Source organism: Enterobacter cloacae complex sp. 372C4 (genome assembly GCF_050030615.1).
Taxonomy (GTDB): Bacteria; Pseudomonadota; Gammaproteobacteria; order Enterobacterales; family Enterobacteriaceae; genus Enterobacter; species Enterobacter intestinihominis.
On sequence record NZ_JBLGUQ010000002.1, the window covers coordinates 170,094 to 285,436 of the forward strand.

At 48.2% G+C, this 115,343-nt stretch carries 106 protein-coding genes and 11 pseudogenes (2 of these 117 cut by a window edge); 66 read left to right on the forward strand and 51 right to left on the reverse strand.

The features are described 5' to 3' along the window. The 5 genes and pseudogenes from ACQG11_RS23905 to ACQG11_RS23925 form a co-directional block, all read left to right on the forward strand. A protein-coding gene (locus ACQG11_RS23905) for a Tn3 family transposase (protein ID WP_426723465.1) crosses the window boundary here: on the forward strand, window positions 1-2,589 show its 3' portion. The gene continues 363 nt to the left of window position 1, outside the view; the window shows 2,589 of its 2,952 coding nt (coding positions 364-2,952); its start codon lies beyond the left edge, outside the window; its stop codon occupies window positions 2,587-2,589. Window positions 2,590-2,635: 46 nt separating this feature from the next. Continuing rightward, window positions 2,636-3,340: an IS6-like element IS26 family transposase gene (locus tag ACQG11_RS23910; protein ID WP_001067855.1), complete on the forward strand. Its 705-nt coding sequence runs from the start codon at window positions 2,636-2,638 to the stop codon at window positions 3,338-3,340. A gap of 48 nt (window positions 3,341-3,388) precedes the next feature. Then, window positions 3,389-3,940 (forward strand): annotated as a pseudogene (locus ACQG11_RS23915) (Tn3 family transposase); the annotation flags it as partial. A 34-nt stretch (window positions 3,941-3,974) separates the two neighbouring features. After that, window positions 3,975-4,916: pseudogene (locus tag ACQG11_RS23920) on the forward strand (transposase); the annotation flags it as partial. 543 nt (window positions 4,917-5,459) lie between these two features. Beyond that, window positions 5,460-5,630: pseudogene (locus ACQG11_RS23925) on the forward strand (TnsA endonuclease N-terminal domain-containing protein); the annotation flags it as partial. Window positions 5,631-5,666: 36 nt separating this feature from the next. On the opposite strand, the pseudogene ACQG11_RS23930 reads toward ACQG11_RS23925, so the two are convergent. Together ACQG11_RS23930 and ACQG11_RS23935 are read right to left on the reverse strand one after the other, a co-directional pair. After that, window positions 5,667-8,560, reverse strand: a pseudogene (locus ACQG11_RS23930) (Tn3 family transposase); the annotation flags it as partial. A gap of 54 nt (window positions 8,561-8,614) precedes the next feature. Beyond that, entirely contained in the window at window positions 8,615-9,319 is a 705-nt protein-coding gene (locus ACQG11_RS23935; RefSeq protein WP_001067855.1) for an IS6-like element IS26 family transposase, read from the reverse strand. A gap of 254 nt (window positions 9,320-9,573) precedes the next feature. Here ACQG11_RS23935 and ACQG11_RS23940 point away from each other — a divergent pair. Next, a pseudogene (locus tag ACQG11_RS23940) lies at window positions 9,574-9,777 on the forward strand (DDE-type integrase/transposase/recombinase); the annotation flags it as partial. A gap of 363 nt (window positions 9,778-10,140) precedes the next feature. Here the strand turns inward: ACQG11_RS23940 and tetR are convergent. Beyond that, entirely contained in the window at window positions 10,141-10,782 is a 642-nt protein-coding gene (gene tetR, locus ACQG11_RS23945; protein WP_013851373.1) for a tetracycline resistance transcriptional repressor TetR, read from the reverse strand. A gap of 127 nt (window positions 10,783-10,909) precedes the next feature. Here tetR and tet(A) point away from each other — a divergent pair, with 127 nt between their 5' ends. The 5 genes from tet(A) to ACQG11_RS23970 all read left to right on the forward strand — a co-directional run bounded on the left by tet(A) (window position 10,910) and on the right by ACQG11_RS23970 (window position 14,605). Beyond that, a complete protein-coding gene (gene tet(A) / locus ACQG11_RS23950; RefSeq protein ID WP_031942321.1) occupies window positions 10,910-12,109 on the forward strand; it encodes a tetracycline efflux MFS transporter Tet(A) in 1,200 nt (399 codons plus the stop codon). A 514-nt stretch (window positions 12,110-12,623) separates the two neighbouring features. Beyond that, window positions 12,624-13,127, forward strand: a complete 504-nt coding sequence (locus tag ACQG11_RS23955; protein ID WP_013851371.1) for a shikimate dehydrogenase family protein — start codon at window positions 12,624-12,626, stop codon at window positions 13,125-13,127. Between the two features lie 36 nt (window positions 13,128-13,163). Beyond that, the gene (locus ACQG11_RS23960; protein WP_001067855.1) at window positions 13,164-13,868 is read left to right on the forward strand and encodes an IS6-like element IS26 family transposase; all 705 of its coding nucleotides are present in this window, start codon (window positions 13,164-13,166) and stop codon (window positions 13,866-13,868) included. Window positions 13,869-13,956: 88 nt separating this feature from the next. Beyond that, a complete protein-coding gene (locus ACQG11_RS23965; RefSeq protein ID WP_020325134.1) occupies window positions 13,957-14,394 on the forward strand; it encodes a restriction endonuclease in 438 nt (145 codons plus the stop codon). Window positions 14,395-14,398: 4 nt separating this feature from the next. Then, the gene (locus tag ACQG11_RS23970) at window positions 14,399-14,605 is read left to right on the forward strand and encodes a hypothetical protein (protein WP_001749967.1); all 207 of its coding nucleotides are present in this window, start codon (window positions 14,399-14,401) and stop codon (window positions 14,603-14,605) included. Between the two features lie 10 nt (window positions 14,606-14,615). Here ACQG11_RS23970 and ACQG11_RS23975 read toward each other — a convergent pair. Beyond that, window positions 14,616-14,888: pseudogene (locus tag ACQG11_RS23975) on the reverse strand (IS1 family transposase); the annotation flags it as partial. 98 nt (window positions 14,889-14,986) lie between these two features. On the opposite strand from ACQG11_RS23975, the gene ACQG11_RS23980 reads away from it, so the two are divergent. Beyond that, window positions 14,987-16,420, forward strand: coding sequence for a DNA cytosine methyltransferase (locus tag ACQG11_RS23980; RefSeq protein WP_001288432.1), 1,434 nt, complete (start codon window positions 14,987-14,989; stop codon window positions 16,418-16,420). Window positions 16,421-16,453: 33 nt separating this feature from the next. Here the strand turns inward: ACQG11_RS23980 and ACQG11_RS23985 are convergent, their stop codons facing one another. The 4 genes from ACQG11_RS23985 to dfrA14 all read right to left on the reverse strand — a co-directional run bounded on the left by ACQG11_RS23985 (window position 16,454) and on the right by dfrA14 (window position 19,796). After that, a complete protein-coding gene (locus ACQG11_RS23985; RefSeq protein ID WP_001749969.1) occupies window positions 16,454-17,662 on the reverse strand; it encodes a type II site-specific deoxyribonuclease in 1,209 nt (402 codons plus the stop codon). Between the two features lie 266 nt (window positions 17,663-17,928). Further along, complete coding sequence (locus ACQG11_RS23990) at window positions 17,929-18,693, reverse strand: IS6-like element IS6100 family transposase (RefSeq protein ID WP_001389365.1); 765 nt, start codon at window positions 18,691-18,693, stop codon at window positions 17,929-17,931. 142 nt (window positions 18,694-18,835) lie between these two features. After that, entirely contained in the window at window positions 18,836-19,102 is a 267-nt protein-coding gene (gene mobC / locus ACQG11_RS23995; RefSeq protein WP_001144737.1) for a plasmid mobilization relaxosome protein MobC, read from the reverse strand. A 220-nt stretch (window positions 19,103-19,322) separates the two neighbouring features. Continuing rightward, a complete protein-coding gene (dfrA14, locus tag ACQG11_RS24000) occupies window positions 19,323-19,796 on the reverse strand; it encodes a trimethoprim-resistant dihydrofolate reductase DfrA14 (RefSeq protein ID WP_004201280.1) in 474 nt (157 codons plus the stop codon). A 155-nt stretch (window positions 19,797-19,951) separates the two neighbouring features. Here dfrA14 and intI1 (ACQG11_RS24005) point away from each other — a divergent pair, with 155 nt between their 5' ends. From intI1 (ACQG11_RS24005) to ACQG11_RS24015, 3 genes and pseudogenes are all read left to right on the forward strand, one after another. Next, window positions 19,952-20,965 (forward strand): class 1 integron integrase IntI1, encoded by a 1,014-nt coding sequence (intI1, locus tag ACQG11_RS24005; RefSeq protein WP_000845048.1) that lies wholly within the window; start codon window positions 19,952-19,954, stop codon window positions 20,963-20,965. Between the two features lie 545 nt (window positions 20,966-21,510). Next, window positions 21,511-22,215 carry an IS6-like element IS26 family transposase gene (locus ACQG11_RS24010; RefSeq protein ID WP_001067855.1) on the forward strand — a complete coding sequence of 235 codons (705 nt, stop codon included), beginning with the start codon at window positions 21,511-21,513 and terminating at the stop codon, window positions 22,213-22,215. 49 nt (window positions 22,216-22,264) lie between these two features. After that, window positions 22,265-22,996: pseudogene (locus tag ACQG11_RS24015) on the forward strand (SDR family oxidoreductase); the annotation flags it as partial. Window positions 22,997-23,087: 91 nt separating this feature from the next. On the opposite strand, the gene ACQG11_RS24020 reads toward ACQG11_RS24015, so the two are convergent. The 4 genes and pseudogenes from ACQG11_RS24020 to ACQG11_RS24035 form a co-directional block, all read right to left on the reverse strand. Further along, window positions 23,088-23,732, reverse strand: a complete 645-nt coding sequence (locus ACQG11_RS24020) for a quinolone resistance pentapeptide repeat protein QnrB1 (RefSeq protein WP_014386481.1) — start codon at window positions 23,730-23,732, stop codon at window positions 23,088-23,090. Between the two features lie 95 nt (window positions 23,733-23,827). Beyond that, window positions 23,828-24,229 (reverse strand): annotated as a pseudogene (locus tag ACQG11_RS24025) (helix-turn-helix domain-containing protein); the annotation flags it as partial. 75 nt (window positions 24,230-24,304) lie between these two features. Continuing rightward, window positions 24,305-27,322: a Tn3-like element IS3000 family transposase gene (locus ACQG11_RS24030; protein WP_426728915.1), complete on the reverse strand. Its 3,018-nt coding sequence runs from the start codon at window positions 27,320-27,322 to the stop codon at window positions 24,305-24,307. 25 nt (window positions 27,323-27,347) lie between these two features. After that, the gene (locus ACQG11_RS24035) at window positions 27,348-27,701 is read right to left on the reverse strand and encodes a hypothetical protein (RefSeq protein WP_022631167.1); all 354 of its coding nucleotides are present in this window, start codon (window positions 27,699-27,701) and stop codon (window positions 27,348-27,350) included. A gap of 248 nt (window positions 27,702-27,949) precedes the next feature. On the opposite strand from ACQG11_RS24035, the pseudogene ACQG11_RS24040 reads away from it, so the two are divergent. The 5 genes and pseudogenes from ACQG11_RS24040 to ACQG11_RS24060 form a co-directional block, all read left to right on the forward strand. Then, a pseudogene (locus tag ACQG11_RS24040) lies at window positions 27,950-28,165 on the forward strand (NAD(P)-dependent dehydrogenase); the annotation flags it as partial. A gap of 35 nt (window positions 28,166-28,200) precedes the next feature. After that, window positions 28,201-28,905: an IS6-like element IS26 family transposase gene (locus tag ACQG11_RS24045; RefSeq protein ID WP_001067855.1), complete on the forward strand. Its 705-nt coding sequence runs from the start codon at window positions 28,201-28,203 to the stop codon at window positions 28,903-28,905. A gap of 143 nt (window positions 28,906-29,048) precedes the next feature. Next, window positions 29,049-29,603, forward strand: coding sequence for a fluoroquinolone-acetylating aminoglycoside 6'-N-acetyltransferase AAC(6')-Ib-cr5 (locus ACQG11_RS24050; RefSeq protein WP_063840321.1), 555 nt, complete (start codon window positions 29,049-29,051; stop codon window positions 29,601-29,603). A gap of 130 nt (window positions 29,604-29,733) precedes the next feature. Next, on the forward strand, window positions 29,734-30,564 hold the full coding sequence (locus ACQG11_RS24055) for an oxacillin-hydrolyzing class D beta-lactamase OXA-1 (protein ID WP_001334766.1): 831 nt from the start codon (window positions 29,734-29,736) through the stop codon (window positions 30,562-30,564). 137 nt (window positions 30,565-30,701) lie between these two features. Further along, window positions 30,702-31,142 (forward strand): annotated as a pseudogene (locus ACQG11_RS24060) (CatB-related O-acetyltransferase); the annotation flags it as partial. 53 nt (window positions 31,143-31,195) lie between these two features. Here ACQG11_RS24060 and ACQG11_RS24065 read toward each other — a convergent pair. Both ACQG11_RS24065 and intI1 (ACQG11_RS24070) read right to left on the reverse strand, forming a co-directional pair. Further along, window positions 31,196-31,900, reverse strand: coding sequence for an IS6-like element IS26 family transposase (locus ACQG11_RS24065; protein ID WP_001067855.1), 705 nt, complete (start codon window positions 31,898-31,900; stop codon window positions 31,196-31,198). A gap of 70 nt (window positions 31,901-31,970) precedes the next feature. After that, a complete protein-coding gene (intI1, locus tag ACQG11_RS24070) occupies window positions 31,971-32,984 on the reverse strand; it encodes a class 1 integron integrase IntI1 (protein ID WP_000845039.1) in 1,014 nt (337 codons plus the stop codon). Window positions 32,985-33,129: 145 nt separating this feature from the next. Between intI1 (ACQG11_RS24070) and aadA1 the strand changes: the two are divergent. Continuing rightward, a pseudogene (aadA1, locus tag ACQG11_RS24075) lies at window positions 33,130-33,968 on the forward strand (ANT(3'')-Ia family aminoglycoside nucleotidyltransferase AadA1). A gap of 95 nt (window positions 33,969-34,063) precedes the next feature. Here aadA1 and ACQG11_RS24080 read toward each other — a convergent pair. Next, window positions 34,064-34,761, reverse strand: a protein-coding gene (locus ACQG11_RS24080) for an IS1-like element IS1B family transposase (protein WP_095033700.1) whose coding sequence is annotated in 2 segments (ribosomal slippage) — window positions 34,064-34,512 and window positions 34,512-34,761 — 699 coding nt in all. Because the reading frame shifts where the segments join, the coding sequence is not laid out codon by codon here. A 278-nt stretch (window positions 34,762-35,039) separates the two neighbouring features. Here ACQG11_RS24080 and catA point away from each other — a divergent pair. The 4 genes from catA to ACQG11_RS24100 all read left to right on the forward strand — a co-directional run bounded on the left by catA (window position 35,040) and on the right by ACQG11_RS24100 (window position 38,328). After that, window positions 35,040-35,714: a type A chloramphenicol O-acetyltransferase gene (catA, locus tag ACQG11_RS24085; protein WP_031942326.1), complete on the forward strand. Its 675-nt coding sequence runs from the start codon at window positions 35,040-35,042 to the stop codon at window positions 35,712-35,714. A 33-nt stretch (window positions 35,715-35,747) separates the two neighbouring features. Then, window positions 35,748-36,445 (forward strand): IS1-like element IS1B family transposase gene (locus ACQG11_RS24090; RefSeq protein ID WP_095033700.1). Its coding sequence is split into 2 segments (ribosomal slippage): window positions 35,748-35,997 and window positions 35,997-36,445, totalling 699 coding nucleotides; the frame shifts between segments, so codons are not numbered across the junction. Continuing rightward, window positions 36,438-37,676, forward strand: coding sequence for a sensor histidine kinase (locus ACQG11_RS24095; protein ID WP_077269371.1), 1,239 nt, complete (start codon window positions 36,438-36,440; stop codon window positions 37,674-37,676). The genes ACQG11_RS24090 and ACQG11_RS24095 overlap by 8 nt, the downstream gene beginning before the upstream one ends. A gap of 217 nt (window positions 37,677-37,893) precedes the next feature. Then, entirely contained in the window at window positions 37,894-38,328 is a 435-nt protein-coding gene (locus ACQG11_RS24100) for a hypothetical protein (protein ID WP_000723070.1), read from the forward strand. Between the two features lie 257 nt (window positions 38,329-38,585). On the opposite strand, the gene ACQG11_RS24105 is transcribed toward ACQG11_RS24100, so the two are convergent. After that, window positions 38,586-39,701 carry a nickel/cobalt efflux protein RcnA gene (locus tag ACQG11_RS24105; protein WP_001572377.1) on the reverse strand — a complete coding sequence of 372 codons (1,116 nt, stop codon included), beginning with the start codon at window positions 39,699-39,701 and terminating at the stop codon, window positions 38,586-38,588. A 122-nt stretch (window positions 39,702-39,823) separates the two neighbouring features. Between ACQG11_RS24105 and rcnR the strand changes: the two genes are divergently transcribed. Continuing rightward, a complete protein-coding gene (rcnR, locus tag ACQG11_RS24110; RefSeq protein ID WP_000019951.1) occupies window positions 39,824-40,096 on the forward strand; it encodes a Ni(II)/Co(II)-binding transcriptional repressor RcnR in 273 nt (90 codons plus the stop codon). Window positions 40,097-40,189: 93 nt separating this feature from the next. Here the strand turns inward: rcnR and ACQG11_RS24115 are convergent, their stop codons facing one another. After that, entirely contained in the window at window positions 40,190-40,357 is a 168-nt protein-coding gene (locus tag ACQG11_RS24115; protein WP_001572379.1) for a hypothetical protein, read from the reverse strand. A 204-nt stretch (window positions 40,358-40,561) separates the two neighbouring features. Here ACQG11_RS24115 and ACQG11_RS24120 point away from each other — a divergent pair, with 204 nt between their 5' ends. After that, window positions 40,562-41,380 (forward strand): DUF4942 domain-containing protein, encoded by an 819-nt coding sequence (locus tag ACQG11_RS24120; protein ID WP_000193209.1) that lies wholly within the window; start codon window positions 40,562-40,564, stop codon window positions 41,378-41,380. Then, window positions 41,377-42,582 (forward strand): hypothetical protein, encoded by a 1,206-nt coding sequence (locus ACQG11_RS24125; RefSeq protein WP_001572381.1) that lies wholly within the window; start codon window positions 41,377-41,379, stop codon window positions 42,580-42,582. The genes ACQG11_RS24120 and ACQG11_RS24125 overlap by 4 nt, the downstream gene beginning before the upstream one ends. 279 nt (window positions 42,583-42,861) lie before the next feature. On the opposite strand, the gene ACQG11_RS24130 is transcribed toward ACQG11_RS24125, so the two are convergent. From ACQG11_RS24130 to ACQG11_RS24140, 3 genes are read right to left on the reverse strand one after another with little or no spacing between them, the layout of a single operon-like run. Beyond that, window positions 42,862-44,181, reverse strand: a complete 1,320-nt coding sequence (locus ACQG11_RS24130; RefSeq protein WP_000078514.1) for a DUF1173 family protein — start codon at window positions 44,179-44,181, stop codon at window positions 42,862-42,864. Window positions 44,182-44,203: 22 nt separating this feature from the next. Then, a complete protein-coding gene (locus ACQG11_RS24135; RefSeq protein WP_000220758.1) occupies window positions 44,204-44,371 on the reverse strand; it encodes a hypothetical protein in 168 nt (55 codons plus the stop codon). Window positions 44,372-44,431: 60 nt separating this feature from the next. Continuing rightward, on the reverse strand, window positions 44,432-45,859 hold the full coding sequence (locus ACQG11_RS24140; RefSeq protein WP_000833382.1) for a DNA cytosine methyltransferase: 1,428 nt from the start codon (window positions 45,857-45,859) through the stop codon (window positions 44,432-44,434). A gap of 214 nt (window positions 45,860-46,073) precedes the next feature. Between ACQG11_RS24140 and ACQG11_RS24145 the strand changes: the two genes are divergently transcribed. From ACQG11_RS24145 to ACQG11_RS24180, 8 genes are all read left to right on the forward strand, one after another. Continuing rightward, entirely contained in the window at window positions 46,074-46,589 is a 516-nt protein-coding gene (locus tag ACQG11_RS24145) for a thermonuclease family protein (protein WP_031942328.1), read from the forward strand. A gap of 2 nt (window positions 46,590-46,591) precedes the next feature. Then, entirely contained in the window at window positions 46,592-47,488 is an 897-nt protein-coding gene (locus ACQG11_RS24150; protein WP_000975181.1) for a hypothetical protein, read from the forward strand. Between the two features lie 47 nt (window positions 47,489-47,535). Then, the gene (locus ACQG11_RS24155) at window positions 47,536-47,850 is read left to right on the forward strand and encodes a hypothetical protein (RefSeq protein WP_001005009.1); all 315 of its coding nucleotides are present in this window, start codon (window positions 47,536-47,538) and stop codon (window positions 47,848-47,850) included. Between the two features lie 73 nt (window positions 47,851-47,923). Continuing rightward, entirely contained in the window at window positions 47,924-48,181 is a 258-nt protein-coding gene (locus ACQG11_RS24160; protein ID WP_000637193.1) for a hypothetical protein, read from the forward strand. Between the two features lie 986 nt (window positions 48,182-49,167). Next, complete coding sequence (locus ACQG11_RS24165; RefSeq protein ID WP_001371914.1) at window positions 49,168-49,365, forward strand: hypothetical protein; 198 nt, start codon at window positions 49,168-49,170, stop codon at window positions 49,363-49,365. Window positions 49,366-49,505: 140 nt separating this feature from the next. Further along, entirely contained in the window at window positions 49,506-49,781 is a 276-nt protein-coding gene (locus tag ACQG11_RS24170) for a hypothetical protein (protein WP_000864986.1), read from the forward strand. Window positions 49,782-50,272: 491 nt separating this feature from the next. Further along, the gene (locus ACQG11_RS24175) at window positions 50,273-51,751 is read left to right on the forward strand and encodes a SulP family inorganic anion transporter (protein WP_000927306.1); all 1,479 of its coding nucleotides are present in this window, start codon (window positions 50,273-50,275) and stop codon (window positions 51,749-51,751) included. Between the two features lie 18 nt (window positions 51,752-51,769). Continuing rightward, window positions 51,770-52,597 (forward strand): universal stress protein, encoded by an 828-nt coding sequence (locus tag ACQG11_RS24180; protein WP_001066652.1) that lies wholly within the window; start codon window positions 51,770-51,772, stop codon window positions 52,595-52,597. A gap of 59 nt (window positions 52,598-52,656) precedes the next feature. Here ACQG11_RS24180 and arsC read toward each other — a convergent pair whose 3' ends face one another. Genes arsC through ACQG11_RS24195 form a run of 3 tightly spaced genes read right to left on the reverse strand, consistent with a single transcriptional unit; the run spans window position 52,657 to window position 54,750 of the window. Continuing rightward, window positions 52,657-53,082, reverse strand: coding sequence for a glutaredoxin-dependent arsenate reductase (gene arsC / locus ACQG11_RS24185; protein ID WP_000065802.1), 426 nt, complete (start codon window positions 53,080-53,082; stop codon window positions 52,657-52,659). 12 nt (window positions 53,083-53,094) lie between these two features. Next, window positions 53,095-54,384: an arsenic transporter gene (locus ACQG11_RS24190; protein WP_000922628.1), complete on the reverse strand. Its 1,290-nt coding sequence runs from the start codon at window positions 54,382-54,384 to the stop codon at window positions 53,095-53,097. A gap of 45 nt (window positions 54,385-54,429) precedes the next feature. Further along, window positions 54,430-54,750 (reverse strand): transcriptional regulator, encoded by a 321-nt coding sequence (locus tag ACQG11_RS24195; RefSeq protein ID WP_000941305.1) that lies wholly within the window; start codon window positions 54,748-54,750, stop codon window positions 54,430-54,432. A gap of 86 nt (window positions 54,751-54,836) precedes the next feature. Between ACQG11_RS24195 and arsH the strand changes: the two genes are divergently transcribed. After that, entirely contained in the window at window positions 54,837-55,541 is a 705-nt protein-coding gene (gene arsH / locus ACQG11_RS24200; protein WP_000130816.1) for an arsenical resistance protein ArsH, read from the forward strand. A 32-nt stretch (window positions 55,542-55,573) separates the two neighbouring features. Here the strand turns inward: arsH and ACQG11_RS24205 are convergent, their stop codons facing one another. From ACQG11_RS24205 to ACQG11_RS24220, 4 genes are all read right to left on the reverse strand, one after another. Continuing rightward, entirely contained in the window at window positions 55,574-56,977 is a 1,404-nt protein-coding gene (locus ACQG11_RS24205; protein ID WP_000125668.1) for an ISNCY family transposase, read from the reverse strand. A 294-nt stretch (window positions 56,978-57,271) separates the two neighbouring features. Further along, a complete protein-coding gene (locus ACQG11_RS24210) occupies window positions 57,272-58,078 on the reverse strand; it encodes a hypothetical protein (protein ID WP_016239971.1) in 807 nt (268 codons plus the stop codon). Between the two features lie 17 nt (window positions 58,079-58,095). Beyond that, complete coding sequence (locus tag ACQG11_RS24215; RefSeq protein ID WP_016239970.1) at window positions 58,096-58,536, reverse strand: hypothetical protein; 441 nt, start codon at window positions 58,534-58,536, stop codon at window positions 58,096-58,098. A gap of 152 nt (window positions 58,537-58,688) precedes the next feature. After that, window positions 58,689-59,396 carry an FRG domain-containing protein gene (locus ACQG11_RS24220; protein ID WP_426728916.1) on the reverse strand — a complete coding sequence of 236 codons (708 nt, stop codon included), beginning with the start codon at window positions 59,394-59,396 and terminating at the stop codon, window positions 58,689-58,691. Between the two features lie 53 nt (window positions 59,397-59,449). On the opposite strand from ACQG11_RS24220, the gene ACQG11_RS24225 reads away from it, so the two are divergent. Further along, window positions 59,450-60,430, forward strand: coding sequence for an IS5-like element IS5 family transposase (locus ACQG11_RS24225; protein ID WP_001575870.1), 981 nt, complete (start codon window positions 59,450-59,452; stop codon window positions 60,428-60,430). 108 nt (window positions 60,431-60,538) lie between these two features. On the opposite strand, the gene ACQG11_RS24230 is transcribed toward ACQG11_RS24225, so the two are convergent. The 4 genes from ACQG11_RS24230 to ACQG11_RS24245 form a co-directional block, all read right to left on the reverse strand. Continuing rightward, a complete protein-coding gene (locus tag ACQG11_RS24230; RefSeq protein ID WP_426728917.1) occupies window positions 60,539-61,249 on the reverse strand; it encodes a hypothetical protein in 711 nt (236 codons plus the stop codon). A 13-nt stretch (window positions 61,250-61,262) separates the two neighbouring features. Next, window positions 61,263-62,066 carry a hypothetical protein gene (locus ACQG11_RS24235; protein ID WP_000589340.1) on the reverse strand — a complete coding sequence of 268 codons (804 nt, stop codon included), beginning with the start codon at window positions 62,064-62,066 and terminating at the stop codon, window positions 61,263-61,265. Between the two features lie 58 nt (window positions 62,067-62,124). Next, window positions 62,125-63,471, reverse strand: coding sequence for an ISNCY-like element ISLad2 family transposase (locus ACQG11_RS24240; RefSeq protein ID WP_076611902.1), 1,347 nt, complete (start codon window positions 63,469-63,471; stop codon window positions 62,125-62,127). Between the two features lie 268 nt (window positions 63,472-63,739). Further along, window positions 63,740-63,997, reverse strand: coding sequence for a hypothetical protein (locus ACQG11_RS24245; RefSeq protein ID WP_103216141.1), 258 nt, complete (start codon window positions 63,995-63,997; stop codon window positions 63,740-63,742). A 314-nt stretch (window positions 63,998-64,311) separates the two neighbouring features. Between ACQG11_RS24245 and ACQG11_RS24250 the strand changes: the two genes are divergently transcribed. Together ACQG11_RS24250 and ACQG11_RS24255 are read left to right on the forward strand one after the other, a co-directional pair. Then, window positions 64,312-65,952, forward strand: coding sequence for a hypothetical protein (locus ACQG11_RS24250; protein WP_032610443.1), 1,641 nt, complete (start codon window positions 64,312-64,314; stop codon window positions 65,950-65,952). Window positions 65,953-65,960: 8 nt separating this feature from the next. Then, on the forward strand, window positions 65,961-66,422 hold the full coding sequence (locus tag ACQG11_RS24255) for a hypothetical protein (protein ID WP_015062966.1): 462 nt from the start codon (window positions 65,961-65,963) through the stop codon (window positions 66,420-66,422). A 220-nt stretch (window positions 66,423-66,642) separates the two neighbouring features. On the opposite strand, the gene ACQG11_RS24260 is transcribed toward ACQG11_RS24255, so the two are convergent. Beyond that, complete coding sequence (locus ACQG11_RS24260; RefSeq protein ID WP_032610444.1) at window positions 66,643-67,173, reverse strand: hypothetical protein; 531 nt, start codon at window positions 67,171-67,173, stop codon at window positions 66,643-66,645. 261 nt (window positions 67,174-67,434) lie between these two features. Here ACQG11_RS24260 and ACQG11_RS24265 point away from each other — a divergent pair, with 261 nt between their 5' ends. After that, on the forward strand, window positions 67,435-68,034 hold the full coding sequence (locus ACQG11_RS24265; RefSeq protein WP_015062969.1) for a hypothetical protein: 600 nt from the start codon (window positions 67,435-67,437) through the stop codon (window positions 68,032-68,034). 206 nt (window positions 68,035-68,240) lie between these two features. On the opposite strand, the gene ACQG11_RS24270 is transcribed toward ACQG11_RS24265, so the two are convergent. Together ACQG11_RS24270 and ACQG11_RS24275 are read right to left on the reverse strand one after the other, a co-directional pair. Then, entirely contained in the window at window positions 68,241-68,462 is a 222-nt protein-coding gene (locus tag ACQG11_RS24270; RefSeq protein ID WP_032610446.1) for a hypothetical protein, read from the reverse strand. 581 nt (window positions 68,463-69,043) lie between these two features. Then, a protein-coding gene (locus ACQG11_RS24275; protein WP_087776199.1) for an IS3 family transposase occupies window positions 69,044-70,251 on the reverse strand; the annotation gives its coding sequence in 2 pieces (ribosomal slippage) (window positions 69,044-69,930 and window positions 69,930-70,251; 1,209 coding nt in all). Window positions 70,252-70,669: 418 nt separating this feature from the next. Here ACQG11_RS24275 and ACQG11_RS24280 point away from each other — a divergent pair. Then, a complete protein-coding gene (locus tag ACQG11_RS24280; protein ID WP_032610522.1) occupies window positions 70,670-71,350 on the forward strand; it encodes an HAD family hydrolase in 681 nt (226 codons plus the stop codon). Window positions 71,351-71,497: 147 nt separating this feature from the next. On the opposite strand, the gene ACQG11_RS24285 is transcribed toward ACQG11_RS24280, so the two are convergent. From ACQG11_RS24285 to ACQG11_RS24320, 8 genes are all read right to left on the reverse strand, one after another. Then, window positions 71,498-72,739, reverse strand: coding sequence for a vWA domain-containing protein (locus ACQG11_RS24285; RefSeq protein WP_032610451.1), 1,242 nt, complete (start codon window positions 72,737-72,739; stop codon window positions 71,498-71,500). Window positions 72,740-72,754: 15 nt separating this feature from the next. Continuing rightward, the gene (locus tag ACQG11_RS24290) at window positions 72,755-73,405 is read right to left on the reverse strand and encodes a hypothetical protein (RefSeq protein WP_032610453.1); all 651 of its coding nucleotides are present in this window, start codon (window positions 73,403-73,405) and stop codon (window positions 72,755-72,757) included. Window positions 73,406-73,463: 58 nt separating this feature from the next. Next, window positions 73,464-74,039 carry a TerD family protein gene (locus ACQG11_RS24295; protein ID WP_015062975.1) on the reverse strand — a complete coding sequence of 192 codons (576 nt, stop codon included), beginning with the start codon at window positions 74,037-74,039 and terminating at the stop codon, window positions 73,464-73,466. A gap of 69 nt (window positions 74,040-74,108) precedes the next feature. Next, on the reverse strand, window positions 74,109-74,687 hold the full coding sequence (terD, locus tag ACQG11_RS24300) for a tellurium resistance membrane protein TerD (protein ID WP_015062976.1): 579 nt from the start codon (window positions 74,685-74,687) through the stop codon (window positions 74,109-74,111). Between the two features lie 48 nt (window positions 74,688-74,735). Next, complete coding sequence (gene terC, locus ACQG11_RS24305; protein WP_000255079.1) at window positions 74,736-75,776, reverse strand: tellurium resistance membrane protein TerC; 1,041 nt, start codon at window positions 75,774-75,776, stop codon at window positions 74,736-74,738. 22 nt (window positions 75,777-75,798) lie between these two features. Then, window positions 75,799-76,254, reverse strand: a complete 456-nt coding sequence (locus ACQG11_RS24310; RefSeq protein WP_000007448.1) for a tellurite resistance TerB family protein — start codon at window positions 76,252-76,254, stop codon at window positions 75,799-75,801. 22 nt (window positions 76,255-76,276) lie between these two features. After that, window positions 76,277-77,434 (reverse strand): TerD family protein, encoded by a 1,158-nt coding sequence (locus tag ACQG11_RS24315; RefSeq protein WP_015062978.1) that lies wholly within the window; start codon window positions 77,432-77,434, stop codon window positions 76,277-76,279. Next, a complete protein-coding gene (locus ACQG11_RS24320; protein WP_015062979.1) occupies window positions 77,434-78,015 on the reverse strand; it encodes a TerD family protein in 582 nt (193 codons plus the stop codon). The genes ACQG11_RS24315 and ACQG11_RS24320 overlap by 1 nt, the downstream gene beginning before the upstream one ends. 322 nt (window positions 78,016-78,337) lie before the next feature. Between ACQG11_RS24320 and ACQG11_RS24325 the strand changes: the two genes are divergently transcribed. The 14 genes from ACQG11_RS24325 (at window position 78,338) to ACQG11_RS24390 (ending at window position 92,002) form a co-directional block, all read left to right on the forward strand. After that, window positions 78,338-79,396 (forward strand): ATP-grasp domain-containing protein, encoded by a 1,059-nt coding sequence (locus ACQG11_RS24325; RefSeq protein ID WP_015062980.1) that lies wholly within the window; start codon window positions 78,338-78,340, stop codon window positions 79,394-79,396. Between the two features lie 9 nt (window positions 79,397-79,405). Continuing rightward, window positions 79,406-80,548 (forward strand): phosphoribosyltransferase domain-containing protein, encoded by a 1,143-nt coding sequence (locus tag ACQG11_RS24330; protein ID WP_032610455.1) that lies wholly within the window; start codon window positions 79,406-79,408, stop codon window positions 80,546-80,548. Continuing rightward, entirely contained in the window at window positions 80,541-81,314 is a 774-nt protein-coding gene (locus ACQG11_RS24335) for a hypothetical protein (RefSeq protein WP_032610456.1), read from the forward strand. Before ACQG11_RS24330 ends, ACQG11_RS24335 begins: the two co-directional genes overlap by 8 nt. A gap of 1 nt (window position 81,315) precedes the next feature. Further along, window positions 81,316-82,395, forward strand: coding sequence for a cysteine protease StiP family protein (locus tag ACQG11_RS24340; protein ID WP_032610457.1), 1,080 nt, complete (start codon window positions 81,316-81,318; stop codon window positions 82,393-82,395). Further along, complete coding sequence (locus tag ACQG11_RS24345; RefSeq protein ID WP_032610458.1) at window positions 82,395-83,351, forward strand: HpcH/HpaI aldolase/citrate lyase family protein; 957 nt, start codon at window positions 82,395-82,397, stop codon at window positions 83,349-83,351. Before ACQG11_RS24340 ends, ACQG11_RS24345 begins: the two co-directional genes overlap by 1 nt. A 10-nt stretch (window positions 83,352-83,361) precedes the next feature. Then, window positions 83,362-84,570: a DUF4236 domain-containing protein gene (locus ACQG11_RS24350; RefSeq protein ID WP_000506888.1), complete on the forward strand. Its 1,209-nt coding sequence runs from the start codon at window positions 83,362-83,364 to the stop codon at window positions 84,568-84,570. A 17-nt stretch (window positions 84,571-84,587) separates the two neighbouring features. After that, window positions 84,588-85,055: a tellurium resistance protein TerW gene (gene terW, locus ACQG11_RS24355; protein WP_001176767.1), complete on the forward strand. Its 468-nt coding sequence runs from the start codon at window positions 84,588-84,590 to the stop codon at window positions 85,053-85,055. A gap of 463 nt (window positions 85,056-85,518) precedes the next feature. After that, on the forward strand, window positions 85,519-86,157 hold the full coding sequence (locus ACQG11_RS24360; RefSeq protein WP_001388628.1) for a vWA domain-containing protein: 639 nt from the start codon (window positions 85,519-85,521) through the stop codon (window positions 86,155-86,157). Between the two features lie 22 nt (window positions 86,158-86,179). Then, the gene (locus ACQG11_RS24365) at window positions 86,180-86,821 is read left to right on the forward strand and encodes a TerD family protein (RefSeq protein WP_032610462.1); all 642 of its coding nucleotides are present in this window, start codon (window positions 86,180-86,182) and stop codon (window positions 86,819-86,821) included. After that, window positions 86,821-87,459 carry a vWA domain-containing protein gene (locus ACQG11_RS24370; RefSeq protein WP_015062986.1) on the forward strand — a complete coding sequence of 213 codons (639 nt, stop codon included), beginning with the start codon at window positions 86,821-86,823 and terminating at the stop codon, window positions 87,457-87,459. Before ACQG11_RS24365 ends, ACQG11_RS24370 begins: the two co-directional genes overlap by 1 nt. Window positions 87,460-87,547: 88 nt before the next feature. Further along, window positions 87,548-88,588: a TerY-C metal binding domain-containing protein gene (locus ACQG11_RS24375; RefSeq protein ID WP_015062987.1), complete on the forward strand. Its 1,041-nt coding sequence runs from the start codon at window positions 87,548-87,550 to the stop codon at window positions 88,586-88,588. After that, the gene (locus tag ACQG11_RS24380; protein WP_015062988.1) at window positions 88,588-90,225 is read left to right on the forward strand and encodes a PP2C family serine/threonine-protein phosphatase; all 1,638 of its coding nucleotides are present in this window, start codon (window positions 88,588-88,590) and stop codon (window positions 90,223-90,225) included. Before ACQG11_RS24375 ends, ACQG11_RS24380 begins: the two co-directional genes overlap by 1 nt. Before the next feature lie 25 nt (window positions 90,226-90,250). Beyond that, on the forward strand, window positions 90,251-91,750 hold the full coding sequence (locus ACQG11_RS24385; protein ID WP_032610464.1) for a helix-hairpin-helix domain-containing protein: 1,500 nt from the start codon (window positions 90,251-90,253) through the stop codon (window positions 91,748-91,750). 198 nt (window positions 91,751-91,948) lie between these two features. Beyond that, on the forward strand, window positions 91,949-92,002 hold the full coding sequence (locus ACQG11_RS24390) for a DUF4113 domain-containing protein (protein ID WP_223203177.1): 54 nt from the start codon (window positions 91,949-91,951) through the stop codon (window positions 92,000-92,002). Window positions 92,003-92,053: 51 nt separating this feature from the next. Here ACQG11_RS24390 and ACQG11_RS24395 read toward each other — a convergent pair whose 3' ends face one another. Then, window positions 92,054-92,863, reverse strand: a complete 810-nt coding sequence (locus ACQG11_RS24395; RefSeq protein ID WP_015062990.1) for a DsbA family protein — start codon at window positions 92,861-92,863, stop codon at window positions 92,054-92,056. Window positions 92,864-92,968: 105 nt separating this feature from the next. On the opposite strand from ACQG11_RS24395, the gene ACQG11_RS24400 reads away from it, so the two are divergent. Continuing rightward, complete coding sequence (locus ACQG11_RS24400; RefSeq protein WP_015062991.1) at window positions 92,969-93,580, forward strand: hypothetical protein; 612 nt, start codon at window positions 92,969-92,971, stop codon at window positions 93,578-93,580. 58 nt (window positions 93,581-93,638) lie between these two features. On the opposite strand, the gene ACQG11_RS24405 is transcribed toward ACQG11_RS24400, so the two are convergent. The 3 genes from ACQG11_RS24405 to ACQG11_RS24415 are packed head-to-tail and all read right to left on the reverse strand — an operon-like array spanning window position 93,639 to window position 95,263. Beyond that, on the reverse strand, window positions 93,639-94,061 hold the full coding sequence (locus ACQG11_RS24405; protein WP_015062992.1) for a hypothetical protein: 423 nt from the start codon (window positions 94,059-94,061) through the stop codon (window positions 93,639-93,641). Between the two features lie 34 nt (window positions 94,062-94,095). Continuing rightward, on the reverse strand, window positions 94,096-94,488 hold the full coding sequence (locus tag ACQG11_RS24410) for a hypothetical protein (RefSeq protein ID WP_032610466.1): 393 nt from the start codon (window positions 94,486-94,488) through the stop codon (window positions 94,096-94,098). A 25-nt stretch (window positions 94,489-94,513) separates the two neighbouring features. Then, window positions 94,514-95,263 carry a thioredoxin fold domain-containing protein gene (locus ACQG11_RS24415; RefSeq protein WP_032610468.1) on the reverse strand — a complete coding sequence of 250 codons (750 nt, stop codon included), beginning with the start codon at window positions 95,261-95,263 and terminating at the stop codon, window positions 94,514-94,516. Between the two features lie 147 nt (window positions 95,264-95,410). On the opposite strand from ACQG11_RS24415, the gene ACQG11_RS24420 reads away from it, so the two are divergent. Further along, the gene (locus ACQG11_RS24420; protein WP_032610469.1) at window positions 95,411-95,926 is read left to right on the forward strand and encodes a lytic transglycosylase domain-containing protein; all 516 of its coding nucleotides are present in this window, start codon (window positions 95,411-95,413) and stop codon (window positions 95,924-95,926) included. Window positions 95,927-96,025: 99 nt separating this feature from the next. Beyond that, the gene (locus tag ACQG11_RS24425; protein WP_015062996.1) at window positions 96,026-96,592 is read left to right on the forward strand and encodes an HAD domain-containing protein; all 567 of its coding nucleotides are present in this window, start codon (window positions 96,026-96,028) and stop codon (window positions 96,590-96,592) included. A gap of 371 nt (window positions 96,593-96,963) precedes the next feature. On the opposite strand, the gene ACQG11_RS24430 is transcribed toward ACQG11_RS24425, so the two are convergent. The 5 genes from ACQG11_RS24430 to ACQG11_RS24450 all read right to left on the reverse strand — a co-directional run bounded on the left by ACQG11_RS24430 (window position 96,964) and on the right by ACQG11_RS24450 (window position 105,344). Next, window positions 96,964-100,953: a conjugal transfer protein TraG N-terminal domain-containing protein gene (locus tag ACQG11_RS24430; RefSeq protein WP_015062997.1), complete on the reverse strand. Its 3,990-nt coding sequence runs from the start codon at window positions 100,951-100,953 to the stop codon at window positions 96,964-96,966. Window positions 100,954-100,961: 8 nt separating this feature from the next. After that, window positions 100,962-102,377, reverse strand: coding sequence for an IncHI-type conjugal transfer protein TrhH (trhH, locus tag ACQG11_RS24435; RefSeq protein ID WP_015062998.1), 1,416 nt, complete (start codon window positions 102,375-102,377; stop codon window positions 100,962-100,964). After that, window positions 102,367-103,413: a thioredoxin family protein gene (locus ACQG11_RS24440; RefSeq protein WP_015062999.1), complete on the reverse strand. Its 1,047-nt coding sequence runs from the start codon at window positions 103,411-103,413 to the stop codon at window positions 102,367-102,369. Before ACQG11_RS24440 ends, trhH begins: the two co-directional genes overlap by 11 nt. A gap of 615 nt (window positions 103,414-104,028) precedes the next feature. Further along, window positions 104,029-104,541, reverse strand: coding sequence for a hypothetical protein (locus ACQG11_RS24445; RefSeq protein WP_015063000.1), 513 nt, complete (start codon window positions 104,539-104,541; stop codon window positions 104,029-104,031). Between the two features lie 5 nt (window positions 104,542-104,546). Further along, complete coding sequence (locus ACQG11_RS24450) at window positions 104,547-105,344, reverse strand: hypothetical protein (RefSeq protein ID WP_015063001.1); 798 nt, start codon at window positions 105,342-105,344, stop codon at window positions 104,547-104,549. 756 nt (window positions 105,345-106,100) lie between these two features. Between ACQG11_RS24450 and mobI the strand changes: the two genes are divergently transcribed. The 7 genes in view from mobI to ACQG11_RS24485 are tightly spaced (at most 12 nt apart) and all read left to right on the forward strand, a layout consistent with a single transcriptional unit that may run on beyond the window. Continuing rightward, window positions 106,101-106,586 carry a conjugative transfer protein MobI(A/C) gene (mobI, locus tag ACQG11_RS24455; protein ID WP_015063002.1) on the forward strand — a complete coding sequence of 162 codons (486 nt, stop codon included), beginning with the start codon at window positions 106,101-106,103 and terminating at the stop codon, window positions 106,584-106,586. Further along, on the forward strand, window positions 106,583-107,305 hold the full coding sequence (locus ACQG11_RS24460; protein ID WP_015063003.1) for a hypothetical protein: 723 nt from the start codon (window positions 106,583-106,585) through the stop codon (window positions 107,303-107,305). Before mobI ends, ACQG11_RS24460 begins: the two co-directional genes overlap by 4 nt. Window positions 107,306-107,315: 10 nt before the next feature. Further along, a complete protein-coding gene (gene mobH / locus ACQG11_RS24465) occupies window positions 107,316-110,351 on the forward strand; it encodes a MobH family relaxase (RefSeq protein WP_015063004.1) in 3,036 nt (1,011 codons plus the stop codon). Further along, on the forward strand, window positions 110,351-112,435 hold the full coding sequence (traD, locus tag ACQG11_RS24470; protein ID WP_015063005.1) for a conjugative transfer system coupling protein TraD: 2,085 nt from the start codon (window positions 110,351-110,353) through the stop codon (window positions 112,433-112,435). Before mobH ends, traD begins: the two co-directional genes overlap by 1 nt. After that, window positions 112,435-113,538, forward strand: a complete 1,104-nt coding sequence (locus ACQG11_RS24475; RefSeq protein WP_015063006.1) for a hypothetical protein — start codon at window positions 112,435-112,437, stop codon at window positions 113,536-113,538. Before traD ends, ACQG11_RS24475 begins: the two co-directional genes overlap by 1 nt. Next, window positions 113,525-114,187 (forward strand): DUF4400 domain-containing protein, encoded by a 663-nt coding sequence (locus ACQG11_RS24480; protein WP_015063007.1) that lies wholly within the window; start codon window positions 113,525-113,527, stop codon window positions 114,185-114,187. The genes ACQG11_RS24475 and ACQG11_RS24480 overlap by 14 nt, the downstream gene beginning before the upstream one ends. A 12-nt stretch (window positions 114,188-114,199) precedes the next feature. Next, window positions 114,200-115,343 carry the 5' portion of a S49 family peptidase gene (locus ACQG11_RS24485; RefSeq protein ID WP_032610470.1) on the forward strand. 38 nt of this gene lie beyond the right edge of the window, so the window shows 1,144 of its 1,182 coding nt (coding positions 1-1,144); it begins with the start codon at window positions 114,200-114,202; its stop codon lies off the right edge, out of view.

A 115,343-nucleotide genomic window follows, 5' to 3' on the forward strand; every position in this document is an offset into this window, starting at 1 on the left:
CCCTGGTCTTTCCGCCTGAAGCGCCTGCTGTACACCCGCGCATGGCTCAGTAATGAGCGACCCGGCCTTATGTTTGATTTTGCCACCGCGTGGCTGCTTCAGAATAAGGTCCTGCTGCCCGGAGCAACCACACTTGTACGTCTCGTCAGTGAAATACGCGAACGGGCAAATCAGCGGCTGTGGAAGAAACTGGCCGCGTTGCCGGACAGCTGGCAGACCGCCCGCGTGACGGAGCTTCTGGACATTCCTGAGGGGCAGCGTACTTCACCGCTGGAGCAACTGAAAAAGGGACCGGTCACCGTCAGCGGCCCGGCATTTACCGAAGCGCTGGAGCGGTATATCCGGCTGCGAAACCTGGAATTTTCCCGACTGAATTTTACCGGTCTGCCTGCTATACAACTGCGTAATTTGGCCCGTTACGCAGGCATGGCGTCGGTAAAATATATCGCGCGAATGCCACAGCAGAGAAAACTGGCCGTACTCACAGCATTCGTTAAAGCGCAGGAGACTGCGGCGCTGGATGAGGCCGTTGATGTGCTCGATATGCTGATACTGGATATCACTCGTGCGGCGAAGAAAACGGGGCAGAAAAAACGGCTCAGGACGCTTAAAGATCTTGATCGTGCTGCGCTAATATTGGCGCGGGCATGTTCATTGTTGCTGGATGAACAGGCTGACGATGCTGAACTGAGGGAGACCATATTCAACAGCATACCGAAAAGCAGGCTGGCAGAATCCGTCTGCAAGGTAAATGAGCTGGCCCGGCCTCAGAACAACAATTTCCATGACGAAATGGTGGAGCAGTACGGGCGGGTAAAGCGCTTTCTTCCGGCGGTATTGCGCGACCTGCATTTCCAGGCAGCGCCAGCCGGAGAACATACGTTGTCCGCCATTCATTATCTGACCGAACTGAACGGCTCGAAAAAGCGCATCCTGGACAATGCGCCTGAACATATTATTACCGGCCCCTGGAAACGCCTGGTATACGATGCGGAGGGCCGGATACAGCGTGCCGGTTACTCGCTTTGTCTGCTGGAGCGCCTTCAGGATGCACTACGTCGAAGGGACATCTGGCTCGAAAACAGCGATCGCTGGGGAAATCCCCGCGAGAAGCTGTTGCAGGGGGAAGAATGGCAGGCTCAGCGGGTCCCCGTTTGCCGGGCGCTGGGACATCCCACTGATGGACATAAAGGCGTGCAACAGTTGGCGGTCCAGCTAGATGAAACCTGGAAAACCGTCGCATCCCGCTTTGAAGGAAATGCGGAGGTTCATATTTGCCATGACGGTAAACATCCTTCCCTGACTATCAGCAGCCTGGAGAAACTGGAGGAGCCAACATCGTTGCATCGTCTCAACAGTCGGGTAAGGCTGCTACTCCCGCCAGTAGATTTGACGGAACTGTTGCTTGAAATAGATGCCAGAACGGGATTTACACGTGAGTTTACGCATGTCAGTGAATCCGGGGCCCGGGCACAGGATCTGCACATCAGCCTGTGCGCGGTCCTGATGGCAGAGGCCTGCAATATCGGGCTGGAACCGCTGATAAAGCACAATATACCGGCGCTGACGCGCCACCGGCTTAGCTGGGTAAAACAGAATTACCTCCGGGCAGAAACGCTGGTCAGCGCCAATGCCCGCCTGGTTGATTTTCAGTCCACACTGGAGCTTGCTGGCCGCTGGGGTGGTGGCGAAGTGGCTTCAGCTGATGGCATGCGCTTTGTCACGCCGGTGAAAACCGTCAATTCAGGACCTAACAGAAAATATTTTGGTTCCGGACGTGGCATCACCTGGTACAACTTCGTCTCTGATCAGTACTCTGGATTCCACGGCATCGTTGTCCCCGGCACATTACGAGATTCCATTTTTGTGCTGGAAGGCCTTCTGGAGCAGCAGACAGGGCTGAATCCGGTTGAGATCATGACAGACACAGCCGGTACCAGCGACATTATTTTTGGCCTCTTCTGGCTGCTGGGATACCAGTTTTCCCCCCGGCTTGCCGATGCCGGTGAAGCGGTATTCTGGCGAGTGGATAAATCGGCAAATTACGGTGCACTGGACGAACTGGCACGTGGTTGTGCCGATCTGTCGAAAGCCGAGGATCAGTGGGATGAGATGATGCGAACCGCCGGTTCGCTGAAACTGGGCACCATTCATGCTTCAGAACTCATTCGCTCTTTGCTGAAAAGCTCGCGCCCATCAGGGCTGGCACAGGCGATCATGGAAGTGGGGCGCGTCAACAAGACGCTGTACCTTCTTAATTATATTGATGATGAGGATTATCGTCGGCGGATCCTGACGCAGCTAAACCGGGGGGAAGGCCGCCATGCTGTGGCGAGGGCGATCTGCTACGGGCAGCGCGGTGAGATCAGAAAGCGCTATCGTGAAGGTCAGGAAGATCAGCTGGGGGCACTGGGCCTGGTCACTAACGCAGTGGTACTGTGGAACACACTTTATATGCAGGAAGCCCTGAGCTGGATACGCAGTAATGGAGAAGAAATCGGGGTTGAAGATATCGCCCGGTTGTCCCCACTGATGCACGGGCATATCAATATGCTGGGGCATTATACGTTTAGGCACTGTTGCAAATAGTCGGTGGTGATAAACTTATCATCCCCTTTTGCTGATGGAGCTGCACATGAACCCATTCAAAGGCCGGCATTTTCAGCGTGACATCATTCTGTGGGCCGTACGCTGGTACTGCAAATACGGCATCAGTTACCGTGAGCTGCAGGAGATGCTGGCTGAACGCGGAGTGAATGTCGATCACTCCACGATTTACCGCTGGGTTCAGCGTTATGCGCCTGAAATGGAAAAACGGCTGCGCTGGTACTGGCGTAACCCTTCCGATCTTTGCCCGTGGCACATGGATGAAACCTACGTGAAGGTCAATGGCCGCTGGGCGTATCTGTACCGGGCCGTCGACAGCCGGGGCCGCACTGTCGATTTTTATCTCTCCTCCCGTCGTAACAGCAAAGCTGCATACCGGTTTCTGGGTAAAATCCTCAACAACGTGAAGAAGTGGCAGATCCCGCGATTCATCAACACGGATAAAGCGCCCGCCTATGGTCGCGCGCTTGCTCTGCTCAAACGCGAAGGCCGGTGCCCGTCTGACGTTGAACACCGACAGATTAAGTACCGGAACAACGTGATTGAATGCGATCATGGCAAACTGAAACGGATAATCGGCGCCACGCTGGGATTTAAATCCATGAAGACGGCTTACGCCACCATCAAAGGTATTGAGGTGATGCGTGCACTACGCAAAGGCCAGGCCTCAGCATTTTATTATGGTGATCCCCTGGGCGAAATGCGCCTGGTAAGCAGAGTTTTTGAAATGTAAGGCCTTTGAATAAGACAAAAGGCTGCCTCATCGCTAACTTTGCAACAGTGCCCCAGGGAGTTACGCAAGTTGGTAGGTGGAAAAGCCCGGGAGGATCTTATCGTTGCGAACTGGCCTGATATTTTCCGTTGTGCCGCGACGATGACCGCTGGCAAAATCAGGCCCAGCCAACTCCTGCGCAAGCTCGCTTCTTACCCACGACAAAACAACCTTGCAGTTGCGCTTCGTGAAGTTGGTCGTATTGAACGGACCCTTTTCATTATTGAGTGGATCCTGGATACGGACATGCAGCGGCGTGCTCAGATCGGTCTTAACAAGGGAGAGGCCCACCATGCGCTCAAAAATGCGCTCCGTATCGGGAGGCAGGGGGAAATTCGCGATCGCACGACAGAGGGGCAGCACTACCGAATCGCTGGGCTCAATTTATTGACTGCGGTGATCATTTACTGGAATACCGTCCATCTTGGTCATGCCGTCACGGAGCGGCGGAACGAAGGGTTGGATGTTCCCCCTGAATTTCTTCCCCACATATCCCCATTGGGCTGGGCGCACATTCTACTGACTGGCGAATATCTTTGGCCCAAGGAACCGAAAGCTTAGGGTGTCATTTCGCCCTCAGCCGGAACCGACCCCTGATGGCATGCGCTTTGTCACGCCGGTGAAAACCGTCAATTCAGGACCTAACAGAAAATATTTTGGTTCCGGACGTGGCATCACCTGGTACAACTTCGTCTCTGATCAGTACTCTGGATTCCACGGCATCGTTGTCCCCGGCACATTACGAGATTCCATTTTTGTGCTGGAAGGCCTTCTGGAGCAGCAGACAGGGCTGAATCCGGTTGAGATCATGACAGACACAGCCGGTACCAGCGACATTATTTTTGGCCTCTTCTGGCTGCTGGGATACCAGTTTTCCCCCCGGCTTGCCGATGCCGGTGAAGCGGTATTCTGGCGAGTGGATAAATCGGCAAATTACGGTGCACTGGACGAACTGGCACGTGGTTGTGCCGATCTGTCGAAAGCCGAGGATCAGTGGGATGAGATGATGCGAACCGCCGGTTCGCTGAAACTGGGCACCATTCATGCTTCAGAACTCATTCGCTCTTTGCTGAAAAGCTCGCGCCCATCAGGGCTGGCACAGGCGATCATGGAAGTGGGGCGCGTCAACAAGACGCTGTACCTTCTTAATTATATTGATGATGAGGATTATCGTCGGCGGATCCTGACGCAGCTAAACCGGGGGGAAGGCCGCCATGCTGTGGCGAGGGCGATCTGCTACGGGCAGCGCGGTGAGATCAGAAAGCGCTATCGTGAAGGTCAGGAAGATCAGCTGGGGGCACTGGGCCTGGTCACTAACGCAGTGGTACTGTGGAACACACTTTATATGCAGGAAGCCCTGAGCTGGATACGCAGTAATGGAGAAGAAATCGGGGTTGAAGATATCGCCCGGTTGTCCCCACTGATGCACGGGCATATCAATATGCTGGGGCATTATACGTTTACGCTACCGGAGGATATTTTGAAGGGGGAACTGAGAGAACTAAATTTCAATTTAAACAATGAATTAACTTCTTAGCGTACGTTTTCGTTCCATTGGCTCTCAAACCCCTTCAAGCACACCGATCAGGCAGTTAGTCACTAGTTAACTCTTTACTAGAGACTAAATTCCATTGATTTACGTGACAACGTCACGTCATTAAGGTTTGCAAATGCCTAATTTTCATACTATGGGATTTAATTAGGAGTAAATCCCACAGGTTTACATAAAGCTGACATTTAAAAGTGTTAAAAATCAATCAGATAGAAAGAAAAGGCTCTCCGGAAGAACTCTTCTCATTATTTCGCCGCCCGGGGTTATTGCTGACAGATCTGAAAGTGCTAATATGTTAGTCATTAGTAATTAGTAAAGCCTTTACTAAACGCGTTTCTACGTAAATTCTATTGGTTTTAGAGGGTCCTACTGTCCGAAGACAATAAAGTTGTACACAAAGCACTAAAGTTGTAACCATTCTCAAAAAACGACGCTAATGTTGTATGCTTACTGAATGTGTGGTTATAGGGTTGGAGACTATAAAATGCACATATAGGTACGTATCAATGTCGTTTTTTGGGTACGATCATGGGTAGGGGTAGGCGTCTCAAATCCTATTTGGATTATGAAAATGCGCTAGGTGACGGCATAGGAGTGGGCTATGGCCAAAGTTATCAGCCCTGGCTTAGAGCTCAGGACGTTAAATCCCGTGGAAACCGTTCGATAGTCTTTGGCCTTAAGACGTTTCGAAACCATCATCATGGGGTTTGAGGGCCAATGATGTAAAAAACCACGCTAAGGAGATAATTCATTGTTTAAATTGAGATTTAACGGCCTCAATTCCCCCTTCATAATATCCTCCGGTAGTGTGAACGTATAATGTCCCAGCATGTTGATATGACCGTGCATCAGAGGCGAAAGCCGCGCGATATGTTCATCCTCTGGCCCTTCCCCGATGCTGCGCAGGTGCGACAAGGCTTCCTGCATATAAAGCGTATTCCACAGCACCACTGCGTTTGTCACCAGACCCAGCGCACCCAACTGATCTTCCTGCCCCTCGCGGTAACGTTTTCTGATCTCGCCACGCTGACCGTAGCAGATGGCTCTTGCAACGGCATGGCGGCCTTCACCCCGGTTCAACTGTGTTAGGATCCGGCGACGATAGTCCTCATCATCAATATAGTTGAGAAGATACAGTGTCTTGTTAACTCTTCCGACCTCCATTATTGCCTGAGCAAGCCCTGACGGTCGGGTACTTCTCAATAGCGATCGAATGAGTTCTGACGCATGAATAGTGCCCAGCTTCAGCGAACCGGCAACCCGCATCATCTCATCCCAGTGGCTTTCGATTTTAGAAAGGTCAACACAACCCCGCGCCAGTTTGTCCAACGCCCCGTAATTCGCTGCTTTGTCGGCCCGCCAGAACACAGCCTCACCCGCATCCGCCAGACGAGGTGAAAATTGGTATCCCAGTAGCCAGAACAGGCCAAAGATAATGTCACTGGTACCTGCTGTGTCCGTCATGATTTCAACCGGGTTTAGTCCCGTTTGTTGCTCAAGTAGCCCTTCCAGCACAAAGATGGAATCCCGCAGTGTTCCAGGAATCACTATGCCATGAAAACCCGAATATTGGTCAGAGACAAAGTTGTACCAGGTGATGCCGCGCCCTGAACCAAAGTATTTTCTGTTGGGGCCAGAATTCACCGTTTTCACTGGCGTGACAAAACGCATACCATCAGCGGAGGCTACCTCCCCGCCCCCCAGTATCCTGCCAACGCTAACGAGGACTGAAAATCAACCAGCCGCGCATTGGCGCTAACCAGCGTTTCTGCTCGGATGTAGTTCTGTTTCACCCAGCTCAGACGATGGCGAGTCAGTGCAGGGATATTGTGCTTGATCAGCGGCTCATGTCCGATATTGCAGGCCTCAGCCAGCATCACCGCACACAGGCTTATATGCAGATCCTGCGCACGGGCACCTGACTCGCTGACATGGCTGAATTCACGGGTGAAGCCAGTTCTGGCGTCAATCTCGAGCAACAGTTCTGTCAGGTCAACGGGTGGAAGCAATTGTCTGACTCGGCTGCTCAGTTGTATCAGCGCCGGTGGTTCATCCAATTTATCCAGGCTGCTGATGGTCAGCGAAGGATGTTTACCTTCATTGCAGATGTCCACGGCGGTATTGCGATCAAAACGTGATGCCACCGTTTTCCAGGTTTCATCTAACTGAGCGGCCAATTGCTCCGATGCTTTACTGCCATTAGTGGGGTGACCCAATGCCCGGCAGACTGGAACCCGCTGCGCCTGCCATTCCTCCCCCTGAAGAAGTTTTTGGCGCGGATCACCCCAACGATCGCTGTTTTCCAACCAGATGTCACGACGGCGTAGCGCATCCTGAAGTCGCTCCAGCAGACACAACGAGTAACCTGCTCGCTGTATCCGACCGTCAGCATCGTACACCAGGCGTTTCCAAGGGCCTGAAATGATATGTTCAGGTGCATCGTCCAGGATCCGTTTTTTCGAGCCGTTTAGCTCTGCCAGGTAATGGATGGCAGCCAAGGTATGTTCACCGTCTGGGGCCGCACGGAAGTGCAGATCGCGCAGTAGTGCGGGCAAAAAACGCCTTACCCGTCCGTATTGCTCCACCATTTCATCCTGAAAGTTTGTATCCTGGGGGCGGGCCAGTTCATTCACTTTTTCCACGGACTCTGCCAGTCTGGCGACAGACACACTGCTGAATATGGTCTTTCGCAGCAAATCATCGGCGGTATCTTCATCAAGTAAAAGTGCGCATGCCCGCGCCAGCAGCAACGCCGCGCGGTCAAGATCCTTGAGCGTCCTAAGTCGCTTTTTCTGCCCGGTTTTCTTCGCCTCCCGGGTAATATTGAGGATCAGCATATCCAGCACGTCAACGGCCTCGTCCAGCGCCGAGATTTCTTGCGCTTTCACGAATGCGGTAAGGATCGCCAGCCGCCGTTCTTCTGGCATTCTGCTGATATATTTCACCGATGCCATTCCGGCATAGCGTGCCAGATTGCGGAGCTGTATGGCGGGCAGCCCAGTGAAATTCAGACAGGAAAACTCCAGGCTGCGCAGGCGAGTGTAACGTTCAAGTGCTTCAGTGAACGCGGGGCCGCTGATAGTGACAGGGCCTCTTTTTAGGTGCTCCATCACTGAGAGTCGCTGTCCTTCGGGGATTTCAAGTAACCCAGCCAGTTGTGCGGTCTGCCAACGGTTTGGCAGCGCGGCCAATTTTCGCCACAAGCGGCGGGTCGCACGCTCACGGATTTCACCAATGACTCTCGTCAGGGTGGATGCGGCTGGCAACAACACTTTATTTTGAAGCAACCACGCGGTGGCAAAATCGAACATCAGTCCGGGGCGTTCATTACTGAGCCATGCACGGGTATACAGCAATCGCTTCAGTCTGAACGACCACGGGAAATCACCGAAATCATGATAGCTATAGTGCTGCCTGATAAGCCCGTGGTGCTCCCAACGTGTGTTTTCCCTTTGAGCATAGCGGGAAATGATCTCTGGATAGCGGATGTTAAGTTGCCTTGCGACATAAAACTGGACACCGGGCGGTATTTGCATGAGATCGGACAAGAAGGTTCCCAGAAAGCGGGCAGTTGTGAGTTGAAGGGCAATTCCCAACCGGTTATGCCTGCCCCTACGCAGGTTGATGAAAGGGCACTGTTGCAAAGTTAGCGATGAGGCAGCCTTTTGTCTTATTCAAAGGCCTTACATTTCAAAAACTCTGCTTACCAGGCGCATTTCGCCCAGGGGATCACCATAATAAAATGCTGAGGCCTGGCCTTTGCGTAGTGCACGCATCACCTCAATACCTTTGATGGTGGCGTAAGCCGTCTTCATGGATTTAAATCCCAGCGTGGCGCCGATTATCCGTTTCAGTTTGCCATGATCGCATTCAATCACGTTGTTCCGGTACTTAATCTGTCGGTGTTCAACGTCAGACGGGCACCGGCCTTCGCGTTTGAGCAGAGCAAGCGCGCGACCATAGGCGGGCGCTTTATCCGTGTTGATGAATCGCGGGATCTGCCACTTCTTCACGTTGTTGAGGATTTTACCCAGAAACCGGTATGCAGCTTTGCTGTTACGACGGGAGGAGAGATAAAAATCGACAGTGCGGCCCCGGCTGTCGACGGCCCGGTACAGATACGCCCAGCGGCCATTGACCTTCACGTAGGTTTCATCCATGTGCCACGGGCAAAGATCGGAAGGGTTACGCCAGTACCAGCGCAGCCGTTTTTCCATTTCAGGCGCATAACGCTGAACCCAGCGGTAAATCGTGGAGTGATCGACATTCACTCCGCGTTCAGCCAGCATCTCCTGCAGCTCACGGTAACTGATGCCGTATTTGCAGTACCAGCGTACGGCCCACAGAATGATGTCACGCTGAAAATGCCGGCCTTTGAATGGGTTCATGTGCAGCTCCATCAGCAAAAGGGGATGATAAGTTTATCACCACCGACTATTTGCAACAGTGCCGGCCGAATGTCTGCAGCTCGGTGAATCGGACTTTACGCATGGAGATCTCCTCAGAGGACATAATTAGTATGTCGGAGGATCTCTAAAAGTGAATGGTTCGTTTTGCAGGGATACTTACATGGGGAAACAAGATGAAACTTGAATATATACAGATAAATTAGTGGTCTGGGCGTTCTCGTCAGAAGCAAACAGCCTGCTTGCAAAAACAAGCGCTGGCAATGGCTTGGCAGGGCCGAGGTTGCCCGGGAGGTATAATTTTCCATTCGGACCAGGGAACCCAATATTGCAGCCTGCCGTACCGGATTCTGGCCGCTCAATATGGAATGATGCTCAGCATGAGCCGCAGCGGGAACTGCTGGGATAATGCTTTGCAGAATGACTGTTCCGCAGTCTGAAATCGGAGTGGATACCACGGGGTGGTTATCGGGACAGGACTGAAGCTGCTGGCGATATTGTTCAGTATCAAGGGGTGAGTCCCGAGAGGCGAGACAAGTCAAGGGCGCAGGCTGCGATGCGCAGCACGACATAGCCGGTATTTCCCTGCGGTGCCCCACAAGTATCAATGAAAGCCTCCAACGCGAGCCATTCGCGAGAGCCTTGAGTCCACGCTAAATCTATCTTATCTGCGCAGGGCAGAATGTGAAGACGGCCGCCCTGGCTCTTGCCCGCCAGGCGCACGAGGCGGTGGAAAGGGGGAGGGGATGTTGTCTATATGGCTCTGCTGTAGTGAGCGGGTTGCGCTCCGACAGCGGTCCTGATCAATCGTCACCCTTTCTCGGCCCTTGAATGTTCCTCGCAACGAGCCTCCTTTTCGCCAATCCATCGACAATCACCGCGAGCCCCAGCTCGAACACTGCGTCCGGACCGGCTTCGTCGAAGGTGTCTATCACGGCCCGCAACAACGGAGCCTGTTCAATGGTGCCGCCGCGCTCACCGGCATCGCTGTCGCCGGCCTGCTCCTCAAGCACGGCCCCAACAGTGAAGTAGCTGATTGTCATCAGCGCATTGACGGCGTCCCAAGCCGAAAAACCCGCCTCGCAGAGGAAGCGAAGCTGCGCGTCGACCACTTCCATCTGCGGTGCGCCCGGTCTCGTGCCAGCATGGATACGCGCGCCATCGCGATAAGCGAGCAGCGCCTGCCTGAAGCTGCGGGCATTCCCGATCAGAAATGAGCGCCAGTCGTCGTCGACTCTCGGCACCGAATGCGTATGATTCTCCGCCAGCATGGCTTCGGCCAGTGCGTCGAGCAGCGCCCGTTTGTTCCTGAAGTGCCAGTATAACGCCGGCTGCTGAACCCCCAACCGTTTAGCCAGTTTGCGTGTCGTCAGAGCCTCTACGCCGACCTCATTCAACAGGTCCAGGGCGACACGGATAACTGTATTAGGCTGCAACTTTATCATGCTTGACACTTTATCACTGATAAACATAATATGTCCACCAACTTATCAGTGATAAAGGATCCGTGAGTTCTATCGGACCAGCGGAGGCTGGTCCGGAGGCCAGCGGAGGCTGGTCCGGAGGCCAGACGTGAAACCCAACAGACCCCTGATCGTAATACTGTGCACTGTCGCGCTCGACGCTGTCGGCATCGGCCTGATTATGCCGGTGCTGCCGGGCCTCCTGCGAGATCTGGTTCACTCGAACGACGTCACCGCCCACTATGGCATTTTGCTGGCGCTGTATGCGTTGATGCAATTTGCCTGCGCGCCTGTGCTGGGTGCGCTATCGGATCGTTTCGGCCGGCGGCCGGTCTTGCTCGTCTCGCTGTCCGGCGCCGCTATCGACTACGCCATCATGGCGACGGCGCCTTTCCTTTGGGTTCTCTATATCGGGCGCATCGTGGCCGGCATCACCGGGGCGACTGGTGCGGTAGCCGGCGCCTATATTGCCGATATCACAGATGGGGATGAGCGCGCGCGGTACTTCGGCTTCATGAGCGCCTGTTTCGGGTTCGGGATGGTCGCGGGACCTGTGCTCGGTGGGCTGATGAGCAGTTTCTCCCCCCATGCTCCGTTCTTCGCCGCAGCAGCCTTGAATGGCCTCAATTTCCTGATGGGCATTTTCCTTTTGCCGGAGTCGCACAAAGGCGAACGTCGACCATTACGCCGGGAGGCTCTCAACCCGCTCGCTTCGTTCCGGTGGGTCCGGGGCATGACCGTCATCGCCGCCCTGATGGCTGTCTTCTTCATCATGCAACTCGTCGGACAGGCGCCGGCCACGCTTTGGGTCATCTTCGGCGAGGATCGCTTTCATTGGGACACGAGCTTGATCGGCATTTCGCTTGCCGCATTTGGTATTCTACATTCACTCGCCCAGGCAATGATCACCGGCCCTGTAACCACCAGGCTCGGCGAAAGGCGGGCACTCATGCTCGGAATGATTGCCGACGGCGCAGGCTACATCCTGCTTGCCTTGGCGACAAGGGGATGGATGGCGTTCCCGATTATGGTCCTGCTTGCTTCGGGTGGCATCGGAATGCCGGCGCTGCAAGCAGTGTTGTCCAGGCAGGTAGATGAGGAACGTCAGGGGCAGCTTCAAGGATCTCTTGCGGCGCTCACCAGCCTGACCTCGATCGTCGGGCCCCTCCTCTTCACGGCGATCTATGCGGCCTCTATAACAACGTGGAACGGGTGGGCATGGATTGCAGGTGCCGCCCTCTACTTGCTCTGCCTGCCGGCGCTGCGTCGCGGGTTTTGGAGCGGCGTAGGGCAACGAGCCGATCGCTGATCGTGGGAACGATAGGCCTATGCCATGCGGGTCAAGGCGACTTCCGGCTACCCGTCTTTCAATCACAACAAGTACAGCAATATTAGGACTGCTTTTCGCTCACAGCGGACCTCTAACCCAGCCATCTTGTCCGCTTCGTTCTAAGAACAGACATCCCTCACTTCAGAATGTGTAGTCAACGGGGGACAGGACAATACGAATGTTCCACTAAAAAATACAGATGAGATAATTATTTACACCAAATTTTGGAGATTTATCGTTGTATCAGGTATTAAAAGTACAATTTAAATCTATTATATCTCGCAATAAGCCTGACATGTAGGTTTCTACAAATTCTCTAATTACGTTATTGACATATGAGCATTTGAAGGCGTAACCTTCAATCACTGTATGTAGATGTGTCTTCCCCTGTTGAGGTGGCTGATACAGCATTTCTACTTGCCATTAAACCAGTCTTTCATGTAATCCTATGTAAAATAGTCTGGTTAATTTATTTTACATACGGGTATCAGTGATGAATGAACTCAGTATTGTTAGTGGTAAATTGCAACTGTTGTCGATCATAGGTGACCCGATCGCTCAGGTCAGCGCTCCACTCATGATAAATGCCGCCATCCTTGAAAAACAAATCCCCGACACTTTGATGGTCCCTCTCCATATAAACTCTGTAGGTCTGCAAACCGCTGTCAATGGTCTGAAATGTATTCAGAATTTTCGTGGTGCCATTATAACGATGCCTCACAAACAACATGCGCTTTCATTAATTGATTCAGCCAGTGAATCTGCTATGGCAATCGGAGGATGCAACGTCATCAGGAGGAATGCTCAGGGCCAACTACATGGGGATATGCTCGATGGTGAAGGTTTCGTATCGAGCCTTTTGAAAAGAGGCTTCGATGTGACAGGTAAAAGAGTCTATCTAGCTGGAACAGGCGGTGCTGGCTCAGCTATTGCTTATGCTATGGCCGCCAAACAGGTTGGAGAATTAATTGGCACTGTTGCAAATAGTCGGTGGTGATAAACTTATCATCCCCTTTTGCTGATGGAGCTGTACATGAACCCATTCAAAGGCCGGCATTTTCAGCGTGACATCATTCTGTGGGCCGTACGCTGGTACTGCAAATACGGCATCAGTTACCGTGAGCTGCAGGAGATGCTGGCTGAACGCGGAGTGAATGTCGATCACTCCACGATTTACCGCTGGGTTCAGCGTTATGCGCCTGAAATGGAAAAACGGCTGCGCTGGTACTGGCGTAACCCTTCCGATCTTTGCCCGTGGCACATGGATGAAACCTACGTGAAGGTCAATGGCCGCTGGGCGTATCTGTACCGGGCCGTCGACAGCCGGGGCCGCACTGTCGATTTTTATCTCTCCTCCCGTCGTAACAGCAAAGCTGCATACCGGTTTCTGGGTAAAATCCTCAACAACGTGAAGAAGTGGCAGATCCCGCGATTCATCAACACGGATAAAGCGCCCGCCTATGGTCGCGCGCTTGCTCTGCTCAAACGCGAAGGCCGGTGCCCGTCTGACGTTGAACACCGACAGATTAAGTACCGGAACAACGTGATTGAATGCGATCATGGCAAACTGAAACGGATAATCGGCGCCACGCTGGGATTTAAATCCATGAAGACGGCTTACGCCACCATCAAAGGTATTGAGGTGATGCGTGCACTACGCAAAGGCCAGGCCTCAGCATTTTATTATGGTGATCCCCTGGGCGAAATGCGCCTGGTAAGCAGAGTTTTTGAAATGTAAGGCCTTTGAATAAGACAAAAGGCTGCCTCATCGCTAACTTTGCAACAGTGCCCAAAAAATTAACTACCTGAGGAAAATTGATCCTTTTGTGTTTGAAGAACTGTTGCTGGAAGGATTTGAAGCGCATGGCTTCAGAACCATCAGAAACAAACGCTATACCGGCGATGGAGGCATTGACGGCCAGGTAATAATAGGAAAATATCGCTATCTTATTCAGGCTAAACGCTATCGCGGCCATATTGCTTTACAGCACGTACAGGAGTTCGAGAAGTTGCTTAAACGTCATAACTGTCGCGGTCTGTTTTGCCATACCGGGAAAACCGGCGCAGGTTCAAAATCTGTCAGTATTGCCAGTGAACGGATGGAGATTATCAGCGGCCAGCGCCTGATAGATTTGCTCACGCCCGGCAGCTCCTTCACTATCGCAACCGCCCCGCAGACGATGATGAAGCGTACCGCAGCAACACTAGAAACGAGCACCATTGTTAAAGATGCCGGTAAAGAAAATCGATACCATGAGAGTTAATTAAATGAAGTCAGTAACTATAGAAGCAAAAACATTTGCTGAAATGTTAGGAATAACAGAAGGTGAGTTAATCTTTGCCATTAAGAAAACTGGCACATTCAAAAACAAGACCATCCCACAACCTCATGAGCCACATAAATCAAATAATAGATTTTTATATTCAGACGTAATGAGGTTTATAGAATCACTAAAAGACAAAGAGAACCGGTAATGACTCCAACTTACTGATAGTGTTTTATGTTCAGATAATGCCCGATGACCTTGTCATGCAGCTCCACCGATTTTGAGAACGACAGTGACTTCCGTCCCAGCCTTGCCAGATGTTGTCTCAGATTCAGGTTATGTCGCTCAATGCGCTGAGTGTAACGCTTGCTGATAACGTGCAGCTTTCCCTTCAGGCGGGGTTCATACAGCGGCCAGCCATCCGTCATCCATACCACGACCTCAAAGGCCGACAGCAGGCCCAGAAGACGCTCCAGCGTGGCCAACGTGCGTTACCTAACAATAAACCTGTTTAAATATCCAGATAAAAACATTCAATCTGGGTCAAATGAGTGATACAGTTTCACCCATAAGACCCAATGGAGGCAATATGTCTGAATTTGAATTACTGGCGCAGGATCTGCTTGAGAAAGCAGAAGCGGAAGAACAACTGCGACAGGAAAATGATAAAAAGCTGCTCGGGCAGGTGCTGGAAATCTATGACCAGAAGTACGTGGCTGAACTGCTTAGAAAAGTTGGTAAAAATGAGTGGAGTCGCGAGACTCTTAATCGCTGGATTAATGGTAAGTGCTCACCTAAGACGCTGACGTTAGCCGAAGAGGAACTTCTACGAAAAATGCTTCCGGAAGCGCCTGCACATCACCCTGACTATGCCTTCCGGTTTATTGACCTGTTTGCTGGGATTGGAGGTATACGGAAGGGCTTCGAAACCATCGGTGGCCAGTGCGTTTTTACCAGTGAATGGAATAAAGAGGCTGTGCGCACATATAAAGCTAACTGGTTTAACGATGCTCAGGAACACACTTTCAATCTCGATATTCGTGAAGTCACGCTCAGTGATAAACCTGAAGTACCTGAAAACGATGCCTATGCTTACATTAATGAGCATGTGCCGGATCATGATGTACTTCTAGCAGGTTTCCCCTGTCAACCGTTTAGCCTTGCGGGCGTAAGCAAGAAAAACTCGCTCGGGCGCGCGCATGGTTTCGAATGTGAGGCTCAGGGAACGCTTTTCTTCGATGTGGCGCGTATTATCCGCGCAAAAAAACCTGCCATCTTTGTTCTTGAAAACGTTAAAAACCTGAAGAGCCATGACAAGGGTAAAACCTTTAAAGTCATCATGGATACCCTCGACGAACTGGGCTATGAAGTTGCGGATGCAGCTGAGATGGGCAAAAACGATCCTAAAGTTATCGACGGAAAGCACTTTTTACCTCAGCACCGAGAACGTATCGTTTTGGTCGGTTTCCGCCGTGATCTGAACATTCACCAGGGCTTTACCCTGCGCGATATTAGTCGTTTTTATCCGGAACAGCGTCCGTCATTTGGCGAACTGCTGGAACCCGTGGTTGACAGCAAATATATACTGACGCCGAAACTCTGGGAGTATCTCTATAACTACGCCAAAAAGCACGCAGCTAAGGGTAACGGATTCGGTTTTGGCCTCGTTAATCCTGAAAATAAAGAAAGCATTGCCCGTACGCTTTCTGCTCGCTATCACAAAGACGGGTCTGAAATTCTGATAGACCGTGGCTGGGATATGGCCACAGGTGAAACAGACTTCGCGAACGAAGAAAATCAGGCGCATCGGCCCCGCAGGCTGACTCCGCGAGAGTGCGCGCGCCTTATGGGTTTTGAAAAAGTAGATGGCAGGCCTTTTCGCATTCCTGTGTCAGACACTCAGTCGTACAGGCAGTTCGGTAACTCCGTAGTGGTGCCCGTGTTTGAAGCCGTAGCCAAACTGCTTGAACCTTATATCCTGAAAGCGGTTAATGCCGATTCGTGCAAGGTTGAACGAATCTGATCGCTCCTCCCGGTATTTATGCCGGGAGATAATCTATGGAATATCTGCGTAAAGCCCTGTCAGCTCAGCAATAAACGCACCTAGCGTCATTAGCTCAGCTCTCACCGCCTCCGGGTATTTTTTGTGCAGAGATGATGGCACGACCAATCTGACACCCGACTCCCGCATCTCCCGATATTGAGCCAGAGAAACTCCCTCCTGGAGTGTAAACAGATGCACCTGATGAATTTTATCGGCCTCATTCAGTATCTGACGCCAGCGATCCTTACAGGTAGTCTTGACTGCCAGCATGCGCAGATTTTCTACGGGAAACTCAGTATCGTGGTAAGCCCCTGCGGAAGGGAAAAGGAAATCGGGTTTTTTATTACCTTCTGTGATGGCCTGCGTCGCAAAGTGTCGCAGGCCGTGCTCAATGAATAGATGCTCCAGGTGCAGTTCCAGCGACTTCCCGGCTCTGGATTTACGGCGATTGCTGACAGAATTGGCCAGCGCAATAAATTCATCCACAGAGCCAAATCCTTTCCGGATGATATCCAGAACATGCAGTTCCTCAACCAATAGAAATATGTCGTACTCCACGCGCCGGCGGTCAAGAAGTTGCTCATCCGGATCAAGGGAATTTTTCACATAATGGCTGGCTGCATACTGAATAATTTCACTTCCCGACGGAAAGCGCAGGTGCCAGTCTTCAGGTAGAATATATTTATGATTTACTGGCGCTTGCTGTAGAGATAGTCCGCCTAGAATCTGTCCTGCGGGGCCGGATATAAGCGCTCCGGGTATAACTTCACCAATAGCGGTCTCAATGACGTCCTCTTCATCAGTGCTGGCGCATACCCAAATATTTACTTCCTTACAGTCCCCCCCTTGCTCATCAAGCTTGAAAGCCAGGAGCGTCAGAGCCCCTGTATTTTCAGGATCCTGAAGTGGGCTGCCTCTACCCCAGCGGGTAATCCTTTTTTCATTCCGGGTTTTACCAAAATGACGGCTGTTATAATAAATTGCCCTGGCTTCGCTGTCAGGGCAATCATGCGATGACACATGTGCGGTGAGAAAAACCGAAGGGTTCAGTTCACGGGTATGGTTGATAGACGGAAAGAGTTTTTCAACGATACCTGAAGGGATATAAAGCCCTACCTGGTGACCACCTGTTGCGCCGGTATCGTTGGCGGAAAGGCGTTTGATGTAGACGAAGTAATTCTCACATGCGATCTCAAGTAGCCAGTTGTGGAAAACCGACATAAGCATCCCCTGTTACCCTGAAACTCTACTCACCATTTTTTCATGATTATATACAAACAGTGTCATTTTCAGAAGACGACTGCACCAGTTGATTGGGCGTAATGGCTGTTGTGCAGCCAGCTCCTGACAGTTCAATATCAGAAGTGATCTGCACCAATCTCGACTATGCTCAATACTCGTGTGCACCAAAGCGAGGTGAGCATGGCGACGGAGGCTCTGTTGCAAAGATTGGCGGCAGTCAGAGGTAGGCTGTCGCTCTGCGCCGATCAGGCGGCTGCTGCGAAATGGTGGTTGAGCATGCCCATGGCCTCCGTCAGCGCCGAGGGCCCAATGCCAAAAGCTCTCTCCACAAGGCGCACCTCGCCCCTGATGCCGGGCTGCAGGCACCAGGGGCGAGCCTGTCCTTTGCGCAGGGCTCGCATGACTTCGAATCCCTTGATCGTGGCATAGGCCGTGGGGATCGATTTGAAACCGCGCACCGGCTTGATCAGTATCTTGAGCTTTCCGTGATCGGCCTCGATCACGTTATTGAGATACTTCACCTGCCGGTGGGCCGTCTCCCGGTCCAGCTTTCCTTCGCGCTTCAATTCGGTGATCGCTGCACCATAGCTCGGCGCTTTGTCGGTATTGAGCGTGGCAGGCTTTTCCCAGTGCTTCAGGCCTCGCAGGGCCTTGCCCAGGAACCGCTTCGCTGCCTTGGCGCTGCGGGTCGGCGACAGGTAGAAATCGATCGTGTCGCCCCGCTTGTCGACTGCCCGGTACAGGTAGGTCCACTTGCCCCGCACCTTGACGTAGGTTTCATCCAGGCGCCAGCTCGGATCAAAGCCACGCCGCCAGAACCAGCGCAGCCGCTTCTCCATCTCCGGGGCGTAGCACTGGACCCAGCGATAGATCGTCGTATGGTCGACCGAAATGCCGCGTTCCGCCAGCATTTCCTCAAGGTCGCGATAGCTGATCGGATAGCGACAATACCAGCGCACCGCCCACAGGATCACATCACCCTGGAAATGGCGCCACTTGAAATCCGTCATCGTTCCGTCCGTCCAATCTCCGCCAAGCATGCTCAAGCTTCACGATTTTTGCAACAGAGCCCACACGAGTATTGAGCATAGTCGAGATTGGTGCAGATCACTTCTGATATTGAACTGTCAGGAGCTGGCTGCACAACAGCCATTACGCCCAATCAACTGGTGCAGTCGTCTTCTGAAAATGACAATCGTGCCACCGGCTCCAGGTCTTATCGAACAGCTCAGACACATGGTCCAAATGCTGGTCGATCCGTTCGGCCAGTTTTTCGATGGCCTCTTGCTTGAGCTTGTCACTTTCCCTGAACTCGATGTTCAAGGCCCTGGCCACCTGGTTGAGGTTCCGGCCGATAGCTCCAAGCTGCCGGCACGATTCCCGTACGGTGTTCACTTCTTCATCAGTGAGGACCGGCATCCGGTTCAACGACCGCAGTCATTTCTGTACCTAAACAGTCCTGCGAATATGTGAGTTTTGACCTAATGAGCCACAAAAACTCATTTTCGCCCACGATAATTTTTCTACTTCCTTTCTTTGGAATGCTCATTTCAATATTCACATAACGTCGCTATCAATCGCGGAAAAGGCGTAGTGCGCGAAGCGAACGAAGCTTTTTGCCGTCGATTGCATAGCTTTGTTAACCCTTTTTCCAAATTTGATAGCAATAGTTAATGTTTGAAGTAAAGTGTTGCTCAAAAACAACTTCGAAGGTATTTGGAATACTCGGGAAGAAAACATCCCCCTCTGGCTCGATGTCGATCGTCGATAAGTGGAGCGTAGAGGCCATGGGTAATGTTTCTCGGTAAATTTCTCCGCCACCAGACACTATAACGTGACCGGTGAATTCAGCTAGCCTGTCCATGGCCTCTTCGATTGACTGAAATACAACTACATTGTCATCATTTGATGTCCAACCTGAGCGGGTAACGACCGCGTATTTCCTATTGGGGAGTGCGCCCATAGATTCAAACGTCTTGCGACCCACCAGAAGCCACTGATTGTAGGTCAATGCTTTAAAAAGTAGCTGCTCCCCTTTCGCGGACCAGGGTATGTCTGGACCGCAACCAATCACGCCGTTTTTCGCTTTCGCAGCCATCAATGATACTTTCAAGGTTCTCATCCTGGGTTAACTTTGTTTTAGGGCGACTGCCCTGCTGCGTAACATCGTTGCTGCTCCATAACATCAAACATCGACCCACGGCGTAACGCGCTTGCTGCTTGGATGCCCGAGGCATAGACTGTACAAAAAAACAGTCATAACAAGCCATGAAAACCGCCACTGCGCCGTTACCACCGCTGCGTTCGGTCAAGGTTCTGGACCAGTTGCGTGAGCGCATACGCTACTTGCATTACAGTTTACGAACCGAACAGGCTTATGTCCACTGGGTTCGTGCCTTCATCCGTTTCCACGGTGTGCGTCACCCGGCAACCTTGGGCAGCAGCGAAGTCGAGGCATTTCTGTCCTGGCTGGCGAACGAGCGCAAGGTTTCGGTCTCCACGCATCGTCAGGCATTGGCGGCCTTGCTGTTCTTCTACGGCAAGGTGCTGTGCACGGATCTGCCCTGGCTTCAGGAGATCGGAAGACCTCGGCCGTCGCGGCGCTTGCCGGTGGTGCTGACCCCGGATGAAGTGGTTCGCATCCTCGGTTTTCTGGAAGGCGAGCATCGTTTGTTCGCCCAGCTTCTGTATGGAACGGGCATGCGGATCAGTGAGGGTTTGCAACTGCGGGTCAAGGATCTGGATTTCGATCACGGCACGATCATCGTGCGGGAGGGCAAGGGCTCCAAGGATCGGGCCTTGATGTTACCCGAGAGCTTGGCACCCAGCCTGCGCGAGCAGCTGTCGCGTGCACGGGCATGGTGGCTGAAGGACCAGGCCGAGGGCCGCAGCGGCGTTGCGCTTCCCGACGCCCTTGAGCGGAAGTATCCGCGCGCCGGGCATTCCTGGCCGTGGTTCTGGGTTTTTGCGCAGCACACGCATTCGACCGATCCACGGAGCGGTGTCGTGCGTCGCCATCACATGTATGACCAGACCTTTCAGCGCGCCTTCAAACGTGCCGTAGAACAAGCAGGCATCACGAAGCCCGCCACACCGCACACCCTCCGCCACTCGTTCGCGACGGCCTTGCTCCGCAGCGGTTACGACATTCGAACCGTGCAGGATCTGCTCGGCCATTCCGACGTCTCTACGACGATGATTTACACGCATGTGCTGAAAGTTGGCGGTGCCGGAGTGCGCTCACCGCTTGATGCGCTGCCGCCCCTCACTAGTGAGAGGTAGGGCAGCGCAAGTCAATCCTGGCGGATTCACTACCCCTGCGCGAAGGCCATCGGTGCCGCATCGAACGGCCGGTTGCGGAAAGTCCTCCCTGCGTCCGCTGATGGCCGGCAGCAGCCCGTCGTTGCCTGATGGATCCAACCCCTCCGCTGCTATAGTGCAGTCGGCTTCTGACGTTCAGTGCAGCCGTCTTCTGAAAACGACAAACAGCCAGAAAGGCTGTTACAGGCGATTTGATCTGCAACCTATTGGTTAAATTAATGTATCAAAAACGATGGTTTTTGTGACAGTCTTGAAAAGTCCTGACTTCTCCCGAAAAATGACTCCCCTCATGTAACAAAACTCGTTACTGTATCAACATAACAATAACCCCATAACTAATTAGCGAGAAAAGAATGAAAATCGGCTATGCACGTAAATCTACGCATCTTCAGGATGTGGCGCACCAGGTTGACGAACTAACAAAAGCTGGATGTGAGCAAATCGGCACTGTTGCAAATAGTCGGTGGTGATAAACTTATCATCCCCTTTTGCTGATGGAGCTGCACATGAACCCATTCAAAGGCCGGCATTTTCAGCGTGACATCATTCTGTGGGCCGTACGCTGGTACTGCAAATACGGCATCAGTTACCGTGAGCTGCAGGAGATGCTGGCTGAACGCGGAGTGAATGTCGATCACTCCACGATTTACCGCTGGGTTCAGCGTTATGCGCCTGAAATGGAAAAACGGCTGCGCTGGTACTGGCGTAACCCTTCCGATCTTTGCCCGTGGCACATGGATGAAACCTACGTGAAGGTCAATGGCCGCTGGGCGTATCTGTACCGGGCCGTCGACAGCCGGGGCCGCACTGTCGATTTTTATCTCTCCTCCCGTCGTAACAGCAAAGCTGCATACCGGTTTCTGGGTAAAATCCTCAACAACGTGAAGAAGTGGCAGATCCCGCGATTCATCAACACGGATAAAGCGCCCGCCTATGGTCGCGCGCTTGCTCTGCTCAAACGCGAAGGCCGGTGCCCGTCTGACGTTGAACACCGACAGATTAAGTACCGGAACAACGTGATTGAATGCGATCATGGCAAACTGAAACGGATAATCGGCGCCACGCTGGGATTTAAATCCATGAAGACGGCTTACGCCACCATCAAAGGTATTGAGGTGATGCGTGCACTACGCAAAGGCCAGGCCTCAGCATTTTATTATGGTGATCCCCTGGGCGAAATGCGCCTGGTAAGCAGAGTTTTTGAAATGTAAGGCCTTTGAATAAGACAAAAGGCTGCCTCATCGCTAACTTTGCAACAGTGCCTTAATTACCGGTGGGGATTCAGGGATTGGTCGTGCTGTTGCTATTGCCTATGCTCGTGAAGGCGCTGATGTTGCGATTAACTATTTACCTGAAGAAGAAGACGATGCGCGTGAAGTGGTCGATCTGATAAAAAAAGCAGGCAGAAATGTTTTGGCCATCCCCGGAGATATCCGTGATGAGGCTTTTTGCGGTCATCTGGTAACACAGGCGGTAAAAGGACTGGGAGGGTTGGATATCCTCGTCAATAATGCGGGTCGTCAGCAATTTTGTGAGTCAATTGAGGAACTCACCACAGAAGACTTCGACGCAACATTCAAAACCAATGTTTACGCTATGTTTTGGATCACCAAAGCGGCCATACCCCATCTTTCACCAGACAGCGTGATAATTAATACCTCCTCCGTACAGGCTTATGAGCCAAGTGAAATCTTGCTTGATTATGCTCAGACTAAAGCAGCTATCGTGGCATTTACTAAATCGCTGGCGAAACAGCTGGCCCCGAAAGGGATCCGTGTCAATGCCGTCGCGCCGGGTCCATACTGGACTGTACTGCAGTGCTGTGGTGGTCAACCGCAGGAAAAGGTGGAGAAATTTGGGGCAAATGCGCCGCTGGGACGCCCTGGTCAACCGGTGGAAATCGCGCCGCTTTATGTCACCCTGGCCGCTCGGGAGAACAGCTATACGTCTGGTCAGGTCTGGTGTTCTGATGGGGGGACCGGAACCCTCTAACGTTTACGATCTGTGCGTCGAAAGTGACTTTTAAGGCAAGGGCGGACACTATTGTATAAGGGCGGGAGCGGTACTTACCGCTCCGTGAATGCTAACCAATCACCGCGATGCCAAGTCGCTCCATGAGCAACGATGCCTGGTAGTTGTCCAACTTAACGCCTTGTAAATCAACGCCCCGAATATCTAAGTCACCCAACTCCGAATTGGTCAGATCGCAATGTGTGAAGTTTGCTGCTCGCCAGTCGAAAGTCGAAAACTCGCCGCCGGAGAGATCTGAACCACTGAACGTCGCGCCCAGTACCTGGGCACCTATCCAACGGTTTTCCCACAGCTCACACTTTTCCAACACGACTTTCGAAAAATTGGCGTAGCTTAGATTGGTATTCGTGATATATGCGCTACAAAACCAGGTGCGCGTGGTGATCATATTCATAAAGCTTGCGCCGCGGAAATCTGCGCCTTGTGCGCGGCAGTGGCGAATTTCAATGCCCAGCGCACTGGAATTGCGAAAATCCGCCATGGATAAATCACAGCTTTTAAAAATGGCATCTTTCAGCATCGCACGACTAAAATTGCACCCTTTCTGGCTTTCACGATCATAGAACTGACAGCCGATAAATTCAGTGCCGCTCAGGTCGGCACCTGAAAAATCACAGTTAAAAAATGTACTATTTTCAATTTTCTCACCGGTGAAACGGTTTCTGTCAATTTTTTCGCCAACGAGTGCCAGAGCCATATTTGTACCTGTTTTTTTTATACAGTAATGGCGTCATGGTAAACCCTGATGAGGTTATGCGTCAAATCCGCCAATATGACATCTGCAAATGTGCGTTAAATCTGGTGTTTTTTCAGCAAAGCGCGAAGCTGATGGTAAGTCAGACCCAGTAATTCAGCGGCTTTTTTCTGGTTAAATTTTGCCTGCTGTAAGCTGGTTTGTAGAAAGTCTTTCTCTTGCTGCTGCTGGAATTCACGCAGATCCAGCGGTAACCCTACAGACATCGGTTTAGTTTCCGGCGCCTGCGGCTGAGTAGTGTGGCGGCGGAAGGGGTCAATGATTATCTCATCCAGCGGGTAATCACTGGTTCCATGCCGGTAAACGGATCGCTCCACGACGTTTTTCAGTTCACGAATATTGCCCGGCCAACGGTAGTGGAGGAGAGTTTCTCTGGCCTCGGCACTAAAACCCGGAAACAGAGGTAATCCGATCTCGCGGCACATCTGAATGGCAAAATGGGGTTCTAGGGATTTTCCGTCCAAAAACGACAAAGTGCTCTGGAGGCCGCGCCGTCCGTGGCCTCCAGAGGGGTATTACTTTTCGCTGACGGGTAAATATCCCTCGATTGAGCGCATAAGCTCCTCCAGATCTGGCAATTTTTCGCTCAATTCGAAGTGGTAAGTCCCCTTGAGGTTAATGTTGTGCCAGGCCACAGGGGATGCCTGTTTGACGATATCTATTCTCTTGGTATCTCCTTGGTATTCGAAGCTGGTCAACAGCTGGCTGAGTATCCTGGAGTGGAAGTAAACGATGGCATTGGTGACCAGGCGAGCGCACTCATTCCATAGCTGGATTTCTTCGTCTGAACTGCCCCGGAACTGATCCCCATTGACGCTGCTCACGGCCCGACGCAGTTGGTGATAGGCCTCTCCCCGGTTCAGCGCGCGCTGAACATAGTTTCTTAAACTGGCATCATCGATGTAGCACAGTAGATAATTCGCTTTCACCAGGCGATTGTATTCCGTCAGGGCTTCCAGCAGCGGGTGATTGCGCTTGTACTCCGAGAGCTTTCTCACCAAGGTGGCTTGCGTTGTTTTCCGCTGCTTAAGTGATACTGCAATCCGTTGGATGGTATCCCAGTGCTGCGCAATACGATGGGTATTGATTGGCTTTTTTAAGCACAGCTGAATTCGGTGTTCTTTGTCTTCCTTGACATCAAACATGTCATTGATCACTTTGCCAACCTGGGCATAGCGTGGGGCAAACTGGTATCCGAACAGATCCAGTAACGCGAAGTTCACATGGTTCACCCCATGGGTATCGGTTGAGAGCACATCCGGAATGATGTCTGACGTATTGCTCATCAACAAATCAAAGATGTAGTGCGATTCATGTTCGTTGGCGCCGATCACTCTGGCGTTGATCGCAGCGTGATTGGCGATCAAGGTCATGGCAGAAACACCTTTTTGAGTGCCAAAGTACTTCGACGAATAACGGGTTTTGAAGGTCTCGCGCCGGGCTTCGAACTTTTGACCATCGGCACTGGCGTGGATCACATCTTCCTGGATGTTGTAGTACCGGAAGATGGGTAGCTTGGCTGTCGCGTTATTGATGTTGTCGTTAGCAGCATTCAATGTTTCCAGGCGAAGATAGTTCGCCTGGATAGTGCTGAGCTGATCATAGGTACGATCAGAGATCTGTGCCATGCCGTAAATGCCTTGATTGGTTGCATTGCCGACCAGAATTGCCAACAGGTCATATTCATGGGAACGGCTTCTGGATTGGGAACCCAGCACATGAGCGAAGCAGTCAATGAAACCGGTGTCACGATCAACCATGCGCAGTACATCCGCAATCCCCGTTGTGGGAATTTGCTGGAAGAAGGGATTGTTGACCAGATGATGTTTGCTGGCCGAAGGCAGGCGCCAGAAGCGTTTACCCTGCGGATTACGCAAGATGATATTCCGGTTGTCTTCCTGTTCAAGATATTCGCCGACTTCGTACAAACGGGTATCCAATTCCATGGCCATCTGTTTGATCAGCTTTTCAGGCTCCTCCGCTAATTTTGTAAAATGGCTCTGTTGAAGCAGCGTATATTTGTTTTTTCGCCAATGTTCCCCGTCGATCAGGTCGGCGTCGAGTGCCCGGTATTTAGTGATATCAGGCAGCGTCAGCTGGCCATTCAGGCGATCAGGAATCTGTTGATAGAGGAACCACTCATAACGATCGATCAGGATATTCCCTTCACCATCCAGCAGGAATTCACGTGATTTTTTGGAAAGGAGTCTGGTGTCGGCAGTTTGCAACTGAGCGTCCTGGCCGTTGAGTTCGTTTTGTGTTTTCGCCAAGGCGGCCGCTAAGTGCTGGGTGCCGTCGCAGCCTTCGAAGCGCAGACATAGGAACAACTCTCGCAGCAAACCTTTCCGCAGACTTTCTTTCTCGTCGCAGTACTGCCACATGGCTTCATCGACCGATCGTCGCTGCTCGTTCAGGAAGAGACATACAGATTCCAGATCCCTTTTGGTCAGCAGGCTCAGTGCTTGCTGTCTTACTGTTGCAAACGGTAGTTGCAGATCAATGCTGTCATCAATGAACAGGTGCAGTACTTCAGCTGCCTTGCTGACATTTTTAGCTGCTTTTTGCCAATCCTTAAACACCGCTTCCTGCGCATAATCCTTTGCCTTCTGTTTGGTCTGTCTGACATGATGCACAAAGCCATCGGCAATACGTTCCAGCGCTTGCTGCCATCGCGTTTGAAGATAGCACAATAAATACAGCCATTGGCTGCCTACGGTTTGACGTTTCAGTTTGGCACCGTAGTAGTCGACTTTCTCTGCCAGGTGTTGCAGATTTTTCTGCGACAGTGATAGCGTGCTCAACAGCAGATCCACTTCCGGCATCCAATGCTGGATATGGCGATAGACAATCAGTTCTTTCTCCAACTCGGTTCCGGTGAAGTTACGAGCCGATTGTCGCAACTGTCGGAACGGCAGTGGACCTGTGCCGTTCACGAGCTCCGCCAGTGCTTGCTTAAGACCGCGTGACATTGCACGCTCAAGGTGCGCGGCCATGTGTTCCTGTTCGTCTCCCACCACCTGACTGATGATCTTTTGCAGCGTGCTGTAGGCAGGGATTGCGATCTTCTGCCCCGAACAATATTCATTGGCCGCATCGAAGAGGTGCCTAGGCGCTGTCCAGGCTCTGGCTTGCTGGGATAAGTAATCTCTCAACGCCGCTCCATGGTCTTTGACATTCCAGCGCTGGTAGTTGCAGAGCTGGAAAACACGTTGGTAAATCCGTTCGTTCTCTTTTGGCGTGAGATTAAAGGGTCTACAGCCTGGGCCTGGTAGAACGGTTTGATAAACGTATTTGAGGTCCTGCTTGATCTGATGAAAGCCGGGATTCAGCACCACCGGCTTGGCTTTGAAATAGCCCAGCAGTACCACCAGCATGTAACGCTGGCCCCGATGACGGAGGCTTTTAGCGATCGCCAGTTCCTTATCGTTCAGCGAGAAAAAGAAGCGTTGGTCGGCGGAGGTGAAAGCGGGGGGTCCATATAACTCATCTTGTTCTGCCTCGGACAAGATTTGGACACGTTCTTCGAATGCCATGGATTTAGCCCAAAAAGACTAAATCTTACTCAAACAGAGCCCAAATAGGGATCTCGAAAAAAGTAATACCCCTCTGGAGGCCACAGACGGCGGGGCCTCCAGAGCACTTTGTCGTTTTTGGACGGAAAATCCCTAGAACCCCAAATTTGTCTCCGTCTTGATCCTCGATGAGATTACCTCGCAGAGAAATGGTCGCACCGTCATGCATCGTTTTGGCCTGTTCGACAGTCATGATTCTTGCATCTTCAGTCCCACGATAACCTTCATCCAGAGCGTGGGCTGGCGGTGGAGCTGTATCATTTTTCAACCCGCCGTTATCATCAGCAAGCGCTGGCGACAATAAAAAACAACATAATAATGGCGTTATGGATAATTTCATATGTTCTCCTTTTGCCAAGGTTGAAATGTTAAGTGTGGTTGCTATTTATTAACACTGCGAACTGGATAAGTCTCAAATAATATTGTTTAAATTAAATCTAACGTTGGTGGGGATATAAGCGCAACGGTAGAGGAAAGTAGGGGGGGTAATATTCCGAGAAAATTAAGTGTAGCTGGATAATATAGGTCATGCCATTCATTTTGGTCTACGCTTATTAGTCTTTGTGATAAATAATGAGAGGTAATTGAATGGCTGGCTTAAACAAGGAAAAAAAGACCATCAATAAAACCAATTCTGCGCGTTTTCCGGCGCCGCCTTTTCAACAGCAGCAGCAGCCCTTTCCCGGGCTGGCGGGGAAAATGCAACCGCGCCCCGATCATGGAGAAGACAGCTATCAGGGAAGCGGTCGCCTGAATGGGCGCAAGGTATTAATTACGGCACTGTTGCAAATAGTCGGTGGTGATAAACTTATCATCCCCTTTTGCTGATGGAGCTGCACATGAACCCATTCAAAGGCCGGCATTTTCAGCGTGACATCATTCTGTGGGCCGTACGCTGGTACTGCAAATACGGCATCAGTTACCGTGAGCTGCAGGAGATGCTGGCTGAACGCGGAGTGAATGTCGATCACTCCACGATTTACCGCTGGGTTCAGCGTTATGCGCCTGAAATGGAAAAACGGCTGCGCTGGTACTGGCGTAACCCTTCCGATCTTTGCCCGTGGCACATGGATGAAACCTACGTGAAGGTCAATGGCCGCTGGGCGTATCTGTACCGGGCCGTCGACAGCCGGGGCCGCACTGTCGATTTTTATCTCTCCTCCCGTCGTAACAGCAAAGCTGCATACCGGTTTCTGGGTAAAATCCTCAACAACGTGAAGAAGTGGCAGATCCCGCGATTCATCAACACGGATAAAGCGCCCGCCTATGGTCGCGCGCTTGCTCTGCTCAAACGCGAAGGCCGGTGCCCGTCTGACGTTGAACACCGACAGATTAAGTACCGGAACAACGTGATTGAATGCGATCATGGCAAACTGAAACGGATAATCGGCGCCACGCTGGGATTTAAATCCATGAAGACGGCTTACGCCACCATCAAAGGTATTGAGGTGATGCGTGCACTACGCAAAGGCCAGGCCTCAGCATTTTATTATGGTGATCCCCTGGGCGAAATGCGCCTGGTAAGCAGAGTTTTTGAAATGTAAGGCCTTTGAATAAGACAAAAGGCTGCCTCATCGCTAACTTTGCAACAGTGCCTTTAAGCGTGCATAATAAGCCCTACACAAATTGGGAGTTAGACATCATGAGCAACGCAAAAACAAAGTTAGGCATCACAAAGTACAGCATCGTGACCAACAGCAACGATTCCGTCACACTGCGCCTCATGACTGAGCATGACCTTGCGATGCTCTATGAGTGGCTAAATCGATCTCATATCGTCGAGTGGTGGGGCGGAGAAGAAGCACGCCCGACACTTGCTGACGTACAGGAACAGTACTTGCCAAGCGTTTTAGCGCAAGAGTCCGTCACTCCATACATTGCAATGCTGAATGGAGAGCCGATTGGGTATGCCCAGTCGTACGTTGCTCTTGGAAGCGGGGACGGACGGTGGGAAGAAGAAACCGATCCAGGAGTACGCGGAATAGACCAGTTACTGGCGAATGCATCACAACTGGGCAAAGGCTTGGGAACCAAGCTGGTTCGAGCTCTGGTTGAGTTGCTGTTCAATGATCCCGAGGTCACCAAGATCCAAACGGACCCGTCGCCGAGCAACTTGCGAGCGATCCGATGCTACGAGAAAGCGGGGTTTGAGAGGCAAGGTACCGTAACCACCCCATATGGTCCAGCCGTGTACATGGTTCAAACACGCCAGGCATTCGAGCGAACACGCAGTGATGCCTAACCCTTCCATCGAGGGGGACGTCCAAGGGCTGGCGCCCTTGGCCGCCCCTCATGTCAAACGTTGGGCGAACCCGGAGCCTCATTAATTGTTAGCCGTTAAAATTAAGCCCTTTACCAAACCAATACTTATTATGAAAAACACAATACATATCAACTTCGCTATTTTTTTAATAATTGCAAATATTATCTACAGCAGCGCCAGTGCATCAACAGATATCTCTACTGTTGCATCTCCATTATTTGAAGGAACTGAAGGTTGTTTTTTACTTTACGATGCATCCACAAACGCTGAAATTGCTCAATTCAATAAAGCAAAGTGTGCAACGCAAATGGCACCAGATTCAACTTTCAAGATCGCATTATCACTTATGGCATTTGATGCGGAAATAATAGATCAGAAAACCATATTCAAATGGGATAAAACCCCCAAAGGAATGGAGATCTGGAACAGCAATCATACACCAAAGACGTGGATGCAATTTTCTGTTGTTTGGGTTTCGCAAGAAATAACCCAAAAAATTGGATTAAATAAAATCAAGAATTATCTCAAAGATTTTGATTATGGAAATCAAGACTTCTCTGGAGATAAAGAAAGAAACAACGGATTAACAGAAGCATGGCTCGAAAGTAGCTTAAAAATTTCACCAGAAGAACAAATTCAATTCCTGCGTAAAATTATTAATCACAATCTCCCAGTTAAAAACTCAGCCATAGAAAACACCATAGAGAACATGTATCTACAAGATCTGGATAATAGTACAAAACTGTATGGGAAAACTGGTGCAGGATTCACAGCAAATAGAACCTTACAAAACGGATGGTTTGAAGGGTTTATTATAAGCAAATCAGGACATAAATATGTTTTTGTGTCCGCACTTACAGGAAACTTGGGGTCGAATTTAACATCAAGCATAAAAGCCAAGAAAAATGCGATCACCATTCTAAACACACTAAATTTATAAAAAATCTAATGGCAAAATCGCCCAACCCTTCAATCAAGTCGGGACGGCCAAAAGCAAGCTTTTGGCTCCCCTCGCTGGCGCTCGGCGCCCCTTATTTCAAACGTTAGACGGCAAAGTCACAGACCGCGGGATCTCTTATGACCAACTACTTTGATAGCCCCTTCAAAGGCAAGCTGCTTTCTGAGCAAGTGAAGAACCCCAATATCAAAGTTGGGCGGTACAGCTATTACTCTGGCTACTATCATGGGCACTCATTCGATGACTGCGCACGGTATCTGTTTCCGGACCGTGATGACGTTGATAAGTTGATCATCGGTAGTTTCTGCTCTATCGGGAGTGGGGCTTCCTTTATCATGGCTGGCAATCAGGGGCATCGGTACGACTGGGCATCATCTTTCCCGTTCTTTTATATGCAGGAAGAACCTGCATTCTCAAGCGCACTCGATGCCTTCCAAAAAGCAGGTAATACTGTCATTGGCAATGACGTTTGGATCGGCTCTGAGGCAATGGTCATGCCCGGAATCAAGATCGGGCACGGTGCGGTGATAGGCAGCCGCTCGTTGGTGACAAAAGATGTGGGGCACTGTTGCAAAGTTAGCGATGAGGCAGCCTTTTGTCTTATTCAAAGGCCTTACATTTCAAAAACTCTGCTTACCAGGCGCATTTCGCCCAGGGGATCACCATAATAAAATGCTGAGGCCTGGCCTTTGCGTAGTGCACGCATCACCTCAATACCTTTGATGGTGGCGTAAGCCGTCTTCATGGATTTAAATCCCAGCGTGGCGCCGATTATCCGTTTCAGTTTGCCATGATCGCATTCAATCACGTTGTTCCGGTACTTAATCTGTCGGTGTTCAACGTCAGACGGGCACCGGCCTTCGCGTTTGAGCAGAGCAAGCGCGCGACCATAGGCGGGCGCTTTATCCGTGTTGATGAATCGCGGGATCTGCCACTTCTTCACGTTGTTGAGGATTTTACCCAGAAACCGGTATGCAGCTTTGCTGTTACGACGGGAGGAGAGATAAAAATCGACAGTGCGGCCCCGGCTGTCGACGGCCCGGTACAGATACGCCCAGCGGCCATTGACCTTCACGTAGGTTTCATCCATGTGCCACGGGCAAAGATCGGAAGGGTTACGCCAGTACCAGCGCAGCCGTTTTTCCATTTCAGGCGCATAACGCTGAACCCAGCGGTAAATCGTGGAGTGATCGACATTCACTCCGCGTTCAGCCAGCATCTCCTGCAGCTCACGGTAACTGATGCCGTATTTGCAGTACCAGCGTACGGCCCACAGAATGATGTCACGCTGAAAATGCCGGCCTTTGAATGGGTTCATGTGCAGCTCCATCAGCAAAAGGGGATGATAAGTTTATCACCACCGACTATTTGCAACAGTGCCCGCTGCCCTACCTCTCACTAGTGAGGGGCGGCAGCGCATCAAGCGGTGAGCGCACTCCGGCACCGCCAACTTTCAGCACATGCGTGTAAATCATCGTCGTAGAGACGTCGGAATGGCCGAGCAGATCCTGCACGGTTCGAATGTCGTAACCGCTGCGGAGCAAGGCCGTCGCGAACGAGTGGCGGAGGGTGTGCGGTGTGGCGGGCTTCGTGATGCCTGCTTGTTCTACGGCACGTTTGAAGGCGCGCTGAAAGGTCTGGTCATACATGTGATGGCGACGCACGACACCGCTCCGTGGATCGGTCGAATGCGTGTGCTGCGCAAAAACCCAGAACCACGGCCAGGAATGCCCGGCGCGCGGATACTTCCGCTCAAGGGCGTCGGGAAGCGCAACGCCGCTGCGGCCCTCGGCCTGGTCCTTCAGCCACCATGCCCGTGCACGCGACAGCTGCTCGCGCAGGCTGGGTGCCAAGCTCTCGGGTAACATCAAGGCCCGATCCTTGGAGCCCTTGCCCTCCCGCACGATGATCGTGCCGTGATCGAAATCCAGATCCTTGACCCGCAGTTGCAAACCCTCACTGATCCGCATGCCCGTTCCATACAGAAGCTGGGCGAACAAACGATGCTCGCCTTCCAGAAAACCGAGGATGCGAACCACTTCATCCGGGGTCAGCACCACCGGCAAGCGCCGCGACGGCCGAGGTCTTCCGATCTCCTGAAGCCAGGGCAGATCCGTGCACAGCACCTTGCCGTAGAAGAACAGCAAGGCCGCCAATGCCTGACGATGCGTGGAGACCGAAACCTTGCGCTCGTTCGCCAGCCAGGACAGAAATGCCTCGACTTCGCTGCTGCCCAAGGTTGCCGGGTGACGCACACCGTGGAAACGGATGAAGGCACGAACCCAGTGGACATAAGCCTGTTCGGTTGGTAAGCTGTAATGCAAGTAGCGTATGCGCTCACGCAACTGGTCCAGAACCTTGACCGAACGCAGCGGTGGTAACGGCGCAGTGGCGGTTTTCATGGCTTGTTATGACTGTTTTTTTGTACAGTCTATGCCTCGGGCATCCAAGCAGCAAGCGCGTTACGCCGTGGGTCGATGTTTGATGTTATGGAGCAGCAACGATGTTACGCAGCAGGGCAGTCGCCCTAAAACAAAGTTAAACATCATGAGGGAAGCGATGATCGCCGAAGTATCGACTCAACTATCAGAGGTAGTTGGCGTCATCGAGCGCCATCTCGAACCGACGTTGCTGGCCGTACATTTGTACGGCTCCGCAGTGGATGGCGGCCTGAAGCCACACAGTGATATTGATTTGCTGGTTACGGTGACCGTAAGGCTTGATGAAACAACGCGGCGAGCTTTGATCAACGACCTTTTGGAAACTTCGGCTTCCCCTGGAGAGAGCGAGATTCTCCGCGCTGTAGAAGTCACCATTGTTGTGCACGACGACATCATTCCGTGGCGTTATCCAGCTAAGCGCGAACTGCAATTTGGAGAATGGCAGCGCAATGACATTCTTGCAGGTATCTTCGAGCCAGCCACGATCGACATTGATCTGGCTATCTTGCTGACAAAAGCAAGAGAACATAGCGTTGCCTTGGTAGGTCCAGCGGCGGAGGAACTCTTTGATCCGGTTCCTGAACAGGATCTATTTGAGGCGCTAAATGAAACCTTAACGCTATGGAACTCGCCGCCCGACTGGGCTGGCGATGAGCGAAATGTAGTGCTTACGTTGTCCCGCATTTGGTACAGCGCAGTAACCGGCAAAATCGCGCCGAAGGATGTCGCTGCCGACTGGGCAATGGAGCGCCTGCCGGCCCAGTATCAGCCCGTCATACTTGAAGCTAGACAGGCTTATCTTGGACAAGAAGAAGATCGCTTGGCCTCGCGCGCAGATCAGTTGGAAGAATTTGTTCACTACGTGAAAGGCGAGATCACCAAGGTAGTCGGCAAATAATGTCTAACAATTCGTTCAAGCCGACGCCGCTTCGCGGCGCGGCTTAACTCAAGCGTTAGATGCACTAAGCACATAATTGCTCACAGCCAAACTATCAGGTCAAGTCTGCTTTTATTATTTTTAAGCGGGTAATGACTCCAACTTATTGATAGTGTTTTATGTTCAGATAATGCCCGATGACTTTGTCATGCAGCTCCACCGATTTTGAGAACGACAGCGACTTCCGTCCCAGCCGTGCCAGGTGCTGCCTCAGATTCAGGTTATGCCGCTCAATTCGCTGCGTATATCGCTTGCTGATTACGTGCAGCTTTCCCTTCAGGCGGGATTCATACAGCGGCCAGCCATCCGTCATCCATATCACCACGTCAAAGGGTGACAGCAGGCTCATAAGACGCCCCAGCGTCGCCATCGTGCGTTCACCGAATACGTGCGCAACAACCGTCTTCCGGAGCCTGTCATACGCGTAAAACAGCCAGCGCTGGCGCGATTTAGCCCCGACGTATCCCCACTGTTCGTCCATTTCCGCGCAGACGATGACGTCACTGCCCGGCTGTATGCGCGAGGTTACCGACTGCGGCCTGAGTTTTTTAAATGGCGGAAAATCGTGTTGAGGCCAACGCCCATAATGCGGGCGGTTGCCCGGCATCCAACGCCATTCATGGCCATATCAATGATTTTCTGGTGCGTACCGGGTTGAGAAGCGGTGTAAGTGAACTGCAGTTGCCATGTTTTACGGCAGTGAGAGCAGAGATAGCGCTGATGTCCGGCGGTGCTTTTGCCGTTACGCACCACCCCGTCAGTAGCTGAACAGGAGGGACAGCTGATAGAAACAGAAGCCACTGGAGCACCTCAAAAACACCATCATACACTAAATCAGTAAGTTGGCAGCATCACCCGACGCACTTTGCGCCGAATAAATACCTGTGACGGAAGATCACTTCGCAGAATAAATAAATCCTGGTGTCCCTGTTGATACCGGGAAGCCCTGGGCCAACTTTTGGCGAAAATGAGACGTTGATCGGCACGTAAGAGGTTCCAACTTTCACCATAATGAAATAAGATCACTACCGGGCGTATTTTTTGAGTTATCGAGATTTTCAGGAGCTAAGGAAGCTAAAATGGAGAAAAAAATCACTGGATATACCACCGTTGATATATCCCAATGGCATCGTAAAGAACATTTTGAGGCATTTCAGTCAGTTGCTCAATGTACCTATAACCAGACCGTTCAGCTGGATATTACGGCCTTTTTAAAGACCGTAAAGAAAAATAAGCACAAGTTTTATCCGGCCTTTATTCACATTCTTGCCCGCCTGATGAATGCTCATCCGGAATTCCGTATGGCAATGAAAGACGGTGAGCTGGTGATATGGGATAGTGTTCACCCTTGTTACACCGTTTTCCATGAGCAAACTGAAACGTTTTCATCGCTCTGGAGTGAATACCACGACGATTTCCGGCAGTTTCTACACATATATTCGCAAGATGTGGCGTGTTACGGTGAAAACCTGGCCTATTTCCCTAAAGGGTTTATTGAGAATATGTTTTTCGTCTCAGCCAATCCCTGGGTGAGTTTCACCAGTTTTGATTTAAACGTGGCCAATATGGACAACTTCTTCGCCCCCGTTTTCACCATGGGCAAATATTATACGCAAGGCGACAAGGTGCTGATGCCGCTGGCGATTCAGGTTCATCATGCCGTTTGTGATGGCTTCCATGTCGGCAGAATGCTTAATGAATTACAACAGTACTGCGATGAGTGGCAGGGCGGGGTGATGCTGCCAACTTACTGATTTAGTGTATGATGGTGTTTTTGAGGTGCTCCAGTGGCTTCTGTTTCTATCAGCTGTCCCTCCTGTTCAGCTACTGACGGGGTGGTGCGTAACGGCAAAAGCACTGCCGGACATCAGCGCTATCTCTGCTCTCACTGCCGTAAAACATGGCAACTGCAGTTCACTTACACCGCTTCTCAACCCGGTACGCACCAGAAAATCATTGATATGGCCATGAATGGCGTTGGATGCCGGGCAACCGCCCGCATTATGGGCGTTGGCCTCAACACGATTTTCCGCCATTTAAAAAACTCAGGCCGCAGTCGGTAACCTCGCGCATACAGCCGGGCAGTGACGTCATCGTCTGCGCGGAAATGGACGAACAGTGGGGATACGTCGGGGCTAAATCGCGCCAGCGCTGGCTGTTTTACGCGTATGACAGGCTCCGGAAGACGGTTGTTGCGCACGTATTCGGTGAACGCACGATGGCGACGCTGGGGCGTCTTATGAGCCTGCTGTCACCCTTTGACGTGGTGATATGGATGACGGATGGCTGGCCGCTGTATGAATCCCGCCTGAAGGGAAAGCTGCACGTAATCAGCAAGCGATATACGCAGCGAATTGAGCGGCATAACCTGAATCTGAGGCAGCACCTGGCACGGCTGGGACGGAAGTCGCTGTCGTTCTCAAAATCGGTGGAGCTGCATGACAAAGTCATCGGGCATTATCTGAACATAAAACACTATCAATAAGTTGGAGTCATTACCCCGGAACAAAACGGATATTAAGTCATTATCAGAAAAAATAAACGATGCGATGGTAGGGCACAATGGTTTATTCATTTCTATAAAAAACATGGAAAATGAAAAAATTGTTGAACTCTATGCCAAAAATTCTGTTGTTCCAGCGGTCCTGCTTAATAAGTCGGGTGATATTCTCGACTATATGATCCAGACGGAAGAAAATAACACCGTGTACCGCAGTATCTCGCGGCGGGTTGCCGTGACGCCGGAACAGGGTAAAAGCAAACATGTCATCATTACGGTTGCCACGGATACTGGGTATCACACCCTGTTTATGGATAAGCTCAGTACCTGGCTGTTCTGGTTCAATATCGGTCTGGTCTTTATTTCTGTTTTTCTGGGCTGGCTGACCACACGTATTGGTCTGAAACCGCTACGGGAAATGACCAGTCTGGCTTCCTCCATGACCGTACACAGCCTGGATCAGCGTCTTAATCCCGATTTGGCTCCGCCGGAAATTTCTGAGACCATGCAGGAGTTCAATAACATGTTCGATCGCCTGGAGGGGTCATTCCGGAAACTGTCAGATTTCTCGTCTGACATCGCGCATGAGCTGCGCACAGCGGTCAGTAATCTGATGATGCAGACGCAGTTTGCACTGGCTAAGGAAAGGGATGTTTCGCATTACCGCGAAATCTTATTCGCTTACCTGGAAGAACTGAAAAGGTTGTCACGAATGACCAGTGATATGCTTTTTCTGGCACGTTCAGAGCATGGTCTGCTGCAGCTGGATAAACATGATGTGGATCTGGCCGCCGAACTGAATGAATTACGTGAGCTGTTCGAGCCTCTGGCAGACGAAACAGGAAAGACAATCACCGTTGAAGGAGAGGGCGTTGTTGCCGGAGACAGCGATATGCTGCGACGTGCTTTCAGTAACCTGCTTTCCAATGCAATCAAGTATTCTCCCGATAACACCTGTACAGCGATACACCTTGAGCGTGACAGTGACTGTGTGAACGTGATGATTACGAATACGATGTCCGGCCAGGTTCCCGCTAATCTGGAACGTTTGTTTGATCGGTTCTATCGAGCTGATTCATCAAGGGTCCACAACACGGAAGGCGCGGGGCTGGGATTATCAATTACAAGGTCGATCATTCATGCTCATGGCGGCGAGCTGTCAGCAGAACAGCAGGGGCGGGAAATTGTGTTCAGTGTGCGCCTGTTAATGGATTAATCCCGTTCTTCAGGAGAAACCTGGAAGGTGACAAAATTGTCATCATTCAGTCACGCGATAAACAGAGGCGGTTTTTTATAATCATACATAAATCAGGAGCAGAGTGATAACGCAATCGCCTGGTTCCTGGAGTGATGAATAACCCGCCCTGAGATCAAATGCTTTCTCTGTTATAAGCCGTTGATTGTTTGGGTATGAAAACACCGGAGACCCAACCATGAAAAAGATCCTTGTATCATTTGTTGCCATTATGGCTGTCGCTTCATCCGCCATGGCTGCAGAGACAATGAACATGCATGACCAGGTAAATAATGCCCAGGCACCCGCCCATCAGATGCAGTCAACCTCTGAAAAAAGCGCTGTTCAGGGAGACAGTATGACAATGATGGATATGAGCGGACACGATCAGGCTGCAATGTCCCATGAAATGATGCAAAACGGCAACGCTTCTGCCCACCAGGACATGGCGGAGATGCATAAAAAAATGATGAAAGGCAAACCAGGGGCCACCAACGAATCAGCAACGTCATTTTCAGAAATGAACGAGCATGAAAAAGCCGCTGTTGTGCACGAGAAGGCGAATAATGGTCAGTCTTCCGTTATTCATCAGCAGCAGGCTGAAAAGCATCGCAGCCAGATCACCCAGAATTAACCCGCAGCTCCACTTGTTAGACCCTCATTTGACGCCGAAGTCACTGGCTTACGCTCCCGTCCGGGAGCGTTTTTTTTATTCTTTCATTTATCATTGAGTCTTATGGGAATGGATTTAATCAGTTACTTAATCCCTGCCTCAGCAACAAGTCCCGGAAAGAGCAGCTTTATATTCCGGGTTTTTCTGCTCATAACCTCAACGGTGGCGCTTAGGATGTACTTTGTAAGTACCCAGAGTGTGTGTCATCAGTACCGGTGTTAATGCACCAGCCCATTCCAGCCATGTATACCCATGTAAATCCCAACAGCAGCAATCAGGGCGCTTGAAATATAGGGGGCTCTTCTGGCGATGGTATTGAAGCCACTCCAGCGTTTGGCGACCTGACGAACGCTGATCGCCGCACCCACTCCAACCGTTACGAGGGTCAATGCCAGGCCGATACTGAAACAAACAACCAGTGTGGCACCCAGCGTAAGCGCTTTAAGCTGAAGGCAGATCAACAATACAGTTATAGCTGCCGGGCAAGGGATAAGCCCTCCTGTCAGTCCAAATATCAGGATTTGCCCGTTGGTTACTTCTTTCCCGTCGAAGCGGCGTTTTATGTCATTGGCATGAGCCAGTTCGTGAGCGTCCTGATACTCTTTCGAATTCACATCCAGCCCATCAAGCTCAGAGTGGTCATGGTCATGGTCGTGTTCAGCGAACGCCACATCATAGTCATGGACATGACCACGATGTCCCAGAGACAGACGTACGTTGAAACTGTGAGGCTCAGGGATGGGAGATGTTGACTCCAGATAATCACCATGATCAACAAATTCAAAAGTCTGAGAGATCGTACTGTTTTCCCGAAGTGTGGTTAATGAGATATCTTCAGAAGCCCATCTTTGGCCACTAAGAGTGCGTAGCCGCCAGTGGGGAAGTTGTCCTTCTTCAAAAATGGACAGTTCAACTTTTCCATGGCCAGTATCGATCAACCTTGTTTCGTCATGGTGATGATGTTCATTCTCCTGCATTCCCTCCAGCCAGTTTTTCTCACCGCTCCAGGTTCGCCAGAACATCCAAAAAGCCGTACCAAGGATGATCACTGAAGAGACCATCTGTAGCCAGGGTTCGGCTGATTCTGCGGTAAATTTATTACTGATATACATCCCTCCAAAAGCAATCAGCCATACGACTGCAGTGTGCGACAATGTTGCCGCGACACCCAGCATCACGGCCTGACGTACGGTGCCTTTTATAGCAATGATGAATGCTGCCATCATTGTTTTGGAGTGCCCGGGCTCCAGTCCATGAAGCGCGCCAAGCAGAATGGCGCTGGGGATGAAAAACCATGCGTTGCCTTGCTGAAGAAGTGTCGTAAATTCGTTCATGAGAATCATTCTTGGTTATTAAGTGTAGGCCGGATTCTACTCCCCCCCAGTAAAATATACTACCCCCCAGTAGAATAACGCTGGTATAGTTACATAAAATATCCAGGAGAGTGAGAGCCCACATGTCACATACCATCCGCGATAAACAAAAACTGAAAGCACGTACAAGCAAGATCCAGGGGCAGGTTGCTGCGCTGAAAAAAATGCTTGATGAACCTCACGAATGTGCCGCTGTACTGCAACAAATAGCCGCCATACGTGGTGCCGTGAATGGTTTATTGCGTGAAGTGATTAAAGGACATTTGACTGAACATATTGTTCATGAAAGTGAAGAACAGAAACGAGAAGAAGACCTGGACGTTGTGCTGAAGGTTCTGGATTCTTACATCAAGTGACAGTTTGGCTAAAAGCCCTGAGCATTAATTTATCTAAATAACACGTTATCAAGTGACGGTTTTGGGCTGTTTGTAGCGGCATAGTGAGTTTGTTTAATCAATGAGCTTTAAGATGCCCCCCTTCATGCAAGGCAACGCGTACATTTCTGGTACATCTACTTCCCTTACTTTGCTCAGGGCAACCCACATTGTTAAAGCCTCTACTCGCTGACCATCAAAATCACCCAACGTCAGATAATGGAAAAAAATTTTGGATGACATTTTGAAACGTGTCCTCTGCTGTGAACGTCGAGAGATGCTACGCGAGAAAGGAGATGACCTACTTAGTATCCTGTTAAGTAGGTCTATCTGAAGAAGTAGACAACTTTAAAGTCTTTTTCATGTTAAAGGAGACAACTTTAATGTCTGTGTACACCTACCTTTGCTCAAATCAAAATGTTCTGACATACCAAAATGGAGTGTAAAATGACTCAAAACCAGGGTTCTGAGCCAGTACCGGCGAGCCGGACAGGGCAGCTCATCAGCGCCCGGGATATGGCCATGCAGAAATTCGAAGAAGGGATGCGGTTAATCTCGGAAGCGTCGGAACTGTGCGGTCTCTCTCTCTTCACCAGCAGAATTATGCAGCCCAACGCATTTGGTCTTCCGTCGTCACTGGATCGCACCATCGAGGAGGGGCGTAAGGAAATTGACCGTAAAACGTGGAAAAGGCTCTTTGAAGAAACAGGTATGGACCGGTACTGGAACCATAAGCAAAAAGAAGCCTTTAACGAATCCCTTCGTACGGATCCGCCCGTCGCTTCCCTGGAGATTGTTAAGGGAACATTACAGCATGCACTGGCTAACAGACGAGACACCCTTGCAGAAGGTTTCGTTGATGTTCTCAACAAGCTTGACCGAAGTTTCAAAAGCAATGCCAGGCAATATACAATGCCAAAAAAGCTTGTTCTTCGGGGGATTTTTCCTGGTGTGAACGTGCTGAGGTACAACGGTTTCTCGCAGGACAATCACTTTTGTTTACGCGACTTTGAGAATATTGTATGCATCTGTTCTGATACTCCAACACCTGCAACCGGCGGTGGGCTGAGTATGGTCGACAGGCTGACGGCCATGAGAAATACAGAATTCACAGGCGAGGTCAGTGATGAGAATGGCTGGCGGTGTCGCCTGTTTGAGAATGGAAACGTTCATATTTGCATCGACAGTATCTCGCTTCTGAATGCTCTGAACGATCTTATCAGCATATATTTTGCAAACCAGCTTCCGGCCGCAGGAAAAAAATGATGATTGAAAATGATAAAGAAAAAAGCCTGAACGATGCTACCCCGCCAGAGGTGCAGAATGACATCCGCAGCGAATCCACTGAAAAATCAAAGGAAATGGGTCGTTCAAGGTACTCATCTATCGCGATGATCGATTACTTCAATGCAATCGAACGTCTGTGCAAAGAGAAAGAAATTAACCCGGAAAATATCGATCTGAGCTTCAAAGTTCACTGGCTCAGAAACGCTGTTGGCGGCTCGTTTGCAAGGTCACAGGAGATGTTCGCGGAGTACCAGAAGTATGTTAAAGAGGTTCCTGAAGAGGCCCGTTACCTGGATATACCCGATGAGGTAAAGGTTGCACTCGGCGATATTATCTCGTACATCACCTGGCACTACCGTAGAAGCTATACCGCAATACAGAATGATAGTGTTAAAAAAGCTGAAGCACGTAGCATGCAGCTGGAGGAGGAGGTAACGCAGCTGTTACAGCGGCTTGAGCAAAGCGCTACCGATATGGATGAGCTGAAACTTGAGAATCAGGCACTACAGGGTCGATTAGAGATCCGGGACAGTACCGTCAAGGAGTTAGAAACAAGGCTGAATGTTGCCGAAGCAGAACTCGAAACCTGCCATCACCAGTTAGATAGCACACGGCATGAATTGAGCCTCGCACAGCAGTCAAATGACTCACTCTCCCAGCAACTGGCTGAACGTAAAACAGAGATCGCTGGTCACCTTGAATATCAAAAAAAGCTGAACGAAGAGATCAACACGCAGCGTTCTGATAACGCCGGTCTTTCCAGACAATGCGACCAGTTAAGTCAGACTGTGTCAGATACAAAGGCAGAGAGGGACAGGTTTGAACAGGAATTGATTGCTGCACAGAACCTTTGTACTGAGCTGAAAAGTGCACTGTCCGGGAAAGAGGGTGACCTGGTGGCGGTGAATGCCGAACTTACTGAACTCCATAAACTAAACGAGTCGCTGAGCGCCGACCTGAATAAAGTAACTTTGGTCAGCCAGGGCTATGAAGCGGAAGTGGCTGAACAAAGCAATGAACTCAAAACGCTCCAGGCCAAAGTAATGAAGCTGGAAGCTACCCTGGAGGCGGAGAAAACAATCTCAGAATCCCTGAAAGGCACCATTGATACATTAACTGGTGCAATGGCAGGGGGAGGTACTGGAAAGTCAAAACAGCCGCGTAGCAGAAAAACATCATGATAAATGAAGCCAGGTTGATACACTTCTCTGCATCCCCTGGCACATAAGAACTTCTGCGGACATTCAGCCCGTCCGCAGGAGTTTTCGTCCTTCAGTCAACAAATGCACTACCTTTTTTGAGTCTCCACTTTCCAGAGCAGAAAACACGTTACCGATTCTACCAACAGCTTGTATCTGAGTGATAACCCCAGTCTTGTAATCATCTAGGATCCCTGACAGGAAAGCGTTCAGTTTTGTCTGTTCGCTTAGCGAAAGCATGTAGGACATTTTTTCTCCATTTTAAGCAGGTGTGTCAGTTGAAAGAGGTTTGCGTGATTCTGGAAAATGAGGCAGCACCATAGTTTCAGATGCTGTGGTCGCATCCCAGTGCCACCATCCATAAGGCCCATATTCACGGTTGTAATAATCTTTTTTGAGTTGCTTTCGGGCCAGATAAGCAGGAGTGGCCATACCAAATACTTCCATCGGGAACGGCTTATCGCTTTTTGTGTCGAGCAGGTAGAAGTCAGGGAACACCTCACTAATACTCGCATCATAACGCATGGGCTTAACGTACTGCCGGTGCTCTGCATCCAGCTTTTCTGCAACAACCGCCTCATAGGAGGAGTCCAGAGGTATCCAGTTCTCGCTAACGTGCATCAGCACAATTTGATGAGCTCTTACAGAAGGGCCTCTGCCGGTTACCGCAGCTGGTGACGTCAACGCAAAGACAACTATTTTCGCCCCGGATTTCCATGCTGCGTACTCCGATGAAAATCGTTTCTTTACGCTATCCCAATGGACTTCTGAATTGAAAAAAATCAGCGGTAGCCCCCCAAAATTCCGCAGGGGTAAAAATTTAAGTGGCTTCTCATGCTTTTCAGCATCGTAGCGAGGTAAAACTGACAGGAGCATGAGACGTTTATCACTCATCGCCTGTGATGAAAGACGCTGAATTTGCGACTGAGCGACAGGTTGTTTCGGGTCAGGTACACCAATGAATAAATGGTCACCTATGCAGGCTCTGCCGGTACGAATTTGTTTAGCGGTTTCAAGCAGACGATACCGTACCAGTGAATCGTTACGTTTCCCTGCCATTTTCGGGTACCAGACATTCAGACCAGACTCTGTCCACAAAAGACTAAGCAAGCCCAGGAGGGTCATTGAGGCCTGACCTCCTTCTGGTCGCTGAACATGGGGCAGGGGAGGCACTTCTGATTTTTCAGGAGGATCTTTCTCTGTCATACCGATACCGAGCCTTACAGCCATATCACCTTCGGTTGTAATCCGGACCACACCACTCGCATATCCTTTCAGGCCGGTATGCCGGGCATCAAGGGAGAAGAATACACAGGAAGGATCATGCTCAATGCCCGTGTTAGCGGCTTTGACGAGAATAAAGGCATCACCGTTCGGTAAAGCACGAACATAAAGTCGCTTTTCTCCTTTTCCACGACATCCGCAGGTGATGACTGATTTTTGACCTGAGGTGTGGTGTGCCTTTTTAAGAGCCGACTGCCACCCTTTAGCAAACTCATCCTGCGTTTGAAAGTCAGGTGAATACCTTTTGACGTTTGGATCGTCGTCGTAAGCAATCATCACTGCGAATTTTTGGCTCATAGTAGTCTCCTAAACAGGAAGTTTAATATCCCAACCAGAGCAACACTTCCTGAGCGTCATACTGTTCCTTTACGCCCATGTCGCTAAAGAATTCTTCGAAATCTGTTTCGGGAACGCAATGCCTGGACAGTTCTTGTAATGCTCGTTCTTTAGATACCGTCTCACCTTCAGCTGATTCGAAATACGTCATGGTTGACCTCTGACATTATTACAACAATCTTAAGCATTTAAATTGATGAAGGAGCTCAGGTCAGCTGACTTCGTCGTAAAACTGCCGCAAGCGCTGGGAGGCTGCAAATTCAATTCGTGACTTCAGCAGTTTGGCGACGGCCGCAAAGACATCAACGACCACGGAGTTCCCAAACTGTCTGTAAGCCTGTGTATTGGACACAGGGATACGGAAAACACTTTCCCCGGGTTTATCGAAGCCCATTAGCCTGCTGCATTCACGTGGCGTTAGCATGCGTGGCCGACGGTCCATGTTGTATGTGTTATGGAAATCAGTTTCTCCCAGTTCATGAGACCAGCCCCGATCAATAAGAATTTCAGATCCGTCTTTCATATAGCGGCTTGAGAGGGTTCTGGTGACACTATTAACATTGGAAGGATCTACTAGTCCAAAACCAAAACCATTGCCTTTTGCCGCATGTTTCTTTGCATAGTTGTATAAGTACTCCCAGAGTTTAGGGGAGAGGATGTATTTACTATCTACGCTCGGATCCAGTAAATCTGAGAGAGAAGGGCGCTTGTCCGGATAAAAGTCTTTAATGTCTCTCAGAGTAAAACCGTCTTTCAGACGTAGGTCGCGGCGAAAACCAATAAGGACGATACGTTCACGGTGCTGGGGTCGGAAATGACGGCCATCGATGACTTTAGGATCATCCGCGCCCGTGCTTTCGCTGTTTGCGACGTCGTAGCCAAGCTCATCGAGCGTTTTCATGATGATGTTAAAGGTATTACCCTTATCGTGACTCTTCAGATTTTTTACGTTTTCCAGAACAAAAATTGCAGGTTGTTTTGCCCGGATGATCCTGGCCACATCAAAGAAGAGCGTACCCTGAGTGTCGCACTCGAAACCGTGTTTGCGACCCATAGAGTTCTTTTTACTGACACCGGCGATGCTGAATGGCTGGCATGGAAATCCCGCAAGAAGAACATCATGATCCGGGATAGAGGCATCGATAAATTTGTATGCCTCGTCATCAGTAACCTCGGGCCGGTTGCTAAGAGTGATGTCACGGATGTCTGAATTGAAGCGGTGCTCGTTCTCATCGCAATACCAGTTCGCCCGGTAAGTACGGCTGGAATAAGTATTCCATTCGCTCGTGAAAAGACATTTACCACCGATGGCATCAAATCCGCTTCGCAGTCCACCTATCCCTGCAAACAGATCGATAAAGCTAAAGTGCCTGTCCTCATAATCAGCAGGTCGTGAAGGTATTAAAGTCTGTAGATAGCGTCCATCTGCGATACTCAGCTCACAATGCTCAGGTATGCATGTAACCTGACGTTTAAGGGATGCACGGGACCAATTACTGCCATTTTCATCATTTAATACCTGAGCCAGATATTTCAGGTCATAAATGGTCGAAGCTGTTAACAAAGTTTTGTGGATCAGAGATGGTGTTTTATCCACATCATTCAGGTCTGTCTCAAGATCATGAGTGTAACGTTTCATCCAAACTCTCTCAGGAATAATATCTTTGAGATAGATTAACACGCTTAATTTGGATTATTTTTTGGTTCAGGTTCTAAATTTATTGTGATTATTCTGCCTTTAAGTTGCAAAAAGATTGGTTTTAAGCCCGCCCATGAAATAATGACTTGTTAAAATACTGCCTGTAAATAGGCTTGTGGATACATGTCTGTACTCAACAAATCAAGGTGAAATGATGTTTTTTTTAACAAAGTTACTTTTGCCCATCATGATTGTTGTATTCCCAGTGGCGTCCTGGGGGAACTCAACAACTTTTGAGGCAAAGGTGGTTAAGATTGTTGACGGTGACACCATAACTGCGTTGGATGCTCAAAACACAACCATCAAAATACGGATGTATGGTATAGACGCTCCTGAATCTAAACAGGCTTTTGGCCAAAAAGCAAAACAGGCCTTAACCACAGCTATAGCAACTAAAATCGTTACCGTGATAGACCATGGTACGGATATCTATGGCCGTATGTTAGGTACCATCTGGTTAGATGGATATGATATCAATGCCTCTATGGTGGACAGTGGATATGCGTGGGTTTATCGGTTCGAAGATAACGCCATTGTCCCTGGCTATATCAAATATGAATCCGCAGCACAAAAGGAGGCAAAAGGGTTATGGGCAGACACCAACCCTGTCCCACCATGGCAGTGGAGACAGGCAAACGAAAAGCCCAGAAAGGTGAAAGGGAAGAAATAACCATGATGAAAGAGCCTCATCCGTTACTTCAGTTGGTACTAAACGATTCCGGTCGTCTAACCATGCCTGTTTATTATAGAGATCAACAGTATTGCCCGACTTGCCTTACAAAGGTGTTGAAGAGTGAGGATGGAAGTTTGGCGCACCTCGGGGAAATAAATCAAAATACATGTAGACCTTCTATTTCAGTAGTTGTGACAAAAGCAATTATTGAAATGTTATGTGACGGGGAAAAAATATTTGTAAATCCAATACGATACCGAGGCCGGGTGCTGGCACCCTCAGTAATTTTTTCTCCCGACACTCACACTTTCAAACCGTTTATAAATACAGACTATCAGCCTGTGGGAGCAAACTGGAAAAGTGAAAAGGGATATAAACTCGGTCTGTTTTATCTCAAAGATCGAGCCAACTCTATCAATAAAGAGGAATTTGATTTCATTGCCGTTATAGACCCTAAGGCAATGCAGAAAGAATTTATTTCGGCCTGGTCTGAGGTTGATGAAAAAAATCCATTGGAAACGCTGAAGCAGATCTTACGATCTAAAAACAACTCTTCTTTATGGGTAAAATGGCCTGGCAAAATTGAGCATGCGCAAAAAGGAAATTGCAACGAAAATTACTGGTTCGATTATCAATCTGATAATCAGGAAGTGAACTGTACGGTCTCTGTTGTAGGTATCGAAGGTAACAGTTCCGGTGAGACAATTTATAGATTGCAAACTTTGCTAAAGCGTAAGCTCAATGAATATCAACTGGTTCGGTCTTTAGGGACTATTATGCTTCTTGATAATACCGGGAATATGATTCCATCAAACCATCCTTATTTTGAAGTCATCTCAAAAGCATGTATAAATGGAGTGCGTGACTTTGTTCGTCAAAACCCGTGGGTAGTCTGACGGTCAACTATAAAGCATAATATAATTAGTAATAACAAGGAACAGACATGAATGAAAACTCAGTAATCTTAATAAGTTTATTTTGGTTTTTTTTTGGATCGAGTGTTGTAGCTGGTTTTATGGATGCATCATTATATTGCTGGATTTTTGCAGCCATAAGCGCATTGTTTCTTCTTTCGGTGATACAAACACCAAAGGAGTTAACGGTATCTATTCTTCTTGCGGTACTTATGGCAAGCTCCGCAGGTGTTTTCATTCTGGCTTATAAAGTCAAAACGAATGTCGTTTCACCAATCTATCTCTTAAAAAAGCCTACTGCATACATGGCTGAAATAGATAACCGAAGGATTCATGGTTACTAAATATTTTGCAATTGCATCATTTGACGGTCCGGGTTTATTTACCCACAGCATCGACTAATTCAAGAGGTTACATATGATAGTTTCAGAAGCAATTTTTTATTCTTCTATTATTTCCTGGGTTCTTTATTGGTGGTTTATTGGAAATATTACTAAAAAGGTAGGGATGCTTGTTGTTCCACTCACGCTTACCTTCGGATGTTACATTTATGCAATTCATTTGGATGATTCCGAACAGCAAACCAATTTACGTTGGGAGCAGATCGGTTTTATTACCTTTATAATTGTGATAATGTGGGCAGGAAAGTTTGTGATGAAAAGACTATCTGAATGATGATCTAATCCACACTTTTCGATATCTTAGAAAAGTAACTTTGTGAGCAAACAGTCATATGACATGCAAAACGCTGATCTCAAAGACAGATGATGGATACACATTTAGCATTTCACCTTACGAAGACGGGTACCGCTTATCAGTCTCGCCTGAAAATCGTCACAATGGTACCCAAAGCTTTGACGGCTGGTTCCCACGTTTTTTTTCCGAACCACAGTATGCCAAATCATCTTTAACTAAGTTTCTCGGTGAGTCCTTAGTATGGGAAGAAGATTCAAGTAATGCTCTATGAGATTACTTATTATAAATTTTTCTATTAATCTCCATGGAGTGATATATGAATTTGGCCTATTTTTTATTTTTGTCTATAACTGTTATGCTTACGAGCTTTATTATTAAATCACTTGTCGTATTGGTAAAGTTCAAATTACTTCGTGATGAACGTCTCGAATATACCAGCAATAAAAATATTGATGAGATGTACGATTTAATGAATGCGAAGGAAGAAATCCTCATAAGGCATCATAAGCAGATGTTGGCATTGCATCTTTCACTATTAATATTCGTTCTATTTATTGCTTACATTTACTAAAAATAATTTTATTCAACATTTCAACAAAGGGTTTTCAATGGAAAGCTTCGAAACTGAACAAATGATTCAATATGCTTTCTACATAAATATCGTAATAACGACTGGTTTGGCATGGTTTTGCTTGCGGTCAGGATTGCATTACAATTTTTTCAGAAAAGCAGAGAGTGCCAGAACAAAAGGGCTGAGTAGTACCTCTACTGAACACGGTCCAGCAATTGTGAGAATAAAGAAGCTACAAGCATTAGTAGATTTTATTAGTAACTGTGCTTTTCTAATCCTTTCAATTGGCACAGCTTATATTTTGTATTTTTGGATCCACAGTTAACTCATACAAGGTAACTTCGGCAAATAACAACTTCTAATGCAGGACTTTAATAACTATAACGGATGCTACATGAAAAACGACAGTTTAATTACGCGGTATAAAATACTTAAAGGCGAACGCGATGAGTCTATCTTCACCATAATAATCGCGCTAGTAGTAAAGCTGGGGCTGGTAGCCCTGGCATTCTATCTGTTGCTTGGTTCCACGATTGATTGGTCAAGCTGGAAAACCTATGCCGCCATGTTGATCTTTGGAGCATTTCTCTAAAAGGATGACCACGGCAATACCAGGTCAGACAACAAGGTCGTTAGCATGATCGTTGGAAGCAACGGAAGCACCTTGAAAAAGGTCGGCAGCACTATAAAATCCATCAGCAATGCACACAAATAAACTACTGGTATCTTAAAATGAAAGTGAAAGAGTTGATCGCCATGCTGAACGAAAGAGACCCTGAGGCAATTGTTCTGATTTCCGGCTATGAAACGATCGGCGGCACGGAAGTCGCAGAAGCTGATTTGCTCATTGATATGCAGTCAATATGCTTAGAACAGGCTGATAATCTCACAGGAAACCGTAAAGTTGTTTCTTCCGGTGGTGAAGATTCAGTTTGGTTAGGCTGGAAAGATGATTACCGTACAAAGGTGTTTTTAGAAGATGCCCAAATTCCTGATCAAGATGAATGACGGTCAGCGTTGGCTTCAAAGGCAATCTATCAGTACGTGAAACGTAAATGTTAAAAAATAACCACATATGAATCAATAACTTATGTCAAAGCTAAGTAGAGATGTCCGGGGTGGGGCAAAGTTCAAATGTCCTTTGATAATATTGAATTCCTGGATAAAAATCGCATCTTAACCTCTTCGTTTGAGTACCTTGTTGGGTTGACCCCGTATTCGCTTTATTTGTAGTATTGGGCTGCTTTGAAGTGTTTCATGTTCAAACGCGACGTGTTCTGTAAGTTCTTCCTGACAACAGAGCCGACAATATATACACATCCGCTATGGAGAATCTGACAACCGCTATGCGTATTACGCCACCCTGAGTTTTTCCTTCCTCTGTCGTACTGAGCAAGCCTCAGCACGCACTCAATAACATCCCGTCTGCGGATGTGCTTTACCGTACGTAAAAATGTAGCCCTCCAGGGCTGACTGTATCTAAAAACTGAGAAATTACTATGTTGCTGTCCTCGACGCGTAAGGACTGGCTGGGTAACGTCCGTGGTGACGTTCTGGCCGGTATTGTTGTCGCGCTCGCACTCATTCCAGAAGCGATCGCCTTTTCCATTATCGCCGGTGTTGATCCCCAGGTGGGCCTCTACTCGGCGTTCTGTATTCCTCTCGTTATGGCCTTCTTTGGCGGACGTCCGGCGATGATTTCGTCCTCCACCGGTGCAATGGCTCTCCTGATGGTGACGCTGGTGAAAGATCATGGCTTACAGTATTTACTGGCTGCCTCCATACTGACCGGGGTATTCCAGCTGATAGCCGGATATCTGAAGCTTGGCGGGCTGATGCGTTTTGTTTCACGCTCAGTGGTCACGGGGTTTGTTAATGCACTGGCAATACTGATTTTTATGGCCCAGTTGCCTGAGCTGACCAATGTGACATGGCATGTTTATGCCATGACTGCGGCAGGGCTGGGGATCATCTATCTCTTCCCTTATATCAACAAAACCATTCCTTCACCGCTTGTGTGCATCGTGGTGCTGACTGGGATTGCCATGTGGCTGCATCTGGATGTGCGAACCGTCGGGGATATGGGGAAACTTCCCGACAGTCTGCCGGTCTTCCTGCTCCCGGACGTGCCTTTAAATCTTCAGACGCTGCTCATCATCCTGCCATATTCTGCGGGGCTTGCGGTGGTTGGCCTGCTTGAGTCGATGATGACCGCCACTATCGTGGATGACATGACCGACACGCCAAGCGACAAAAACAGGGAGTGCAAAGCTCAGGGCATCGCGAACATCTGCACATCCTTTATCGGAGGAATGGCAGGCTGCGCGATGATTGGGCAATCTGTTATCAACGTAAAATCCGGTGGACGCGGACGACTTTCAACCCTCACGGCGGGCGTGGTGCTGCTTTGCCTGATTGTGTTCCTGCGCAACTGGGTCTCCCAAATTCCGATGGCAGCGCTGGTCGCGGTGATGATTATGGTTTCCATCGGGACATTCTCCTGGCGCTCCATTGCCAACCTGCGGACACACCCCCTTTCAACCAGCGTGGTCATGCTTGCCACCGTCGCGGTTGTGGTGGCAACACATAATCTGGCCTTCGGTGTGCTGACCGGTGTACTGATTGCTTCGCTCAATTTTGCCACTAAAGTATCCCGGTTCATGCGTGTAACCTCAGTTCTGGAGGGGACGAGCCGGACGTATACCGTCACCGGCCAGGTATTCTTTGCATCAGCAGACCGCTTTACGAGCCACTTTGATTTCCGTGAAGCGATTGAGAATGTGGTGATAGACGTTTCACATGCCCATTTCTGGGACATCACGTCCGTCAGCGCCCTGGATAAGGTGGTCATTAAGTTCCGTAGAGAGGGCGCCGGGGTTGAAATACGTGGGATGAATGAAGCCACCCGCACCATCGTTGACCGGTTTGGTGTTCACGATAAACCTGAAGAAGTCGAAAAACTGATGGGCGGTCATTAACAGACTGGAGGGAAAACTATGAATAATACTGTTACAGCCTGTGTGGACGGTTCACTTTCAACGCGGTCAGTGTGTGAATATGCGGCGTGGGCAGCCCGCACTTTGCAATCACAGCTAGCACTGTTGCACGTTATCGAAAAAGACAGCACCCCGGTAGTGTCAGACCTGACCGGCACTCTCGGCATAGACAGTCAGCAATTGCTGACCGATGAGCTGGTAGAAATTGAAGGGCAACGTAATCGCCTGCTGATGGCCCAGGGGAAAGCAATACTGGAAAGTTGTGCTGAACTGCTTCAAAAACAGGGAAGCCCGGATGTGCTTTTGATGCAAAAACACGGTACACCGGATGAAGTTCTGGCAGAGCTGAGCGACCTTCGTCTCATGGTGCTGGGGCGTCGGGGTAGCCAGCATCCGGTAGGCTCTCATCTGGAAAGCGTTATTCGTCTGCAAAAGAAACCCCTACTGGTTGTTCCGGAGAACTACTCAGTGCCTTCCAGAGTCATGCTGGCTTATGATGGCAGTGAAGAAAGCAGGAGTAACCTGGAACGTCTGACGATGAGTCCCTTACTCAGGGGGCTGGAGTGCCACCTTGTCATGGTAAACGGTAAGAAGGAAGAGCTGCTGACCGCACAGCAAATTTTACGTGACGCGGATATAGAAAACAGCACAACACATCTTACCGGGCAATCAGTCGGGGACGCGCTTATTCGTTACGCCGAGGAAAATGCTGTCGATCTGATAGTGATGGGGGCCTACGGTCATTCCAGGTTGCGGCAGTTCTTTATCGGTAGTCATACCTCCGAAATGCTGCAAAAGACGCAACAACCGCTTCTTATCCTCCGTTAGCACTGATTATCTTAAATAAAAAAGGGCGAGTTCTCTCGCCCTTCGTCACAAGAACACGTTTAGTTCAGCCGGTTACCTTTTTCATCAACTACCTTCTCACCGTCCTCTTTCGTGAACGCGCTTTTCTGCGCATCGGGAAGAATATCCAGCACGACTTCAGAAGGGCGGCATAGCCGGGTACCCAGCGGCGTTACCACGATAGGGCGATTGATCAGAACAGGGTGCTGCAACATAAAATCGATTAACTGCTCGTCAGTAAAGCGGTCTTCCGCCAGCCCTAACGCTTCAAAAGGTTCGACATTCTTACGCAGCAGCGCTCGTACCGTGATCCCCATATCCGCAATGAGTTTTACCAGCTCAGCTCGTGATGGTGGGGTTTCAAGATAATGAATAACGGTCGGCTCTGTACCGCTGTTGCGGATCATTTCAAGGGTATTGCGTGACGTGCCGCAGGCCGGGTTGTGATAAATGGTAATGTTGCTCATATCAGTATCTCATTACAAAGTGAAAGACAGACGAAGCGCCAGTGCTGCAAGCGTGACAAACAGCACGGGGATTGTCATGACAATGCCCACCCGGAAGTAATATCCCCAGGTAATTTTGATATTTTTCTGCGACAGAACGTGCAGCCACAGTAACGTTGCCAGACTGCCGATAGGGGTAATTTTTGGCCCCAGGTCGCTGCCGATGACGTTGGCGTAAATCATCGCTTCTTTGATAACACCGGTCGCTGTGCTGCCATCAATCGACAGCGCCCCGACCAGCACGGTCGGCATATTGTTCATCACTGATGACAGGAAGGCCGTCAGGAAGCCCGTACCCAGCGTTGCCGCCCACAATCCCTGCTCTGCCAGCTGATTCAGCAAGGAAGAGAGATAGTGGGTCAGACCGGCATTTCGTAAGCCGTAGACCACCAGGTACATCCCCAGCGAGAAGATAACGATTTGCCAGGGCGCACCACGCAGCACCTTACCGGTGTTAATGGCATGCCCTTTTTTCGCAACAGCAAACAGAAGCAATGCACCAGCGGCTGCGACCAAACTGACCGGTACGCCCAGCGGCTCCAGTCCGAAGAATCCCACCAGAAGCAACACCAGAACCAGCCAGCCGGTTTTAAAGGTATTCACATCACGTATAGCGTCTTTCGGTTCTTTCAACAGAGAAACGTCGTAAACGGCGGGAATGTCCTTACGGAAAAACAGATGCAGCATCACCAGCGTAGCCGCAATCGCGGCCAGGTTAACCGGGACCATCACGGCGGCATATTCTGAGAAACCAAGCTTAAAGAAATCCGCCGAGACGATATTCACCAGGTTTGAGACAATCAGTGGCAGGCTTGCCGTGTCAGCGATAAACCCTGCGGCCATGATAAACGCTAAGGTTGCTCCCCGGCTGAATCCCAGCGCCAGCAGCATCGCGATAACGATAGGTGTCAGGATCAGTGCCGCACCGTCGTTGGCAAACAGTGCCGCAACCATCGCACCAAGCAGGACGATCCAGGTGAAGAGCAGCCGCCCCCGGCCATTCCCCCAACGGGCAACGTGCAGCGCGGCCCATTCAAAGAAGCCGGATTCGTCGAGCAGAAGACTGATGATGATCACGGCGATAAAGGTGGCGGTCGCATTCCACACTATCTGCCAGACCACCGGAATATCCCCCAGATGAACGACGCCAGTCAGCAATGCCAGAATTGCGCCCAGTGAGGCACTCCAGCCAATCCCCAGCCCTCTGGGTTGCCAGATAACCAGGACGAGCGTGAATAAAAAGATAGCACCAGCCAGTAACATCAGAAACTCCATTCACATTTGTTTATTCGGATATATATATCGCCATCAGCAGGAGACAGATGCCACGCTACTGAGCTTGTTGCGTATGTTTTCTCGTTCACAGTTCCAGGCTGTATCAATAATACCCGCAGCCCATGCTGGCATGTGTGGCGACAGTCGGTAATGCACCCATTTTCCTTCGCGACGGTCGATGACCAGCTCGGCTTCACGTAAAAGGGCCATATGGCGAGAAATTTTTGGCTGAGACTCTGCGGTTGCCGCACAGATGTCACAGACGCACATTTCACCGGACTCCCTGAGAAGCATCACGATAGTTGAACGGGTCTCGTCGGCGAGCAGTTTAAAAAGCTGAACAGGCTGTAGCATGCTTAACCTCGTAAAAAAATAACAATACATATGGTATTTCATATGTGATAACTTTTAAAGCATAGCTTATGAAATGGAGATTTTTTATGACCGACTTACCAGCAATCGAACCGGCTTATTTTGATGATGCGCTTGCCAGCAAACTTACGGGCAACAACGAAACCATGCCGCGAATTCTCATCCTGTACGGTTCAGTACGAGAGCGGTCCTACAGTCGTTTTGCAGCGGAAGAGGCCGGGCGGTTGCTGGCAAAGATGGGGGCTGAGGTGAAAATATTTAACCCATCCGGTCTGCCGTTACCCGATGATGCGCCCGAAAGTCACCCCAAAGTGCTTGAACTCCGCGAGCTGGTCAGGTGGTGTGACGGAATGGTCTGGAGTTCTCCGGAAAGACATGGCGCCATGAGCTCGGTGATGAAGGCCCAGATTGACTGGATACCCCTGAGTGAAGGTGCTGTTCGTCCTTCCCAGGGTAAAACGCTGGCCGTCATGCAGGTTTGTGGTGGTTCACAGTCGTTTAACACGGTCAATCAGATGCGGATACTTGGCCGCTGGATGCGGATGTTCACCATCCCCAATCAGTCGTCAGTGCCAAAGGCATGGCAGGAATTTGATGATGAAGGGCGCATGAAACCCTCACCCTGGTATGACAGGATTGTCGACGTTACCGAAGAGTTGTTCAAAATGACGTTACTCCTGAAAGGGCACACAGCCTACCTGTCCGACCGCTACAGCGAAAGGAAAGAGAGTCATCAGGAGCTCGCGGCACGGGTCAATCAGGCCAAAATCTGACAGCCAGGCATGCCCGGATGGATTACCGGGCTTTAAATCGGTTTCTTCCCAAATATCTCTTCAGAGCGTGACTGAAGTTTCACCAGGGCATTGAACATATCGTCCTGATCCAGGGAACGCTGGGATTTCTTCGTCGTGGGAGCTTTACGCCTGCGAGAAGGGCCGTCTCCGGATGGTACGGATTGCGACCGGTTATTATCCCGCTCGGCCTGGACCAGCTGCGCCATTTCCAGGGCCCGCCCCAGACGTTTGTTATCCACAATGGCCCCCTGATCGATTTCAGAAAGCTTGTCATAGGTGGAGTAGGGAAGTGATACGCCATTAAGCCGGAGCTCTTTATGTCCATCCGGGTAATGCCAGACATCGATGTATTTACCAATCGCCCGACGACTGAATTCGCTGTCTTCAATCAGATAAAGGACTTTGTCGTATTGCACTGTGAGTGATTTCGACACTTTACGAGCTTCACGCCAGTTAAATACCATATCAAGATCGTCATCGACATCCAGTTCCCGATGAACATCAAACGCCTGGCGAGGCGCTTTTGCGAAACGACGGTTGTAATCGTTCATGAACTCTTCGGCAAATGCGTTCGCAGCTTCCATGGAACTGATGCCCTGGAGCCTGAGCTCCTTGACCAGTCGGTCCTGAAGCGTCAGGTGCGCCCGTTCAACGCGGCCTTTGGCAGCACTGGTTTCTGCACAAATGGTCTGAATGTTCAGTTCATGCATCGCACGGCCAAACTGGGTATCGCCGTCGCCGCCGGTTGCATTTTTATTGTTGATCCTGAATACGCTGGCTTTGTCGCTGTACAGCGCAAGCGGTTTGCCATGTTTTTCAATATAGCCCCGGGTCGCTTCAAAATAGGTGAAAGTAGACTCAGATTTCACGAAAAGAAGCTGCATTAAACGACTGGTTGCGTCATCAACGTAAACCAGTGCCGTACACTTAGGTCCCCGATTTTCAAACCAGTGGTGGTCGCAGCCGTCGATTTGTATGAGTTCACCGGCACAGGCACGGCGGTAACGAGGTTGCTGAATTTTTGGCGCACGTTGCTTACGTGGGACCCACAGACTGGCCTGAGTCATCAGCTTACGGACGGTTTCTTTGGAAAGATGAACACCGTGCACCTCAGACAGTTTTTCACAGGCCAGCGTCGGACCGAAATCGTTATAGCGTTCGCGAATAATGTTCAGCGCGTATGCGGCCAGTCCCTGAGGCAACTGGTTGTTACTGGATTTACCACGACGGCGGCTGGTCATGCCAATCGGACCATCTTCACGATAACGCGCAAGCAGACGACGGCACTGACGGTCGGAGATACCAAGCCGCTGAGCTGCCATTTGTGTTGTCAGACGCCGGTCGATGACATCCTGAATGATTTTGAGTCGGTTAACTTCATCCAATGTGAAAAACTCCGCTGCGAGAGCCGTCATGGTAATCCTTACTTGATTATACACGCCGGACATCTTAACTTAGCCATTATCGGACATTACAACTTTGCTACTACAACTTATGTCAAAGCAAGTTTAAAATGTCACCTCTTTGTGCAAGATAGAAAGGGCACTTTCAGCCTATGTAATCATATTAATGTGACTGCTGCGTTATCCCACTCAACCAATTAATAAAGCAAAAGTTAAATATGAAAGACTGGAATAAAAATATAACGAAAACATCTTAATATGGAAATATCTGTGTCAACGGGATCTTTAGTTATTGAATATCTGGTTCTAAATAGGTTCTACATTCAACGGGAAGGGAAACCAAATATCTATATGTTTTTTATAAATACCATTACGTGGCAAACAACAATCTGCATATTTTTTTAAAGAATCTCCACATGGACAAATATTTTCTGGCGATAATACTCCATCATGTTCTTTCGCCTTAAATCTCCAGGTCGTAATATTGAAAATTTGATGTGGGGATTGTATGTATTTGACAACACTAATTAAAGTTGAATAGTTATAATGATCACCATCATTGGAGAAAAAAACACTACATTTGTTAACGGGATTACTAACTATGTCATAAGTAATTAATTCAAAATCGATCACTTCATCAAAGCAAAGAACTCCATTATAAAGTTTATTTTTAACATGACCACAATCATTAATAAAACTACGGGTTGTATTACATACTGAACATTTCACTTCTTTTATTATTTCACGAGAACTACCGAAGATTTTATATGGGAATAACGCCTGCCAATTACATACCATTCTCGCTAAGAAGTTAACACCATAGAAATTAACCTCAGGCAGAAACTCATTATTTTCTTTAATATGTATTAAATCTATTTCTATCCTTTCAAGTTCTACCCATGCTTCATAAAAATCACCTCTTGTAAGTAAATTAATGACTTGAATATATTTTAAATGGGCTAGTAAAATTGTTTTGTATAAAAACAATCTGTTTGATTCATTATTCAAGCTCAAGGATTGAGCTTTTTTTAACTCAGCATTAAGATAATCAAGAATAGCACTATCTTCTTGAGTAATACACATCCAACGCTTTAACTTTTCGTGAATATTCATAATATCTATATAGATTTTTATTTGATTTTGTTAATTACTTTTAAAACATCGTCTACTTTTCCAGAAACAGTGTATTTCACATGTTTTCCTGATTTATTTTTTTTAATTATAGAGACTTTAACGTCTATATCTCTAGTTCCAAAGTTATCAATTTTTTTCTGAATATAATTTGAAACAAGATTTACTAAAAAAGGTATCATTACTGATGTGGCAAAGAAAGTGCCTAACGCTAACGTTATACTGTTTAATTGCAGGTACGAAACACCATTAGAATCTCCGTACACTTTAACATTAGAATGTGATTGCTTGGTGAACTGGAAAAAATCCAGTGCATTACCTCCAGTAATTTTTGAACTATCAAAAACGATCGCAATCTCATCATCTTGAGGTTCATATGAAGAAATGATTTTTACCTCTTCATCTTCATCACTCATTTCACTCAAAGTAATGGGGTTCATTCTCAACTCCTTGTTTTATATTTTTACATTCAAATTTTACTATACGACTGGTTAATTGCTCCTGTCCAACACACACCAGAGTTCATATGCTTAGCATACAAGGGACCAATGCCAGTAGCGACAGGCTAGTGTGTCAAAAAACCACATGAAGATCAATCTCCTGCGGAAAATTTGGCCGCAATTAGTTTCATTGTCCTTTCCATGCCTTGATAAACTGTCGCATCTGTAATGTTTAACCTTGCGAGTTCCTTAAGTATTCTAGCTTTGTTTCTGATCACTATTTTTTCTACTTTAAACTCTTGCATAGCATCATCAGGGTTTGAAACTAAATCGGGATAAACAGCATTATTCCCAAATAATAAGAATGCACCTGACTGTGATGACATCCTTTCATTATTATTTCTTCCTTTAACGAAAATTAACCTTTCCAAATCTGATGGTATAATTACATCTTTAAAATAAGGTTTTTCATCTTTAATGTAATGTATGAGTTTTTGACAAGCTTCAGTTTTATTGAAAGCCTCCTTGTCCATTTTACAATCCAGCTGATCTTTCAGTGTTTGACTTAGCATTGATATATTTGATATGCAACTTACTGTATCAGAGTCAAAGAATTTTATACGATCCCTTTTTGTTTTGAAAATAATAACATGTCCATCAACCTCATTTGTATTTTCATTATTACTAATGTCGCAACAAGCGAAATACAGAGCGATTAGTGGATTTGATGTTATATCCAACAAACGAGTTGGTAGTCCGTAGTGTTGCATCCTTACTAACTTGTCTAGCATTGTTTTATCATCAACAAACTCAGTTGGCCTTGCTGTTAGGGCTTCACGGACTAAGGAAGGTGCGAACAAGTTCCTGATATGAGATCATCATATTCATCCGGAGCGCATCCCAGAGGGACATCATGAGTCATCAACTCACCTTCGCCGATAGTGAATTCAGCACTAAGCGCCGTCAGACCCGAAAAGAGATTTTCCTCTCCCGCATGGAGCAGATTCTGCCATGGCAGAATATGACCGCTGTCATCAAGCCGTTTTATCCCAAGGCGGGCAATGGCCGACGGCCCTATCCGCTGGAGACCATGCTGCGTATTCACTGCATGCAGCATTGGTACAACCTGAGCGACGGTGCCATGGAAGATGCCCTGTACGAAATCGCCTCCATGCGTCTGTTTGCCCGGTTATCCCTGGATAGCGCCTTGCCGGACCGCACCACCATCATGAATTTCCGCCACCTGCTGGAGCAGCATCAACTGGCCCGCCAATTGTTCAAGACCATCAATCGCTGGCTGGCCGAAGCAGGCGTCATGATGACTCAAGGCACCTTGGTCGATGCCACCATCATTGAGGCACCCAGCTCGACCAAGAACAAAGAGCAGCAACGCGATCCGGAGATGCATCAGACCAAGAAAGGCAATCAGTGGCACTTTGGCATGAAGGCCCACATTGGTGTCGATGCCAAGAGTGGCCTGACCCACAGCCTAGTCACCACCGCGGCCAACGAGCATGACCTCAATCAGCTGGGTAATCTGCTGCATGGAGAGGAGCAATTTGTCTCAGCCGATGCCGGCTACCAAGGGGCGCCACAGCGCGAGGAGCTGGCCGAGGTGGATGTGGACTGGCTGATCGCCGAGCGCCCCGGCAAGGTAAGAACCTTGAAACAGCATCCACGCAAGAACAAAACGGCCATCAACATCGAATACATGAAAGCCAGCATCCGGGCCAAGGTGGAGCACCCATTTCGCATCATCAAGCGACAGTTCGGCTTCGTGAAAGCCAGATACAAGGGGTTGCTGAAAAACGATAACCAACTGGCGATGTTATTCACGCTGGCCAACCTGTTTCGGGCGGACCAAATGATACGTCAGTGGGAGAGATCTCACTAAAAACTGGGGATAACGCCTTAAATGGCGAAGAAACGGTCTAAATAGGCTGATTCAAGGCATTTACGGGAGAAAAAATCGGCTCAAACATGAAGAAATGAAATGACTGAGTCAGCCGAGAAGAATTTCCCCGCTTATTCGCACCTTCCCTAAATTTGATTCACTGTGCAAATGCTTGAAGTTACCTTTTTTGTTTTTCCTGAAAACTGATGGAGCCAACTCGTAAGATACATCAGAATGTCCACGATAAAATATTTCTGCATCTTCTTCATGATCTTGTTCTAAAACACGCGCCATGAAACTTTGAACATTATCTATTATTGGGTAGTTATCAACTTCATCAGGAAGTGCTTCAGTAGGAGGAAGTGGTGTACTTCTTGTCGTTATATTTAGAAGTGCTAATGTTTGATTTAAATCACGTGCTTTTATTCCCCAGTGAGTCCGTTTCAGCCCATATGCACCTAATTCTAAAGCTGTTTGATATAACTCTTTGTTTATCACTACGACATCATCTTGTGAGTGAGTGATTCTGAAATCAAACTCAACATTTTTGTTAACTGTTCGTAGATTTGAAATTACACCAAGTCGCAAAGTAATGTATTCAACATTGTCTCGGGAATAAAGTTCTGACATAAAAAGCGTAGGTAATTTCTCAATATAAGATAATGCTTTATCATTCAAAGGCGTTAACTTCAACCGGATGTCATCAGAGGTGCCTTCTAACATACGTGATATAGGAAAATCACAACTCCCACTAACCCGTTCATACATGGGCCAATGTTCAAAATAGTCAGGTTCTCCGCCCATAATTAGATTAAACATTAAAACTAAATCCTTATATTTTACTTAATGAATTATTTACAATCCAATCAATTGCGCCAGAGGTGCGAATCCAAGGCTTTATATTATGATTCACATAATAAATGGCTTCATCCATTCCACCTAACGTGATATATCCACTGTTAGACTTGATCTGTAATCTGCACTTCGATAACAAGCCGGGGATGTGTCTATTAGAATCAATCGCAGCTTTAGCGATATCATCGGCATCCGGGGATGACTGTCGGTAGGCGAGTAGGGCGCGTGTATACTGAAAAAACGAACGCATATCCCCAGGATAATCGTCCAGTAGCAAGGCCAGATCATCCACCATTTCAAGCTCAAGGTAATAGTTCGCTAATAAATGACGAATCCCCTGGTTATCGTTCGGGTTGAGCTTCAGCATTTCGCGGCTATGAGCCATAGCCGGATAAAAATTACCAGACTCCCATAAGGCCTCAGCCAAAGCTGCTTTTGCTCTCATATATGGACGTGTTTCGACAAATCCCCAGAAACGTCCTGCGAACTCCTGAAAATCCTCGCCAAGTGCAATGCTGGCTGCGTACAAAGCAGTCTCCAGCTTCCCGATTTTTGACTCAGGAGGTTCTTGAGATATCTCGCAGTAGAATGAGTATGCGTCAGCACAGAGCGGGGATTTCTTGATAGCTTTTCTGATGAGTTTCAGCACAACTTCCAGGTCATCATTTTCCCAGGCATCGAACATGAACTCCTGAGCCGCAACCAGATCTAGATGTAATTGCTCAGAGCTGACAGCAGTTTTATACAAATCAACGCGCTTTGTAGTCGGGAATTTAATCATCTCAAGTATCCTTTTGGGGACTCACTGTTCCGGTACTTTGCAGCACTGATGGTCGATTCTATCGCTTTGAACTTGCCACAAACAAGCTCGGGTCTGCCAGAACGGGATTGATAGCCCGGAGCTGTTCCTGGATGCGCACCTGAGCCTTACGGCTGGGCGATTTTTTGCTTCGTTCCCGTTTGCCTTCGCTTTCCCGCTCATCCTGTTTTACCTGAGCCAGTCGGAGTACAGTCCCGAGACGTTTGTTATCAACAATCTGCCCCTGGTCGACACAGGCCAGCTTATCAAATGCCTGGCACTTAAGGCTCCGGTGCCCATAGAGGAAGGCGAGGGTGCCATCGGGATAATCCAGTACTTTAATTTTTTCACCGGCAAGACGGCTATTTTCTTCTGTGGTGTCCATGAGATAAAGGATCTTATCGTACTGGAAGGTCAGTGATTTCGACACGGTACGAACATCATGCCAGGCAAAGATGTCTCTTAATTCATCGGGGCTTTCCTGCACCGGACGATGCAAATCTTTGGGGAACTTAGCCGGTCGTGAAAACCGGCTGTTAAAGTCAGCGATGAAAGTGGCAAGCCAGGCATTTGCGGCCTCAATGCCGGTTATACCTTCCAGACGCATTTCTTTGATCAGCCGATCCTGAAGTGTCTGATTCGCACGTTCCACGCGGCCTTTAGCTTCAGAGCTGTTGGCACAAATAAGCTCGATTGCCAGGTCATAAAGCACACGTCCGAACTGGGTAACGGTGGTATTGCGTTTCTCCGGACCACTGACGCGAAATATTGCGTGTTTGTCACTGTACAGCGATACCGGCTTCCCATGCTGCTCGATGTATTCCCGGGTTGCCAGCATGTAGTCAAAGGCTGTTTCTGACTCGCTGAACCGCAAATGCATCAGACGCCCGGTGGCATCATCGATAAAGACCAGCAGGCAGCATTTTGGCGCACGGCCTTCAAACCAGTCATGGTGGGAGCCGTCGATCTGGATAAGTTCACCCAGACAATCACGCCGATGTCGGGGTTGATAAACCCGTGACTTACGGCGAGCATGCGGGACCCAGAGTCCGTCAGACGTCATCCAGTTGCGGACGGTCTCGATTGAAAGCCGGATATTATGGCGCTCTCTGAGTTTTTCTGCGGCCAGTGTGGGCCCAAAGTCACTGTAGTTTTCACGTATCAGCGTGAGTACTCGTAGTTTGAGAGATTCGGTCAACCGGCGGTTGCTGGGCTGGCCGCGTTTGCGGCTGACAAGTCCTTCAGCACCAGAAACTCGGTAACGATTGATAAGTCGTTGCGCCTGACGTTCTGAAATGCCAAGCTGTGATGCTGCATCACGACGGCGTAGACGCTTTTCACAAACTGCCTGTATCACCGGTAGGCGGTGGATCTCTTTATCTGACATGGTCACCAACATGCGTTGAGCCCCTTAGAATTGCATTCAGTTTAGCTTACTCTAAGGTGACGTTTCTATCTGGATAAAAAGTGACATTACTAAATGGTTCTAACAACTTAAGTGCGCATAATCAGGATTATGTTAACCCAAAAACGTTTAATTGTAATGGATAGTCGAATTGGGTATACTTTCGGGAAGTACTTCAATTCATAATATACCCATGACTGAACTCGTTGAAAGTAAGCTGTGCCGAAAATGCAAGACTCTGAAGAGCTTGTTAGACTTCGGAATTGACCGTAAAAGTAAGGATGGCCATAAGACTCGCTGCCGCCAGTGCGTAGCTGGCGAAAACCGGTTGTATAAATTGAATAACCGCAATGTAGTCAATGCAGCCAAGAACCGGTATCGTCAACGCCATACCGCCGAAATGGCCGACTATATGCGTTTGTATCGTGCCAGGGTCCGTGGAAGCCAGCTGGCTGACCGCCACCGTCAGCACCTGGAGTTTCACAAAGAAGTGAATATTCAGCTTCAATTTAGGCTCGGAGCCATCATGGCCTCTCAGTTACTTCAGAATGACAAAACTATAGAGATTGAAAAGTTACTTTTAAAGTACCTTAAATCGCCTGAATCTGCTTCCGGAAGAAAGGCTCTTAATGAAGCTAGGGGAATCGCTTTCAGAGCGAAAATATCATATGAGGCGTTCAATACTCTTTTGAATACATTGAACAGATCACGAATTTAGATGCCCCGTTAGTATAAATCGTGTTTCTAAAGGCTTTCGTATGTTTAAAAAAGGAAAAAGCTTAATAGCTTTTAGTGATTAAAATTACTATGCAGGCGAAATAAATGAGCAGATTTTATGATTTCAATGCGTTAGAACTAATGGAAATGGCCCCCATATCTATCTTCAGTCGTAACAAAAATACTGAGATTTTCCTGGATGATCAATTATTAGAGCAGGAACGTCGCCATTGCCTGTCGGTTCATATTTTTTGCAGAAAGCTCGAAAGATTTGAAGAAGAATTTAACAGCAATAAAAGTTCCAGAAATCGCTTGGTTAAGTTCCTTGAATCACAAGAATGCGATTTTATCTATGATATAGCTAAAGAGTGGTCATCTTACAATTTCCAAAAAGTTCCTCAAAGCACAACTTATACGTACTTGAAAACACTTGTCGAACACATCAACGAACTCAAAAGTAAGTTTGGCATTATGAGTTATGCCACTTATCACAACAATTACATTCATAACTTAATTACGACAATCAATGAAAACCTCGTAAATATTAATTATGATTTATCCCTTATTACATCAACAAAGCGAAATTGGAATCTTTATCGAACTGAATTCGGACTAATTCTAGCGAACGGGATTAGGAAAGTATTACTTATTGATAAATTAGAACATTTGAAAAACAAAGATCTTAAGCCGGGACTTATTTTCTTCATTACAACGCCAGTGTCACAAGATGTCTTGCAGGATTTATTTTCACGTCACCAGCCTTACATTATGATTTATAGGAATGAAAAAGGCATTATAAAAACAGTTGAACCACTTCATCTGCTTACCGATGCTCTTTATGAAATCATTTCACTGGCTTCAAACATTAAAAATAAAGACTCAATGTTCTTTGAACCTAAAAATAAGTTAACCTCTATTATTGAAGAATTGTTTGAGCTCCAGAACCTTTTTGAAGAATACATGCGCCAGAGTTTTATGCAGGTCAGATTAAGTGAAAGAAACACACAATATATATATAATAAAATCAGATCACTTAAACATCAAGCCAATCATCTTGAGTTTGGAAATACAGAAAAAATACGGACGCTCGCTTTTAAACTAGGTGTATTAGCTGATTCATTTAATAATTACGATGTTAAAAGCAAGACAATCGACCTTCTGCCTAATACTATTTTCACTGGCATTCAGAACATTACCAGCAACAGTAATTTGTATCGTGTGAAAAACGACATTCTGTTTTATGAAAATAACCTTACAGCATCATTATTAACCTGGTTGAAAGCAAGCCTTGAACTTAAAAAGTTTATGGTGGTCCAGGAAGATCAGATCGCAAACGGGCGAAGTGATATTTCTATTTTCTCTTCAGGTGTGAGAGTTTGCATTATCGAATCCAAGTTAATACAAGAACATTCCACCGAAGTGCCAATAAAATCTGTAATAACAAAAGGAATATTTCAACTTTATACAAAGTATTCAGACTCTGTTGCTCAGTCATTTATCGTTCCGCCTGACCTATATCTGGTGTTATTCTGCTTTGACCATAAATTTGTGAATATTCGTAAACACACTGAATCAGCGCTTGAAGACTACCAAAAAGAAAACAGAAATATTAAACTTGAAATGATGCACAGCACCCATCATCAAACCATACGCTTTAGCTTGCGAGAGTCTGGCGGAATATTTGCGGATAAAGTCGTTTATATTAACTTAACTATAGCAAATCTCAGGACAAAGGATAAAAATTGAGAGACACAATGGTAACAGTGAATAACACACCTATACATCTCTCTGACCTTAATGATGCCTTTTTAGCGGTAGACAGTGCAAAGCTGGAATGCGATGGGCATACTTTAATGCTCAGCCATGCCTTGATGGAGGCTAAGATCCCACATCTTCGCTTCCTTGGGAAAGTTACCGTTAAGGGATGTGATTTTGTGCTCTCCCCCCACTTATGGTTGCAAATCGACGGCTTCACGGTGGACTACCGCCTCCGGATGTGGATTAACCTTTTCTGTGGCCCAGATAAAGCCTCAGGGGCGCCCCATGGCATTTTCAGCAGCCTTCATTACCCGAAGCATCATTATGAACCACTGAGGCCAGCACCGTGTAATCTACTAGCCCCAAATCTGCTCGATTTAATTACCGATGGATTCGCCTCAAAAATCTGCATCCCGGAATCTACGTTGGCATGGTATTCGACAGGACAAATGAAATAATGTTATCCGGTAAATAGTAGATAACTCCGGTCGTTAGGAAAATTGGCTTTGATAGGGTTACTTCAGTTCTTTTAGCCACGACTTTCTTTCAAAGGATGAATGTGAAAATATTCCCGTTTGAGGTTCAAAACTCTATAGCCGTTTTGAACCATCTCAGATTGTAATTTTACCATCGAGCTCTTACTGGCGAAGGTTCCAATGGTGAATGCGGTAAATCTGCTTAACGGAACCATTCCGGATGTCGCATACGATCAGCTTTAATAACTTGCGTGTTCAATTCAATGACTTCCGTCGGTGTTAAAATTAAGGCATCTGGATTCGAAATTAATGGTCGTAGAACCACCTCCCCTTTTTTATCATCTTTAGAACCGTAGATATTAATTAGAAAATGCATGCGTTGATTTAATTCTGATTGACTTACCCATTGCCTAAAAGTCATCGTTTGCTTTACATAATTAATAATAAGAGGGGCCAATTCAGTTTCTTCCGTTTGTGACAAAGCCTTTTTATTTGACATTTTCTTAAGGATTTTACCTAGCTTTGCCACACACATATGAATGCTTAACGATGTGGAAATTTTAGTGGTGTTAAAATCCTCCTGTGAAATGGAAATCAATCCAACATACTGTTTATAACAATCGTAGACATAAATAAAGTGTGATGTAAATGGGGTTGAATGATTAAAAACCCCCAAATTCCAGCCATATTGCTCTACTGTTAAAGAACTAAAATCTTTGTCGTTAATGCTCATTTATACTCCTAAGCGTCATAATTTGATTGAACTAGATTGTACGAAAGCTGAGTTCTAACCTTTGTTTTTATTTCCAAACAAATATACCACATCCTATATCCATCTCTAATAACCTCAACAACACAATTTCTGAGTTTAATTATTTTCATGAAATCAATAATTATGGTTTGTTACCTAGTAGTTAAAGATGGTTGGACGACTTCATGAAATTTTAGAAGCCTTCTGTCCGAACTGAAAACCCTTGCGACTCAGAATAGATTCATGTTAAAACTCGATAATGTACTTTCACAAATTTTCGTATTTTCCTTATTCGAAAGGTTTTTATTGATCTGTGTGAATCAAGTGCTTTGTTCAAGGTACTTGTTACCTGATACTAAAATTATTTTAAACGGGATTCTAGCCTTACCATTGTTCTGTTTACCGGAGACATTATTCGTGACTGACAAGACATCTATTTTAGTTCTTACGCCAATCCTGGAGCTTGCAGAAGAAGCCCATAAGTCCTTAAAAGAGAACCTTAAGGAAATTGGAACAAGTGACACAACCGGAACATGCATGTTCGCATGTATATTGGTTTGTAAATTTGCACGACTCAGAGGCATGGTCGCAAGTATACGCGGCGGGAATGGTACAGATAATGGAGGTCTTTTCAATGAGTATGGAGGACATGGCCACTACTGGTGTGAGCTGAGTGCTGGAGGAATGACTTTTTATATCGATATTGCTGCCGAGCAGTTTGGATACCCTTCTTTCATTGTCAAAAATGCCAATGACGTGTCGGACTTTCCGCGATATATCCCCGGCAACCAAGCTACAGTAGATGAACACGTGAGGCTTGCGTACACTGAAGGGATTCAATAGCCCTGCATTTTGTACCAGTTAATGTCAGTGCAATTCTTACTGTCCCATACAGTTTATGATGCCGCTGAACTTCCGCGCAAAGTTCCTCAAATGGATGAGCGGGATTGAAAATAAAGAGATTTAAAAGCGGGTAATTGAGTTATAAAGGAATGTTATTTATGCATTCTTGAACCAAATACACCGCTTCAGAATGGATCGCCGTAATCTTACATTGTAGGACTTTTCTTCCAGCTACCAATTTGTTCATGAATCTGTCTTTCAATTCTTTCCACGTGAGCATATAGCTCAGTGTAACCAGGCAGATTTTTGCCAATATCACCTTCCCACTGACGCGTTAGCAGGCTGACTTTATCTTTAAGCGTGGATAGCTGATTGAGTTGCTTTTTGGCAATCACAATCTCTTCCGAGTATAAATTTTTCTTAGCCATAACAGTACCATACTTCATAAAATTTAACTTAGGTAACGACGGCTATCTTTTAACACAATTCATCAGTATTGCAACATCTAAGTACATTTTAATCATATGCAAATTATGGATTGGCCAGTATCCAGCACTGTCCCCGTGATGTATTCATGTTAGCATATCTCCCGCTGCGCTTACTTACCTTTGGAAAGTTACTTTTTTCCGAAGCACCTGCTAATAAGATACCGTCATAGTGTTATGCATAAAGTTATATTTATTGTTCAGTATGATTTATTTATTTCCATACTGAACTTTTAGCTTAATGTTGCTCACTTAGCTTCGGGCTCTGATGACGTAACGCTTTACACCTTCAGGCGGTTCGGGCCAATCTGAATTTTCTCGGGACTGATAATTACGGTTTCTGTATTTGATAAATGCCTCAGCCTGCTCGATATTATCCAGCCTATACTGAAGGAATTTAAATGCGTCATGAGGCATATTCCCTGTAAGATCTTCAGCAGTATATGAATCACCCGTCACATCATACCAGTGACAAAGTACCACTTTCTGATCTTGACCCGCCATTTCCGGACAGCTTTTGTATCTTAAGTTAACGATGCCCGCTGCCGCCGGTATTCTCTCGGAGAGTGATATCCCAGCGCACTATGCGGGTGATTTTCATTGTAATGCGTGAACGCCGCTGCAAGGTTTCGCAGGGCTGTTCTCACATCCGGTTTCGGCATGAACGCGATATAGTCTTCCTTCATCGTCTTCACGAACCGTTCGGCCATGCCATTGCTCTGCGGGCTGCTCACCGCTGTTGTACATGGCTCCAGATTCAGCTCTTTGGCGAACCTCCGCGTTTCATGCGCGGTATATGCTGAACCGTTGTCCGTCAGCCACTGCACCGCTGTGTCGGGCAGCCTGTCGCCGAAGCGCTTTTCCACCGACCTCAGCATCACATCCTGCACGGTCGAACTGTCATAGCCTCCCGTGCTTGCTGCCCAGTCTATGGCCTCACGGTCGCAGCAGTCCAGCGCGAACGTTACCCGCAGTTTTTCGCCGTTGTCGCAGCCGAACTCGAAGCCATCTGAACACCAGCGCATATCGCTTTCTGCCACCGCTATCTTGCCCTTATGTTCACGCTTCGGTCGCTCTGGTTTGTGATGCAACAACAACAGGTTATGCTCGCTCATTATCCTGTAAAGCCGTTTGGCATTCACAGGTGGCTGTCCCTCTGTGCGACGTTGCTTGCGCAGGATGCCCCACACGCGTCGATAACCATAACTCGGCATATCGCTGATAATGTTGAGGATAGCCGACAGTATTTCTGCGTCTGCTTCTTCATTACGCCGGTTACAGCGCCTGTCCTGCCAGTCGGCAGAACGGTTAATCCGCAGTGACAGTTGCGCACGCGACACGCCCATGGTCCGGCTGACCATGGCTATTCCCCGTCCTTTGGCAACAAGGGCGCGTGCGCTATCCATTTTCGCGACTGACCGTACTCCACGGCTTCTTTCAGGATCTCAACTTCCATCGTCTTCTTGCCCAGAAGGCGCTGAAGCTCCCGGACCTGCTTCAGAGCAGCAGTAAGCTCAGAAGCAGGAACGACTTCCTCTCCAGCCGCAACGGCGGTGAGGCTGCCTTCCTGATATTGCTTCTTCCACTTAAACAGCAGGCTGGGCTGGATACCATGCAGGCGGGCGACATGGGAGACATTCATACCCGGCTCCATCGTCTGCTGGATAATGGCGATCTTCTCCTGAGGAGTTTTACGTTTACGGACTTCTTGCCCTAACAGGATCCCGGTCATCTCAAAATTGGTGTTAGTGTTAGACATATATTCAAGCCTATCTCTTATCTGGAGATACAGCTACTGTCTGGTGTTTCAGGGGGCTACATCAGTATCGATAGTCATAGGTAAATCCTGTTGTCAGTATCGTGAATGAAAATCCGCTGAACCATATCATACCCTTACATAAAATATGGCTTAGCGCCATTATATCTTTCCTAAATGCAGCGCCAGAGAGAACAGTTGCTAAACGCCAAATGAATCAGAACAACTGTTCCACGAACAGCCAGGTTGTGGGCCACAATTAGTTGACCACGGCATGGATAACAAGATGCAGTGTAAGACTGCGAGATCTTCATGGTCCAATCCAATTCTGACATGCTTTGAGTCACCCTCGTCAGATGATAAAATATGGAAAATTTATCTAATTCAAAAAGGGCTGCTTGTGGATAATTCATTTCGTGCAGAAATAAAGGTTCTTTCCGTTTTCGACTTTGATGGAACTCTTACCCGACATGACAGCTTTATCCCCTTTTTGCGCTTTGCCTTCGGTAACAGTGTCTTCACCCGCCGGTTGGTTAAACTCGCTCTTCCTACCCTGCGGTGTTTGAGTCGCAAACTAACTCGTGATGAACTCAAAGAAATTTTAATATCAACGTTTCTCACTGGTATCGAGGAAAAGTGGGTCAAGGAGAAAGCTGAAGCCTATTGCAACCTTTATTGGGGGCGTCTGATGAGAGCATCAGGCCTATTGGCCGTGGCAACGGAAGTTTCTAACAATGTTGAGGTGACACTCTGCTCAGCCTCACCGAGGCTTGTACTTGCTCCGTTTGCTGAACGACTGGGGATCAAGCTCATCGGTACAGAGCTGGAAAGCGTTAATGGTATCCTGACCGGGCGCATTACAGGGCACAATTGTCGTTGCATACAGAAAATTAACCGGCTGGAGTCTATTTACGGACCATTAGATCAGTATCATCTTCGAGCCTGGGGGGACACTCGGGGCGATTATGAATTGCTGGCAGCCGCCAAAGATGCCCACTGGCGGCACTTCCATCCTCGTTGGGACAGAAAAAAAGCTTTTATACACCGCTTAAAAAAGGAGTCGTTCAGGGTCTAAAATCGCACAACATGAACGTTTTAAATAATATACCGGGGCTAGCTTTCACAGTTGTCCATGACCAGTGTTTGGCCGTTGATACCTTTAAGACCCAGCTGGCTGGGTCTCTCGCCAGAGCCCTCTAATTAAGCTTTATCAGGAAGCAAGCTAAAGGATATTTAACCTTTTTGTTTCATCTATCCACGGTCTAAATTCTTCCAGTAAGTTATCGTATAATTTTTCATCGCTGATAGAGCCGAAGTCATCCATTGCAAAGAAATGGGTGTTATCAACGCGGCGGTCTGTAAAATCATCCAGGTTTTTCAGGATTCCGTAGCTAGATCCACCGAGGCCGACAAATTTCCAGAAGATCGGGAAGTTGGCTGAGCGCCGGATAGCATTCTTAATTGCTCCGGTCTTGCTTATCCCGCCATCGGTAATAAACACTATGTAAACCGGGATTTTTGAGTCTTTGAAGTAGTCGACAATTTCTTCCATTACCGGTGGTTCATTGTTAGTCCCACCAAGCCCCGGCAAATTTTCCCAGGCTGAACGCTTTCCGGATCCACGAATGGTCTGAATGTAATCGTCAAGGTTATCCAGAGTGACATTTGGATACTTCTTATGCTTCTCTCCAAAGCCCCAGACATCCATTTCGCCATCGTCATCGAACTGGGCGGCAAGGACGGCGATGCGATCCAGCACGGACTGAACGTTACCCTTACTGAACTGGCCACTCATTGAGCCGGACGCGTCAAGAACAAACGCAACTGCTGCCTCCAGGGTTTCCAGTTTATTTTTAGTGAGGCTGACTGAGGCCTTTTTAGCGAGACTTATAAGTCGCGGAGATTTTGTTTCGAGCTTCTTTTCCAGACTGATACGAGCAGGTTGTGCTGGCTGCGGAGCTGTCTGTGCAACATCAACACCATAACTCATCGCCAGGGGCTCAAGCCCACCGTTGAAACCGAGGCCAAGCGCCCGTAGCTTCCAACTGCCGTTATGGCGATACACCTCCGCCACGATAATAGCTTTCTCGCTGCGCCCTGCTGTTTCGGGATCAAACGATGCAATACCGGAGGCCTGCAAATTCAGATTCTGCAAGCCTGTAATAGTATCGCTTCCGTCTATCACGAGGGTTATGGCGATTTTCTGAACAGCCGAGGAAACGCGGTTAAGATCAATATGTACGCTTGATTGCTGCGTCCCTGCCGTCAGTTTTAAAGCCCCCTCCGGTGAACTCAGGTTATTGAAAAAGATGAAATCGTTATCACCGCTCACCTTACCTTGTGCGTTGAGCATGAAAACGCAGGTGTCGGGTTCGCCGTTAAAACCGGGACGTACCGGGTATCGCAAATTAAGAGTGACTGATGATGAAGATAGAAGGATATTTTGACCTGACTGTAATTGCATGACTCTGTTCCTTGTTTAGTAACCGTAGTCTCTGCCACCCTTTACCCGGGTTCTGGCCTGAAGTGCTGAAATACACTCATCGCGCTTTTGCTTGTTCGAAAAGTTGATGCGTCGGGATCCGAAATCACCATGGATATAGAAGTTGACACCTTTCTCGCGTGTGATATTCGATATTTTTCGAATCTCAATGCTGTCTTGCTCACCCATCCTGCTCAGAAACTTGAGACGAAGCCAGTCACCCAATCCCATATTGCCTAAATCTGCTGGAAGAATTATCGTTCTGTCATTGTCGTTAAAAATTATACCGAAATATTCTATGGCGATGCGTTCCGCCATTTTTTTCATTGGCCAGATCATTACAAGTGGATAGAGAACGAACATAACTCTTGCTATATAATGTGATATTTCTGGCGATACAAATTTGACGGGAAGCGCACTGAGTTGCAGAACGAGCACTGCTGAAACCACAATAACTGCGATAGAGGCACTTAACGTTTTAAAAATGACGCCAATATCATATACACGTTGAATGTTGGGGATAGCTGAATATTTTCTTTTTAGCTTTCGGTAGAAAAACATCCCGAATATCAGAAACGGCAGGAACACAAAAAAAGCCACAATAAAAAGTAGTATTACTGCTGAACCATCATCTTTTTTCTTTGCCATGTGCTAACACCTATAAAAAACCCCGGTGACAGCACCGGGGTTGAGTTTATTTTTATTATTAAATATTCACGCCGTGCTGGGTTGCCAGTGCAGATAACCCGCCAGCAAAGCCCTGGCCGACAGCTTTAAACTTCCATTCAGCGCCATGGCGGTACAGTTCGCCAAAGACCATTGCAGTTTCGGTTGAGGCGTCTTCAGACAGATCGAAACGAGCAATTTCCGCGCCGTTGTCGTTGTTGTACACGCGCATGAAGCTGTTGCTCACCATGCCGAAGTTTTGTTTACGCGCTTCTGCATCATAGATGGTAACGGCAAACACCAGTTTTTTGATGTCTGCTGAGACTTTGGTCAGATCGATTTTGACCTGCTCATCGTCGCCGTCGCCTTCACCGGTACGGTTGTCACCCTGGTGCTCTACCGCGCCATCAGGACTGGTTTTGTTATTGAAGAAAATGAAATGGGCATCTGACAGCACTTTACCGTCTTCGCCTACTGCAAATACGGAAGCGTCCAGGTCAAAACCCTGACCGTCGGTTACACGGGCATCCCAGCCCAGGCCAACCATAGCGACATTCATGGTTGGTGCTTCTTTGGTCAGAGATACGTTGCCGCCTTTTACGAGAGAAACTGCCATTTTAAGCTCCTGCAAACAGTTGAATTAGGGCTGAATAAACAGCCCCGGATAAGAAAAGTAACTTTTCGATCAGGACGCGTTAATACCGTACTGAGCACATACAGATGCCAGACCACCAGCATAACCCTGGCCTACTGCGCGGAATTTCCACTCACCATTGTGACGATACAGCTCGCCAAACAGCATGGCGGTTTCAGTGGACGCATCTTCGGTCAGATCGTAGCGAGCAACTTCAGTCTGGTTATCGTCATTTACCAGGCGAATAAACGCACCGGATACCTGACCAAAGCTCTGGCGACGAGCCTGAGCATCGTGGATAGTCACAACGAAAATGATCTTGTCAACTTCAGACGGGACGGCGTCCAGTTTAATTTTCAGCGATTCATCATCACCATCGCCCTCACCGGTGCGATTATCGCCGGTGTGCGTTACGGAACCGTCCGATGACGTCAGGTTGTTATAGAAGATGAAATCTGAATCGCCGCGCACTTTGCCATTTGCGGCCAGCAGGAAAGCTGAAGCATCCAGGTCAAAGTCCTGACCGTCTGTTGAACGCGCATCCCAGCCAAGGCCCACCAGGACGTTTTTCATTGACGGAGCTGCTTTACTCAGGGAGACGTTCCCGCCTTTGGAAAGAGAAACACTCATAAAATAACCTCTTCGATTAGTAATTGTTCAGGTTAACACTTCAGGGGATCAGCTCCCCTTTTCCTCAGATTCAGGTTTGCCCGGGAACATGACGCTTGCGAGAATGCCCAGCGCCAGAACACCCAGTACAACATACAGGCTGGTTGTGGCCGCGATGCTGTAACCATGATGCCAAATGTGATCGGTCGCATTCAGGCCCAGTTTTGCCGCGATGAAGAACAGCAGCACGATAACGGCCTTCTCCAGATGAACCAGGTACTGTTTCAGTGCTTCAAGGACAAAGTACAGAGTACGCAGGCCCAGGATAGCAAACATCATGGCACTATAGACGATAAGCGGTTCACGACTGACGGCAATGATTGCCGGTACCGAGTCAAACGCAAACATAACATCCGATAGTTCAACCACGGCCACACACAGGAACAGAGGGGTCGCATACAGCGCCGCCTTTTTACCACGGCCAATGGTGACATCGCTGTTTTCTGGTTTCGCCAGTTCGGCATCCACTTCCTTCTGGTTAAGCAGGAAAGCATGACCTCTGAGCTTCGGCCAGATAGGGAAGAAGCGTTTAACCATGCGGTAAGCCAGATGCTGGGAATAATCCTCAATTTCATCATCGTCATCACCGCTTTTAAGCATCATGACCGCCGTCCAGGCGACGATGATAGCGAAGACAACTTCAACATACGGCCCCAGACTCAGCAGGCTCGTACCGATGGCGACAAAGATGCCCCTGAAGACGATGGCACCAATGATCCCCCAGTAGAGAACACGGTGGCGGTAACGATCAGGAACGGCGAACCAGGAGAAGATGGCCATCATGACAAACAGGTTGTCGACCGACAGCACTTTCTCCAGCGCATAACCCGTTACAAACAGGCTGGCAACCTCAGCACCGTGGTGGATGTAGAGGAAACCGGCAAATGCCATCGCAACCACAACCCAGAATACGGACCAGAGCGCCGCACTCTTCAGGGAAATGGGCTTGTCATCACGGTGCATAAACAGGTCAATAAAGATGGCACCGACTGAAAGCGCAATGAAAACAATGACCGTTTCAGTCGGGAAGCCGATGTGTGTGGAAACCATATTTTACCCTTAGGGATGTGGATCAGAGGCCAAATTCAGCCGGGTCGAAGCCCAACGCGATAGCGATCTCGCGGGAGGCCAGTTTCTCGTCCTGATCGAAGTTACCGTCACTTTTCGCAACGGCAATACCAACACGTAAGGCCAGCTGAGCGGCCTCAGGCTGATCTTTCAGCGCCAGGATGTATTTCATGGTTTCGCCCTTGCCGATTTCAACATCGAAATCGAAGCTTGAAACCAGTTTATTGAAGAACTCGATCACCTCATTGGTATCGAAGACCTTCAGCTCTTCTGAAGACCGAAGAAAGCCCATCATTTTCTGCTTTTCTTCCGAACTCACGCCGTCACTCGATACGGCAATACGGGCACATACAGCAACGGTGCCGTGCATAAATTTTTTGTTTTTGAAACGACCAACCTGGCGGGTCAGTTCGTCCCGGCCAGAGTTTATGGCACCTTTTACCTTGTCGAAAAAGCTCATACCTGTTTCCTTTGTTGCTGTGTTATTTAGAACCGGCGCTCCAGCGAAATCCCCAGCCAAATGCCCGGTCCATTTCGTCCTGGCCTTTGAAGTACTGGTTGATACGCTCGACTTTAATCGCGCCGTTTTCATTTACGAGTCTGGCAATGGCGCACAATGTGCGACGGTTTTCACCTTCGGTGAGGCGGGTCTCAATGGGAGGCTGATCCGGCACATGAATGGTGACCACACCATCAGTCTTGTCCCAGCTGGGAATACCTTCATAAATAAAGGCGTAAATCAGCACTTCACGGATATGCTTCCATTCCCGGCCATTGATATGCAGCCACTCGCCGTCTGATACATCACCCGTCCGGTCATCGCCCTTGAGCTGAACATAAGGCTCATCGCGATAATTACCGAATGCATTACCCAGCGCCTGAATGACCGATTTATACCCGTCCTGAAGCTCAACAAATGCCCCAAGATCCAGGTCGATTCCTTTGGAGCCGAACATGCCTGCGAAACCCGATTTGCCGCTGCCCCGGTGCCAGTTCAGGTTGATCCGGATTTCACCGAAGTTATCCCGTTTGGTCAGGCTGATTGCTGGCTTCTCTTTTGTCAGAGATACCTTACTCAGGCTGATTTTTGTCTCAGCTGGCGGAGGGGTTGCAACCGGAGGGGTCGGGGCGGCGGGAGCAGGTTCGTCGGCAATATTTACGCCGAAATGCTCTGCCAGCGGTTTAAGACCACCGTTGAACCCCTGTGCAACGAAGCGGAATTTCCAGTCATTATTACGACGGTAAAACTCACCCAGAATTAAGGCTGCTTCCTGACGGCCGCTCAGTTCGACAATGCCGCTAACCAGGCCGGTAGCCCCCTGCTCCACGTCGATGGAAAGATTACGAAGACCGGACACCGTCTGCCCACCGTCACAGGTCACTGTGAACGCAATTTTCTGGACATCAGATTTCAGCCGGTTGAGCGCGACAGTAAAAGTTGAGTACTGGCCTTCACTGACCAGGCTGACGGTACCATCATCGTTGCGTGGCTGACCATAGAACACCATGTCCGCATCACCCTGCACCTTCCCGTCGGCATACAGGCGAAACGCCGAAGCATCCACCTGACCGCCCGAGGTGATCCGGACCCGCAACTCCTGGGCTGGAACGGGGGCATTGCCCCCCGGCGTCAGGTTCATTAGCGAATAACCGCTGAAACGATATCGGAGTGCATATCGTCAATTGTGCGGCCGCGACAGGCATGGCCAAGGGCGGTAAAGTCCCAGTTGCCGTTATTACGACGCAGCGAAGAAATAACGATCCCGGTATGTGAGCCCTGCTCAGTCAGCTTGTAGCGAGCCAGCTCTTTGCCGGTTTGATCGACCACGCGGCAGAATGCGTTTTCGACGTCATTGAACGACTGACCACGGAAGCTGTTAACCGTAAACGCCAGGTATTCAACGTTTGCAGGCAGACGGGAGAGGTTGACCTTAATCACTTCATCGTCGCCGTCACCCTCACCGGTCAGGTTATCGCCACTGTGCACAACAGCTTTGCAGGTGGATTCCAGTTTGCGGAACCAGATGGTGTCAATTGTTTTACCAGTGCTGTCCATTAATACGCAGCCAGCATCGAGATCGATTGAGTCGTTGCCACCTAACAGTCCGCCAAGAAAACCTTTTTTCTTAATCGGATCCCAACCGAGGCCGAATTGAAGCTGGCTTAATGCTGAAGATTCTTTGCTGAGTGATACCGTCTGGTTCTTACTTAATGAAACCATGTTTTATTCCTTAAAATGGTAATGACCGAGACAATCAAAGGGTTGTTTATTAACTGACGAAGAAAATCATATCATGATGAAGTTCTCTGACAAGGGAAATTTTGGTAGTTTTCTGTAAAAACACAAAATGAAATCCTTTTTAGGATGTCCTTATCTCTAGACTTGTATTAAATATCAATACTTTAACAGGGAACACAAAAACACTGGCACACTCCATAACCTCAGGAGTTATTAATCATATTATGATTGACATGTTGCGTAGACACTCATAGACTCACTTCTCAATCATAAATTTGCATGGCGTTCCGGATAATTAAAAAAAATGAACAAAAAAATTTGGTTTATGGAAGGTTTGTCCTCCCAGCGAGATATTATTCAGGGGGTAAAATCATTTGCACAAAAAAATAATTTTGCCATTACCGTTTTTGCCTCCCACCGTAACGAAAGAAATGAAATCCTTTCCGTTGCCGATTATTCTTTGACTGAACCTGAAGATCCTCAAAAACGTCTCCAGTTTATTCAGGAAACCATTCAGACCTACGGCATCCACCATATTCATACTGGCCGTAACAGCCAGTGGTTTGAAGAACACCGTTCAGCCATTGAATCGACCGGTGCCACCCTTACTACCGGTGCAACGGGCGTCGACTGGTTAACTCTGGCTGACGAAAAAGTTACTTTTGCTCAGTTTATGGAGCAAAAGGGTCTCCCGGTCGTACCATCCTGGCGGGTGAATACGCTGGCAGAATTAAAGACACACCTCGCGGCCCCGCCGTTCACTGACAGCCCGGTATGCGTGAAGCCGGTGACGGGTATCTATGGCATGGGATTCTGGCGCTTTGATGACAGTGCTTCGCCTATGGCCGTCTTTAATCATCCCGAACATCGTCTGGTCAGTCCGCAACAGTATATTGCAGCAGCATCAGCTGCTGAGTCGTTTAAACCCCTTGTTTTGATGCCGTACCTGCCAGGCCCGGAATTTTCCGTCGATATCCTCGCGGATAAGGGCGAAATACTCGCAGCCGTGGGACGCCGTAAGGAAGGGGCTATCCAGTATCTGGTAAACGAAGGAAGCGCCTGGGAACTGGCGTGTGACTGCGCCCGTGTTATGAAGGCCGACGGGCTGGTGAATGTTCAGACGCGAAACGATGTGAATGGCAACCCGGTGCTGCTTGAAACCAACATGCGTCCGTCAGGGGGGGTGGGTTATACCCTTCACAGCGGGGTGAACCTTCCTGGGTTATTTGCTGCCTTTAAGCTCGGTCTGATGTCTGAAGATATGGTGCGCCAGAGCGCTAAAAACACCTTTTCTCCGGTTGCGGTGAGATCCATTACGGATGTAATTGCATACCCGGAATCACTCTCTAACCTTCTGAATTAAGGCGTATTTATGTCTGACATCCTCGAAGATATGATTTATCGCCGTACCCTCTCATGCGGTACGATTCAGGTAACCCGCGACCAGGGTGAAGTTTCGCTCGATGACCTGTTTGATATCGCTGAAAGACGTAACCCGAAACGCGCCTTTCTGTTTGTCAGCAAAGTACTCGGCAGACACATTCCCGTGCCACCCTCAGTCATGCGGCAGGCCTATAGACAGCTTGCCAGCCAGTTCCCCGCAACGCTGACAGGGCCCGTACTCTTTATCGGTATGGCTGAAACCGCCGTTGGGCTTGGGGCCGGTGTGTTTGATGAAGTGCGCCACCAGCATCGTGAATCTGTATATCTGACCTCTACCCGTCACCCGGTTGATGGCACGTTGCTTTGCGAGTTCAAGGAAGAACACAGCCACGCCACTGATCATCTGATCTATCTGCCAGATGATGAAGAGAAAAGACGTCGTGTTACCAACGCGCGAACGCTGGTTTTGATTGATGACGAGGCAACCACCGGTAATACCTTTATTAACCTGCTTTCTGCCCTGCGTAATACCGGCAAGCTTCAACATATTGAACAGGTTATCGCCGTTACGCTTACCGACTGGAGTGGCAAAGCCTTGTCCGAGCGCAGCACCTTACCCGTCACTTCTGTTTCTCTTGTAAGCGGTCAGTGGGGATGGACCACATTACCAGATGCACCGGTCCCGGACATGCCGAAAGTCAACGTAACTTCACGCGGAGAATGGGACATCCAGGGGAAACAGTCATGGGGTCGACTGGGGATGCTCGCACCTGCGGCCGATCTCGGCCATGAGGTTTCCGTCCGCAAAGGGGAGCGTGTTCTGGTTCTCGGGACAGGGGAATTCGTCTGGGAGCCGTTCCTGCTTGCAGAACGGCTCGAAGCTGCCGGGGCAAAGGCATTTTACGGTTCGACCACCCGCTCCCCTATCGCCGTTGGTTATGCCATTGAGTCCGCCATTTCCTTTACGGATAACTACGGGCTGGGCATCCCCAATTTTGTCTATAACGTCGCCCACCAGCAGTTTGACCGCATTCTTGTGTGTACTGAGACACCCGCAGAAAGTATTGACGCGCAGCTTCTTAAGGCGCTGGCTGAGGTTGCGCCCGTCGTGGAGATTGTTACCTATGAATAAACCCGTTGTTCTGAGCGACCTTGACGACACGCTCTTTCAGACCCGTCGTAAAATGGTAGACGAGCTGGCCCTGGAGCCATTTCGTACCGGTGCCGTTGATCGCACCCTGAATCCACGAAGTTTTATGACAGAAGAACAGTCCATGCTGGTGGACTGGCTCCTTGAGCAGGCTGAACTCATTCCTGTTACCGCTCGGGGAACTGAAGAAATCAGCCGCGTCAGGATCCCTTTCCGCTCCTGGGCAATCACCACGCATGGGGCCGTCATTCTAACGCCAGAGGGAACGCCCGACGAGGAATGGAAGGCCCTTATGCTCGACCAGTTAGCGCCCTACCAGGAAAGGTTAGAGTCTATGCAACGTCTGATCACTGAAATGATGGACGCAAAGGGGATCAAGGCCTGGGCAAGGCTTAACTATGAATATGATGAAACTCCGGTTTATATGGTGATGAAACACCGGGACAGCACACGCCTCGATGAGCTCACTGCTATTGCTGATGAAATTGAAAAGGTGTTCTCAACGGAAGGTTTCTACATCCATCGAAACAGTAATAACGTAGCCTGGCTCCCCACGCCGGTTGAGAAGGGGCGAGCTGTCAGTTGGCTGCTCGAAAAGCTTCGCGCTGAGCGCGGGGTTTTCCCCGTAATAGGTCTGGGTGACAGCCTGAGCGATCACCGTTTTATGAAACTGTGCAGCTGGTTTGGCATTCCGCGACAGAGTCAGTTTGCAGAGGCCATTTCACAGCGAATTTTTGGAGAAGAATAAAATGCAGCCACATGAAACATTCGCTGGCTCATACCAGCCCGGTGACGTGGAGTTTCTGCTAAAGCCGGTAGTCATTGAGATGACGCCGGTTGAGCAAAAAGAAGAGCTGATTCAGTCCGGAAAGAAACATTATTCGGACATGCTCAGCCAGGAGCCAGCACCCACACAATGGCATCTTGATTTGTTTCACCGGGCGCTGGATCGGGGGGCAGACCGGCTTGCAAAAGAAGTCACGCAGCTCGCTATTGCTCTGGTCGAACGCTTCGGTGATGAGCCCATCGTTCTGGCCAGTCTTGTCAGGGCAGGTGTGCCCCTCGGCGTTATGCTGCACCAGACCCTGCGTGATATGGGGAAAACCTCATGGCATTACGGCATCAGTATCATCCGGGATCGCGGAATTGACAGTACAGCACTTGACGTCATTGAAGAGCGACACGGTACCAGCGGTATTGTGTTTGTTGACGGATGGACAGGTAAAGGTGCAATTACCGGAGAGCTTGTACGCGCACTGAAAGATCGCCCGGGCTATCCTGAGCAGCCGCGACTGGTTGTCCTGGCGGATCCCTGTGGCTGCTCCTGGCTTGCTGCCAGTGATGATGACTGGCTCATTCCTTTTGGCATCATGGGTGCGCCGGTATCAGGCCTGATCTCCCGGTCAGTATGGTCCTCTGAAGGATTACATGGGTGCATGGTTTGCGAGCATCTCAGTGAATTCGAATGCAGCCGGATGCTTGTCGATACCGTCGCTCATTTCCGTAAGAAGTTAACACCGACATCCCTCGCTCCCCTGAGCTGGAATACGGAGTCAGCCCGGATCTTATGGCAGACAAGTCGCGACGTTATCGCGTTCCTGGCCGATGAATTTAAAGTGGACAGCGTCAATCGTATTAAACCCGGTATTGCTGAAGCAACCCGGGCTGTATTGCGTCGGGTACCGGACCATATATTTGTGCGTTCTATTGACGACCCGGACGTTGCCTTGCTTGTAGGGCTTGCTCGTGAAAAGGGAATAGTTGTTACAGAAATGGGGGGAACCCTCGGCCAGTATCGGGCTGTAACCATTATCAAGAAGGTACTCTGATGAAAAATCGTCTTTCTCCCTGGAATCTGGGAGCCACGCTATACATGCCTGCAACACGGGAAGATATTGCTGATGCCGTCCTGCATGGGAAAATCCCGGGTTTGCGCTCTCTGGTAATTTGCCTTGAGGATGCTGTCAGTGAAGCAGACATCCCCATCGCCCTCATAAATCTGGAGCACCTGCTGCACGAGCTCAGTAACAGCATGCGTAGCCTGGGTAAAAATGACTGGCCTCTGGTGTTCATTCGCCCCCGGCATGCCGACATGGGCAGATGGTTAAAAGCGCATTATGATCTTTCCGCTGTCGACGGGTTTGTGTTGCCGAAATTTACCCTCAGTTCGTTAGCTGAATGGTGGGATATCATGGGCGGGACTCACCTGTGCATGATGCCAACGCTGGAAACAGAAGACGTCTTTGACGTGGCTCAGATGCGGGAGCTGGCCACCCGTCTGGTGGAACATCCCTGCCACGACCGCATTATTGCGCTTCGAATCGGCGGCAACGATCTTATGAACGTTGTGTCGCTTCGCCGTCCCCGGGACCTGACGCTGTATGACAGCCCGATGGGCTACGTCATCAAAATGCTCGTTTCGGTCTTCGGCCCGCGTGATTTTGCCCTGACCGCGCCCGTATGTGAGCATATTGACGATCATGCCGTAATGGCCAGAGAGCTGGCTCTTGATATGGCACATGGGCTTGTTGGGAAAACGGCCATTCACCCGGGTCAGATAGAGGTCATTCAAAACGCGCTGATGGTCACTCAGGGTGAGCATTCTGACGCTCTGCGGATCCTGAACTCTACCCAGGCCGTGTTTAAGTCGCAGGGAGCAATGTGTGAACCCGCCACACATCGCCGCTGGGCGGCTGGCATTCTGGACAGAGCTCGTTTTTATGGGTTACAGAACGAGCAAAGCGCTGATGGAATCAGATTACTTACCGTGACCCAGCATCATTAAGGAAATCATAATGGGGTTCAGGTTCAGAAAGTCGATCAACATTATTCCTGGTGTTCGCCTCAACCTGAGTAACGGTGCACCGAGCCTGAGTGTCGGGCCGAGAGGTGCTTCCGTTTCTTTTGGAAGCCGGGGGACCTATGCCAATCTGGGCTTGCCCGGTACCGGGCTGAGTTACCGTACCCGGCTTGACCGGGCCGCGCGTTCCGGAGGTGGGAACCGGACGGCTACCGACCCGGGGCTCAGACAGGCGCTTGAGCAGGAAGCCGCTGATCTCATGTCAGCGGTGACCGCAATCCGTAATATTCACGAGCTGACGCCGGATCCTAAAACAGGCATCAGCTGGGCAGAGCTGGAAGCAGTATACCTGCATAACAGAACGTCGCCTTTTCAGGTTCCGGCACCGGTGCGTCCAGAAAAGCCAGACTATCTTGCATTGCCGGAAAAGCCTGCCGAGAGCGAAGGCATTAGTTTTCTGGGTAAATGGTTTGAATCGGAATCAGCTAAAGCTGAGCGCCACGCCGAAAATCTTCGCCGGTGGCAGCAGGAGCTGATTGATGTGGAGCGTGAGAATACCCTTCGACAGCACCGGTACCAGCAACAACGGACGGCCTGGGCCGAACAGTATGCAAACTGGAAGTTTGAGGCTGAAGAACATGAAAAACGGCTCGCCACGGCTCAGGCAGATGCCCGGCAGCAGTTCCGGACAGACGCCGCGTTTTTCGAATCATACCTGGCGGGTGTGCTGGCAGAAACTGAATGGCCGCGTGAAACGCTTGTTGCATTTGAAGTAAAGCCGGAGCTATCAGCAGTCCTGCTGGATGTTGATTTAGCTGAGATTGAAGATTTCCCTGATAAGATTTACGGCGTTAATGCCCGGGGCACGGAGCTGACGGAAAAAGCCATGACGCAAAAAGCCGTACGCGAAAACTATGCCCGCCACGTCCATGGCTGCTTGTTCCGCCTGGTCGGTATCGTTTTACATACGCTACCGTTCGACAACGTGATTGTGTCAGGCTTTACGCAACGGGTCAGTAAGCGGACCGGCTATCTGGAGGATGAGTATATCCTGTCCTGCAAATGCAGTCGCAGCCAGATGTCGTCAGTAAATTTTGCAGGCTTAGAACACATTGATCCGGTTGAAGCGTTAGGCGATCAACCGGTTATTCGAAAGATGAGCAGTACCTTCATTTTTCAGCCTATTGAACCACTAACCCTTTAAGCAGGCTAAATCTTACGATGCAATTAAATACCAGACAGGCCCGGATTTTTAAGCTTGCCAACTTACTGGGCACCGGCAAGCCCGTTTCCGCTGCCGACATTATAACCAGTCTGGAATGCTCAGAGCCGACATTAACCCGGGCACTCAAAGAGCTACGCGAGTCATATTCTGCGGAGATCAAATACAGCAAGGCAGGTCATTCATACCATCTCGTTAATCCGGGCCAGCTGGATAAAAAGACCCTTCGCCGGATGAATGAAGCGCTCGCACAGAATGCTGAACTGAAAACCGGTGAGTCCACAGGGAAGGTCGTACTCGATAAGGATAAAAAAACAGCCGTGTCATTATCGCTACGCATGCGGATTTTAAGAAAAATTGACCGTCTGGCTGCGCTGAGTGGCTCGACCCGAAGTGAAGCGGTAGAGAAGCTGGCTCTGCACTCCGTTGATGAACTGATAAAAGAATACAGCGCTAAAAAGTCCTGACGCTAAATCTCAGACCGGGGTGAAAACCCCGGTTTTGTCATATTTCACCTCTGTATCTGCGTGACGGAGTTTTGATCTATTCTCCTCCCGCAATGTCAGCAGCGCCTTTCTGCCTACAAAACCTGGTGTCTTGACATCCTCTTGTGCTACACATCAATCTTTGGGCGATTTACACTCCATTCATGCAGATCTGTGATGTATGATGATTTTCATACATAAGAAAGTTTATTTTTGCCGGAGTTTTTTTCAGAAATCTTATATTCCAGTACGGTCTGAATTTTTTTCTCTGATAAGAGGCCATTCACATGTCGGTAATTCAATGGTGGTTAACTTATTTCTTTAATGCCGCTTCTGAGTATTTAATCTCCACCCGACAGATGTCGTGCCGTTTTATCAAATCTACAAACTCTGGCCTCTTCCTGAAACTACTCTCCTCTTCCGATCTCTTAAGAAGGAATTACATTTGAGACGCTTACCCGTATATCTGCTACTCGACACGTCCGGCTCTATGCACGGAGAGCCTATCGAAGCGGTTAAGAATGGCGTTCAGACGCTGCTTACCACGCTGAAACAGGATCCGTATGCACTCGAAACGGCTTACGTGTCAGTGATCACCTTTGATTCTTCAGCCCGACAGGCAGTCCCCCTGACAGACCTCCTGAGTTTCCAGATGCCAGCACTAACAGCCAGCGGCACCACGTCTCTTGGCGAAGCGCTTACCCTGACGGCCAGCTCCATTGCCAAAGAAGTACAGAAAACGACGGCTGACACTAAAGGTGACTGGCGTCCCCTAGTATTCCTGATGACGGATGGAAGTCCGAATGATGACTGGCGTAAAGGCCTGAATGACTTTAAAGCCGCCAGAACCGGCGTTGTTGTGGCATGTGCAGCCGGGCATGATGCCGATACCAGCGTCCTCAAAGAAATCACTGAAATCGTGGTTCAGCTCGATACAGCTGACAGTTCGACGATTAAAGCTTTCTTTAAATGGGTCAGTGCGAGCATTTCGGTAGGCAGTCAGAAAGTGGAGTCCAGCAAAAAAGAAGTGATCGGTCTTGAAGACCTGCCACCGCCGCCGCCAGAAGTAAATGTGGTCTTATAATTTTATTAATTAAGGGGATGTCATGTCTGTCAGTCTGAGCAAAGGCCAGGGCGTAAGCCTGAAAAAAAATGAATACGATCTCTCGTCCGTTACTATCGGCCTGGGTTGGGATATTAATGAGGAAAAGAAAGGTTTCCTCGGCGGGATCTTTGGTAAAAAAGAAGAAGAATACGACCTTGATGTGATCGCTTTCCTGTGTAATTCAGCCGGAAAGGTGACCGATCTCGGCAATGTGGAAAATGGTAAACCAACGCTTGTGAATGGCGATATCATCTTTTTCAACAGCCTTCGCCATAAGTCAGGCAATATCTGGCTGACAGGCGATAACCGAACCGGAGCCGGTGACGGTGACGATGAGCAAATTATTGTGCGCCTGAATTCCCTTGACGCTCAGTACGAGAAAATTGTGTTCATCGTTCAGATCTACAATGGTGAAAAGCTCCAGCAGCACTTTGGTAAAGTTCAGAATGCCTTCATCCGGGCAGTAGATGCCCGTAATATTGAAATGGCACGATTCGATCTTTCTGGCGGACCCGCCTTTGCCAGCCAGCGCTCCATGGTCTTTGCCGAGCTGATACGCGAACCTACAGGCTGGAAACTCAAGGCAATTGGTGAGCCTTCAGAATCAGATTCGTTTGTCTCACACCTGAGGAATTACATCTGATGCGTCGCCTGCCTGTTTACCTTGTTATCGACACCTCCGGTTCAATGCGCGGTGAGTCCATCCATTCCGTTAACGTTGGAATTCAGGCGATGCTAAACGCACTCCGCCAGGATCCATACGCCCTCGAAAGTGTCCATGTCTCCATTATCACCTATGACAATGAGGCGCGTGAGTTTATTCCTCTCACGCCGCTGGAAGACTTCCAGTTTTCTGACATCGTTGTGCCAAGCGCTGGCGGGACGTTCACCGGCGCTGCCCTTGAATGTCTGATGCAGTGTGTAGACCGGGATGTGCGTCGCTCAGATGGTGATACAAAAGGAGACTGGCGTCCCCTGGTATTCCTGATGACTGATGGTACGCCTTCTGATGCCATGGCGTACGGTGAAGCGGTAAAAGCTATTCGTGGCCGGGGATTTGGCTCCATCATTGCCTGTGCGGTAGGTCCTAAAGCAGGCCACGAGCATTTAAAACAGCTCACTGATAAGGTTGTGTCTCTGGAGACTCTCGACTCAACCGCTTTTGCAGGTTTCTTTAAATGGGTTTCGGCCAGCGTTTCTTCCGGTAGCACAAGCGCGGGGATCAATGCCGGAACAGATACCCTCCCACCTCCTCCACCAGAAATACAGCTGGTGCTCTGACAGACAGGAAGGTGCTGCTTTACCCGGCAAACGCCTTCCTTTACAGAACCGTTTTCTGCTGACTGTTACCAGCCGTACGAGGGATATTATGAGACGCCTTCCCGTTTTTTTTGTTCTGGACTGTTCAGAGTCCATGATCGGTGAAAACCTGAAAAAAATGACTGATGGTCTGCAAATGATCGTCGGAGATTTAAGAAAAGATCCACACGCACTGGAAACGGCCTGGGTCTCGGTAATCGCATTTGCCGGAATAGCCCGCACGATTGTACCTCTGCACGAAATTGCCTCGTTCTACCCTCCCCGCCTTCCCGTTGGCGGCGGCACGAGCCTTGGGGCTGCATTGCGTGAGTTGACCGTGCAAATTGATACTCAGGTAAGAAAAACCACTCATGAGACTAAAGGCGACTGGAAACCCGTAGTGTATCTCCTTACCGACGGACGTCCGACTGACGACACAACCTTAGAAGTGAAACGCTGGAAAAATAACTACGCGAGTAAGGTGAATCTCATTGCCGTTGGCCTGGGACCGTCAGCGGACCTGAATATCCTGCGGCAGCTGACAGAAAATGTCATGCTATTCACAGAGTCACAGGAAGGCGACTTTACCCGCTTCATCAAATGGATCACGGCCTCGGTTACTGCTCACAGCCGCAGTGTCGGGGACGAAAAACAACCGGAGCTCAGCCAGACTGAATACATAGTTCGCCTGTCCAAAGACGAGTATGTAAAAGCGTACGACGAAAACTGCGTTACGCTCACCGGGCGTTGCAGCAAGACTCGTCGACCGTACCTGATGAAATATGAACGGCCACCAGCAAGGGTTTCCGGGCTCGATTTCAACCTGAACCTGAACAACTTTAATATTGCCGGATGCTATCCCATTGATGAGGACTATTTTGCGTGGTCAGATGCCACCGCTACCGATTTGCAGGTAAACACAAGCGAACTGCATGGTGTACCGGGTTGCCCCCACTGTGGTAATGCCAGTGCGTTTGCCATGTGCTCATGCGGGAAGTTGCTCTGCATTGATGGCCCCGATGACGTGATCTGCCCATGGTGTGAAAAAGGTCTTTCATTCAGCAATGATGGCGGAAACACTAACTTCGACGTAAACAGAGGGAGAGGTTGATGTCGCAAAATACGTCACTTGAAGAAAAGATTATCCGCTTAGTTCTGTCTGAGCTCAGCCACACCGCAGAAGGTGAGCGGCTTTCCCTTCCATCCCAGGATCCTGCCCTGTCTGCCGAGGTTATGCAGCTTATAAAGCGGATTGAGAACCTTGCAAAAGGTACCTCTGCACTGGTTAACGAAGGTGAGAACGAATCAGTGACTGCCCTCCCGCCTGCTCCAGGCCTTGCCGAAAAGCAACAGCCGGTCGGGACTGATGAGGATATGCAGGGAAACCACGCTATTGACAAAAAAGAGACGCAAACAGCCACAGTCAACGAAACCAGCCCTACATTGTGGAAATTGATGCCTTTTTACGAACTTCAGAAACCAGGAAAAAATGAAACTGAAAACCAGCCGTCTCCGATACTAAAACCTGGGCAGGTACCGGAAAGCCAGCATCGGACCGGGTCAGCAGTGCAATGTGTAATGCCCCCGACAGCGAGAATAACCATACCCAACGCCCGCGCAGGCGAACGTTTCTCTTCGCCGGTTGCCATCATACTGGATGAGGGTGGACGGGCGACGATAAGAGACGTTGTCTTTCCCCGGGACATTGGCTTGTCGTATAAAAAAGAACAAGGGTTGCTCACTGGCATACCCACTGAAATTGGCGATATTGAGCTTTCAGTACTGTGGTCATACACTTCGCACGACGAATGCGAAACAAAGTTACTTTTTGTAGTAAACCCGGATCCGAGAAGCCTGTGGAAGGTAATAGAACCACCAGCAGACGCTCCCTACCCTAAGGCCCATCTGGACTCTGCTGGCCTGGTCAGAGATAACATATGTATTGCTGCCGCCAGTCGCCGGGGCCGCTCTCATGAGCATGCCGGGAGCTTCAGAGATGATGACTTCTATATCAACCACTGCCAGGAAACAGGATGGTCTGTCATGCTGGTCGCAGACGGGGCCGGTAGTGCAGTAAATTCCAGAGAGGGATCGCGAATTGCAGTCATGACGGCTGGCGATTACCTTTTCAATCAGCTCAGTGGAGTGAAAGGCGTCCGTTTAAAAGAGCATATCACGACTTGGGAAGGGAGCGATCAGCAGGCAACCATAAACGCCATGCTTCATCATTTTAAACAGGCAGCTACGCTCGCGGTCAACAGCATCCAGAACGAAGCCATTTGTGCAGAACAACCTGTGAAATCCTATTCAACAACCCTTCTTGCAACTGTAGCACTGCGAACTGAAAACGAGCTGTTTGCAGCTGCTTTCTGGCTTGGCGATGGTGCGATAGGTGCATACAGTCCTTCAGGTAAAGTCAGGATACTTGGAAATCCCGATAGCGGAGAATACGCAGGACAAACCCGCTTCCTTGACCAGAGCATTATCGCAGACCCATCATTTACTGGTCGCATCAGCGTGGGCAAATGGAATGACGTATCTCACTTGATCCTTATGACCGACGGCGTATCAGACCCTCTGTTTGAGACTGATAACGGGCTTCGCAGTGACGAAAAATGGACCCGTCTCATTAATGAGATCTCCCCTATCCTCGCAGACGCCAGTATTGCGTCTGAGGGGTTAGGCGACTGGTTAAACTTTTTCTCCACTGGGAACCATGATGACCGCACTATTGCGGTGTTGTGGTAAGGGATACGCTTTTTCGGTGATCAATATGGCAAATATCGTTACGTGTAAAACAAAGAACGGCGAAACAGTCCAGTATGTTGACGAGGTGATTGGTTCAGGCTCGATGAAGGATGTTTACTTTTCGCCTGATAAATCTTACGTCGTCGCTTTTTATCAAAAACCGCAGAATGAGCAGGCCCGGGATCGTATTGATATGATCACCGGCCGCTACAGGCAAAACATTTTTGGACAATCCGGTGGCGAATACTGGAAGGATCTGTTTTGTTGGCCGACCCACGTTGTTGAGCATGGGAATAAAATCGGTATCGTGGTTCCAACCTACCAGAACCATTTTTTCTTTAAATATGGTTCCAAAAACGATGATTTTCTGGATATTAAAGGCCGGGAGAAAGAAGGCAAATGGTTTGCCAGCGCCAGCAACCAGAATAAATTCCTCGATCCGCGTGAACGAGGCAATACGCTTACCTATCTCAAAGTCTGTCTGCTGCTGACAAGAGCCGTCAGAAGGATGCATGCAGCTGGCCTCTGTCACAGCGATCTCAGCTATAAAAACGTGCTGATTGATCCAGAAATGGGCCATGCCTGCATCATTGACGTAGACGGCCTAGTCGTTCCTGGAAAGTATCCTCCCGATGTGGTGGGCACTCCGGATTTTATCGCTCCGGAGGTGGTGAAAACCAGCCATCTTTCCAAAGAAGATCCGAACCGCGTACTGCCAAGCATTACTACTGACCGCCATGCACTGTCGGTGCTTATCTACATGTACCTGTTTTTCCGTCATCCGCTACGTGGCGGAAAAATACATGACATGTCGGATGAAGTGCGTGATGAAACCTTATCAATGGGTGAGAAAGCGCTCTTCATTGAACATCCGACAGACAAAAGTAATGCAGTCAAAATCAGTCAGTTATCCTCCTTTTCACTTCCCTGGGCTGACCCGGGTAAAATTCCTTACACCATCATGGGTCCCTACCTGACGTCATTGTTTGATCGAGCCTTCATCGATGGCTTACATGATGCCACAAAACGCCCTACCGCCGATGAGTGGGAAAGTGCCTTGGTTAAGACCGTTGACCTGATACAGCCCTGCCAAAACACGAAATGTGAACAGAAGTGGTACGTTTTCTCGGGTAAGACAAAGCCGGTCTGTCCTTACTGCGGTACGCCGTATAAAGGTAAGTTGCCAGTGCTTAATTTTTATTCTTCTCGTAAAGAAGGCAGCTATCGTCCTGACGATCACCGGTTGATGGTCTGGAGCGGGCAGTCTATCTATGCGTGGCATGTGAATCGTCTTATCGCGCCAAATGAACGTACAACGGATGCACAAAGGAAACGGGTTGGTTATTTTGTTTACCATAACGATCAATGGTGGTTGGTAAATGAAGGCATATCAGGACTAATGTCATTACCGGATAAGCGGCAGATTATGGTTGGGGAAAAAATAGAACTGAAGAATAACGCTCAATTTGTTTTGTCAAAAGAGGAAGGTGGCAGGCTGGTAGTCGTTCAATTAGTAGAAAACTAACAAATATCTCTTACCAGATTTTAGCTGTTACGGCATTGAGCCACTCATCGCGACTAATTCGATGAGCGGCCCGCCAAACGAGGCTGTGAAGCGCTTATGAAGGCGATGGATCGGTTTAACAAAGAGCTGCGTAGCTCTCTGTTCCTGCTTGGGGAAGGGATTCAGCAGGATTTCAGGGGGTAGCAGACCATACTGTCAATGTCGCCACGGTATACCACTCGCTGGAATGAGCTACTTGTCGTAAAAGCCTGACATCCATGCCAGTGTTACCCGGCATGGTCAGTTCTGGCATGAAAAGCTACTTTAACCACCACGGGCCTTCTGGATTGCGTATTTCAGGGTAGCTTCGTCGACAGCCCCCGGGATGAATGATGTCGTTGCAGCATCGGGTTTTTGCATGTTCATGATAATGAACCCTGGCGTTCCGCTGATCCCGAGAGCTTCCCCCAGTTGCATATTTCCGGAAATGACATTCTCATAGCGACTTTTTTCTCGATCGCTGAATGAGCTGTTGAACCCGGATTTATTCACCACCATGTCTAAATCACTGAGCGTAAACCCTCGCTGGTTGTTGAAGAATACATACGCGCTGGTCATCAGGTTGTTGTGGTACTTACGATACGCTTCAGCGCCAAATGCCTGGTACACATGCAGGCCTGTCGCCGCCCCCATCGCAGAAACGGGTTTCGAACCAGCGAAGATTGGAAATTCTTTAAAGAAGAATTTAACATCGCTGCTCTGGCTCAACACGGATTCAACGACCGGCGCTACCTTCATACAGAAATGGCACTGGTAGTCGAAAAACTCGATGACGGCGACGGCCGCATTATCCGGTCCAATGTTGGGAGTCTCTTTGGTCTCGAAGAGAGCCGGTGCGTAAGGGATGATCCGCTCAAGGGAGGCGTTGGTATTTTGGTTTTCAAGAGCCTTACCCGCTTCAAGCAGATACTGAGGATTTTTTACCAGATAGGTAGCCGCTACCTTTCCTACTTCATCGTTACTGGGGAGCTCAGTTTTAAAATATTTCGACGTGATATACACAGAGCCAGCCGTCGCAATCAACACAGAAATTAAAACAGACGCTACGGGTTTTAAATAATTTAATTTAGTCATAGCCACCTTTACGAATTCAACTTGTTAGTTATCAACCTGTGTTCGATTATACTGTCACAGCACATCGGAATTATTCGTTAAAGAACCCTTTTTGGAGGAATTAGAATGTTACGGCATTTATTCTTACTGACCGCCACAACGTTCTTATGTGGGTGCAGCTATCATTTCGGGAATGATGTTGATGCTTACGATTTAATGTCACGCCCGGTAGGCAACAAGAAATTTGAAATTGTAGCGCCTGATGACAGTATACAATCGCGCATGTTTGCAGCCCGGTTTGCGAGTGGATTAACGGGGATAGGGTTTAATATTTCCAACCATCTGCCCGACTATATTCTCAGATTCAGTTACAGTAAGACCCAGGAAAATATGCAATACAGTGAACAGCTGGTGACGGGCATAACCGGATATGTCGTCGAGAAGAAGACAACGAAAAAAGATAAACACGGGCAGACTCAGACGGACTATGACTATAAACCCGTCAGCGGGATCGTGGGGTCAGAGACGATATCACAGAGGCATTTCTGGCGCCGCCTTGATGTGGAAGTCTACCCTGCGGGGAAAGGGGCACAACAGGTTCTTAAAGTCAGTATGCAGAGCAATGCGCCAATCCCATCGGACAGCATTGCGTATTCCGCAATGATCGACGCTCTGGCCGGGAAACTGGATGCCCCGCTACGCTCCGGAAACTATGTCGCATCGGTTCCCTGGAACTAATGACCAGCACCGCAACGCCCAACCGCAAAGTGACTTTTCTCACCTGCATGCCGCACCTTTACCGGCCTCCTCTGTTGAAATCATAGAGCCGGTAAAGATCACCGATCGTCATTGCATCCACTTTGGACACGAACAAATACTCAAACTGCGCTTTCTGAATATCTGACACTGACGCATCGTCCAGCACCTCCTGGTAAAATCGAGCACTGATGCATCTCTCCGGATGCATGAACTGGTACCGACTCTGGAGAACCACCATTAGTAAAAACAGAATCAGCAGAACGAGAAGTAATATTTGGTTGGAGAGCTCCAGTCCCAGCGACACACCGATGGTTGCCAGGAAACAGAGAGTCCATCCGACCAGGGCAAAAGGAGCCTTTTGGATCTTTTGTTGGTAATAACGGAAGATCACCGGATCATTTAAATACCGCTTATCCGGTAATCCCGTTGCCCGGGTGACAATGCTGAGCCAGAGCGACATTTTCTAACCCCCAAATCGCGGATATACGGCGCTCTCAGGCCATACGTTCATAAAAGGCAACCAATGGCTGGGTGATGGGGTTTTGTACAAGCTCGGGGCGAATGGCTTTCAGCTGCCTTACCGGCGCTAGCTCATCCGTCGGCTTCACGATTCCATTGCCCGGACCTTTCCGGGTACTGTCGGTGTTCACCTTTAGCCTGTCATTATTCAGATACGATTCAACCCGCTTAGACATGGCGTCGCTGGGGGATGATGCGTCATTAAGTTTTTTTAAAACCGCGTCTTTATCCGTCTGAGCCGCAGAGACCAGCAGTTCACTGCTGGCCTCAATGTCTGCGTTGCAGGACCCGAACTGGCATTGGGCCGCAAAGACGGGTTGAGTGCCAACCGCCACGAGCATTAACGTTGTCAGTATTACAGATTTCATAATCACCTCTTGCAGTCGTGAAAAGTCACTTTTGTGCGGTGCCCATGCGGGTCACCAGATTTTCCGGGCTCAACCAGCCGGTGAACAACTGAGGTTTACCCGACAGCGTTACCATGGTTGGCGTACCCTGAAGCGGAATAGTTGAAGCAACCTGGAAATGCGATTTGATAATATCGAGGCAGGCCGCGTCAGGCCGTCCTTCCGGAATGATTGATATCGAGCTCATTGCAGCATCCAGCGCATCATTAGGTTTGGCCGCACACCAGATTTTTGCCATATTCCCCGCGACCACGGAGTTCAGGCCTGCACGCGGAAAAGTGAGGAATTTTATTGAGATCCCGGCATCGAGATAGGATTGAAGATCATGATGTAGTTTCTGGCAATACCCGCAGGTTATATCAGTAAACACCGCCAGGCGATATTTTTCATTCGCCGACTTATATTCTATGGATTTTGTTTTAGCAGCAAACTCCCTGACGCCTTTCAGTATCGCCTGTTCCGTTGTATTCTCCACATCTTTGCCGTTAACATGAAACAAGCTCCCGGTAAAAATGTAATCACCATCTTTGCTGACGTAACTCACGCCTTCTCTTGAAATCACGGTATAAATATCTTTTACTGGGGATGGTTCAATATGCTCGATGGACAGCCCAACTTCTTTTAATTTCTTCAGTGCTGCATCAGGAAGCACGTCAGTTTTCACTGTCTGGGCATTCATGCTAAAGGCCGTACAAGATGCCAGTAATAAGAATGATGCCTTGATAGTCTTATTCATTTCAGCTCCTTTAATGGAGCATTAATACTATCATGCGAAAAAATCCTCCAAATTCGCTTAAGGGACAAAATTCCCTCCCTATAGTAAAAATTTTTAGCCCGCGATGTGGGAGAATATCCAGTATGTAATTCCAGTGGAGATTATCTCGTGTTTATACCACCAGCAGATGATGTGAAACCTATTCCCGTTCCTGTTGAAGTCTACACACAGTGCATTACCGATGCCTCCCGCTTTTTCGGGATTGATGCAGAATTGGTCTTTACGCTTTTTGATAATGAAGGCGGAAAAGTGGGAACGTTCAGCCGGAATAAAAATGGCACTTATGATATTGGACCTATGCAGATCAATTCGTCCAATCTGCCGGAAATACGTGGCCACTTTCCGTCTGTTACCTGGCGGGTATTGGCCTATGACGCCTGTGCCAGTTTCTGGGTAGGTACCTGGTGGCTTTACCGGAAAATTGTAGACCGAAATGGTAATGTATTTGAAGGGATTGCCGATTACAACAGCAAAACCCCTAAGGTCCGGGCGAGGTATATCTTTAACTTCATGGTCAAATACAATCGCCGGATTCAGGGCCGGAATGGCATGGACGAGTTATATCAGTGGACGCAACCAAAGACCCAGTACAACGGACATATTGTAAAAAATGTTCCGGAGTAAATTACCCCCCTACTCTCCAATTTATTGTTTAGTTGTTTTACGTGGCTGTGAACAATTCATCACTGAGCGAGTGAAACTGTCCCGTGAAAGAGGTTAGGTATGCTCCAATCAATATACGAATTCCTGTGCAAGATACGCTGTTCTCCACAGAAGCTTAGAAATAAAGACTTGGACGGGATCTTGCCTCAGGATGAATCAACAGCTGGCTTATGGGGACCTCTGCCATTAATCCATATTGTTCTTTTCCTGGATTTTGATGGTGTAATCCACAAATGTCAGAATGAATCTTTCGAACGGATGTATTTGATTGAGAAGTTACTTGATGCAAGTCCTTCAATGTTCATCGTTATATCAAGTTCATGGAGAGAATGCGGGAGTATTACCTACCTAAAGTCACTTTTCCGCTCGCCGTACAGAGACCGGGTAATTGGCGCAACCCCATCCCTGTGTCTACCCTCGGGGGGAATAGGGGTACGTGCAGCTGAATGTGAAGAATTCGTGGCCAGGCACCAGGTAAAAGCCTTTATCTGCCTTGATGACGATACGACCCTGTTTCCGCCAGAATATCCGCACCTGATCCGTACGGATTATTACACGGGGGTTAAAGAAAAGGACATAACGGATCTGATAGCCAGATATAACCTACTGATGGCCCGTTTTTATTAAAAAAGTAACTTTTCCACACACTCCGTCAAAAAAAACCATGATTCGCCATCTACCAAAAACACTGCATCAGTCGATCAGAAAAGTAACTTTTTCCTCAACTTTAATTTAGGCCAGTAAGCATTCACGTTTCTTAGGGTGGCGAGTGAACTGGATTTGGAAAGAGAATTTGAATCGTGATTAAGATAGTATCCTGTTTGACCATTGTTTTAAAACTGAACAAACCTTATCCAATGCTCAGTTAGCCGGTGTACTTTTCTCAGATTCGTGGTTTACCTTGAATAGCACTGCCGTGAATAGTTATTTTCCCCGGATGCAGGCATAAAAAAGCCGTGCCCAAAAAGAGCACGGCTTTTATCAGTCAGTATTCACTCCTACTTCTTATTATCATTCAGCCAGTTTTCAGCTCTCTCTATTCTCGACTGATACGGTTCGTTTGTATTGTTAAGGTCTGACTTCATAAAGTTAACGAACGCATCTGCTTTATCCGACCCGAAGCGTGGATCATCGGTCAGTTGCTGACGAATCGCACGCTCTGAGTTTTGTGATGCACTCTCATACGTCTTGATCCCATCACTTCCCATATCCTTATAACGGCTGGTCACCGCGCTCAGACCATCTGACATTTGCAGGTGGTTGCCAACCTTGCCCAATAACGAACTCGGCATATTTACCGGATTCGTTGCATCGTTTGCCAAAGATGCGGGCGTAGTCAGGACCCCAATACCTGAGAGCATGTCGTTTACGGGTTTTGCTCCGATAACGTCAAGCCCTCTGGCAACACTCTCCTGGCCCGATAAAAGCGTACTGCCAATCACACTACGTTCTGTATTGGACTCAATTTTATTACCAGCAAGGGTATCAATCGTGGTTTGGGTTCGTTGGCCAACGATCCCGCCGCCAGAGCCGCCTTCACCAAGATTCGCCCTTATTGCTGAATCAAGAGAGCCTGAAGCCTTGTTGTGCATGTTGAAACCTTCATGGATACTCTGGAGATCATTCATCCCCCAGCTAACGTTGTAGTGACCCAGCTCGGTGAGGAGGCTTTGAGTATCCGCTTTCAGTTGTTCTTTCTCAGCGCCGGTTGCCATTGTACTGGCCCCATAGGTAAACACGGCTTGTGCGGCCAGCTCCGCCCGTTTGTCATCCGGCTTTTTGGTTGGGTCATTTGCAACCCTGTCAAAATAATTCGGGAGGTTGTTTGATATCCCGCGTATCTGGCTATCTCCGTACATAGAATTCAGTTTTTCGCTGGTATTACCCATGCCTGAAGTAGCATGCTTGCCGCCTATACCAGTTTGAAGCTGGTCGAAAGTTTGGTTGGCGTTCTTAACGTCCTGCCCAGCCCCCTGAATTCTTCCCACGGTCTCATTAGTCACTACAGGGGTATTCTTATCCAACGACGAGAGAACACTTTGGTTTTCTTCGCTATAGGAGTTAGCTACATTACCTTTATGAATGCCCTGAATATCTTCTTTACTGACCGAGCCCACATTGTACGGCGTAACACCTGATTCGGTTTGTCCGCCAATATGTTGATTAGCATTCTGCTGGTTCTGTGCCAATCCAGCTTTCGCCTGAGCATCCAGACCTTGCCCTACGTCAGCAACACGATCGGCACTCATTACGCCGGAGGTATCTACATGGTCTGGTGTGCGCTCCTGCGCCTGTGCAATGGTATTAATACCCGATGCATCACCAGTGATTCGGTCAAGTTGATTGGTAATTGGCAGCATCTGTTGAGCGTTACCGCCGAAGTCAGCAACCAGCCCTTTAAGCAGGCTGGAGGTCTCACGCAGATCCTGCTTATTGCTCTCAGCCGTTTCACCCCTGGCAGTATCAATCGCAATTTTTTGCTCACTAAAGTCGCGTGTCGTTGCCACCAGCGCATCAGTTCGCTGGAGTTGTGATCCCAACTGAGTGCTGGCCTTAAATGTGTCATTGTAAGAATTGAATTTATCCATAAACGCATTCTCATCAAGACCATTTTTCCGTGCAAAATTACGCACATCATCATCGCTGAAGTTTTTATTACGAATAGAATCGGAGAATCTGTCTAGGTTGACAGACTGTCTTGAGTCGAGTGTCATGCCGGTATTAGCGCTGGCGTTCGTTGAAAGTGACGTCGACAGATTTTCGGCCATTGTCTGTGTTGCCTGGTTCATTTTTGATGCAGCTTCTTTGAATGCATTGGTCTGTGCAAACTGATCACTGTTTACCTGAGAAGCCGCTTTACTCATTTGTTCAGAAAGTCCTGAGTTTTCTGACAATTGAGTCGTAATAGCTTTATTCAAATCAGTTAAGAGGCTATCACTGCCTGAATTCGATTTTGAGATCCCTGAACCAACGGTACCCGATGCTTTCAGACCTAGTGAATCCATCACTTTCTGACCTATGCCCCCAGCCCCCCCTTTTCCAAGTTTTTCCTCGCCACCAAGTCCCAAACTTCCATTGAGGAGAAGGTTTGACACCACACCAGCTAATTGCTGCGAATTAATTCCGTGCTTCGCCCCTACGCTATTAGCGACGTTTGCACCGGCCTGGTCTGTATATGATTTCAAGTTTTGCAGATTCGAGGAAAATTGCTGGCCCGATTGCCCCGAACGACCAACTTCACTCATCTGATTGTAGGCCTGCTGGAATGAATTACTTGCTGCACTCATGACTGATGAGGTCATTGCCGCCCCTTGTCCCTGGCTTGACGCGATACTTGAACCTGCATTCCACGTACCGAGTCGGAAGTTACTGGAGTCCATGGCCCCGCCACCGCTGAACCCCTGCCCGGTGCTTGTCAGTGCTGTACGATTAACATCCCCAAATGATGATTTTCCGCTATTTGGCGCATCCCACACTTTCGGCGTGAGGTGGCTGGAGTCCACAGGTGCGGGTGGCGTAACTCCTTTCATCGCATTCATCATTGGATGAATGGATTGCGTCATCAGGAACAGCGTCAGGACTGGGATAAGAGCATAGAGCGCTGATGCAACTGATAAGTAAGAACTATATGTTTCGGCAAGCCCTGGTAAGCCCATCCAAGTCACCGCGTTACTCTGACTATTCAGTGTGCTCCATGTATCAAGATCCGCTGTTGCCACCTTCTTCACGTAGGCATTGACCATCACCGCAGTAATCGGCCACATATTAACGAAGAGAATCAACTGAAGATATTTTGCCGCTGCGGCAACACCGTTTCCGCCGAGTGCAAGCAGCATGAGCAATGCAAACGGAGCAACCATGTACGCAAACATTTCAAGAAACGCAATTGCCGCACCAGATAATTGCAGCCAGAGCTGCCCCTGAGATGCCATGGTATTCGTACGTTTTAATGATGCCTCAAACAGTTGCATATCCGAGGCCAGACCAAGTGGGGTTTTGTATTTACTGGCACCATTACGTAGCTCATTCATGATGAACAAAGAAAGCGTCGCGTCATAAGCGCCAATCGCCTTGCCATACATGCCGTTCGCCGACGCCATTACATCCGTGAAGCTCGATCCGGATGCGGCACCGCCCGCCTCTTCTGGGGTAAGAATACCGTTTGTTTGCCCAATCAAAGCAATCGTCTGTCGAGCCTCCGGGGTGCTCGTTACCTGTTTAACGGTCGACCAGACCTCTTCACAAGTCGCTGACTTTGAACTATTCACACCCACGATGTTAGCAGATGCGTTCTTCAGCGAACCTTTCATCGCCTGATTAATGCGTTCCATGCTTTCCGCGACATTTGAAGAGAAAATATCGTTAAAAATGGTTTCTTTCCCAGCGATTTTCGCGCTTGAGTTTTGTGTTCCCTTGAGGCAGTTATAGGCCAGTGATTGCACTGTCGCACACACGTTCATCGCACCTAATCCGCTAACTGGTTCGGGGAACGCTGAACAATACCCCTGGCTGTCCCCGCCCCATTGTAAGAATTTAACGAAGCGAATCATCGGGCCAAGAGTAATGTCATCATCAAGCGTGGTTGCGGCAAAGTCGATCGGCGCCAGCGGATCAAACGCCGTTTTATAGTCTTTGAGTAGGCCCTGGCTAAGGTTAGTGGTTACAGTTCCCATCGCCGCGATAAAAACAGGAATACCATCGACATTTCTCACTTCACCAGACTTAACCGATTCAATAGTCACATCCACGCGTACTATTGCCATCGAAAAAAGAATCAGCCCAAGAATCCATGAAAATATCGGCACCTCTGCTTTTGTCGGGTTCAACAGCCAAAGCCATGTTTTATAAAACAGGCTGGCTCCAGCCAGCACCGCTGCCGTGGTGAGAAATGCTTTTACACCGGTATATTGTGAGAAAATCAGGGCAATCCCGTTAAGGGCGGACCACACGAACTCGATATCACCTACTGTATAGATGTTGTAATCCATATCAGACCTCAGTTACCTGTGCCACGAAGACTTTCCATGAACGCCTTCCTCTTTAATCGGCGATCATCCCATGCTGAAATGACATCAGAGCTGTTACCTACCTGGCTACGGGTGAGCTCGTAAGCTGCTTTTACCTGATTGCTAAGGTTTTCAGATAACCGAGTCAGGTCCTGCCGCCGTCCGGAAAGTGATTCACTGGGGATATTCATAGCGCTGATCTTTGCTTCAACTTGCCGAAGCATGTTAATGACAAGGCTGGTGGCCGCTATTGCACTGATATCCTGGATATAGGCATAGCCTTCAGGGACATCAAAAGTCTGAAGAGAATCAAGAATTGTTGGGATGCCGATATAAGAAATAATGCGTAATTCATCATCAGAGATCCTGACATCGCTGATTGCCTTTGTTTGAACCTGAATTAGGAGGTCTGAAATCGTATCCTTCAGTCCTTTGAAACCACCATCCATCACTTCAGACATAACCAGGCATTGCGACTTTCTCGCTGAAGCAGGATCGGGTACAGGCGAACATTTGAGCATTTTTATGGAGCCACCAGCCGGAGGACCCATGATGAAATCCGATACCGTCATCGTCGATGGACGAACTTCCATCCCCGCTTTTTCACCTTTAGCATCCCAGTTGATAATCACAGTGCCGACAAGCGACATCAGCTGCTCTGCGAGTTTGTAGCCAGATAATTCAGTCACGCCACCGATATTCATAGAACCTTTATCGATGTCCATAAATGACATATAGAAAAGGTTTCCACTGAATTTTTCAGCAAACTCTTCAGGGTCTTTTGCTTTTACCTGGGAGGTCACAGTTTCTGGCGACTTGGTCATTGATGAACCGAAATCAGGCAACAATCCATTAAGAGTACCAAGCATTGAAGCTGGGCCGGAACTGACCGCATTCGCATACTGGCTGGGTGGTCCAACATTTTCAGAAAGAAACGAGTAAGTAGCGTTGCAGGAATCTTTGGCAAATTTGTTCAACGCCTGCAATTTGTTCTGGATATCATTAATAGTCGCAGCACAGTCAGCACAGATTGCCGATACCGCGACATTAAATGCATAAATCGCGGCCCCCTGCGCGATACCGCGAGCAACCTGCACCAACTGATCTCCGTTAATCATACTGAATGAACCGAGGAAAACATCGATGCCGTTACAGCCGACGGAAGCTTTGGGGAAAGACATTGAAACTAAATTGGTATTCACGTTTGTTGTGCGGTAGGAAAAAGAGCCGCCAACCACACCGGTACGGGTGGCCGTTTCAAAACTGGCCGGGCTGGTTGTCGTCATCATTCCATTAAAAATATTACGCATGGCGTTATCGGCACCGGCATTTGGTGCAATCATCGCCGTGCAAACGGCTAACGACAAAAGTAACTTTTTTGCACAAACATGGAGGTTAGCGCGCATATGGGCCTCCTAAACTGCCACCAACATTCAAGTAGTTCACAGGGTCCGCTGTAGGCATATCGTACCCTTCCAACTTCTGGTCCATTATTCGTTGCAATAAGAACGGGTCAGATTCCATTTCTGATTTATTCACTGTAATTACGCCATCCTCACCAATGGTATATTGGCGCTTAATATCTAACGTGGATTGGAATGAGGCATCATCAATCAGGTTCATGCCCTTTGCAGCCAGAATAATAGTATTCTTGAGCTCCTCAGCAGTGATCATACCTTCGCTAATTCGTTGCGCTGATGACCCGTCTTTCGACACAAGGAAAATAGTTGGCACTTCGCGGATTTTGAATTGATCAATAATCTGCGCATTAGGGACAGAGAAATCCTGGAACAACCCATTTTGTAATGGTCTGCCATCCATGCTGACAGGGAGAATGTCGACCGAATAGTAATTCTGCATAAACTGGAGGATTTGACTTTCTTCGTGGCAGAACTCACAGGTACTCTGGAAAAAGAAAAAGAGCCCGGATCTTGTGAAAATATCTTTCATTACCGTCTGCTGGTTTTTTTCCACAACCGTACGATGTGCATCCAAGGCAACCTTCTCAACCGGCTGTCTTCGTTTTTCAGACATCATTGGATTTTTAAGAAAATAATCTTTCGACTTATCCGAAAATCGCGTACCGATATCCAACATTAAACGTTGCGCTGTATAAAACCTCGATAAGTTTTCAGGGGTCGGATTATCCATTGCCTGAGTCAAAAGCCGGGGCATATTGTCCTTTAGCCACTTTGAATTAAGATCAATCTTTTCTTCTTGTACTGGCTGGGACGAAGATGCAACAGGAGGCGTAGTCTCATTAATTTCTTCCTCAGTTTTCCGGGCTGGGTCGTCATACCAGAAAAAACCTTTCTTAAAGGCTTGTCCTGACACAAATGGGGTGTCTTTGATAAGGGTCTGGTCTTCATTTGCATGGACGCCAGTTATAAACAAAGACATCAGCACTAACATCTTTGAAGGCAGTAACGTTAATCGAGTCATTCACCGATCTCCTCATGGAATAGAGGTATGATGGCATAAAAAAAATCACCGGGAGTTCGATAACGGAGTAGATTTCATGCGTTAAAAAACCAGAAATGTGACGCCGACAAAGCCCCAAAAACGACAGTTCAACACAGTGTCCCGGTAAAGACATGGTCTGTAAGAGAGAAATGGATTAATTATATGACGGTACAGTAATGCAAATTCGCGTTGTCATTCAGACAACACTATCCAGATTATGAACGATCCCCGTACTTTGCTGGTTAACGCATAAGGGAATTTATACTTAATTGAATACCTATAAGAAACGAAATTGGCAGGCGCATCATAAAATCTGGACTTTTCAAAGACCGTAATGAATCAAAGAATGGCAATTCATGTTAGTTATACTTACAGAAAATGAACGTTGGAAGGATAGAGCAGACAAAAAAATACGGATGGTAGTAATATTTAACACAGTATGTTTTAGATACGTCAGAACGGAAGCCGTCTGAAAATAAACAGCAACATGAGGAACCATGTGTAACGGTATGCAAGCCAAAGATTTAATAGATAAAGACGACGCAGTCTTTAGATTTTTGGTCTCAGCTTAAAACCACTCACATAAAGTAATAGCTAATCTAACTCCTCCTGAGAATATCTCGCTATTGCAGAGACCGTTGACGACAATCTGCACCGAGGGCAATGAGTATCATTGGTATACGGGACAATGTAAGGCCGCTTGCATTTCGCACAAGTTTCGAGTTCCTCTATTTCTTTCATTGACGTGAGGATCTCAATGATTTTATTGACCTCAGGGGCGCAGACGAAATACCCAAGGTTATGCAGCACGCTCATGATTCGGTTGAAGTCAATATTGCGGAAGCTGGATTCCGGATGAATAGGATCAAAACCGAAGTAATTTACCGCGACATCAATAACCGCAGAAAATGCTCTGCGGTTATCCGAACGACGACTCCACCCTCGAATACCTTTTTTAACGTTTTGTTGAGGTTCCGATCTGAAATCAATATTTTCTGCAACATGGCTTCCATAAAGAATTCTTATTGAGTTTTTATTCGCACCAAGTGACATCGTTTTTGTAGCGCTCAACAACATGTTAGCTTTAGTTTGATCGACTTTAGCCATTTTTATTAATCCTTCAAGAGCACTTTATTTGCCAAAGAGTTGAACACATCCTGACGGTGGCATGTAAACATAGTGTCGTAACGCAATAGTTCCATTAAGTCGTCACTAACTTTACCCAAACGAATGTCGGCAGATAATTCGTATGCCCAGGCAAACACCTTAGATTTTAATGTTGCACTATCATCCCCCAACCCCGGTGTAAAGGCAATTATTCGTGGGAATAGAACGACATCGTTAATTGCTTTGAGTGATGACACACCAACATCTTTTATTGCATCTACGGTAGCAGGCTTTAATCCAAAAAATATACTGACAAACTCAGGTGCAAGCATTGACATAAAGAAGATCTGCATAAAATAATCATTTTGTATGTCTACACACTTGGAGCGTAACTGCTGAATTTTGCTCGGATTATAACAATCTTCCTGCCCATTCAACAAAGTAACTTTTTCCCCTGCATTGTAAATGCCGAAGTCAGTATCGTCACTGTCATATTCACGGATAACGTTAGTGTCACCATCAACAACGGCCATAAAAAATTTATCCCACGAGATCTCTTTACCTAAAGAACGTGGAACGAGGAAACTTCCGGGACGTGTTTCAACTTCGAATGCATTATCAGCCATTGCCCCAAACCCGGTTCCAAATAGACGGCGTTGCAGGAGTGGAGACCCTGTTTGATACATAGAAGATCCGTGAATAGGCAATAACATTAGGAATGCACGGTAACTACGAATAATCGAAATCTCGGTACGTAATAGTTTACCGAGTAGGTTACGCGTTATGTTATCTGATTCTGACATGTGCGGATTGTCCTTGCGTCAATACAATTGTACTAATCTTCTACATGAAATTAAAGTTTGGTTTTTGAATGATGAAAAGTAACTTTTGGAATTTTAATACTGCCTATTTGAGTCTTAAAACTAACCATTCATCCATTGGCCTTACTTGTAACACTTTTTGACCAAACTAACCAGAATTTTATCAAAAAACCCTGCGCTTGCTAACGAAATTTTAATCGCTTAAAAAAATAGCAAAGCCCGAATCGTTATCGGCATTAAGCGGCAATAACATTAGCGAAAAAAGCGATTCAGGATGAATATTTTTCCGATTGATTAACATGACTACTACATAGGGTCACTTCTTGCCGAAAAGTGGTCCTATGAAGCCTCGACATAGGGTCACTTCTTTGTGAAAAGTGACCCTATGTAGCCAAGACATAGGGTCACTTTTTTTAAAAGTGGCACTATGCGCAAAAAACATAGGGTCACTTTTGTTTAAAAAGTGGCACTAGATATATGTATAACTTAGTAAGTAAAACAGCACTTTTCAGATCACGGTCTCAAAATACCCATGGCAGAAAAAGTTACTTTTCTGCCGCGCTTAAATGCGCCCATCTCAGCCGTTCCCGTGTTCATCTGGAGCTGCGCACTATCTGTATTCCTCACGCCTCCGAAGCCCCACCTCAAAATTCTCGATAAAAATCACGGAAAAAAGTCCTGTTTGTGAAAAAAAAATAAAAACCACTTCGGTATAGTGATTTCACATCAGGAGGTCACATGTCTAATTCGAAACTAATAAAGTCACTAGAATTATCACGCAGTTTGATGCGTTCACAAATCGAGGTTCTGCGGGAGGCAGCTGAAGACCTTTGCACAAATTACTGGATCGAGTGGAAAGAACGGAATCATCTGGAGATTAATTTACCCCGGCCTAACAATACGCTAAAGCGTGAGTATCTGGGTTCGTATGCGCCGAAAATTGAATTAATCGGTAATGCCAAAAAAGTTACAATCACCTGGCATAAGTTCAGCCCGTTTAAAACCAGGTCTCCCAGTCATATGTCGAAACGGATTTCTGCGATGAAAAGCGGAAAATATTCGAAAAGCTGCTTTGTTAATCATGCCTTCTGGGAATATGAAATGATCGAAAAAACGGAGGGAGTACTAGAACCCTACAGAGAATTACTTGAGTTCTATCATACTGCGTATATCGAACTGGGACGCAAAATCCGTAAATACTCAAAATCAGAGGTGGCACAATGACCGACGTAACAATTAATGAAAGCAAGCAGAAGACACCTGATGTAAATGCCCGCTCCTCTCAGACTCCTGAAGATAGCCGAAGAGCCACGCAAAGTAAAAATGAACATTACGGCATGGCAACAGTAACTATTACTCCAGGCACGCCAGACTTTAACCGATTTCTTACGGCACGGAATCGTTCCGTAATAAGAGGCTTTAATGATGTTAGCATTGCTATTTCATCATTATTCAGGACGGTTAATGCGGTAAAACACCCTGAATTGGTGCAGGCAATTCAGGACTGGTTTAATGAATTGCACGACGAAAACAATTTGATGAAGCAGAATCTGGAGGCCCACATCGCCACTATTAAGGTTGATGAAAGTGATCCATTCTTCTCATCAACTGAGTTTTCTCCGTTCAGATTTGAATCTGTCCAGTTAAACTTCAACAACCAGAACACGATGCGATTTTATAAGCACATCTTTGAAATGAACAACCTTCTGACCCAGATGTATAAATTCAACTCTCTGGGTCAGCTGCCGGTTAGCGATTACAACGTAATGGCGCACAATATTATCCGAAGTCTCAACATGTATATCGAACGGGTCAAAAAAACACTTAACGTGTCGCGCCGTGTAAAAGGTTCTTACAGTCCTGATGAGTTTATCGAAAAGGTAAAACAGTACAAAAGCGTGCAGGCATATATTGCTGCGGAACTATCTGGTAAACGCCAATAAGGATTATTTGATGAATTTCAGGGCGCTATTCCTAAGTATACAAAGAGTTTTAGGCATCTTCTCCAGTAGGGAGAATGATGTGGCTGAGTTAATGATGAAGGATGTTTCGAGTCTTTCACCATTTGCTCAGATTATAGGGGATCAGAAATACACTGTACCGGATCACCCGAATCTTGAAGTCCTGAAATTCATTGAGTACCCAACTCGGCCAGCTGGGATACAAACGTTTAATGAGCAGTCTATTCTTTCTCTTTACAGAGATAAACTGCACTCAATCTCTATGATGCTGGCAATAAGTGATGGAGACATCCGTGAGGATGCCTTTACCTTCACCAATCTGGTTTTAAAACCATTGATTGAATACATCCGTTGGATTCATTTACTTCCTGCTTCAGAAAACCACCACCATAATGGTATTGGCGGATTGTTGTCACATAGCCTGGAAGTTGCAATGATTTCTTTAAAAAATGCCAATCATTCTGAATTGCGCCCAATTGGGTATCAGGATGAAGAAGTCATTCGCCGAAAAGTATATCTCTATGCCGCTTTTATCTGTGGCCTTGTGCATGATGCCGGAAAGGTATATGACCTCGATATAGTAAGTCTGAATCTGAATGAAACTTTAACATGGGCGCCAAGCTCGCAAAGCCTGCTTGACTGGGCACGTGAAAACAATGTTGTCGAATATGAAATACATTGGCGAAAACGCATTCATAACCAACATAATATATGGTCAAGCGTTTTCCTTGAGAGAATATTAGATCCGGTCTGTATGTCATTCCTCGACCGTGTCAAAAAGGAGCGCGTCTATGCAAAAATGGTTACGGCACTGAATGTCTATAACGATGGCAATGACTTTCTGTCCAAATGTGTAAGAACCTCAGATTATTATTCAACGGGAACTGACCTTAATGTATTGAGGGACCCGATAATGGGTCTGCGGTCGAATGATGCTGCGGCAAGAGCAATAGGTACCATTAAGCATAACTTCACCAGTATTAATATTAATAACTATAAATCCAAACCCATGCACATCATTATTGTAAACGGTGAAGTTTACCTCAATGAAAACGCCTTCCTCGACTTTGTACTTAGTGATTTTGCGGCCCACAAGTTCAACTTCCCACAGGGGGATGCAGGTAAAACTGTACTAGTAGAGTCGCTGGTTCAACGGGGTTATGTTGAGCCTTACGATGATGAGCGTGTGGTTCATTATTTTATTCCCGGGACATACTCGGAAAATGAAATAGCCAGCATCTTCCGAAACGGTATCGGTAAGCTGGAATTTTATAATCTCCTGAAACTTCGCTGGATCGGGTTAATTTTTGACTCATATAAAATCCCGGATTCTGTTCCGGGCCTCTTCAGCGTTAATGCAAATAAAGATTTCATCTATATTGATGAACAGAAAACTGTAACAGAATACAGAAGGCCGGTCCCGGGTCGTGAGTCTGTTACCAGAGTAACGGACACCGTAAGCGACGCCATTGAAGATACTCCACAATACGGACTCAAACTCGTGAACGGCCCTGATGCCGACAGTGTCAACGGTAAAAGCAGTGAAAATACTGAAGCCATCACAGAAAGTGTGGAGGCGGCTGGCACGGATAAAGCAACCGATATTATTGATCCGCAGGTTACTACGCCAACAGATACAGCCGGAACAGGCGGCTTGGATGAAAAGGAACGGGTAGAGGAACATGAAGAGCAGAGTCAGATGCGTCTGGTCGAGCAGCTGCATGAAATGCTTCTGAGCGCCCCACTGCCCCACAACGCAGTCATTAATATTGATTCCGTACCTTACCTTAATCTCGATGCTGCTATTGCGTTAATCCCTGGTATTGATGAGGCGGCATTTTGTGATGGGCCCTTTTTCCAGCTGACGTACCGTGATGGATCACTGGATGGTATGTGGATAGTCCGTGACGTAAACAATCTACGCCTGATACAACTGGGGGATAACTGTGCTGGTATTCAGGTGAGCACCTCGGAACCCCGAACCACTTCTACGCTGAAGTCGCTTTTTGATACGTCAATGTACCAGCCGTTGGATATCCCTGAAAGTCCATCATTAAACGAAGCGGTTTCGCCCCCACAAACACCGCTTGATCTCCCTCCGGCGCGACTGAATACCCCCCAGGCTGTAGAGGCCAATTCGGTAGCTGAACAGATTAACGCCCACTCCGAACCGGAGACCGTCACTGCTTCTGAGTATGAGCAATATGGCCACCTGCTGGAAGAAACCCTAGATAGCGATAGTGAGGCATATTCTGACTTTATAGTCGCCGACAACTCTGTGGTTGAACCCCCCCAGCCTGAGGCGAAAAATAGCGATGTCGCCGAATTCCATGATGAAACAGACCAGGTCGTTGCGCCCGGTAAATTGAATGATCCTGAGGATACCAGAGAGCCACCAGCTCCCAATACAACCGGGAAAGAAGTAATTTTAACAAGTCCTGTGTCATCACAGGACCCTATAAAATCGGAACCCGCCGGGGAGAAAGCGAACCATCTATCTCCGGCCCTGGCTCGTCTGTTTGCGGTAAACACTCAAGCAGAGAAGAAGCATGAAAATCCGCCGGTCACGACTCCAGTGAAAGAAGCCTTTAATCGATCCAACTCTGCCACAGTTCAGGCTCCTATTGCCGTTGACCAACCTGGTGCAGAAGAAAAGGAGACACTGGAAGATTTTACCCTGCTAAGTGGCGGTGAAGTTACAGAACTTGAATACGTCGAAATTGCCACAATGCTTCACCACATTCTGACTAAGTTATCTGGGTCGTTTAAAAGAAAGCGGAAAAACCGATTCATGGTTTTGACCCAGAACACCTTTTTTCTGACCCAGTCATGTGTTGAAAAATACGGGACGCAGTTAAATGCGCCTGAGCTTTTTAACCAGCTTCCTCAATACCAGGTCACCTCCGGCGCCATAGTCAATACAAAATGTTTCGCATTCAACATGCCAACTCTGGTAGCCGCATCCGACCGGGCAAAGGTCGATATTGAGTTAATCATTAACACACTTAAAGATGTAGGGAATCTATAATGGCAAAATCAAAAAGGACCAACCTGCACGCCCAGGAAAACTTTTACAGGCCGATATTGGAGTACAGAAGTGCCTCAGTACTTTTAATTTGCGCCATAATAATGCTGTTTATGGGGTTTCGATCAGATGGGTTGAATATTGCCCCCATCATTTTGTATACCGCTGCCTTCATGCTTTTGGTTTGTTTGTACCGCTGTAAAACGGCATACCCTTATTTGATGGCGCACTGGCGCGTGTTTCAGCGCCAGATTATGTTTATTAGCCTTAAATCGCTCAGGTCGATCAACAAAAGTAACTTTTTCTCTAACGAGCGAAAGTACCGCCAGCTGGTACAAGAGTATAAAAAATCCAACCGTCAGGTACCGGACAGAAAAACCTACTTCTGTAACGGCTTTGAATGGGGTCCCGAGCATGCAGATCGCGCGTATCAAATTGCCAATCTCTCAAGCGATAAAAGAGAGATAGCCCTGCCATTTGCCCTAAACCCCATAGCGCGGCATTTTGAGGCGATGGCCAGATCCATGGGTGGCAGTAACGCCATTTTTGCTGTTGATAAACGGGCGCCAATTTTTGTTACCGAAGATAACTGGTTCGGCCATACCCTCATTACCGGAAACGTCGGTACCGGTAAAACAGTCCTTCAGCGGTTATTGAGCATCAGTATGCTGCATTTAGGCCACGTCATTGTGGTTATTGATCCAAAGAACGACGCAGATTGGCGGCAGTCACTTATGGATGAAGCGGCGGAACTTGGGTTGCCATTTTATAAGTTTCACCCTGCCCAGCCTTCTTCTTCAGTGTGTATTGATGTCTGCAACGCTTATACCAATGTTTCGGACCTCACCTCACGCCTTCTTAGTCTGGTTTCGGTTCCCGGGGAAGTTAACCCATTCGTACAATATGCCGAGGCTCTCGTTTCAACTGTGATCACCGGTCTGTCTTACACGGATAAAAAACCGTCGATATATCTCATTCATAAAAACATGAAAAGCCACATGGCAATCCTGAACCTCACCGTAAAAGTTCTGGAATGCTGTTATGCACGGCACTACGGGCCCGATGTATGGATGGAAAAGGTGAAATATTCTTCGAATGATACTCTACAAGTCCGCTTTAAGCGCCTTGTTGAATGGTTTTCTGCCCACTTCTTGAATTATGAAGGTGCCGAGCCCATTGATTGGATTGATACCGTCGGCCGGTTAGTAGATTATTCTTTGTCTGATCCTGAGCACATGTCAAAAATGACAGCGGGTATTATGCCGCTGTTCAGTCGTCTGACCGAACAACCACTGAATGAATTGCTTTCGCCGTCACCTAATTCACTCACTTCGCGTGAAATAGTCACTTCAGATGGAATATTCAGTACCGGAGGTGTTCTCTATATCTCGCTCGATGGTCTTTCCAACCCGGAATCCGCCCGGGCTATTTCGCAGTTGATAATGTCAGACCTGACGTCCTGCGCGGGTAGTCGCTATAACTCTGATGATGGTGATATGTCCTCACATTCAAGGATCAGTATTTTCGTCGACGAAGCACACTCCGCAATCAACAATTCAATGATAAACTTACTCGCTCAGGGTCGTGCCGCACAAATTGCATTGTTTATTTGCACGCAAACCATTTCCGATTTTATTGCAGCAGCAAACGTTGAGACTGCAAATCGTATTACGGGTCTGTGTAACAATTACATTAGCCTGCGGGTAAACGACACCCCAACGCAAACGCTGGTTGTAGAAAACTTTGGTAAAAGTCCAATTAGTACAAATATGGTCACGTATACGACAGGATCAGAAACCACTTTGCCGCATAATAACTTCTCTGGTTCGATATCAGAAAGAAAGCAAACAACGCTGGAAGAAAGTATTCCGAAAGAGCTTTTAGGCCAGGTTCCAAAATTTCATATTGTGGCCAGACTTCAGGATGGTCGTAAAGTCGTCGGGCAGATCCCGATTGCCGTAAGTGAAAACTCGATGAGACCCAATACAACATTATTGGAGATGTTCCTGAAACCAGCCGGAAAAGTAACTTTGCGTCAGAATGTGGGTTTAGACTATTTAAATAAACATCTAAGGAAATTGCATTGATGGACGAGCAAATTACTCTGACACAAAATCAAATTTTCAGTTCATCTCTGAAAGTCAGTAAAAGCCGTTCGCTTGTTAAACGGCGTATGCAGTCATTAGGCCTGAAGTTTGCCGATTCGCAGGATGTTCGTGACCGTCTGGCAGGGATTGAAAAAGGTGCTTTGAAATCTGTGGGGCAATTTTGCCATGACAACGATGCTGAGTCTTTATCAGCGCTGGCTATTATCCTTTCCGAGCTTTTTCTGCTCCAAGGGGAACTGTCCACCAGCAATGAATACGGTGACCATGAAACAAGTTACTGGTCCGTAGCTCAGGGACCTTGTGATGAATGGGTTCAGTCTCTTCTTACGAGCGAAGACGGACAGCGAAAATTTATTGGTTTTCGCATTACATTCGACAATTCTGAAGAGCGCCGCCGCCTTGTTGATAAAAATTCAAAAATGCTGGGGAGTTATTTACTTCCCTATTTTGTCAATTTTACGAGTGCTGCATCGGCGTTTATTACGCTGCCTGACAGCGTCACGTTTAAACAAGTACAACGCAATAAGCCACTCATTCACCCTGAAACCACATTAAGTCACATTCTTACCATAGAAGACTCGGCGTTTCTCTCTCGTATCAAATTTAAACTAATCTCGGCGATTGACCGCCTGCCCGACCCGACCGGGCTGTATGCCAATATGTTCAACCACATTATGGACCGGGCACTATTAACACACCTCGACCGGGAGCAAATTGATAGCCCTTGTGTGTGCAAAAAGGTCATCTCAACCTACGCAGACACCATGCTAACGCTCCCGGTATTTAATACAGGGATCACCGGGAGATACCGACACTGGACGCCCTGGGGGATTAATTTTGTTGAGTTTAGCCGTCAGGCTGCAAAGGAAAAAGCCTGTGTCTATGTTCCTGAACCCGGTCAAATTCATTGGAAAAGTCCGGAGCATAAGGAACTGGCTGAGTTCAGCCTGATCAACCACATAATCCCGCAGCAATACCACTGGTTGCTGGGTGTGCCAACAATCTGGCGAAGCCACTACCGTGACCATGGCGACCGATTAGACTTATTCAGGGAGTGGAGGGACGCAAATGGCTGCGGATAATTCTGCACGGGCAGTATTCATCAGAGGACTGCTTTTTTTAGGGATGATGCTTTATCTTATTTATAGTCTGGGCTTCCAGAATACTGACGATCTAAAGCAACAAATCACTCAGGAGGTGAACGCCAGTCGTAGCCTCATTTCTAATGACCGGTGGTTGTCGGTTATTGCAAATAGTGAAGCTACTTTGTCGACTCTGATTAATGACTATAAGCTGATCGAATATCTGAATACGATACTGATCCCGGAAACGACGAAACCTGCGCGTGGGCTGAATTACGTTGCAGAGAAGATGTCATCGGTAAACTACACTGTGGCAAAGAATCTCCCCTTGCTCATTTATCAGTCCATTTTCCGCTGGAATCTGATACTCGGCTGGCTGATTGTGTTTTCACCTTACTTAATTGCTATGCTCGCTGACGGCATGTATCAATGGAAATTAAAACGTTACGTTTTCGGTAATGTAACCGTTCAGTTTTACAGGATCTGGTTCAGAGCCTTCTGGATAATTGGTGCATTAACCTTTGTTTACCTCTCAATGCCTAATATGTCTCTTTTTAACAATATCGCTCAACTGTTCCCCCCTGTCGCATTGCTGATATTGGGAATTGCACTCAACCGCTTGTGGTCTAACTTTCAAAAACTTATGTAATAAGGTGGTCAGATGTTTAACCGTAAAAATAAGAAGTCACCTGCCAATATCAAAGAATCGCTTGATGAGAACGCTGACCGTTTTTATAAGATGTTCCGAATCCATACCACCTCAAAAGTGGTTATTTCCCTTCTGGCATTAGCAGCAGCAGGGGTTTCGGCCTTTAATATTTACGATAAGTATCAGGAATCAGAAGGACGAATGGATCATATTGCCGTCGTGCGCATATCGGGAGAAATGGGCACCGGGTCAGAGGCCGGTGACGGTTCTGTGATAGCCGCAGCACTGGCAAAAGCGTACAACAACCCGCATGCCAAAGCTGTCATTATCGAGGCGGAGTCAGGTGGTGGCGGACCTTCAGACGCGATTATTATTTATCGCCAGATTAATGCACTTCGAAGCCACCAGCAGAAGATTGAACGTATTTCACATGCGGAATCCGCAAGCAAGACCCGTAATACGGGTGATACCAGTGCTTCACGCTCGCAGGACGATATCAATGCCGAACAATCGAAACGCAATACCCTGGAGGTCCTCTCCGCCGGGAGTGGCCGTTTCATTGCCGATATGGAAACCAGCTATAAGCCTATTATCGTTAGCGTCAAAGGCATTTGTGCTTCAGCGTGCTACTACGCCGTGTCCCCTGCTGACGCCATTTATGCAGATAGCAGCGCTCTGACCGGCTCGATCGGCATACGAATGGATCACTGGAACCTGTCCCGCGTCATGGATACGGTCGGTGTTAAAAATGAGCCGCTCACAGCAGGGGAATTTAAAGCTGCACTCGACCCTTATCATCCGCTTTCCGAGGCCACCCGGGATTTTATGCAGAAGCAAATCCTGGATTCCATGCATGAAAAATTTATTTCGGACGTTGAGCAAGGCCGGGGTAACAAACTAATTAGCCGCCCGGAGGCAAATGCTGTCGCTCTGTATTCCGGCCGGGTATGGACAACGCAGCAAGCAATCCAGTACGGTCTCATCGACGGTGACCTGACACCAGTCGAGGTCCGTTCGCGTCTGTCTCAAATGTATTCGACCACTACATTCAAAACGTACAACGAGCCGCAACGATCGCTTCGCTCCGCGCTCGGTATGTTAATGAGCCTGTCAACCAACATCGAAACGCTGGCGGGCACAACCTCCCGGTTACTTG

What these genes read in the sequence shown, in the direction of transcription:
- ACQG11_RS24250 (WP_032610443.1), top strand. Translation starts at nt 64,312, where the DNA reads ATGAGCAGATTTTATGATTTCAATGCGTTAGAACTAATGGAAATGGCC.
- ACQG11_RS24265 (WP_015062969.1), top strand. Translation starts at nt 67,435, where the DNA reads ATGTTAAAACTCGATAATGTACTTTCACAAATTTTCGTATTTTCCTTA.
- ACQG11_RS24205 (WP_000125668.1), bottom strand. Translation starts at nt 56,977, where the DNA reads ATGACGGCTCTCGCAGCGGAGTTTTTCACATTGGATGAAGTTAACCGA.
- ACQG11_RS23970 (WP_001749967.1), top strand. Translation starts at nt 14,399, where the DNA reads ATGAAGTCAGTAACTATAGAAGCAAAAACATTTGCTGAAATGTTAGGA.
- ACQG11_RS24325 (WP_015062980.1), top strand. Translation starts at nt 78,338, where the DNA reads ATGAACAAAAAAATTTGGTTTATGGAAGGTTTGTCCTCCCAGCGAGAT.
- ACQG11_RS24065 (WP_001067855.1), bottom strand. Translation starts at nt 31,900, where the DNA reads ATGAACCCATTCAAAGGCCGGCATTTTCAGCGTGACATCATTCTGTGG.
- ACQG11_RS24175 (WP_000927306.1), top strand. Translation starts at nt 50,273, where the DNA reads ATGTTGCTGTCCTCGACGCGTAAGGACTGGCTGGGTAACGTCCGTGGT.
- ACQG11_RS24195 (WP_000941305.1), bottom strand. Translation starts at nt 54,750, where the DNA reads ATGCTACAGCCTGTTCAGCTTTTTAAACTGCTCGCCGACGAGACCCGT.
- ACQG11_RS24340 (WP_032610457.1), top strand. Translation starts at nt 81,316, where the DNA reads ATGCAGCCACATGAAACATTCGCTGGCTCATACCAGCCCGGTGACGTG.
- ACQG11_RS24135 (WP_000220758.1), bottom strand. Translation starts at nt 44,371, where the DNA reads ATGACGTATTTCGAATCAGCTGAAGGTGAGACGGTATCTAAAGAACGA.
- ACQG11_RS24415 (WP_032610468.1), bottom strand. Translation starts at nt 95,263, where the DNA reads ATGAATAAGACTATCAAGGCATCATTCTTATTACTGGCATCTTGTACG.
- ACQG11_RS24035 (WP_022631167.1), bottom strand. Translation starts at nt 27,701, where the DNA reads ATGAAATTATCCATAACGCCATTATTATGTTGTTTTTTATTGTCGCCA.
- ACQG11_RS24385 (WP_032610464.1), top strand. Translation starts at nt 90,251, where the DNA reads ATGGCAAATATCGTTACGTGTAAAACAAAGAACGGCGAAACAGTCCAG.
- intI1 (WP_000845039.1), bottom strand. Translation starts at nt 32,984, where the DNA reads ATGAAAACCGCCACTGCGCCGTTACCACCGCTGCGTTCGGTCAAGGTT.
- ACQG11_RS24475 (WP_015063006.1), top strand. Translation starts at nt 112,435, where the DNA reads ATGGACGAGCAAATTACTCTGACACAAAATCAAATTTTCAGTTCATCT.
- ACQG11_RS24105 (WP_001572377.1), bottom strand. Translation starts at nt 39,701, where the DNA reads ATGAACGAATTTACGACACTTCTTCAGCAAGGCAACGCATGGTTTTTC.
- ACQG11_RS24410 (WP_032610466.1), bottom strand. Translation starts at nt 94,488, where the DNA reads ATGAAATCTGTAATACTGACAACGTTAATGCTCGTGGCGGTTGGCACT.
- terC (WP_000255079.1), bottom strand. Translation starts at nt 75,776, where the DNA reads ATGGTTTCCACACACATCGGCTTCCCGACTGAAACGGTCATTGTTTTC.
- ACQG11_RS23955 (WP_013851371.1), top strand. Translation starts at nt 12,624, where the DNA reads ATGAATGAACTCAGTATTGTTAGTGGTAAATTGCAACTGTTGTCGATC.
- ACQG11_RS23910 (WP_001067855.1), top strand. Translation starts at nt 2,636, where the DNA reads ATGAACCCATTCAAAGGCCGGCATTTTCAGCGTGACATCATTCTGTGG.
- ACQG11_RS24150 (WP_000975181.1), top strand. Translation starts at nt 46,592, where the DNA reads ATGATGAAAGAGCCTCATCCGTTACTTCAGTTGGTACTAAACGATTCC.
- ACQG11_RS23990 (WP_001389365.1), bottom strand. Translation starts at nt 18,693, where the DNA reads ATGACGGATTTCAAGTGGCGCCATTTCCAGGGTGATGTGATCCTGTGG.
- ACQG11_RS24140 (WP_000833382.1), bottom strand. Translation starts at nt 45,859, where the DNA reads ATGAAACGTTACACTCATGATCTTGAGACAGACCTGAATGATGTGGAT.
- ACQG11_RS24160 (WP_000637193.1), top strand. Translation starts at nt 47,924, where the DNA reads ATGATAGTTTCAGAAGCAATTTTTTATTCTTCTATTATTTCCTGGGTT.
- ACQG11_RS24260 (WP_032610444.1), bottom strand. Translation starts at nt 67,173, where the DNA reads ATGAGCATTAACGACAAAGATTTTAGTTCTTTAACAGTAGAGCAATAT.
- ACQG11_RS24330 (WP_032610455.1), top strand. Translation starts at nt 79,406, where the DNA reads ATGTCTGACATCCTCGAAGATATGATTTATCGCCGTACCCTCTCATGC.
- ACQG11_RS24170 (WP_000864986.1), top strand. Translation starts at nt 49,506, where the DNA reads ATGAAAGTGAAAGAGTTGATCGCCATGCTGAACGAAAGAGACCCTGAG.
- intI1 (WP_000845048.1), top strand. Translation starts at nt 19,952, where the DNA reads ATGAAAACCGCCACTGCGCCGTTACCACCGCTGCGTTCGGTCAAGGTT.
- tetR (WP_013851373.1), bottom strand. Translation starts at nt 10,782, where the DNA reads ATGATAAAGTTGCAGCCTAATACAGTTATCCGTGTCGCCCTGGACCTG.
- ACQG11_RS24225 (WP_001575870.1), top strand. Translation starts at nt 59,450, where the DNA reads ATGAGTCATCAACTCACCTTCGCCGATAGTGAATTCAGCACTAAGCGC.
- ACQG11_RS24145 (WP_031942328.1), top strand. Translation starts at nt 46,074, where the DNA reads ATGTTTTTTTTAACAAAGTTACTTTTGCCCATCATGATTGTTGTATTC.
- ACQG11_RS24190 (WP_000922628.1), bottom strand. Translation starts at nt 54,384, where the DNA reads ATGTTACTGGCTGGTGCTATCTTTTTATTCACGCTCGTCCTGGTTATC.
- ACQG11_RS24115 (WP_001572379.1), bottom strand. Translation starts at nt 40,357, where the DNA reads ATGTCATCCAAAATTTTTTTCCATTATCTGACGTTGGGTGATTTTGAT.
- ACQG11_RS24345 (WP_032610458.1), top strand. Translation starts at nt 82,395, where the DNA reads ATGAAAAATCGTCTTTCTCCCTGGAATCTGGGAGCCACGCTATACATG.
- ACQG11_RS24405 (WP_015062992.1), bottom strand. Translation starts at nt 94,061, where the DNA reads ATGTCGCTCTGGCTCAGCATTGTCACCCGGGCAACGGGATTACCGGAT.
- ACQG11_RS24165 (WP_001371914.1), top strand. Translation starts at nt 49,168, where the DNA reads ATGAAAAACGACAGTTTAATTACGCGGTATAAAATACTTAAAGGCGAA.
- ACQG11_RS24395 (WP_015062990.1), bottom strand. Translation starts at nt 92,863, where the DNA reads ATGACTAAATTAAATTATTTAAAACCCGTAGCGTCTGTTTTAATTTCT.
- terD (WP_015062976.1), bottom strand. Translation starts at nt 74,687, where the DNA reads ATGAGTGTTTCTCTTTCCAAAGGCGGGAACGTCTCCCTGAGTAAAGCA.
- ACQG11_RS24010 (WP_001067855.1), top strand. Translation starts at nt 21,511, where the DNA reads ATGAACCCATTCAAAGGCCGGCATTTTCAGCGTGACATCATTCTGTGG.
- ACQG11_RS24030 (WP_426728915.1), bottom strand. Translation starts at nt 27,322, where the DNA reads ATGGCATTCGAAGAACGTGTCCAAATCTTGTCCGAGGCAGAACAAGAT.
- ACQG11_RS24235 (WP_000589340.1), bottom strand. Translation starts at nt 62,066, where the DNA reads ATGATTAAATTCCCGACTACAAAGCGCGTTGATTTGTATAAAACTGCT.
- ACQG11_RS24310 (WP_000007448.1), bottom strand. Translation starts at nt 76,254, where the DNA reads ATGAGCTTTTTCGACAAGGTAAAAGGTGCCATAAACTCTGGCCGGGAC.
- ACQG11_RS24215 (WP_016239970.1), bottom strand. Translation starts at nt 58,536, where the DNA reads ATGAACCCCATTACTTTGAGTGAAATGAGTGATGAAGATGAAGAGGTA.
- ACQG11_RS24450 (WP_015063001.1), bottom strand. Translation starts at nt 105,344, where the DNA reads ATGTCAGAATCAGATAACATAACGCGTAACCTACTCGGTAAACTATTA.
- ACQG11_RS24230 (WP_426728917.1), bottom strand. Translation starts at nt 61,249, where the DNA reads ATGTTTAATCTAATTATGGGCGGAGAACCTGACTATTTTGAACATTGG.
- ACQG11_RS24370 (WP_015062986.1), top strand. Translation starts at nt 86,821, where the DNA reads ATGCGTCGCCTGCCTGTTTACCTTGTTATCGACACCTCCGGTTCAATG.
- ACQG11_RS24295 (WP_015062975.1), bottom strand. Translation starts at nt 74,039, where the DNA reads ATGGCAGTTTCTCTCGTAAAAGGCGGCAACGTATCTCTGACCAAAGAA.
- ACQG11_RS23935 (WP_001067855.1), bottom strand. Translation starts at nt 9,319, where the DNA reads ATGAACCCATTCAAAGGCCGGCATTTTCAGCGTGACATCATTCTGTGG.
- arsC (WP_000065802.1), bottom strand. Translation starts at nt 53,082, where the DNA reads ATGAGCAACATTACCATTTATCACAACCCGGCCTGCGGCACGTCACGC.
- arsH (WP_000130816.1), top strand. Translation starts at nt 54,837, where the DNA reads ATGACCGACTTACCAGCAATCGAACCGGCTTATTTTGATGATGCGCTT.
- trhH (WP_015062998.1), bottom strand. Translation starts at nt 102,377, where the DNA reads ATGCGCGCTAACCTCCATGTTTGTGCAAAAAAGTTACTTTTGTCGTTA.
- ACQG11_RS24350 (WP_000506888.1), top strand. Translation starts at nt 83,362, where the DNA reads ATGGGGTTCAGGTTCAGAAAGTCGATCAACATTATTCCTGGTGTTCGC.
- ACQG11_RS24130 (WP_000078514.1), bottom strand. Translation starts at nt 44,181, where the DNA reads ATGAGCCAAAAATTCGCAGTGATGATTGCTTACGACGACGATCCAAAC.
- ACQG11_RS24290 (WP_032610453.1), bottom strand. Translation starts at nt 73,405, where the DNA reads ATGGCAAAGAAAAAAGATGATGGTTCAGCAGTAATACTACTTTTTATT.
- mobC (WP_001144737.1), bottom strand. Translation starts at nt 19,102, where the DNA reads ATGCCGGTCCTCACTGATGAAGAAGTGAACACCGTACGGGAATCGTGC.
- rcnR (WP_000019951.1), top strand. Translation starts at nt 39,824, where the DNA reads ATGTCACATACCATCCGCGATAAACAAAAACTGAAAGCACGTACAAGC.
- ACQG11_RS24400 (WP_015062991.1), top strand. Translation starts at nt 92,969, where the DNA reads ATGTTACGGCATTTATTCTTACTGACCGCCACAACGTTCTTATGTGGG.
- ACQG11_RS24425 (WP_015062996.1), top strand. Translation starts at nt 96,026, where the DNA reads ATGCTCCAATCAATATACGAATTCCTGTGCAAGATACGCTGTTCTCCA.
- ACQG11_RS24460 (WP_015063003.1), top strand. Translation starts at nt 106,583, where the DNA reads ATGACCGACGTAACAATTAATGAAAGCAAGCAGAAGACACCTGATGTA.
- mobH (WP_015063004.1), top strand. Translation starts at nt 107,316, where the DNA reads ATGAATTTCAGGGCGCTATTCCTAAGTATACAAAGAGTTTTAGGCATC.
- ACQG11_RS24045 (WP_001067855.1), top strand. Translation starts at nt 28,201, where the DNA reads ATGAACCCATTCAAAGGCCGGCATTTTCAGCGTGACATCATTCTGTGG.
- ACQG11_RS24365 (WP_032610462.1), top strand. Translation starts at nt 86,180, where the DNA reads ATGTCTGTCAGTCTGAGCAAAGGCCAGGGCGTAAGCCTGAAAAAAAAT.
- ACQG11_RS24055 (WP_001334766.1), top strand. Translation starts at nt 29,734, where the DNA reads ATGAAAAACACAATACATATCAACTTCGCTATTTTTTTAATAATTGCA.
- ACQG11_RS24375 (WP_015062987.1), top strand. Translation starts at nt 87,548, where the DNA reads ATGAGACGCCTTCCCGTTTTTTTTGTTCTGGACTGTTCAGAGTCCATG.
- ACQG11_RS24125 (WP_001572381.1), top strand. Translation starts at nt 41,377, where the DNA reads ATGATGATTGAAAATGATAAAGAAAAAAGCCTGAACGATGCTACCCCG.
- ACQG11_RS24335 (WP_032610456.1), top strand. Translation starts at nt 80,541, where the DNA reads ATGAATAAACCCGTTGTTCTGAGCGACCTTGACGACACGCTCTTTCAG.
- ACQG11_RS24270 (WP_032610446.1), bottom strand. Translation starts at nt 68,462, where the DNA reads ATGGCTAAGAAAAATTTATACTCGGAAGAGATTGTGATTGCCAAAAAG.
- ACQG11_RS24380 (WP_015062988.1), top strand. Translation starts at nt 88,588, where the DNA reads ATGTCGCAAAATACGTCACTTGAAGAAAAGATTATCCGCTTAGTTCTG.
- ACQG11_RS23980 (WP_001288432.1), top strand. Translation starts at nt 14,987, where the DNA reads ATGTCTGAATTTGAATTACTGGCGCAGGATCTGCTTGAGAAAGCAGAA.
- ACQG11_RS24210 (WP_016239971.1), bottom strand. Translation starts at nt 58,078, where the DNA reads ATGAATATTCACGAAAAGTTAAAGCGTTGGATGTGTATTACTCAAGAA.
- ACQG11_RS24255 (WP_015062966.1), top strand. Translation starts at nt 65,961, where the DNA reads ATGGTAACAGTGAATAACACACCTATACATCTCTCTGACCTTAATGAT.
- ACQG11_RS24155 (WP_001005009.1), top strand. Translation starts at nt 47,536, where the DNA reads ATGAATGAAAACTCAGTAATCTTAATAAGTTTATTTTGGTTTTTTTTT.
- ACQG11_RS24100 (WP_000723070.1), top strand. Translation starts at nt 37,894, where the DNA reads ATGAAAAAGATCCTTGTATCATTTGTTGCCATTATGGCTGTCGCTTCA.
- ACQG11_RS24480 (WP_015063007.1), top strand. Translation starts at nt 113,525, where the DNA reads ATGGCTGCGGATAATTCTGCACGGGCAGTATTCATCAGAGGACTGCTT.
- ACQG11_RS24020 (WP_014386481.1), bottom strand. Translation starts at nt 23,732, where the DNA reads ATGGCTCTGGCACTCGTTGGCGAAAAAATTGACAGAAACCGTTTCACC.
- terW (WP_001176767.1), top strand. Translation starts at nt 84,588, where the DNA reads ATGCAATTAAATACCAGACAGGCCCGGATTTTTAAGCTTGCCAACTTA.
- ACQG11_RS24315 (WP_015062978.1), bottom strand. Translation starts at nt 77,434, where the DNA reads ATGAACCTGACGCCGGGGGGCAATGCCCCCGTTCCAGCCCAGGAGTTG.
- ACQG11_RS24320 (WP_015062979.1), bottom strand. Translation starts at nt 78,015, where the DNA reads ATGGTTTCATTAAGTAAGAACCAGACGGTATCACTCAGCAAAGAATCT.
- catA (WP_031942326.1), top strand. Translation starts at nt 35,040, where the DNA reads ATGGAGAAAAAAATCACTGGATATACCACCGTTGATATATCCCAATGG.
- traD (WP_015063005.1), top strand. Translation starts at nt 110,351, where the DNA reads ATGGCAAAATCAAAAAGGACCAACCTGCACGCCCAGGAAAACTTTTAC.
- ACQG11_RS24120 (WP_000193209.1), top strand. Translation starts at nt 40,562, where the DNA reads ATGACTCAAAACCAGGGTTCTGAGCCAGTACCGGCGAGCCGGACAGGG.
- ACQG11_RS24430 (WP_015062997.1), bottom strand. Translation starts at nt 100,953, where the DNA reads ATGGATTACAACATCTATACAGTAGGTGATATCGAGTTCGTGTGGTCC.
- ACQG11_RS23960 (WP_001067855.1), top strand. Translation starts at nt 13,164, where the DNA reads ATGAACCCATTCAAAGGCCGGCATTTTCAGCGTGACATCATTCTGTGG.
- ACQG11_RS24240 (WP_076611902.1), bottom strand. Translation starts at nt 63,471, where the DNA reads ATGTCAGATAAAGAGATCCACCGCCTACCGGTGATACAGGCAGTTTGT.
- ACQG11_RS24285 (WP_032610451.1), bottom strand. Translation starts at nt 72,739, where the DNA reads ATGCAATTACAGTCAGGTCAAAATATCCTTCTATCTTCATCATCAGTC.
- mobI (WP_015063002.1), top strand. Translation starts at nt 106,101, where the DNA reads ATGTCTAATTCGAAACTAATAAAGTCACTAGAATTATCACGCAGTTTG.
- ACQG11_RS23985 (WP_001749969.1), bottom strand. Translation starts at nt 17,662, where the DNA reads ATGTCGGTTTTCCACAACTGGCTACTTGAGATCGCATGTGAGAATTAC.
- ACQG11_RS24445 (WP_015063000.1), bottom strand. Translation starts at nt 104,541, where the DNA reads ATGGCTAAAGTCGATCAAACTAAAGCTAACATGTTGTTGAGCGCTACA.
- ACQG11_RS24440 (WP_015062999.1), bottom strand. Translation starts at nt 103,413, where the DNA reads ATGACTCGATTAACGTTACTGCCTTCAAAGATGTTAGTGCTGATGTCT.
- ACQG11_RS24180 (WP_001066652.1), top strand. Translation starts at nt 51,770, where the DNA reads ATGAATAATACTGTTACAGCCTGTGTGGACGGTTCACTTTCAACGCGG.